The following is a 115,343-nucleotide window of genomic DNA, read 5'->3' as shown; positions in this document are numbered from 1 at the left end:
ATAACCAAAGAGGAAGAAAATAAAGAGGGTGAAAAGGAAGCCGTCAGGATTCCTTTCATGAAAACCTATACCGTTTTCAATGCCAGCCAGATTGAAGGCTTGCCTCAACAGTTTTATGAAACGGCTTCACAGGTTACAGATAATGCGCCGCAGCGTATCGCAGAATTAGAACTTTTCTTTGCCCGGACGAAAGCGGATATTCGTCAGGGCCATAAAGCAGCGTATCATTCCATAGATGATTATGTGATGATGCCGCCGATTGAGAGCTTTCTGTCAGCCAAAGATTATTATGCCGTCCTTGGCCATGAAATGACCCATTGGACAAAGCACCCAACACGATTAAACCGTGATTTTGGCCGCAAGCAATGGGGTGATGAGGGGTATGCCAAAGAAGAAATGGTGGCGGAATTAGGAGCCTGTTTTCTTGCCGCTGATTTAGGCTTTGAACCGATGCCGGAGGAAAAGCATGCTGCCTATATTCAGTCATGGTTACAGGCATTGCAAGACGACAAACGACTGATTTTCACTGCTGCTTCCCATGCCCAGAAAGCTACCGAATATCTACATAGGCTGCAAAATTTACCTCTTTCAAAAAAAAATAACGACTTATAAAAATTATAAAGTTATACTCTTACTGAGACGTATTTTTTTTTAATCTTGTTCTTTTTTTTATAGGGAAACTTTGAATAGAAGTTTCTCCTTCAATCAAATTATTTTCATTAATCTTTTTTTCCTGTGATTGACTCTTATTTTGAATTGTTAGATCATTAGTGTTTTTAATATGTCGAATAAACCAGTCAAAACTTCTTTTTGTTGTATATTCATTATCGTATACATCTTTGTATTCTACTGTCAAAGTAATTTCTGCTAACTGCCTTTTCACTACATTCATTGATTCAACATTATATATTGCTTTTTCATCTGAATAGCTAGGGTCTTTTGTTTCAAAAATTTCTATATATTTGCCTGGTAAAATCACGTTTATTAGTTCAGAGTGTATATTGACATGCATGAACTTTTTTGATTCTATCTCCATGCAGTCAGCTATCTTCTCATATTTTATTCCATTTTTCTCAAAAATTAGTTTAGTAACAATCATAGGGCCAACGCCAAAATTATTTAAATAAATAAAGAGATGTTTACTAAAATTACGATCTCCAAAATCAATTTGACCAATAGGCTTTAATGATTTGTGATTATGAGTCCTTTGCAGATGAAGTTGCCTCCAAGTTGCTCCTAAAGCAAACACAGATACTATTAACGCTAGAGTTGACACCATGTCCTCCCATAAGTTTGTTAAGAAGTCCAATAACCATATAGTCAAAACAATTAATAAAGAAAACAATAATTTAATGAGATATACTATTAATTTTAAAATTACTAATCTAACTATATGCATTATTTCAATCTGTCAAGTAGCAACTTTAATCTTTCTTTACCTTGTAATTCATAAATTCGGGGAATAAATTTATGATAAAGACTACAATTCAAATCTTTTCCATCAACTCTATACATTGGACACCCGCTAGTACAGATGTATTTATAATTACAGGTCTTACAATCATCTGATTTCATCCCTTCATAATGGTTTCCCTTTCTTATTACCTCAACTAAGTCATTTTCAGAATCGAATATACTACCTGTAAGTCCTGATTCGCCTCCTACTTGAACGTGACAGTAGTAAACACTTCCATCTACGTAGATCGCTCCACCTGACAAACCAGAACTACAAGTTTGAAAGCCTAATTTTGAAGGTTTTAAATCACACAATTGATGATATTTGGAAAACTCCCATCCATTCTCGATTTCTTTCTCCATAATCTCGTAAGAGATGTTCAAAAAGTCACTTAAAACATCTCTATTTATATATTCACCTTTAACAATTGAATATCTAAAAAATACTTTTTTTTGTATTAGATATTCTGTTAATGCAGGTAACCCTTCCATATTAGAGTTAGTAACTACCGTCGAAGTTGATAGTCTAATATTGTTTTTTATTAATCTGTCAATGTTTTTATCAATTATATCAAAAGTACCATTCCCATTATGAAATTTTCTTGTTATATCATTGTAGAAATCGAATCCATCAATTGAGACTCCAAATTGGATATTATAATCTTTTGAAAATTCTACTATTTCATCATTTAATAAAGTTAAATTAGTAATAAACCCAACTTCAAGATCACAATTAATCTTATTAAAAGCAGTTTTAGACTCTACTATTAAATCTTTCCAATATCTAAACTGAGTAAGTGGTTCTCCACCAGCCAGTCTTATTTTTACTACCTTTAAATTTCTTTTGAGAGCTGTCTCTTTTAGTTTTTCAATCAACCTTTCTCTTACAACTTTTGACATGCCCCCTGTTGAATTAAGAGTAGAAATGTAGCAATAATTACAAGTCAGATTACATTTATTTGTAGCATGAATCCATAAATCAAGAGAACTTGGATTATCGAAAGGTTCTATCCTAGAAAAATCAGGATTATAATTTATTATTTCTTGCTTAAGAAATAGGTTGAAAAAATCATAAAGATTTTTTTTATCAATGTTCAAAGAAAACGAAATTTCATCTAATGTTTTCTTATTGTTTACTTCATTTAATATTTTTAACTGAGCTTCATTTATTATCCTTAATGAATTGGGTCGCCAGGTGTTTACAATCACATAAAAACCATCACTCAAGTTTTTGAGAAATAAATTATTCGATTTGTAAATAATCATACATTATAAATTTATTATGTAGTATAGCAATCTCCTGTACAATCACAATTACAATTGCTATTTTTATCGTGTTTATCATCACTAACCACATAGTTCATTTGATTGATATTTAAAGAACTCAAGACTTCAAAATCATCAAATAAAATGTCATTTTTTATATACTGCCTTTCATCTTTTTCTCTTTGAACTTCTAATAGTTTATCTGGTATAATCTTCATTATAAAAAAGTTTATATTGTTTGATATTTATTGAGAAAATATAAAAATAAGATATGCAAGATTTTTAATTTATAGAGCTGCTTTTTTAACAAACATTATAAGTACGATTAAAACTTATTCCATTGAATTTGAAATTAAATTTAAAAATTAACTACTTACCAGTCAACAAATAATCCTTTTTTATTTTTAGGCATTTATTATATTTCTTTGACTTGCTAAAATTACTATTGCTTTAGTTATTAAAGCCAGTAATCCCTATTATTTGGTCTTTCTAAAAATCATATCTTTGCTTATTGGTGAATGAATACTGTCAGCCTGGCTCAAACGCTGTGCCTGTGCTTATCCCTTATTTTACTTTGTAAAATAATCCCGGAGTGGACACTCTGCGACTCCTAACAAAAAAATAGACGGCAAGCATCGATTTTTTGTTATTCGGGGAGCTGCCACTGCTTTTCGAGCCTTTTTCGCTGCCATCATCAACCACAAACAAAGGAGATTTGCTGATGACAAACCCAAACGAAACTACTGAAAAAAAATATCCCACACACGTGATTTTCCTGGTTACACCCATTCCGGGCAGTGACAAATCAAACTGGCTAAAAGTTGCGGCCGTTTGGGCAAACAAAGACGGTAAAGGATTTAATATTGTTCCTGAACATCCTATAACTCCCGGTGGAAAATATGTTATGAGACCATATAGTCCCAAAACCGATAAGTAATAAAACAGGCTTGGCAGATTAGTTTCTGCCAAGCCTAACTTTTTTCTTCTATCTGTATGTCCGTGACGACCGTTTCTGCCTCTTCCGCATATCTTTCATCTACCTGATAAATGAACTGTGGCAACTGTTTTTTGAATGCCAGAAATAAGGAGGTTAAACCATAGCCGGAAAGTGTGATCAGTTTGGAGGGTAATTCAATAATCATCGCATTCTTTTCCTCTCCTATCCTGAATTGGGTATGAACCACATACGAATAGGGAAAGTCATCCATATTCCCATCTTTCCATACCAGACAAAAATTACGGATCGATCCTTCACTCGCATAAAAGGCAGAAGTATCTTCTTGTGAGGTTGACCCCGATTGACCTGGAATATTTTCCTTCATCTGGTCAAAACGCAATTTATAATTTTGGCTCATAAGGATTGTCTTTATTCGGTGCTGGTTTTCTATCTCCTTTCTGTGGGTTCTTTGGAGTTGTCTTAGGCATCTCCCTGTTGATTTTGTCCCGGATTTGCTGATGAATGAAATCCGTATCAGTTTTACTGCTTACCAGTTCTATGGCTGACTGGCGATCACCTAATTTTGCCGCATGTTCCATTAATTCCTGTTTCTTGTCTGTATAAATCTTCACGCCTTCCTTACCCCGTGAAACCGACACATAAAACTGTTTGGAACTGGTGGCCGGGAAGGTGGCGGCAGGTTGCGCAATCAGCACCTGATCTACACTTTTTCCCTGCGAGGCATGAGACGTAATACAATAGGCATGCGATAAATGCCCGAAGTCCTGATTGATTTCATACTCCGTCTTGCTTATCAGATTTCGTAGTTGAATTTTGCCTGAATTACTGACTTTCAACACTTCAAACATTTGTCCGTTGAGCAGGTCTTTCTTTTGCAGATCGAAGCCATTCCGGGTAACACGAACAATATCTTTTCTGGCTATCGGAATGAAATTTTTTTCATAGACTTCGTAATCCTTGCTTTTTTCTGTGGGCAATATGCGCGTTTCTTTGGCCTCATTCTGTATATGAACCCCTTTCTCTGTACATTCACTAATCGTCCACTGACTACCTCTTTTAATATGGGGCAGATTCTGGTTAAATTGTACTACCTGACCTTCCTGTAAATTGCGCCAATCGCTTTTTTGTGCTTCGGTTAGGTTCAGGTTTTGCAGACGTATAATTTGCTTTTCTTTTTTGCCCAGTATGCCCGATGATTTCATTTTCATTCGTAGTGCTTCCGTTACTTCATCACTCTGTTGACGGGTCGGAGAAATCACTAAAGCTGTCTTTTTATTTTTTAAGGTGTCCAGATAATCATTCACCAACATTTCATAGGGCTTTTTCGGGTCTATTTCTTTGATGACTCCCATGTCTTCCAGTTTTTCAAAAGCACTGGCCACATCTCCCACAGATAAATCTTCTACGGCCTGTTTATAGATTTCATTCTTTTGCCGATAAATCTTACTGATTTCTGCGGTCTTGATGCCTGCCACTGTATTCAAAATCCGTAAGGCATCCCCTCTGTCAACACTGGCATGCTGACGGGTATCTCCCACCAGAATCAATCGGGCATTCTGCTGGTCTGCTATCTCAAGCAGGCGGGTCATGTCTCTGGTGCCTAACATCCCTGCCTCATCGACAATCAATACCTGTCCTTTCAGTTTATCCTGCATGTCCCTGTCTAGTTTCAAGCGGCTGACAGTATCTGCCTGCTTAAACCCTGACTCCCTGAGTGTCCCTCTGGAAGCCTCACTTGAAGGCGCAATGATGGTGATAGTCTTACCTGTCTTTTCAAGCAAAGGAACCAGTTCCTGAAGGGTGGAGGTTTTTCCTGTTCCGGCTTTACCTGTTACAATCGAAACACGGTTGGTTGTGCTTAGTACATGTTCAATGGCAGCTTTTTGTTCCCCTTGTAATTTTGTTTCCGGTATTTTTGCATATAAGGGGCGTAATTTGCCAAAGCCCTGACGGGCTAGCCTCACCATTCTTTGTTCTTCTGCCAGCACGGCTTTCGTGGTGGTCATGAGTTTCCCTTTTTCTTCCACATGGATCAACCGGGAATCTTGGGCAAAGTTATCAGTAATACCCTCCAATGAAACTTTTGCATGGCCTATGCTATAGCGATAGGCAGAGGCCAGCAGTTTCCTGTCTTGTAAGACGGATGCTCTTTCAAAACCATGTTGAACCGCAAAATCTATACATTGTTCCGGGGTCAGGAGGCGTTCTTCTTTTCGTTGAGCATAGCGAATAACCGGGTTTTCGGATTTGCCTTCTTTTTCCGTGTATTCATGAATCTGCCTCCGCCATTCGATGGTCAGGTCTTCCATCGAATGGCCTTTCTGTTTTTTACTTCTTGTTCTGGCACCTAATTCGTCTAATTCTTTGGCATCGGTAATACCTTTTTCTTTCGCCATCCGACCGATTTCATCGGTGCGTTTGGAGAACAGGCCAATGACGGGTTTGGGTACGCCTTTGACTTCAAAAGAGGTCCGGGTGGCTTCAATCCCATATCCCAGATTGATCAGATTATCAGACAGATATTTCTGAAAACGAGCCTGATAATAGGGCATGTCCCTTTTGATGTCCCTGAACTGGCAGGCCTTGATCCTTTGCTCTTGTTCATCCCAAGTCGCATTGAAGACGAAACAATGGGCATGCAGGTGAGGGTCTGGCATCGACCCGTCAACAGGTCTTGCCGTCTGATGGGTAAAATCGACCCATAGAAGCTCGCCTGTTGGCCTTTCTTCATCCCGGCCTCTGGTGCGTACCCTTGTCTTACTATCCCGCTCTATGTCCTGCATAGTCGCTCTGACGCTTCTCTCAAAGGCTTGCAGGATATGGTCATCTTTGGAGAGGACATGCAGGATGGAGACGGACTTCGGACAGTGGAAATTGATGTCATAGCCCACTGTCCGGTCGTCTTTGGTTCGCGGGGTCAAAGCCTTTCCGGTCGCCGGATTGATATTATCGCACAGGTCATTGAACAGGTCTTTGGTGACCTGTCCTTTGATGCCCATTCGTTCAGCTAAAAGACCTTGTACTTTCCCCTGTAATTCCTGATCAGTCACATAATAGTCAGACCGGGAAAGTTCATCTTTGAAATAGGCTTTGGCGTGTGCGGCAGAACTGCTTTGTATCATCCGTATCATATGCCATCGAATTTATACTCCACCACAGGAACTATTCTGATAATTCCTTTGCTTGTTAAACAGGAGCCAATGAATAAGCTGGTAATTAGCGTATGGGGCTGTCTTGTGAAATCGGCTGTCAATGGAATGTGGAAAGTATCAGACATCTTCCCTAAGGACAGCTTAGGTGCTAATTCACCTCTAAATTATCGTCTTCTTCAAACATATCAGCGACCTTTCTGCGGGTGTCAGGATCAGCAGGTTTCCTTCCATAATACCTTACCCCATTGGTCTCGCTAGGGTCTTTATCCGCTATAAAAGCATTGGCTTTTTCCTGTGAAAACAGCATTTCATCGATGGTATCCATGATAAACTGATCTCCCTGAAAATAGGCAATCCGGTAATTCATCCAGTACCCGATACTACTTAAAACAATCAGATAGCCCAGCATTTGTTTCAGGATAATGAGTATCACTCCAATCACAAAAAAGAATAAAGGTTCCAGCACCGTTTCAATCATCCGGATGTCCACACTTTGGTTTTTCCATTTGAACTCCCAGAAACGAGGGTGGATTTCTCCGGGATCTACACTACTGCGGCCAAAGTCAAAGACCGAGGGCAGGCGCTTAATTTCCTTGTAACGCTCCAAAGCAAAATAGTAGAAGGCTCCTAAAAACAGATACCAGGTGAAGTGATGCAGAAAGAAATACCCCCAGTCAAAGCCTCTTGAACTTCCGCCAAAATTTCTTGCTTCCATTACGGCATTCATCTCACGCATAGAGTTGTAATCACCCAAACTATTCCTGCCCGTATCACTTAAGGCTGATAAAGCTTGCAACTGGGGACCAAACACAATGGGAAAAGCAGCCAGGACGATTAACAATAGAGTTGCCGTTCCGATTGAGAAAAAACGTTCGCCCATATTTTTTCGAATGAATACTTCCAATAAAGTACGGGGGAAGGATAATAGACGGAGAGTTGAGCCTAATACCGCATCTTCCAGGGCTTGAGAACTTTTGTAAACCGAGCGGAAATACAGGTTTTTCTTCATAGTGGTTAAAATTAAACGTGAGACAATATTAAGGTTGGTACTGTTGTTTAAACGTCATTTTCACATGGTTCAGCCCTTTATGCACAGGATCCCCCTGACGGTGCAGATAGCCTTCTACTTTACCTTCATTCAATGTCCCACCTGTCTTTAACCGCACAAAATCTTCCGGTCGAACCATCCTTTCCAGTTTCAATGATTGCCCTCTCCCATGAGAAAACTCTTTGCCAATCGTCTGTGTAGAAGATTCATCTACAAAGTAGGCATCCCCAATGAGTTCAGAGGCATATTTATTGGTTTCTATGTCTGCATTGGCATGAAAGATTTTTGTACCCAATGTACCCATGAAGCTTTTAACTCTGTACTCTGCTTTTTGCCCACCCATACAGGCATAATAGTTCGGTAGGTTTTGAGAGATATACACCGTTGAAATTCGACTACTCCGTGCCGTTGCCTGATAGTCTGCATCATGTTCATGTAGGAAATTCTGGGCTTCGTCAGCCCATAAGAATAGAGGTCGGTTATTGGCACTAATGGAACGTTTTTCCATTGCCCGCTGCCATATATATTTGAACAGAATCTGACAGTCTCTACCCACTTTCTGATAGACTTTCACCGGAAGATTCAGTAGAATGATTTTACCGTCTAAGCAGTCTTCCGGCTGGATATTGGAATCATGACGGCAGAATAGTGAATAAATGGGTTCTCTCAGGAGACGAAACAGAAAACCTGAAAAGGTAAAATCAATAATTGAGCGAGTCTTTTCACTCAGAGAGATATAGTTTTCATTAAAAAATTGTCTGACGAAATTGTACAAACGAGCTTCCGGTACTGCATTTCCTACTTCCATTTCCAGTGTACCTGCTTCGTCCATCAAATCTTGTGTTTCTTTGGATAATTGCAGATACCAGTCATTAACCTTCTCATTGACCTTTGCCTGTGCTTGCTGAAAGGCTCTATGATAGGCATTGCTATTTTCGCTTGAAGCCTTATTCTCCTGATCCGGTTTGGGAATGGTCTGAACAATGTCGTAGAGTGTTTGGATAGATAATTGCCCATAAGCCAATAGGCATAAATCAATCACATTGAAGATGAGCATATCCAAAGCGGTTTCCCAGAAGGGATCATCGCTTTTACCGTTTTTTTCTTCTCCGGCTCTGATAACGGTCTTTAAGACCTCAACCATATTTTCTGTGATAGATTGGCCGGAGGCTTGTGCAGCTTCATATTGCAGAAAATTAAAATGGTAGTGTCCGCCCGGTTCAAGGATAAGCAGGTCTTTTTCACGGCCTGTTAACTGGCAATAGTCCTGCCAGACTTCTTTTTCGTCCGGCTTAACGGTCAGCACTAAACCGCCGAAGCCTGCTTTCAAATATTTCAAGGCTAAGGTTCGGCCTGAACCACTTGATTTCCCAGAACCAATGCCGCCGAAAATCTGTACGCCTTCTACCGCATGGCGGATTGTCCAATGTCCGTTGCTTGAACCGGATGGAAATTCAATGAGAGGCTTATCTAAGTCAAAGGTATTCACGCAAAAGAGGTAGGGTTATGCACACAAAAATTGTTTATCAAAGATAACAATCATTTATAGATTTTTTATTTAATGGACTGAAAATTTATTTTTCGGCTTATAATTTTTCAGATGATTGCTTGCATGGCTAAGAGAGGTGAATGATTGGCGGCTTCTTCACCTTCGGTCATCAATAACTCTTTATATCTCACACTACTCAAAGCTCTGTAATCATATGGTGTTAGGGTGGCCGGTAAAATGATATGCTCTTTGCTTAGTATCTGACCGAGCCAGATTTGAGCGGCGAGTGAGTGAGCATGATCTGGCTTATATCCCAAATGTAGACTGATCCGGTCATAGGCTTTCTGCATATAGAACAGATAATTCTTTTGAAAGTACTCACACACCGATGGGTTAGCAAGCAATTGATAATCTGAATGTAAATCCCAGTTACGTATCACCTTCAACAGTTCATCTGTTTTAAAATATAAATCATCCAAGTCAATATTTCCACAGATATAGCGGTGATAATCATGTCTCAAATCAGGCTCAACAGGGAATGTCAAATATGGCCTTGGAATGTACCCCAACCTTTTTTGAATCAATTGTAAGGTTGGCCATTCAAGTTCAGGATACACCTTATCTCTGATGATCCGCTCTTCTTCAGCCAGAAGATTTTCAATTTCTTCCTCCTGACTTAGTTCAAATGCTCCGGTATCCAAACACGGGAGAAATATAAATTCTATACCATCCATTTTTTACTCCGAGTAATAATTTTATTATATTAGCATAATTATTTAAAGTCAAGATTTTTATGCCTGATAAAGAAAAAGACCAGCCTTCATTCCCCGAAGGATATGAACAATTCAATGATGAGATGGCTCATGACATTCAGCAATTACGGCATTATCAACATGCGCTAGAACAGACAAATCAGGATTTGGCTAAAGCACATCAGGATTTAAAGAAACATAGCCCTTGGAGTTCTGATTATAACAACAGGGCAGCCGTTCTTAAAAACTTGGAAGATTTGCAAAAATTTCAGCAAGGCGAGGTCAATCGGTTTACTGCCAAAACTTATGGAGCGTTGGATAGAATGATGAATGAAGTACAGGAAGTCCCTGAGGTAAGAGAACAGGTCATGCAGGTACTGGATGAAAAGGTCAATCCTGAAAAATATGAAAACAATACTCCTTATGAGAAGCAAAATCAGGAAAGCAAGGAGATACCGGAGGATAAATTAGAAACAGAAACCAGAGAATCCATCAAAGAGAAAGCAGATTTATTTGCTGAAAACAGAAATAATATCAGGGCCGGCATTAGTGCTGATAAAACCGACAAGCCAAAAGATTATAAACTGCCTTTCTTACAAAAAAAGAAAGAAGAAATGCAGCAATATAAGACAGAATTGGCGGAGAAAAAGAATGAAACGGAGAAAACACCGACACCCGATAAAAATCAAATTCCCAATGCGGGTTACCTGAATTATCAACTCAAATTCCAGAAACCTGTTTCAAAGGAGCAATCGAAAGAAAAACTGGTAAAAGACTTTTCTAAAAACAATAAAGATATTTCTCCTGATAAAGACTAAAGTTCTATTCTTTGTCTATCTGTTTATTCTGATCTTTGGAGAGGGTATTAGTCCTATCAGGTATCGGATTGTCTTTCAACCAATTGGGCAATTTGTCTTTCAACTGTTCCTTGATGAACTGTTCACGCCCTTGTTGCATGCCAACAATCCTTGGACTTACTGCTTCAATTTTTGAGAGTTTTTCTGCTAATTCAGGTTCATATTGGGCTATCAGGTAGCCATCATTAAATCCCTTCAGAAAGTCAGGGTCTATTTGAGTAGTTTCTTCCATTGCTAAAAAGTTTCACGCGCATTTCGTTCAAGGTATTTATCAATCGAGTCTATATCGTACAGAATTACTCTTGGTTGGGGTTGGGTAAACCGGATTTTTCCTTCATCACGAAGTTTCTGTAAAGTTGTTTTTGATTTAATATTCAGAAGTCGCATGGCTTGTTCATCGTCAACCCATTTTGGTTTTTCTTTTCCTTGTTCCTTTTTTAATCGGGAAACAACTTGATCAACGAGTTCATAAAAAGCGGCTTCTTCAAGGCAGATAACTTGCATAAAGAAAAAATATTTTTACGAAGCTATCTGATTTTCAAAAACTTTCAAAGAACAATGAAGAAGAAATGATTTGAGCAAATATCAAATTGTTGTACCTATGTTGTACCAAACAAAAAAGGCAGCTACGTTTTTACACGTAACTGCCTGATTATCAGCGTAGCGGGAACAGGACTCGAACCTGTGACCTTTGGGTTATGAGCCCAACGAGCTACCAACTGCTCCATCCCGCGATGTTGTTCCTAAATCGGACTGCAAAGGTACGACTATTTCTGAAATAAAAAACTATCTTTGCAAAAAAATAAAATATTTTTTCCTGTGGATATAATTTCTCCAAATCATAAAGCTGGTTTTATCAGTATTGTCGGTAAACCAAACGTGGGTAAATCTACCTTAATGAATATATTAGTGGGAGAGCGTCTTTCTATTATTACTTCGAAAGCGCAAACCACCCGCCACCGCATTATGGGTATTGTGAATGGTGTGCATAATGGTACTGATTTTCAATTAGTTTACTCTGATACTCCAGGTATTATTAAGCCTGTTTACGAGCTTCACAAATCAATGATGCACTTTGTGCATGGTTCACTTGATGATGCTGATGTGATATTGTTTGTAACTGATATTTTCGAGAAACATGATGAAAATGATGTAATTGAAAAGCTCCAACATACAGAAACACCTATTTTATTAATTGTCAATAAAATAGATTTAGCCAAGCCTGAACAGATAGAAGAAAAGCTTAATTACTGGAAAGAAAATTTTAAAGCAACTGAGGTGATTGCTATTTCGGCATTAGAAAATCAGAATATTGGAGAGTTATTTGACAAAATTATTAACTTTTTGCCTACGCATCCACCCTATTTCCCGAAAGATGAATTGACAGATAAGCCGGAGCGCTTCTTTGCGGCGGAGATCATGAGAGAAAAGATTTTTACTAATTATATTAAAGAAGTACCCTATAGTTGCGAAGTAGTAATTACTAGTTTTAAGGAAAAAGAAGACATGATTGTGATTAGTGCCGAAATTTACGTGGAGCGCACCACACAGCGCGCTATTCTATTAGGTCATAAAGGGGAAAGAATTAAGAAAGTAGGAATTGAGGCCCGTATGGAGATGGAAAAGTTTTTTGGGAAAAAGATTTTCTTAGAACAATATATCAAAGTGGAGCCTGACTGGAGAAATAAACGAAATAAATTAGAGAAATTTGGGTATGAATAACTTTAATTTCCTTTACAAACAACCACTATGCTATACCTTATCTTAAGTATTATTTTTTCGGTATTATTGCTGATAAACTTCCGTATTTATCCCAAATATCAAATCAGTACTTTTCAGGCAATTGCTTTTAATTATCCTGTCTGTTTTCTTACCGGCTTGGCATTAATGCCTAAAGCGCAGCATTTTGAATTAAATTTCTCAGAAGACTGGCCTTACTATGCTTTATTCTTAGGGGTTGGTTTTATCATTACTTTTATACTATCAGGTGTTTCTACCCAGAAAATGGGTATTACTGCTACCTCATTAGCTAATAATATCTCATTGGTGATTCCGGTTATTTTCAGCCTTTTTATTTTAAAAACCAACGGTCGAACCTTTGATGGATTAAACTATCTGGGCTTGTTCTTGGCAATAGTGGCAGTTGGTTTAAGTACTTTTAAACCGAGTCAGGAGAAAATCAAAGGTAAAGGTTTAGACTTCCTATTGCCTGTTGCGGTCTTCTTGCTTTATGGAATTACGAATACAGCCATTAATTACCTGAATCTGAAATACATTACCTCTTCTGACCGCACTGTGCCTGTTACATTGGTAATGGTTTTAGGCGCAGTAATTGCCGGGGCTGTAGCGTTGATTATCCAGTTACTAAGAGGTAAAGAGAAAATTGAAGGTAAAAATATTCTGGCAAGTATTACCTTGGGCATGCCTAATTTTTTATCGTTCTATTTTCTGATATTAGCCCTTTCGGCTTTTGGTAATAGTGGCGCTTTTGTGTATCCCTTATATAATATTGGCGTTATCTTAGTATCGGCCATCATTGCAGGGTTATTTTTTAAAGAGAAGCTTACTGCCTTGAATAAAGTTGGTTTACTATTGGCGATTGTAGCCATAGCATTGATTTCATGGCAGGATATTCAGGGAATTTTTTAGGCATCTGTGAACCCAAAGCCCTTGTACTGTGTTGATACCCAATAGAATTTCCTCTGTTTTCCCTATCTTTGTACCCCATTAATACTCAACGACTTAAAGAGAATAGAGACCTCTCTCTTTATCGGCGCTTGGAAAAATTGTTTTTTTATTATTTCCAGAGGTCTTCATCTATAATTTATACCCTATTAAGGGTCAGGGGTTTATGGCAAATATTGTTGCAATTGTAGGCCGACCGAACGTCGGTAAATCTACACTTTTTAATCGTCTTATTGAGAGCCGCGTGGCTATCACTGATAATATGCCGGGCGTGACTCGCGACCGTCACTATGGGCAGGCTGTCTGGACAGAGAAATATTTTACAGTTATTGATACTGGCGGATACGTAGTCGGTTCTGAAGATACTTTCGAAGGCGCTATCCGTGATCAGGTAGAAATTGCTATTGAAGAATCAAGTGTTATTCTGTTTGTGGTAGATACTATGACAGGATTAACTGATTTGGATAAAGACTTTGCGAATATCCTTCGTCGTTCTAAAAAACCTGTATTTGTAGTAGCCAATAAAGCTGAAACTTTTGAGCGCCAGCAAACAGCAGCAGAGTTTTATGAAATGGGCTTGGGTGATGAAATCTTTCCTATTTCTGCAGCTGACGGTGGTGGTACCGGAGATTTGTTGGATGAAGTAGTGAAAGCATTTGAAGATGATGGCATCGAAAATCCAAACGAGGGTATTCCAAGAATTGCGATTCTGGGTCGTCCGAATGTGGGTAAATCTTCATTCCTCAATGCTTTGACTGGTAAAGATAGAAGTATCGTAACTGACATTGCAGGTACTACCCGTGATGCGATTGATACGCATTACAGATTGTATGGAAAAGACTTTATTCTGACCGACACAGCAGGTATCCGCAAAAAGGCTAAGGTGCATGAGAGCATTGAGTTTTATTCGGTCCTACGTTCAATCAAAGCTCTGGAAGATTCTGATGTATGCATCATTCTTTTAGACGCCTCTAAAGGCCTGGAATCGCAGGATATTAGTATCATTGCCAATGCCCATAACTCTAAAAAGGGGATTGTGTTGATGATTAATAAATGGGACTTGGTAGAGAAAGACTCTAAAACCGCCGACCGAATGAAAAAGGAGATTCTCGAACGTATTGCTCCTATGAATTACATGCCTGTAGTTTTTGCTTCGGTTCTGGAAAAACAACGCATTTTTCAGGTGATTGAAAAAGCAATGGAAGTCTATGAAAACAAAACCTTCAAGATTACTACTTCTAAGTTGAATGAGGTAATGCTACCGATTATTGAGCAGACACCTCCTCCGATGTTGAAAGGGAAACAAATCAAAATCAAGTACTGTTTACAATTACCTACACCATCACCAACATTTGTATTCTTCTGTAATCTACCTCAGTATATAAAAGAGGCGTACGAGCGATTCTTGCAGAATAAAATACGCGAGCATTTTGGTTTCGAAGGAGTTCCGATTACGATATTCTTTAGAAATAAATAAACTATTTCATAAAGAAGCCTCACCAAAAGTGAGGCTTCTTCGTTTCCAGAACTACTGCAATTTCTTATACTTAATACGCTTAGGCGTTACATCAGTACCCAAACGCTTGCGACGATTTTCTTCATATTCCGAGAAGTTTCCTTCAAACCAATATACCTGCGAGTTGCCCTCAAAAGCTAAGATATGTGTTGCGATTCTGTCTAAGAACCAACGATCATGGGAGATAACCACAGCACAACCTGCAAAGTTTTCGAGACCCTCCTCCAAAGCACGTAGTGTATTTACGTCTAAGTCATTGGTAGGCTCATCTAATAGCAATAGGTTACCGCCTTCTTTCAGCATCATTGCCAGGTGTACGCGGTTTCTTTCACCACCAGACAAAGTACCGATTTTTTTCTCCTGATCTGACCCCTGAAAATTGAAGCGGCTTACATAACCGCGGGCATTTACCTGTTTATTACCCAACATCACCCATTCATTACCGCCTGAAATCAATTCATAGACTGATTTGGCAGGGTCTAACTGGTTATGTTCCTGATCAACATAAGAAAGTTTTACAGTCTCCCCTACTTCAAATGTGCCTTCTAAAGGTTGTAATTGCTCGGTTATGAGTTTAAATAAAGTAGTTTTACCCGCGCCGTTAGGTCCGATAATTCCCACGATACCGTTTTGTGGCAGACTGAAATTCAGATCTTCGTATAGTAGCCTATCGCCAAATCCCATTTTTACACCTTTGGCTTCAATCACTTTATTACCTAAACGTGGCCCTGGTGGAATGAATAACTCCAGTTTCTCTTCTCTTTCCCTATTATCTTCACTCACCATTCGGTCGTAAGCAGCCAAACGAGCCTTAGATTTTGCCTGACGTGCCTTCGGTGCCATTCTCACCCACTCCAACTCTCGTTGTAAAGTCTTCTGACGTTTTGATTCCGATTTTTCTTCTTTCGCCAAGCGGTTTTGTTTCTGCTCCAACCATGAAGAATAATTACCTTTCCACGGGATACCCTCTCCTCTATCCAATTCTAAAATCCAACCTGCTACGTTATCAAGGAAATAACGGTCGTGAGTTACTGCAATTACAGTTCCTTTATACTGGCGCAAGTGTTCCTCCAACCACAATACCGACTCAGCATCCAGGTGGTTGGTAGGCTCATCTAATAATAATACATCCGGTTGTTTCAACAATAAGCGGCAAAGGGCAACCCGGCGCTTTTCACCACCTGATAAGGTTTCAATCTTTGCATCTTCCGGCGGACAACGCAGCGCGTCCATCGCACGTTCCAGACGGGTATCCAATTCCCAGGCATCCAACTGATCGAGTTTTTCCTGTACAACTCCCTGTCTTTCAAGCAGTTTATCAAAATCAGCATCTGGTTCAGCAAAAGCGTTGTTGATTTCGTCAAATTCTTTCAATAAATCTACAATCTCCTGAACCCCTTCTTCTACTACTTCACGTACAGTTTTAGTCGGGTCGAGTTGAGGCTCCTGTTCAAGCAAACCAACTGTATAACCCGGCGAAAATACTACGTCACCATTGATGTTTTTATCAATGCCTGCAATGACTCTTAACAAGGTAGATTTACCCGAGCCATTGAGACCTAAAACGCCGATTTTTGCACCATAGAAAAACGAAAGATAGATATTTTTAAGAATCTGACGATTCGGAGGAATGATTTTACTCACCCGCTCCATCGAAAAAATAATTTGCTCACTCATTGTTTAAAGTGGTTTCTTAGATAGTTTTTTATGCTCCAATGTTAAATTTTTGAAAAATAAATCATATTTCAGGCTTTTTTTTTGCTCAAAATAAAATTTTGTCTCAAATATCGTCATTCAAGTTTGCATTATACAAAAAAACTGCGAATTTTACCTTTTCAAACCACAACCCTTGACTCACAAGCCATGTGATTTTAATTATGGACGGCGTAACATTAGATAACGAATATGCTTACATCAAAGACGGTAAGGTATTCTTGAAGGGCTACTTAGATATGCCCGACCGACAAATCGGCGAAGTAAAACGCACAGAAGAAGAAGCTTTCCAGTACTTCATTAACCGTTACCAGATTGCGGTAAATAAGGTTAATCAACTTGAAACGGAAATCACGGAGGCCCAGAATAAGGGCTCCTTCTTAACAAAACTCACGCAACTTCGCAAACGACTGCTGAACTTTGACGGTATCGGCGACTTTATTCCATTGCTCAAAAAGTTAGACGAGCAGGAAGAATATCTTCGCAGCCTTATCGTAGGTAACCAGGCTAATAACCTTACAATCAAGCAAGCATTGATTGATGAAGCCAAAGAAGCCAAAGAAGATGTTGACTGGGGTGTTGTAGCAGACAAACTACAAGATATCAAAACCCGATGGATTAGAACTGGCCCTGTCGACAAACCGTATCAGGACGATATTGAAACGGTCTTTCGTGAAGTACTTGATGATTTCTATCAACGTAGAAAAGCTTTCTACGAAGAGCAGAACCGGATCATCGGAGAACGCATGGAGAAATACATGGAACTGGTGAAAGGAGCCGAGCAGTTATTCCGTATGGGTAATTGGGAATTATCTTTTGCCGAGTTGAAAAGGCTACAGAACGAATGGAAGAATGTAGGAGATGTACCTCCGAAGCGTTTGAAATTTGAGTTCCGTCGTTTCAAAAAACTAACGACCCTTTATTACGAAAAATATTGTGCTGCTAAAGGGATTCAGATTAAAACCAGAGTTGACCCTCGCGTAGAGGCACAGCAAAAAATGATGGAAGAAGCTGAAAGATTAGCAGAAGCCAAAGACATTTTTGCTTCTACCGAAAGAGCAAAAGTATTGCTCAACGATTGGAAGAATATCAAAGTACCTTCTCATTTAGCAGTACGCAACGTAGCAGAACGCTTCCGAGCAGCTTGCGATAAGATTTTTGAGTTAAGTTACCTGATGAAGGTAATTACAAGAAAACTGCCTAATTACAATTATTTGAGCGAAAGACAACAGGTTCTGACCAAATATCGTGAGATGGAAAGTATCGTAACTCGTGCCCGTGGCGAATTGAAACAATTGATTGAAAGCTACGATGGTGTAGCACGTAATCCTGACATGGATAAAATCATGACTTCCAATATTCAGACACAAAGACGCAAGTTATTGATGAAAGAAGTAATCTTAGAAGAATTGAGACGTGCCGCTCAGAATGTACAATAAGATCATTTGATTTTATTCCATATAAAGTCCTGTTTGTCTGGCAAACGGGACTTTTCTTTTAGCCTATATCAACTAACGTTAGTACTTAAACGTAAGACAAAAAAACAGCGTTGCGGAAAAAACCACAACGCTGTCTGATTACCCTAAACTAAATACTAATGATATATTACTTTACTTCTACAGTTCTATATTCAGAAACATCAGGCAACTTTGTTTGAAGATTGATTTCTTTTGTGATGGTTTCTTTACCATTCGAAATCTCGAAACGGTATTTACCATCTTCTAAACCCTGTAAATCAAATTTCTTGGCAAATTGAGTTGCTTTTCTGTTTACAACCTCTACATAGATTGTCTCATTTTTTTCATTTTTCAAACGAATCTCTACCCAGTTACCTTGTTCTTTGGCAATCATTACATTTATTTTCATGGTGTTCACCACGCGATACATGCCCACATCAAATGTTTTTCCTTCTGCTAATTCAGTTGCTGAAACTGCTGTGAAAGTGAACAGACCTGCTACAAGAGCTAATGCAAAATTTCTTACTTGCTTTTTCATAATCATAATTTTGTTAAATGTTAAGTAATGCTTTTTTTTCTATTAATAGACGCTTTTTAAAGCTGTGTGTTTCAGATTTTAAGTTAATCGGCCCTAAAACTTGATAAGCGGTTATTGGCTTAGTAACTTAAAGTATGTGTACCTTTTACGATTTCTTTAGTAATGATACGATCTCCGTTTTTAACCTCTACATAATATTTACCGGTTTTCACGTTGCTCATATCAAAACATAATTTATATGATTCAACTTTCTTGCCTAAAACTTCTTCGTGTAGCGTACTTCCGTCAGCATCCATTAATTTAATGGTTGCTGCTACACCTTTATCCTTTGTCAGGTTCATATTCAATTTCAATGAATTAGTGTGACCTGCTTCATACATACCTACTTTAAGGTTACTGCTTTTATACTCAATTTTTTTGTCGTCTGCATTGGCGTTGAATGCTACTGAACTCGCTAATAAGGCGATTGCGATGATTGATGTTATCTTTTTCATAATTTTTGTAATTTTAAATAATGGCTTTTTCAATTTTATAGATGCTGTTTTAGAGCTGTGTGTTTCAGATTTTAAGTTAATCGGCTATAAGACTTGATGAGCGGTTGGTGGCTTAGTAACTTAAAGTATTTGTACCTTTTAAGATTTCTTTAGTAATAATGCGATCTCCATTTTTAACTTCTACATAATATTTACCGGCTTTCATGTTGCTCATATCAAAACATAATTTGTATGATTCAATTTTCTTTCCCAAAACTTCTTCGTGCAAGATGCTGCCATCTGCATCCATTAATTTAACGGTTGCTGCTACACCTTTATCTTTTGTAAGGTTCATATTCAATTTCATTGAATTTGTGTAACCTGCCTCGTACATACCTACATTAAGATTACTGCTTTTATATTCAATTTTTTTATCTTCTGCATTAGCGTTAAATGCTAAAGTAGTTGCTAATAAAGCGATGGCGATGGTTGATGTTATCTTTTTCATAATTTTATTTTTTAATATTTTATTTAATTTTTTGATGGTTTAAAATTAGCTCAGCTTTGTTTTCCAGTGTGACATTTGTGATAAAACTAAGGTATTTTGTGATGAACCTCTTATCTCTCTATGTCTCTTATTTTTTGCTTTACTGTTTTGTTTTTGTTTTGATGATTCAAAGATATATGCTTTACTTGGTACTGTGCATTACAAACTACTTGAATGGTTATTTTAAAAGGACAAACGGTAATTAGATTTGATAGCCTTGAAATTCATTTTCCATAAAATTTTATTTTGTCAAAATCTCTTAAACACTAAAAAAAAACATTTCTACAGAACAATATTTTGCGAAACTCTAATTTTTGTTAAAATATCTTATTTCCGCTCTACTCTTTTTTCTCGTCTTCGTTGTTACTGTAATTGTTCAAAATTATATCGCTTTTTTTTTCAGATAACTTATAATTTATAAACGGTCAATGCCAACTTACGAACGGTTACTTCTTTTGCATTTCTGGTTCAATCTGGGCTTTTGGCAAAATATTATTTTTTCTGTATATACTTTGCTTTTAAAAAAAGGTTACAAACAAAATAATATTTTGATAAACCCTTCGTTTCGGCCTTTCGCCTCATGCTTACATTTTATATATATGACAAACTCGTGCCAGAAAACTTTAAAATTTGTTAAAATATATTTAAATCATTGATAATCAACAATTTAAATAAAACAAAGTGTGCCAAAAAAAATTAGAGATTATTGAAATTTGTCCGATATCGTACGTTTCATTTCCGTTTTCGTACATCCGTACGAAAAACTTTATTAGTTTTGGCACGCCAATAAGCAAACATTATTATCAAAAAGAAGGATTTGAGAAATAGAACTCAATAAATTTTATCCATTTTTTAAGACATTCTTTTTAAAAAAACTTGTAGCTTGCAGTTTAAATTTATACCTATATCTAGTATAGATAGTAACATTCAACCTTATTTACTCAAGATGAAAAAAATACAGATTTTAGCTTCTTCATTTGCTATTGCAGTTTTAATCAGTTGCAACTCAAACGCCCAAACCAAATCTGTTGTACCAGAAGTTTCACCAGCACCAATGAAGCCTGATATGACAGAAATCTGGAATCCAGAAGTACCAGTAGTAACTCCAGGTAAACATTTAGGTGATGCCCCTTCTGATGCTATTATACTTTTTGACGGAAAAGACTTGTCTCAATGGGTAAGTGCTAAAGATGGTGGCCAGGCCAAATGGAATATTGTAAACGGTATAATGGAAGTAGCTCCAGGTACAGGAGATATTAAAACCAAAATGAAATTCGGAGATTGCCAGCTACATATTGAATGGAGTGCCCCTGACGAAGTAAAAGGCAATAGTCAGGGACGTGGCAATAGTGGGGTTTTCTTTCAGGATCGTTACGAATTACAGGTATTAGATTCATACGAAAACCGTACTTACCGTAATGGACAAGCCGGAAGTATTTATAAAGATGCTGCCCCTTTAGTAAACGTTACACGTAGCCCATTAGAATGGAATACTTATGATGTTATTTATACTGCACCTCGTTTCAAAGCAGATGGCCGTATCGATTACCCTGCCCGTATCACCGTATTGCACAATGGCGTAGTAGTTCAAAACAATACTACTATCCTTGGCTTAACTCTTTACATTGGCTTACATAATTATCCTGAAGCGCATGGTGACGATGTAATCCACTTACAAGACCACGGTAACAAAACTCAATTCAGAAACATCTGGATCAGAAAACTGTAATATTTATAGATTTTAGCTTGTATAGAAATGCCATTCCCAAAAGGAGTGGCTTTTTTATTTGTGGCGCGAGCTTCCAGCTCACCACAAAATTTCCTGAACTATGCCGCAACGAAGTACCGTTTTAGCTGATTTAATTGATTCTTTGGATTTAAAACTGTATAAAATCATTTATCAGTAAAATCATAAAATCAGCTAAATCATAGTTCAGACAAAAATCAAAGATTAAATTTCCTTAATCCAAAGCTCTTTACAAACCAATCGTTCTGACACGCTGTTTTATTAGAAAGGATAATCTCCTATTCCTTATATTGTTCTCTCACACTTCAACCTTATTCATAATGAAAAAGAGCAAATTAGGTAATCAAGGCTTAATAGCCTCACAAATGGGATTGGGCTGTATGGGTATGTCAGAGTTTTATGGCAATACCGACGAAGCCGAGTCACTTCGTACAATTAATAGAGCCATTGATTCGGGAGTAAATTTTTTAGATACAGCCGATATGTATGGCCCATTCAAAAATGAGATATTATTAAGCAAAGTATTAAAAGACCGAAGAAAGGAAGTTGTATTAGCTACCAAGTTTGGCATAGTCAGAAATGCAACTGACCCGACAGTAAGAGGCTTTAATGGCTCACCAGAATATTGTAAAAAAGCATGTGAAAGAAGTCTGCAACGATTAGGCATAGAAACCATAGACTTATATTACCTGCATCGTGTCGATCAGAATGTGCCTATTGAAGAAACAGTAGGTGCTATGGCAGATTTAGTAAAAGAAGGCAAAGTACGTTACATTGGCTTATCAGAAGCCGCTCCGGTAACACTTCGTAAGGCTTTCAAAGAGCACCCGATTACTGCTTTACAGACTGAGTATTCATTATGGTCTCGTGAGCCTGAAGATGAGATTATTCCGACCTGCCGGGAATTAGGCGTTGGCTTCGTACCGTATAGCCCTTTGGGCAGAGGATTCCTGACCGGAGAAATCAAAAGTTTTGATGATTTAGCCCCAGATGATTTCCGAAGAATATCGCCACGCTTTCAGGGCGAGAATTTTGCAAAGAATCTCGAATTAGTTAATAAAATCAAACAATTGGCTGATGAAAAAGGCTGTACAGCTTCTCAACTGGCTTTAGCATGGGTAATGGCTCAAGGCGACGATATTTTCCCAATTCCAGGTACTAAACGGGTAAAATATCTGGAAGAAAATATTGCTGCCGCTGATATTAATTTATCTTCTGACGAATTAGCAGAAATAAATGCGATTGCTCCTAAAAACGTGGCAGCCGGAACTCGTTACCCTGCAGCAAGTATGCAGTTTGTTAATAAGTAATTTATCTATAAATGAAAATCTGTCCTTACCAGCTTCTGCTGACAAGGACAGATTTTCTTATTTACCTTGAATAAAATACTGTAATCGGATACAATACTTTAGTCTTAGTTATAAATTCTGGGTGCTCTGACAGGTCTGGGCGCCACTACAGGGGTCGGGGTTCTAATGTATCCTGATACTGGTGCAGGTGCCACCACAGGAGAGGGTGTTCTCATGTACCCTCCCGTTGGTGCCGGAGGAACCGGTACTGACGCAATAATAGTTGAAGGCCGACCAATCGCTCTTGGTGTTGGAACCACTGATGGTACAGGCGGAACTGGGGGCATAATGCTACCGAAACTATGATACATATGCCCGTTCTCGCTATAAGTACTAAAGTTAATATGCTCACCGTTTGCCTCTATCGTAAAATTTTTGTCTTTCATCCCTCTTATACGGCCTCCCCAGGTCTTGTCTATCCAGTTCCATACCTTTTCGTATACTGCAGTTGATTGTGGTTCTAAATTAATTAGCATTTTTTCACCCTTGACACGAATCTCAAAATCTTTCTTATCCTTAATTAATCCCTCTTTAAAAAGCATTTCAGCAAATTCTCTGAATTCTTTCTTGAAACGTGCTTCTTCTTCTTTAGCCAGTTTTTCTATTACCTTGCCTTTCTCTTCCATTAAGCGACCAAGGCTATCCATAGGGCGATGATAACGTTCCATTACTCTTTGCAAACTATCCATTGGATTATTCAAGCGCTCCATTTTTCGTTGGATAGGTAACATTTCTTCTTCTATTTTGCGCATTTCTTCTTCAACGCCATGCATCTGGTTTTCTAAATCACGCTCTTTTTTCTCCAGGCCTCTTAATTTTTGTTCAGCGTCAGCCGGCATTCTTACATCGCGGTATTGGTTTTCTATTTTTCTCATGGTCAGACTTACCTCCTGCATTTCGATAGAAAGATTCTCTATTTTTCGTTGAGGTACACGCATTTTCAACGAAACCTGTTCCATATCTTTTCCATGTTTTTCCATCAGCTTGCCATATTTATCCTCCATTTGCTTGCTATACTTTTCCATTTCCTGACTATACTTTTCCATTTCTCTACCTAACCTCTCCATTTCTTTTTCTGCATCATCTAATCTTGAGGTATCGGCCACATAACCATCATGTAAGAAAAACTGCTCATTTACATCATCCATTTCATTTTCAACAATACCCGGTATTATAGAGAAATTTGAGTTTTTGGCATTCAGGAACTGTGTAGCATAAGCTTTCATAGTCTCAAACTCTTTATCTGCCAGTTCTTTACCCTCTACCACAATCTTTACAATTTCACCCTTCTTGTTTTTATATACCCCTACATTCTTTTTATCTTTTTCAAAGAAATAGAAATCAAATTGTTCTTCAGGTGTAACAAACTCATTACTTGTATTTTTCGATTTCTGGTCGTTTTTAGCGATTCTATCCTGTCCGTAAGCAATTCCCATCGCTGCAATCAGTACCATACCTACAAAAACAGCCCAGTTGCCATAACTCATAGGTTTAGCATCGTTGATACCCACAATACGTTTAATTCTATCTATAAAAGTCTGGCGTTTTGCTCCAAAAGCCATAGCCAAACGTGGTTGATGTTGAAATGTAGCTACCTGTGTCAGGGCTTTAGCTAATACAAGTCTGTCGCCGCAAATCTCTACTGCAAAATCATCACAGCAGTTTTCTCTTTCATCACGCACTTGTGCAGAGATAAACCAGGTGGCAGGATGAAAAAAGAAAAGGATTTCAACACAGCTCTGAAAAATATTAATCAGGTAATCGTAACGTTTGATATGCGCTAATTCGTGAGCCAAAACCGCCTCTAATTGAGTAATACTCAACCCTGACATAATACCTGCTGGAAGCAGAATAATTGGTTTTATCCAACCTATAGTCATAGGCACTACAGCCTTAGCCGATTCAAATAAGCGAATAGGTATATTTAGCTGAATTTTCTCCTGCAATTCTTCCATAATACCTAATATTTCATCTCTCACAGGTGTGATTTTTTGCACTTTCAGTTGTTGTACATAAACAAACCCTATGATTAAACGCAATAGAAGAAGGTTAGCACCAATGAACCAGAATAAAACGAAGGTTTCAAGGTTGTTCTGAATGAATAATTGCGCCTGTTGAATGAAAGTTAATTTAGAAGAAGCAAATACAGAAATGCCATCCAGATTAGCCGCATTGTTGATAAAGAAAGCTGTAAATTTTGGTTTTCCGGCAGCTATTTCGGCAGGTTCATACACCATTCCGAAAGTTACAATGGCACTGACTAATTGCAAACTCAATGCACCAATGCCTTGCCAGTAACGAGCATTAGAAGTTTTGAAAACTTGGCGAAGAACGCTAAAGACTGCTACAATGACAAGCCCTTGCCATAATGAGTGAATGAGTGTCCAACCCAATGCAGAGCTGATGTTTTCAGGAATTCCGGCAGTAAATTCAAAAAGCTTTTTCATAATTTAATTAAATATAAATTTATTAGTTAATAGGTTATTGACCTTTTTCGATAGAATCAATCAATTTTTTAATCTCATCTAACTCTTCTTTACTCACCTGTTGATTACCAAGTGCTTGCATTACCATTCTGGTTGCAGAGCCTCTGAATGTAGTACCTATAAATTTGTCTAAAAGCATATGCTGAGTAGGTTCTTCGCCTACTGCTGCTTCATATACATGATACCGACCCTCATCTGTACGGCTTACCAATTGCTTCTCAAACATAATCTGCATGAGTTTGAGCGTTGTGGTATAGCCTACCTCTTTTGTTTTAGAAAGTTCTTCATTCACCTGTCGGACTGTTGCTTTACCTAAAGCCCACAAAATCTGTAAGATTTCTAATTCAGACTCGGTGGGCTTGATGTTTATTTGCTTTTCCATAATTTTAAATTTGTTACAACTATTTAATCAGTTTGATTTGATGCAATATATCTACGAATAATTTCGTAACAAATATAATAGAAAAGAAATAAGACTTCCAAATTTTATTACGAAAATTTTCGTAGATTGATTGAAATTAAGTTTTTTTAACAAAAACAACCTATATCCCGTTGATATAATTTAAAAACTCCGGGATTATAACCTTACTATCAGTGTTAATAATTGATTCTTGCCGAACAATTAAAGGAATACCTGCATTGTTTTAATCTAAAATGCAGATATTTGTTTGACAATGCCCAAAATAAAATGTCTCAAAACTAAATAGTATGCGGATACTGATTGCAGACGACCATAAGTTTATATTGGATAGCCTTGAAATGCTGATTTCTACCATGCCAGAACACGAAGTAACAGGTACTTATATCAGTGGTGTTGAGGTGTTAAGTGCTTTAGAAAAGAATAGTAATATTGATGCTATCTTATCTGATTATAATATGGGTGAACTCAATGGCATTGAAATGACCCGACAAATAAAACAAAAATTTCCACACATAAAGGTATTACTGTTGACAGTTTCTGAAGATGCCGAAACCATTAAAGAGGCTTTTGAGGCTGGTGTGTCTGGTTATGTAATGAAGAAAGCAGGAAAAGCCGAATTACAGAAAGCCCTTAGTACAATTGCTTCGGGAGAAAAATACTATAGCGAATCAGTTGTCTTTGAATTACTAAACCGAGATAAGAAAATAGGTGATCTGGTAGATGAATCTAATACTACTGGTTTATTAACAGAAAGAGAATTAGAAATTATTCGCCTGATTGCTCAAGAATTATCAACCAATCAGATTGCCGAAAAACTCTTTATCAGTCCGGCAACGGTCGAAACACACCGACACAATATCTTAAAAAAATTAGGGGTTAAAAATTCAATTGGTATTGTGATGTATGCCGTAAATAATAAGATTGTATAATTTTATATAATCGGCACTTTTACAACTACTTCTGTTCCCTTTTCTGGTAAGCTCACAAACTCAATTTCTCCATGCAATGAAGCTACACGGGTTCTGATATTCGCTAGACCCATCCCATTTTTAGACGCTTTTTCCGAAATACCTATTCCATTGTCTTTAATAACCAACTGCAATTTGTCATCAATCTGTGTCAAAGCAATAAAGGCTTCTGGGGCTTGCGCATGTCGGAGTATATTATTAGAGAGCTCAAGTATCACACTGAATAATTCATACTCTATTTTATTGGCAAACCGCTCGTCATGCGTGGAAATACTCAGAGAAAAACCGGTTTTACCCAATGAATTAATTTCTTTAACCATACTTTCTAATGCCTTGGCAAGCCCGTGCAATTCGAGTTCGGCAGGCAACAGATTATGTGAAAGTAAACGAACATCTGTATAGACCTCCGATAGTGCCTCTACCGTAGAATTAAAAATTCTCTCTTCTTTCTCGGTCTGAAAACTCGGATTAATGGCTTCCAAACGCCAGCGTAAACTGGCAATTTTTGCCGAGATATTATCATGTAGCTCACTTGCCACACGTTTACGCTCAATGGTTTGCCCTTTTAGCAAAGCCCCTTGTATCTCTTCATTTTTCTGCATTAACTCTGCGTTAATTTGTTTTAATTGCTTATTGCTCCAGAACACATAAGCAATAAGGATAACCCCTACTAACAAACTAAAAATCAAACCCATACCTATCAGGCTTTTTTTTTCATCGGCTTGCTTAAGTGCTTCGTATTCAAGGGTTTTAATACGAGTTTGTTGCTTTGCAAAATTATAATCTGCTTCCAGTTCAGCATATTTCTGATTCACCGCAACCCTACCCAAACTATCTTCATGGATCTTGTATTCTTTCATATATTTCAGGGCATTACCACTATCGCCAGCCATTTCATAAGTTTGGTAGATATGGTTTTCTGCCCTCGAGATCATTTCCATCCAGCCGGATTTTTTAGCATATTCAAGGCTCAGCTTGCGATACTCTATAGCCTTTGCAAACTGATTTTTGTTTTCATAAATCTCTGCTAAATCTGAATAAATAGCAAAAATCACTACTCTATTATTAGTTGCCTGAGCATATTTTAAAGCCTTATCACGATAATGCGCTGCCAAGTGTTCATTTCCTAACTGTGTATAACAATTGGCTATACAATGAGGGTTATCGGCTTTCAGGTTAGCACTTGTGGCACGAGGTAGCAACTTCTCAACCTGTAAATAGTAACTCAATGCTTTCTTATAGTTTCTTATACCAAAATTGCCATAATAATTATAGTCACCATAGAAATCAAGTATCCAGCACAAATTATTTGTATTATAGCTCATTTTTGCCAGTGGAAGCGCTTTTTCCATATATTCAATACATTTATCGGGCCTGCCATTGTTATTTAGAACAAACCCAGTCAGTATATAGGTATAACATAAATCCGCCGGGTCTCCGTCGGCTTTTATCAAAGTCTCAATTGCTCTTGAATATAATTTCAATGCCTCTGTATAATTGCCGTCACGGTCTTTTTTTTTACCTAAAGCTCTGGTATAAAGCCCTTTACCCTTAAGCCAGCTTATTTTGTTAGTCATGTGCCCTAAAGAATCCAGTAAATCATTTGCCCGCATATCAGCCAGATTAATACTACGCTCTGTTAACAGGCTTAATTTCCCTATAATTAAAGTATCCCGCTCAAAAGTTGGGCTTTTTTTTGCGAGAGACTGAATCTTGGTAATCAATGAATCAAGTGAAGGATTTTGCGCAAAACCTTTAAAAGATAAACTAATAAGTAACAGGTAACACAATAGTTTACTCATTGATAGTGAAGTGTATTGAGGTATAAGTAAAAATAGCAGATTTAGATGGGTTTTTCCAAGAAATCAAAGAAAATACAGGAAAACCTGTAGTTACAATCAAGGTTTTCTCTGATAAAACAGAAAGATGCATCTATGTTTAGATGCGTCTTTCTGAAGATAATAATCAATTGCATCTAATCTGTTAATTACTCTGTAGCATTTGATATTATTTCTTTTTCATTTCAATATCCATTGCAGCGGCCGGCATTTCTAACGAAACTCTGTCAATATCTCCTTTAGCATTCATTAAAAACTTAAATTTGATATTTTCCCAATCTCCTACTCCTTCAAAAATATCATAGTGATAATGGCGCAAAGAAAACTTCTCTGTGTGGAAATCAGCTTTCAAGGAGTTACCATCTACACCAATAGTTAATGCCCCATAGGCTGGATGCTCGTATATACCGGTATAGTTGCCTAATGTATGGGTAGGTTTCGTATCCTTTTGTCGCTGATTTTCATTATCTATCTTTATTTTAGCAGACTTCTCTTTCGCTTCTGCAAAATCTTTTCTCAATCGGCTGTTCCAGTCTATTGCGTTCTTTTCTAAATAAGTATCAGCAATGTAGTTAGTAATAGTTGTAACAAAATTATAACCTACTATGCCCGTATTGGTTGTAATAAATACCGCCAGATTATCATTGGGGAAAACAGTCATTTGTGAACGATAACCCTCAATAGATCCGCCGTGCTGGCGACGCAGATGCCCACGATAAGTATTAATTGTCCAACCCATACCATAAGTACCAAAGCCTAATTCAGGATATTTGGCTTCAGCAGGCTGTACTACCGCCAACGGAGTATGATTTTCATTTAGATTTTTCTCTGAAACAATTACTTTATCGCCTGTTTTACCTTTGTTTAGTTGCAATAATAGCCAGTTAGACATCTCTGTTACATTAGCCTTTACAGCTCCGGCAGGGCCAATGCCATCTACATTACTATCAAAACCAGCTTCTTTTTCTGGATTCTTTTCATCACTATATGAAAGTGAATAATCCGTATTTTTCAACATTTCAGGATAGGTTAAAACCGTTGTTTTCATACCAATCGGGTCAAGAATTTTCTCCTTCATAAACTCCTCCCAGGTCTTTCCTGATAGCCTCTCAATTAATACCCCTGCTACCATATACATTAGATTGTTATATTGATATTGGGCATAAACAGGCTTATTCAGAGGTAAATATCTCAACCTGTCAAACATTTCTTTTCTGTTGAGAGGTGACGATACCCATAAATAATCATGACGAGGAAGACCAGAACGATGAGACACCAAATCACGGGCTGTAAGCGTACGTGTAGCATACTCATCATATAGCTGAAAATCAGGCATATATTCTTTTACTGGCTTATTCCAGTCAAGCTTGCCTTCATCGGCTAAAATAGCTAAACAAGCGGAAGTAAAAGATTTTGAACAAGAAGCAATACCAAAAAGCGTGTTAGCCGTAACAGGAGCTTTGGTTTTAATATCTTTTACACCATAGCCTTTGGCGTATAGGAGTTTGCCATCTTTTACGATGCACAAAGCCGTACCCGGTACCCCCCACTCTTCTAACATTTTGTTCACAAAAGTGTCTAATTCCTTCAGGGAATCAACAGGAACGACAGTTTTTGATTTTTTCTTTTGTGCAAGTGCCGGAGAGAAGATAAAAAGGAAAAGAAACAAATAAATATTTTTCATCAGATTCAGTTTAGGTTATGACCAAAAATAAGAAAATCTGATGAAAAATATAGTAATAAAAAGAAGAAATTAGTGTTAAAGCAGGCAGATTATAAACCTCTTAACCACGTAGTCAACAGCCTCACCCCAAAAGCAGTACCCGATTTCATAGAACCATATTCAGAATCACCAAAGGCCATTCCAGCAATGTCTAAGTGCGCCCAATTGCTATGTCCATCAATAAAAATTTCCAGGAATTTAGCGGCCGTTATAGCTCCGGCTATAGGTATCGATGAAAGGTTTTTTACATCAGCAATATCTGATTTCATCATGTCCTTGTAGTCATCCCACAAAGGTAAACGCCATAGTTTTTCGCCGCTTAGTTGCCCTACTTCAAATAATTGATTGGCTAAATCATCATTATTCGATAATAGGCCCGCGGCATTATACCCCAAGGCTGCTATACAATTTCCGGTTAAGGTTGCCAGATCAATAATTACCTCTGGCTCATAGTTCTTCTTGATATAAGATAGACCATCAGCTAAAATGATACGTCCTTCGGCATCAGTATCAATTACCTCAATCGTTTTCCCTGAATAGGTATTAATTACATCGCTTGGTTTCAGAGCGTTGCCATCTACGCAGTTTTCTGTAACCGGAATTACTCCTATGAGATGTACAGGAAGTTTCAGCTTTGCAGCTAACTCAATTGTTCCTAAAACCGCCCCTGCTCCTCCCATATCAGATTTCATGTAACTCATACTGCCTGCACCTTTAATTGAAAGCCCTCCCGTATCAAAGGTTACACCTTTCCCTACTAATCCTATTTTCTTTAAAGGCTTATCTGCCATTGCCGATAGGTTATATTCTAATACTATAAATCTCGGAGGGTTTTCGGTGCTTCCCTTACCAACTGCTAATAATGCTCCTAAGCCTAAACTCTCACATTCTCTTTCATCAAAGACCTTTACATCAAAACCATACATTTCTCCTGATTTTACAGCATATTCTGCCATCTTCTCAGGATACTTCCTATTGGCGGGTGCATCTACAAGCGTCATAATTCTGATTTGGGTGCTGGCAGTTTCTTTACCAATAACTGCTAAGGATTGTGCTTTTTCTTTATTTTTCTCAGATACATAAATTGTAAGTGCCGACTCGGCTGAGAAAAAATCTGTTCCCTCTTTTTTATCTGTTTTAAAAACACCAATCTCATACTCAGCCAGACAAGCTCCATTCACTATATATTCAATACTACTTTCTAACTTATCTGATTTAAGATCAATAGCTATCGAAATCGGCAGTTTTTTCTTATTATGGTAGAAGAACGAACGGAATACCTTGATAAAATCCATTGGCTTAGGTGTTTTACCTAAACCTATCAGATATACTTTATCCAAACCTTTTCTGGCTGGATACACAGGTAGTATTTCTTTTAAACCTGCCTTGAAATCTCTTTGTAGAGCCTCTGAACTAAGCCCTGCCTGGCGAGCAATTTTTGAAAGGCTCTCTGTCAGTTTTTCATTATCTAATAATGGATAAACAATAGCCTGTGGCGCATTCAGTTGAGACGATATATTGATTTTCATTGTCTTCTATTATTCCGTAAATACTTTGTATGCTGATTAAACAAATATACCACGAATAACAAAGATTTTTTACTCAATGTTAATCGTGGTCTTATATGAATTGACTTAAAATTTTAATAAAACAGCCATTCAATGGCTTTAGAGAACTCCTGTCCCCAGCGTTTTTCAGTATGCTCACCTCTTGAGTCCAAAGAGAGTTTTACGTCTACTTTCTCAGTATTCCAGCGTTGATTTTCAATGGTTTCTTTAATTTTCCTCACATTAGGAATCATCGCTACGCCTTCTTTCCCACCACCATATAGGTAGATTTTTGTGTTAATAGGGCTAAAGAATTCGGCTATATCAAAATATATTTTGTTAGACACCCACAAAGAAGGAGAAAAGACCATTAAACGACCAATAGTTTCAGGATACATTAACCCCGTATACAGACTAATCAACCCCCCCATTGAACTACCTCCGATGCCAGTAAATTGTGCTTCAGGTTTAGTTCTGTAATTGGCATCAATGTAGGGTTTAAGCGTACGCACAATAAAATTGGCATACTTCATACCCATACCTTTACCTTTTTTCTCTACTGTATAAGGCGAATACTCCTTGAAACGGTCTTTATTGCCGTGGTCAATGGATACTATAATTACATCCCCCTTATTTTGTTTGGCTAATAACGACAAGCGTTTATCTATTTCCCAATTCCCGTATTCAGAACCTTCCCCATACAGATTCTGTCCATCTTGCATATATAAAACCGGATACCGTGTATCAGTCTTTTCCTCATAATTATGTGGTAACAAAATATTAATAGCCCGAACTGTGCCTAATTGTGGAATATTAAAGTTCTCTGATACCTCCTGTATTTCAGGCATCAATTTGGTGATAGACGCTGTTGAACCATCTTGCCGCCAGAAAGGAACATAATCCTTTATATTTCCTTGTTTTCTGGAAATAACACGATTAGCCGGGGCATTTCCATAGGAATCCAGTTCCACAAAATCCCAGCCTCCACGAGTATATTTATATTCTATTGTTTCAGGAAGACTTCTATCTGGTGAAAAATAAAACTTATACTTACCTTTACCTACCTTCTCCATCTCAAACTCTGTCAAATCGGGATACCAATCACAAAAATTCCCGGATAAGTAAACAGGTCTTTCATCATCTACAGGGGTTGCTAATTCTAAACTTAATAGTGTACGATTACTCATTTCTTACTCCTTGTATCCTAAATAACTACCAAACTTACACAAGAAAACTTTCTTTTGTAAATTTGAGTTCAAAAAAAATATCAATTTTAATTTGCCAATAAGCTGAAAATCAAATACTTGTGTGGATATTAAAAATACTAATTCTTATGATAATCCTATTCAAAAGATAGTTTTGGGGCAAAAATCCTGTTTTAGTCACTAAAAAACTATATCAATGCCTCCCATAGAATTTCTACTGGGTGTAGAGCCTTTCTACCCGTGCCATCATGTATCTGATGACGACAACTTGTGCCTGGTGCAGCAATAATCACTTCTTCAGGCTGTTTTCTGACGGTCGGGAAAAGAACCAACTCACCGATTTTCATCGAAATATCAAAATGTTCTTGCTCATACCCAAAGGAACCTGCCATACCACAACAACCCGATGGAATAAGATGTACTTCATAGTTGGCCGGAAATGAAAGCATTTTCTTGGTAGGTGTCAGCGAAGCAACTGCTTTTTGCTGGCAATGACCATGTAATTTAATGAGTCGTTTCTCTTCTGTAAAGCTACTTTTTTTGATATTTCCTCTGTCTATCTCTCGTGCAATAAACTCATCAACCATCAAGGCATTCTTCGACAAAGTTTTGGCGTGTGAGATTAATTCATCTATCACCAGATCAGGGTATTCATCTCTGAATGTCAGAATAGCCGATGGCTCAATGCCAATCAATGGAGTATTTTCATTAATAAGATCTTTCAACAGGCTCACATTTTTATTGGCAAGTTTTTGCGCATCTTTCAGCATTCCTTTTGAAAGATACGCTCGGCCTGCATCAACATGGTCTGGTATTATTACCTGATACCCCAATTTTTGTAACAGGAATATTGTCTTTTTACCAATCTCTACATCATTAAAATTGGTAAATTCATCACAAAACAGATATACTTTCTTTTCAGTGTTCGTCTCTTCGGTTTTTACAATATGTTTATTATACCATTTTTTCAAAGTATCCTTCTGCAAAAGAGGCATGGTACGGTTCGGATGAAATCCAACTACCCTATTGGCTATTTTACGAAGAGGGGTATTATCAAAAATCAGATTATAAGCCCAGGGAATATAAGAGGCAATATTACTCATTTTAGAATAATTGCCCACCAACCATGAGCGGACTGGTACGCCATGTTCTTCGTTATAATGTTGTAAAAACTCCATTTTGAGTTTAGCTACATCTACATTTGACGGGCATTCTGATTTACACCCCTTACATACCAGACACAAATCCATTACCTCTTTTACTTCCTTGCTGTCAAAACGGTTCATTTTCTCCGATTTTGTTAGCACTTCTCTCAGAATATTAGCTCTGGCGCGGGTAGTGTCTTTCTCATTTCGTGTTGCCATGTAGCTCGGGCACATAGTTCCACCACTTAATTCTGTTTTACGGCAATCGCCGGAACCATTACATTGCTCGGCATGTTGCAGAATATCCTGATTATGGAATCTGAAAACCGTTTTAAATTCTGGCGTTTGTTGTCCTGCTTCATAACGGAGAAACTTATCCATTGGCGGCGTATCAACAATCTTGTTTGGATTAAAGATATTTTGCGGATCCCAAACCTGTTTTAACTCTTTGATTAAAGTATAGTTTTTCTCTCCAATCTGTTGTCGGATAAATTCCCCCCTTAAACGTCCATCTCCATGCTCACCAGATAACGACCCTTTGTATTTTTTAACCAGTGTTGATATCTCCTCAGCAATTAGTCTGAATTGCTTGTGTCCTTCTTCAGTCTTCAGATTAATAATCGGGCGAAGATGTATCTCTCCTGAACCCGCATGGGCATAATGTACCGCTGACATACCGTTTTCAGCCAATATTTTATTGAAGTCGATGATAAATTCCGGAAGGTCGTTTACATCTACTGCTGTATCCTCAATAACTGCTACTGCTTTTTCATCACCGGGCAGGTTAGATAATAAGCCTAAGCCTGCTTTTCGTAATGTCCAGATTTTCTTTGTGTCTTCTCCGAACAATACGGGATAATGATACCCTAAACCTGCGGCACGCATTTCTGCTTCCATTTCAGCAGCTAATTGCTGAATCTCTTCTATGTCATCACGAGCTATCTCAACTACAAGAATAGCCCCCGGATCACCCTGCACAAAAAAACGGTTCTGACGTTGTTCCTTATTTTCTTTAGTACATTCTAATATATAATGGTCTATCAGTTCAACTGCCGAAGGTCTATATTTCAAGGCAATCAGGTTGGCTCTTAAAGATTCATCAACCGAGTTGAAATGTACACAAACCAGACCCGTAAACCTCGGTGGAAGCGGATTAACATGAAGCTTAATTTCAGTCAGAAATATAAGCGTACCTTCTGAACCAGCTATCAATTTGCAAAAATTGAAAAGTTCTTTAGAATTAGTCTCAAATACTTCTGTTTCCAGCAATTCATCAATCGCATATCCTGTATTCCGGCGGTCAATAGTTCGTTTCGGAAACTCTTTTCTGATTTCTGCCTGATTATCTTTATTACTTAAGACCCTGCTTATATGTTGATATAACTTTGTTTCCAGACTATTATCAGTAGCCATGCTTTTTTCCTGAAACTCTGATAAGGTTAAATCTTTAAACTCAACAAAGCTGCCATCGCTTAAATAGCCCTTTACCTCCAATAAGTGATTACGGGTCGAACCATAAACTACCGAATTAGAACCGCAAGAATTATTGCCCACCATACCTCCAATCATCGCTCGATTGGCAGTTGAGGTCTCTGGTCCAAAAAACAAACCGTGTTCTTTAAGAAACAGATTCAGTTCATCACGCACCACTCCGGGCTGTACTCTTACCCAGTTTTCTTCTTTGTTAAGTTCTAAAATCCGGGTAAAAGTTCTCGACACATCAACTACAATACCACTACCTACTACCTGCCCTGCTAATGAAGTACCGGCAGTACGCGGAATCAAAGACGTATTGTTTTCTTTAGCAAAAGATATAAGTTTTTGTAAATCAGATTCATTTTTAGGAATAGCTACTGCCAGCGGTATTTCACGATAAGCCGAGGCATCAGTAGCATAAAGGGTCCGCATTACTTGGTCATAATGAAGTTCACCTTCCAAGATTCGGGCAAGCTGTTTCAGTTGGTCGTCAAGCATTCTCTGTCGATTCTAAATTGGTATATCCAGTACTGGTTTTTATCAGACTTCAAAATTAGTTAATATGAAGCTAACTTATTTAAAAAGTACAAAAGAATTATTTTTAAACAAACCACAAAAACTTAATTCCTAAAGATAAACAGGGTAATATCTTTATTATAAATTTTATTTTCCAACTACTTAAATATCAGTTTTTTACTGAATCATTCTTAGCATTTTTAATCTCAGAAAGATTTGTTTTTTACAATCAGCATTACGACGTCCTCAGAAATAATTTTTAGTACTTTTCTAATATTTCTCATGTTTGATAAATCAGTAATGAAAACGATTGCAAAGGATTGAAACAATGAAAAGACAGATTTAAAAGACTATTCAGGAAGTAGCATTTTTTTTATTTAATACCTCTCTACAAAATTTGTATTCACAATCATCATTTTTAACAATTGATAACCTCCAATGCTGGAGATAGATGGCATCTTTATACTTCCGGGAATTAATTTAGCGGAGCAATAAGGCAAAATCCGTTGAATCACTCTGAAAAACTGTGAAATATATGTTTTGTGCAAGTTTTTTTTGAAACTTCTTAATTTTTAACTTATTTTTTTGGACTTTAAATATTTCTTTTTGTAGTTTTGAAAGTTGATTAGCAGTAATGTTCTATCTTATCCCGGCATATTCCAATTAAACAGGGTAATCTGACCAGGGTTTTGAGAAGGCAAAGCTCTGATAGACAAGTTTTTACGAAAATTTATTAACTCACTTTAATTACAACCTATGATGAATTCCTACCAAGTAGGTCGCTCAATAGAGCGGCTATTGGCTTGTGTGAAAAATTCTGTTTTCACTCTCGCTGTATTGTTACTCACATCATTCACATTTGCGGTAATGGCACAGGATGTCACAGTTTCAGGTACTGTAAAAGGTGCTGACGGAACTGGTTTACCGGGTGTAACTGTGCAGGAAAAAGGTACTTCGAAAGGTACTCAAACAAATGTTGATGGTACTTACAAACTATCAGGTGTTTCTAAAAATGCTACCTTAGTATTCAGTTTTGTGGGTATGCTAACCCAAGAAGTGGCTGTGGGTAACAAAACTGTTGTTGACGTAACCCTATTAGACGATACTAAAGCTCTTGAAGAAGTAGTGGTAGTAGGCTATGGTACGCAGAAAAGAAAAGAAATTTCAGGTACTGTGACAAGTCTTGGAAGCCGTGATTTCAACCCCGGGGTTGTTACTAATCCATTAGCGGCTGCTCAAGGCAAAGTGGCAGGTTTGGTAATCACTCAAAGTAGTGGTGATCCTAACGCTCGTCCTACTGTACGTCTTCGTGGTACAGGTTCGTTAAGTGCAGGTAGTGAGCCACTATATGTAATCGACGGTGTGATTGGTGCTCCTATTGAAAACGTTGCCCCTGAAGATATTCTTACAATGGATGTACTGAGAGATGCATCTTCGGCCGCAATTTACGGTTCAAGAGGTTCAAATGGTGTAATTTTGATTAATACCAAAAGAGGTAAAGCAGGTGCAACTACTGTTGATTACAACGGCTATGTTGGTCAGGAAAAAATCTCTCAAAGACCTGATTTACTAAATGCTGCCGAGTTCAGACAAGCTGCACAAAAATACAATCAGACTTTTGATGATGGTGGTGCCGATACAGACTGGCTTAAAGTGATTACTCGTACAGCCTTGTCTCAAAACCACAATATTGGTGTTTCAGGTGGTTCAGAAAACTTTTCTTATAGAGCTTCAGTAGGTTATTTAGACCAGATTGGTACTTTGATTGGTTCAAGCAAAGCTCGTTTAAACGGCCGTTTGAACATGGATGCGAAAGGACTCAATGGGAAATTATTAATGAAGTTTAATATGTCTGCTTCTCAGGCTGATGCAAGCTTCGCTCCAGAAAGAGCTATAGGTTTCGCTATGAATATGCGTCCTACCGATCCTGTTTATAGTTCAAATGGTAATTACTTCCAGCTTCCTGGTACGTTTGGTAACTTTAATCCTTTAGCAGTTCTTGAAAGTATTTCTCAGAAAGAAAGACTTCAAGACTTTTTATTTAATGCGCAAGCGGGTTACACTATCATTGATGGCTTATTCTTTAATGTAAGTGGTACATTACGTACACAAAACAAAAATTCAAGCTTCTATGCCAAATCTACAGTTGATAACTTATTACGCACAGTAGGTGGGAACTCTGCTTCAAGAGGTTTAGACGCTGTAGTTGATAAACAATTAGAAACTACTTTGAATTATACCAAAGCAATTACTTCTAATAGTAACCTGAGCGTATTAGCTGGTTATACTTATCAGGATGTTGTTTCTGATGGTTTTGGTGCTTCAAATAACAACTTCTTAACAGACGTTTTCGGCCCTAATAATCTCGGAGCTGGTCTTGGTATCAGAAGCAATCCAAACCTTTTAGGTTCGTATAAAAACGAGTACAAATTAGTTTCGTTCTTAGGCCGTGTGCAATACAGCTTAATGAACAAATATTTTGCTACAGTTAATATGCGTCGTGATGGTTCGACTAAATTCGGGGACAACAACAAATGGGGTTTCTTCCCATCTGTGTCAGTAGGTTGGACTTTGAGTGAAGAGCCATTCTTAAAAGGTAACCCTGCTATTGATCTCTTAAAGCTTCGTGTAAGCTGGGGTAGAACCGGTAACTCTGAAGGTATCGCTCCTTTACGTTCAAGAGGCTTCTATGGTACCAGTGGTACTTATTACGATGCAACTCTTAATGACTTCTTACCTTCGTATGCTATTCAAGGTAACCCGAATCCTAACCTGAAATGGGAGGTTAACGAAAACTACGGCGCAGGTATCGATTTTGCTTTGTGGAAATCAAGACTAACTGGTTCGATTGACTGGTACACTCGTCAAACAAAAGACTTGTTATATGTAGTAAACGCACCGCAAGAAAAAGGTTATGTATTCCCTACTATCCTTGCTAACGTAGGTAGCATGCAAAATAGAGGGGTTGAAATCTCTTTAACTTATCAATGGGTTGATAAAAAAGATTTCACATTTAGCTCAACTTTCGCCGGTTCATTCAACAAAAATAAAGTTATCAGCTTATCAAACGATTTGTTCCAGGCTCAAAACCAGATATTCTTAACTACTAATTTAGGTAGTGCATTAAGAGGTACTTCGGCCGTAAACTTCTCAGTATTACAAGCCGGACAACCAGTTGGTGTGTTCTACGGAGCAGTAGTTGATAGAATCGAAAACGGCAAGTATGTATTCAAAGATTTGAACGGTGATGGTAAAATAGAACAACAGGCTGGTGACAGAACTTATCTTGGTGATCCGAATCCGTTCTTCGTAGGCGGTTTGACCAATAGCTTTAAATATAAAAGCTTCGATTTTCAGTTCCAGTTAACAAGTAATATGGGTGCAAAAATCATGAACACTAACCAGTTGTTATTAGGAAGACAAGATGGTCGTATTGCAGAATCTAACGCCCTTAAATCAGCTTTAACTTCACCTATCAATGACAACCAGACAATCCCAATGGATTATTATGTTGAATCTGGAAATTATGTTCGTGTAAACAACGCATCATTAGGCTATACTTTACCTGCTAACTTGGGCGTTTTAAGAAGAGCACGTATCTACATTGCTGGTAACAACTTGTTGTTATTTACTAAATACTCGGGTGTAGATCCTGAAATTAGTCAGGCCTTGAAAGTAGACGGAGACAACCAGAGAGCTCCAGGTATCGATGTACGTGAGACATATTACAAAACACGTGGTCTTACTGCAGGTATCAACCTTTCTTTCTAAATAATCGTATATACAAAGACTGATTAAAACTATCAATAAAATGAAAAGAAAAAATCTTATAAAAGTACTTTCTGTATCAGCCCTTAGCTTAGGTCTAATCAGCTTGCAGTCATGTACTGACCTAACAGAGCCTGTTTACAGCTCTATCCTTGATGATGGTAATTTCCCTAAAACTGACGACCAGATTGCTGCAGTATTAGGACCCGCCTATGGTGGTTTAAGAGGAATGACTGACAACTGGTTTAACCCAAGTGAAGCTACAACTGATGAGTTGATTGTTCCTACTCGTGGTGGTGACTGGTACGATAACGGCGACTGGTTAGCGTATTCTCGCCATACCTGGACTTCTCAACATGGCCCAATTAATGGAGTTTGGGGTTTTATCTTCGGTAATATATCACAAGTAAACCAATTAATGGTTGTAGTAAAAAGTAATCAGAAAGCGGTTGATGAACTTCGTGCTATCCGTGCTTTTTATTACTTCATGGCCATTGATTTATTTGGAAATGTACCTATCGTAACTGATGCTGCTTCAAACGCAGGAACAAAAACACGTGCAGAAGTATACGCATTTATCGAGTCTGAATTAAACGCTGTCATTCCAAACCTGAACGCAGGAAAGGTATATAGCCGTATGAATCAGGATGTAGCTAATATGCTTTTAGCAAAATTATATCTGAATGCAGGTGTGTACAAAGGTGCTCCTGAATGGCAAAAGGCTTATGATACTATTAATAAAGTTATCAATTCAGCTAACGGTTATAGTTTATCAGCTAATACCCTTGACAACTTTGTAGTTCAGAACCAGGGTTCAGCAGAAAATATCTGGGCTGTACCTTATGACAACTTCAAAGCAGGTGGTATGAACTTCCAGATGAGAACATTACACTATGCTAACCAACGTACTTACAACTTAGGTAATGCGCCTTGGAATGGTTTCTGTACACTGGCAGAATTCTATAACTCTTTTGATTCTAAAGATGCCCGTATCAAAATGTGGTTGACAGGCCAACAATATGCAGCAGATGGTACTCCTTTAAAAGATGCAAAAGAACAACCTTTGGCATTCATTACAGATTTCAACAAAGACCAGATGACCGATGCTGATCCTGAGTTCCAGGTAGCAGGTGCTCGTTCTCAAAAATATGAGATACAGAGAAATAACCCTAACGGCGACCAAAGCAACGACTTAGTAGTGTTCCGTTTGGCGGACGCTATCCTTGTAAAAGCAGAAGCCGCTTTCAGATTAGGTAAAAATGCAGAAGCTTTAGATGGTGTAAATACCATCAGAACAAGATCTGGTATCGCTCCTCTTGCTACTTTAACGGATGCTGACATCTTAGCAGAAAGAGGTCGTGAATTTGCATGGGAAGGCTGGAGACGTAATGATATGATTCGTTTTGGTACTTTCACGAAGGAAAGGAAATTCATGAAGAATCTGGATAAAAATAGAGAATTATTCCCAATTCCTCAACCTCGTATTGATGCAAACCCATTATTGAAACAAAATCCTGGGTACTAATACTATATGAGTTTCAAAAAGGCAGATCAGGTGTGGTCTGCCTTTTTATTTTACAGTCGGTAGGCCAAGTAACCGGCATTTAACCTATACCAATGAAAAAAATACTTTTAATTATCCTTTGTTCTTTTTTCCTCTTCTCTTGTAGCAAGAAAGAAGATACACTGTTTGAGTCCCTCCCGGCCACTGAAACAGGAATCGATTTTGTAAACAGGAGCTTAGAAAAAAAAGAATTTAATATTTTCAATTACCGGAATTTCTACAACGGCGGAGGGGTAGCGATCGGTGATGTAAATAACGACGGGTTCTCGGATATTTTTGTTACTTCAAACTTTGAAGACAATAAACTTTATCTCAATAAGGGAGTAAAAAATGGTAAATCATTCCAGTTTGACGATGTATCAATAAAGGCTGGTATTACAGGTAAAAAATTCTGGTCAACTGGCGTTACATTTGCCGATGTCAACGGCGATGGCCTATTAGATATATATGTGTGTAATTCGGGTAGCCAGGATCAACGTGGTAATCAGTTATATATGAATCAGGGTGTCGGACAGAACGGCATTCCGACATTTAAGGAAATGGCCAAAGAAGTAGGTCTGGAAGATGGAGGGTTCTCTACACACGCTGCTTTTTTTGATTATGACCGTGATGGCGATTTAGATATGTACCTGCTCAACAATAGCTTCACTCCGATTGACAGGTTAGGCTACATGAACCTCCGCAATGAGCGTGATAAATTAGGCGGGCATAAATTATTCAGAAACGACAGTGAGCAGGGGAGTCTGAAATTTACTGATGTAAGTGAGAAGGCAGGTATTTATGGAAGTCTGATTGGTTTTGGATTAGGTATCACCATTGGAGATGTAAATAATGATAATTGGTTGGATATTTACATTTCTAATGATTTCTACGAGCGTGATTACCTCTATATCAATCAGAAAGACGGTACATTCAAAGAAGATTTAGAAAATCAAATGGCGCACATCAGCCTTAGTTCTATGGGGGCTGATATTGCCGATATAAATAACGATGGCAACCTGGATATTTTCGTAACAGATATGTTGCCTGCCGACGACAGACGCTTAAAAACTACCAGTGTTTTTGAAAGCTATAATCTGTCGGAAATGAAACAGAAACGTGGTTTCTGGCATCAGTATATGCGCAATATGTTGCATCTGAATAATGGTGATGGCACATTCAGCGAAATAGGTGAGTTTTCGGGCGTACACGCCACCGACTGGAGTTGGGGAGCCTTGATTTTTGATATGGATAATGATGGACTAAAAGATATATTCGTGGCAAATGGCATTGCCAAAGACCTCACCGACCAGGATTTCGTAGAGTTTTTAGGCGATCGTAACACTATGCAACAGATGCTGGAAGGAAAGAAATTCGATTATAAAGAGTTTACAGATAAAATCTCCTCCGTTCCTGTTCCCAACTATGCTTATAAAAACAATGGCAATGTACAGTTTACCAACACCACTAAAGCATGGGGTTTAGAAGGACCCGGGTTCTCAAATGGAGCTGCTTACGGAGATTTAGATAATGATGGAGATTTAGATCTGGTCGTAAACAATGTAAATGCTCCTCTGTCGGTCTATAAAAACAAAACAAATGAGGTAAACAAAAATCACTTTTTGCGCATTCATCTGAAAGGCACTGCCAAAAATCTGAATGGTATCGGGGCTACGCTGACTGTCTACCAACAAGGTGACAAAAAAGTTTTGCAACAAATGCCTAACAGAGGTTTCCAGTCATCAAGCGACCACCAGATAATATTTGGTTTAGGAAATAACCCTGATATCGACTCTCTGAAAATTGTTTGGCCTGATGATAAAATGGAAGTTATCAAAAAGCCCAAAATAGATATAAGCCTTACCTTAAATTACAAAAATGCCAATCAGGTGTTTCATAGTACCCAACCTGTAAAACAATTTCTATTTAAAGATATCACCAGCAATACCCTCAATTATACCCACCAGGAAAGCAATTTTGTGGATTATGACCGTGATGTCTTGCTTAAACAGAAATATTCTACTCAAGGTCCCGCTTTTGCGGTAGGCGATGTAAATGGCGACGGTTTAGACGATTTATACTTTGGTGGTGCCACAGGACAACCCAAAAAACTATACATTCAACAAAAAAATGGCCAGTTTCTGGAATCCAATCAACCGGATTTTGCTTTTGATGGAACCACCGAAAACGTCGATGCTTTATTCTTTGATGCCAATAAAGATGGCGCACTCGATCTGTTTGTGGTAACAGGTAGCAATGAGTTTGAAATAAACTCACCAGAACTCCACGATTTACTCTACCTGAATGATGGTAAAGGTAATTTTAAAAGAGACCTGCGCTTCCCCCCTATTAATGAAAACGGTTCTTGTGTCGCCGCCGACGATTTTGATAAAGACGGAGACCTGGACTTGTTTGTTGGTTCACGTATGATTCCGGGCAAATATGGTTTGAGCCCAGCCAGCAATCTTTATATAAACGATGGCACCGGAGGGTTTAAAAATCAATCGAAACGTTATATGCCTCAAATCAATGAATTAGGTATGGTAACAGATGCTGAATGGGTAGATATTGATAAAGATGGTTTCATTGATCTGGTTGTTACGCAAGACTGGGGTGGCATTGCAATCTTTAAAAATGATAGAGGCCGTACCTTAACCCTGAAAGAAACCATCAAAGATTCAGAGGGTATATGGAACTGCCTGAAACCAGCCGACATTGATGGTGATGGAGATATAGATTTCATAGCAGGCAATTTGGGCGAAAATGCCAAACTAAAGGCCTCAATAGAATATCCTGCCTACTTAGATGTCAATGATTTTGATAGAAATGGCACGATCGAGCAGATTATTTCATGTGTAACGGAAGATGGCACCACTTACCCGATGGTTCTGAAAGGTGAGTTGCAAAGAGCATTGCCAATGATTAAAAAGAAATTCATCAAATATACCGATTATGCCAATAAATCAATCGATCAGATTTTTACTGCCGAACAGATGAAAGATGGAATACGTAAAAAAATCACTAATACTCAGACCTCATTTCTGATCAACGACGGCAAGGGTAATTTCTCGTTACAAGCCTTGCCAATGCAAGCACAATTGTCACCTGTTTATGCCATAGAAACAGGCGATTTCAATAATGATGGTATATTGGATATTATTTTAGCAGGAAACTTCTTTGATGTGCTACCTGAGTGGGGGCGTTTTGATGCCAATTACGGACTCTTACTGGAAGGAAAAGGTAAAGGAACGTTTAAATCCATCACACCTGATAATTCAGGATTCAAAACCCTGGGTCAGGTACGAAAAATGTATAAAGTAAAAACAATGGTACACAACCCTGATATAACTGAAGAAATGCTTGTATTGGCAAAGAATAATGATAAAGCGCAGGTATTCAGTTTTAAAAAACAGAAAAAATGAAGTCAATAGTCAAGTTTATAAGTATAGTCAGTCTACCAGTCGTAATTTTTAGTGCTTGCACGAAATCGAAGGAAAACGAAGACATAAGGCTCTTCAACAAACTATCACCGAGTCAAAGTAAAGTCGATTTTGCTAACAACATCACCGAAACCAAAGATTTCAATATTTTAGATTATTTGTATTTCTACAATGGTGGTGGTGTAGCAGCAGGTGATATTAATAACGACGGCCTGACTGACCTCTTTTTTGTATCGAACCAGGGCAAAAATAAACTCTACATAAATAAAGGTAAAACCAAAGACAGCCCGGTTGAATTTGAGGATATTTCAGAAAAAGCCGGAATCGGGGGTTTTTCTGACTGGAAAACAGGTGTAACAATGGCCGATGTCAATGGAGATGGGCTGTTAGATATTTATGTATGTGCGGTTGCCAACTATAAAGGCTTAGAAGGCTCTAATGAGCTATATATTAATAACGGAGACCTTACTTTCACAGAAAAAGCCAGCGAATATGGACTGGACTTCACAGGCTTTTCTACTCAGGCCGCTTTCTTCGATTATGATAAAGACGGAGACCTTGACTGTTACCTGCTCAACCATGCCGTGCATAACACCCGCTCGTATGACCGTGTCAATACACGTATGCTAAAAGACAACGAGGCAGGAGATTACCTCTATCGTAACGATAACGGCAAGTTTACCGATGTAAGCAAAGAAGCGGGAATCTATCAGGCAGCAATGGGTTATGGATTAGGTTTATCAGTGGCTGACATTGACAACGATGGCTGGTTAGATATTTATGTAAGCAACGATTTCCATGAAGACGATTACTACTATATCAACCAGAAAAACGGTACATTTAAAGAAGCTGTAAAAGAACACTTCACACACCTGAGCCGTTTTTCAATGGGTTCTGATGTAGCCGACATTAATAATGACGGTTTTCAGGATATCATGACCTTAGATATGTATCCGGAAGATGAAAAAGTAGAAAAATCATCAGTAGGCGAAGACCCATTAGATATTTATCTGTATAAACTACAATTCGGTTACTTTAATCAATATAGCCGTAATTGTCTGCAATTAAGCATGAGTGGTAAGCGTTTCAGTGATGTTGCTCCCATGTCTGGTGTAGCCGCCACTGATTGGAGTTGGAGTCCGCTGATGGCTGATTATGACGGTGATGGAATTAAGGATATTTTTATTACCAATGGTATTCTCAGAAGACCTAATGATCTGGATTATCTGAAATTCATTGCCAGCGACTCTCTCCATTATAATCTTCCAACCTCTCATGAGCTCGACCAGCAGGCTATTGATAAAATGCCGAGCGGTAAGTGGCACAATTACCTGTACAGAGGCACAAAAGGATTACAATTTCAGGATAAATCCATTGATTGGGGATTTGAAGAAGCAAATGTTTCTAATGGCAGTGCCTATGCAGATTTAGATAATGACGGAGACCTGGATTTGATTACAAACAATCTCAACGATGCCGCCGGAATTTATATCAATCAAAGCAGAGAGACAATAGGTAATAACTACATTAAAATAAAACTAAAAGGTAATAATAAAAATACGTATGGAATAGGTGCTAAAGTAATCTTAAAAACAAGTGAGGGCGAGCAACTCCTGCAACTCATACCCACCCGTGGTTTTATGAGCTCAGTTGAGCCATCTCTAATTTTCGGCATTGGAAAAATTCCTGAAATAGATTCATTGATTGTGATATGGGAAGATCGGAAAATGGAAGTAATTACCAATCCTGCCATCAATAAAACAATTACATTAGACCAGACTCGTGCTAAGGCAGATGGAAGTACTTATCCGTTCGAAATGTCGCAAAAACCATTATTTGAAAATATTACGACTGCCGGAAATATCCCGTTTATTCATAAAGAAAATGTCTATTTTGATTTCACCCGTGAATTACTGATTCCTTTTAAAGTATCTACAGAGGGGCCAAAAATGGCTGTTGGCGATGTAAATGGTGATGGACTCGAAGATTTTTATGTGGGAGGGGCTAAATATCAGACAGGAGAGCTATACATGCAAAAAGCAAACGGCTTTACTAAAAGTGAACAAACTGCTTTTGCACCAGATTCTTTATTAGAAGATGTAGACGCATTATTCTTTGATGCCGATGGCGACAAAGATTTAGATTTGTACGTCGTAAGCGGAGGAAATGAATTTTATGATAAAATGGTTGAACAATTCGACCGACTATATCTGAACGACGGCAAAGGCAATTTTACTAAATCTGTGGATGCTTTGCCACAGATGTTCGACAATAAGTCATGTGTACGTGCCTGCGATTTTGATAAAGATGGTGACCTTGATTTGTTTGTAGGTGGGCGTGTGGTCAGTTACCAATATGGTAAATCGCCTAACTCTTACTTACTGTTAAATAATGGCAGAGGAAAGTTCAGTGATGCAACTCAAAATATTGCCCCCGAACTCCGTCAGGCAGGTATGGTTACTGATGCAGTCTGGACAGACATTGACAAAGATGGTGACCTTGACCTCACTGTAGTAGGTGATTGGATGCCAGTTAAAACTTTTGAAAACAACCAGGGGAAATTCAAACTGATAGATAATCATTTGGGTAAATTCACCGGATTCTGGAGTAGTATTACTTCCGGAGATTTTGATAACGACGGTGATATTGATTTCGTGATAGGTAACTTGGGCACCAACACAAAGTTCAGAAAGCATACAGGAGGACAATTGAAAATGTTTACCAAAGATTTCGACAAGAATGATGCTATAGACCATATTTTAGCTTATAGCAGAGGTGATAAATGGTATCCAGTGAATGGGAAAGACGAATTGGGAAAACAGATTCCGGGTATAATTAACAAAAAATATATTGATTATAAAGACTTCTCAGGCAAAACCATTGAACAGGTATTTAATTCAAAAGAATTAGATGATGCTGAAGAAAAAATAGTCAATACCTTTGAATCGGTTTACATAGAAAACTTAGGAAATAAAACCTTCAGATTAAAGCACCTACCAATTCTTGCACAGGTATCAAAAATCATGACACTACGCACAGAAGATATAGACGGCGACGGTAATTTAGATATACTTATAGGTGGCAACTTCTATGGGGCTAATATGTATCAGGCACGTTATGATGCCTCTTACGGGTTAATACTCAAAGGCAATGGCAAAGGAGATTTCAAAGCATTGGTACCAACCGATACAGGCTTTTTGCAAGAGGGCGATGTACGTGATATAAAGGTAATTAATACCCCAAAAGGACAATTGTATTTCGTGCTAAGAAATAACGAAAAAATGCAGATATTTAAGAAATTGAAATAAATTGTTTTTAAATATCTGGCTCTTAAAATCAGGTGGGGTTGGCTTACCAATCCCACTAAATTCTATATCAAAATCTAACTCTGATAGACCCTTGGCTCATCAGGATTAGTGAATTTTTTAATCCAACCAAATGGTTATAAAGTTCGTCACATCTTAAAACAAACTCCCTGTTATTTATTCAAACAAGAAGGTCAGTTAAAACTGTCACGTTTCTGCTTTTATCCCAACACCCTTAACCTTGGAATGAATGAATAAAAAATGCTATCTTTTATTTACACTACTATTACTCCTGCTACTAAATATCCATAAAGGTGCTTTTGCACAAAAGAAAACCTTTCTTTTTGCAGGAACTGTAAAAGAAGCAGGTACGAATCTGCCACTTGAAAACGCCAGCATACTTTTTTCAGGTATGACTATCGGTGTTCAGACCGACTCTTCTGGCTACTTTGGCTTATACCTGCCGCCAAAAACTTATCAGATAACCATTCGGATGCTCGGTTACAAAATAAAGACAGATAGAATAGTTTTAGACCAGAATGTAAATATTGAAGTAAGCCTGGAAAAACTCGAAAAGTTGTTAGATGAAGTTGTCATTACAGCCGAAAAATCTGATGCAAATGTCAACCGAACTCTTATGGGGGTTGAAAAACTCTCAGGTAAAACACTTAAGAAACTCCCCAATCTGATGGGCGAGGCTGATGTTATCAGAAGTATTATGCTTTTGCCCGGCGTTTCAACCGTTGGTGAAGGAGCTTCAGGCTTTAACGTAAGAGGGGGAAATGTTGACCAGAATCTTGTCTTGCTCGATGGCGTTCCGCTATTTAATACCTCTCATCTATTCGGTTTTTTCACAGCCTTCAACGCCGATATGGTGCAAGATATAAGTTTGTTCAAGGGTGGTATCCCCTCCATGTATGGTGGCCGGGCCTCATCTGTTTTAGATGTTCGACTAAGAGAAGGAAATTTCGACAAATGGAGTTTGCAGGGCGGAATCGGTCCTATTTCCAGCAGGCTCTTGGTAGAAGGTCCATTGTGGAAAGGTAAAACATCTGTCATTGCCGGTGCAAGAGGTTCTTTATCTGATTTTTATCTACGTTATTTCCCTAACGAAGCACTCAAACAAAGCAAGGCTAACTTCTATGATTTCAACATAAAAGTTACACATAAATTCGGTCAGAATCAGCGTATCTCTCTGTCAGCTTATTCCAGCAATGATGCCTTCAAGTTGGCGCAAGACACCATGTATTTCTGGAATACCAGTAATATAGCCCTGAAACACAATGCTTTAATTAATGGCAAACTGGCACATAATTTCACCGCCTTTCTTAGCAGATACCAGTATGGTATTAAGGGTTTAAGCGCACCTTATCAATATAAATGGCAACCTTCTATTATTCAGAAATCTATCCGAGAAGATTTAAGCTACGAGCTATCCAATAAAAGTAGATTAGATTTTGGTTTGGAACTTAGCCAGTATAAAAACGATGCTGGAAGCCTTACACCAACTACGTCAGAATCTATTATTAATAACTTTGCCATGCCTATTGAACACTCAAGAGAAATGGCTGCTTATATCGGGCATAGTATCAGTCTTGGAAAAACCATTAGTTTAGATTATGGGTTACGATACGCCTATTATCAATTAATCGGTCCCGGCAATTTCTACGATTATCAGTCCGGCAAACCTCGTGAAATAGATACTATTGTTGATACACTTAATTACCGTAATGGCTCGGTCATTCAGTCGTATGGCGGCTTTGAGCCACGTGTCTCTCTGGCTTTTAAAGTAGATACCAATTTTTCTATTAAACTGGGATATAACCGTATGCAGCAATTTATGCACCTGATTTCTAATACAATGGCTATTTCACCTGCCGACCTCTGGAAAAACAGTAATCCGCAGATACCTCAACAAATAGCCGATCAGTATTCGATAGGGTTTTTCAAGAACTTCATAGGCCAGGAAACCAATGTATATGAAACCTCTTTAGAGGTTTACTACAAAGACCTTAAAAATGTTGTCGATTATATTGATGGTGCTGCATTATATCTGAATCCTACTATCGAAACCCAACTATTGGTAGGAAAAGGCTTTGCTTATGGAGCAGAATTTTTTCTAAAAAAAGCACGTGGCAAAAAACTGACAGGCTGGTTTTCTTATACCTACTCGCGTACTTTCCGTCAGATTCCGGCTACAGAAAATCAGATATCTGCCAATTTCGGCCTGAGATTTCCTACCAATTTTGACTCTCCCCACAACTTCAAATTAGTATTGAATAACCGATGGACAAAACGAATGACATTCAATGCTAATTTCACCTATAATACCGGGCGTCCTATTACCTACCCGAACGGTAGGTATAAAATAACAGCTTTCAGTGATGTATATGATTATATGGTAAAAGCCGGACTAAACCCCAGAAATGGTTTCGATAAAGGCACTTATGTTTACAATGGCACTGTTTATGAATTTCTGCAACCTGCCACTATAAACCAGCTATTAGATGGATATTCTACCCCAAGTTTTACATTAAGAAATGCAGAACGGATTCCTGACTATATGCGCCTGGATTTAGGCATTACTCTTGATGCCAAAGAACAGAAGAAATGGCAGGGCAGCTGGAATTTTTCAATTTATAATATTCTGGCACGACAGAATGCCTATTCTATCTACTTCAAATCAGCTACTGGTTTGCGTACACAGGCTAAAACCTATAAACTCTCAGTTTTAGGAGCTGCTATTCCATCACTCACTTACAATTTCAGATTCTGATGAAAAAAATATATCTATTTTTATTCCTGATAGGCTGGCTTACTTCCTGCGAAACAGAATTAACCGATTTTGAAGTAAGTAATCAGACGAATGCTATTGTAGTATATGGAGAAGTTAATAACCTTTCGGGTCCATATCATGTAAGGTTAAATAAGGCAACAGCCTATGACCCTTACAACGCCTCAGAATATATCGGAAAACCCATAACAAAGGCACAGGTAACGATTATCGACGGCTCAGATAATGTGTTTGAAATGGTTGAAATACAAGAAGGTTATTATGAAACCTCTCCATTGTTTAAAGGCATAACCGGGCAGAAATACCAGTTAAAAATAAATACTGCCGATGGCAAAGTCATAGAGTCCGATTTAGCTGAATTAAAATCTCCGGCAACTCTCAACAGATTTGATTACACGTTTGTAAATGCAGAAAAAGCGCTCAACATGAAATTTAATGTAAGGGCAGAGTTAAAAGATCCGGCCGAAACTGAAGATTATTATTTTATCAAACGTCAGGACTTTATTCAGTTTATTACTACTTGTCCCGAACCGCCGCCACCACCTGCACCTGTTCCGGTGTGTTATTCTAAATGCTGGCAAGCTCCTTTTAATAGTCAACCTGTTTTGTTAAAAGATTTTCTGGTAAACGGCCGAAACATCCCGATACCAATAAATAGTGTCGGTTACAAAGATTATACCGACTGGGTTATTCAATTAGACATTTATTCGGTTTCTAAAAACATCTATAACTATTGGCAAAGACTCGAAGACCAGAGAAGCGTAGGTGGAGGCATCTTTGATAAAATTCCTGCACAAATTGTAGGCAATCTGAAATGTATATCAGACCCTCGTCAGGAAGTATTAGGTATATTTGTAGTTGGGGGGGTAGATAAGCAACGTCTGGTTATCGACCGGTTTACTAATATTCCGACAGACGCTTATAATAAAATGGTTGCAGATATCGGTATATTTGACTATCGCTTTTCAAAACTAAAACTATGGGATTGCCAAACCGCCGGATTTGTTGAGTATAATATTGGCCGTAATCTACCACCTTTATTACAGTAGCAATAAAATCCGATTTCTATTGTTATTTTTACAGGCTTATATTTTTTCTGATGACAAAATCGCTGTTTTATTGCTTGTTTCTGACTACACTGCTTTCTTGCAAAGAAAGTTCGCAGAATTATTTATTCGAATCACTGGATACTTCTCAAACGGGTATTGATTTCTTGAATAGGATTGAAGATACTCCAGAAATGAATATCATCAACTATCGTAACTTCTATAATGGTGCTGGAGTAGCTATAGGCGATGTAAACAATGATGGTTTTGCCGATATTTACCTTACAGCCAATCAGGGCGAGAATAAACTATATCTCAATAAAGGTAAAAAAGAGGGGGACTCTTTTCAGTTTGAAGATATCACCAAACAGGCTGGCGTAAGCGGCACTAAAGCATGGAGCACCGGCGTAACTTTTGCCGATGTCAATGGCGATGGGTTGCTGGATATTTATGTCTGTAATTCGGGTGAACTTCGGAATGATACCCGTGGCAATGAGTTGTTTATTAATCAGGGTATAGGACAAAATGGCATTCCATCGTTCAAGGAAATGGCAGTAGAGTATGGGCTGTTTGACGGAGGATATTCTACTCACGCTGCTTTTTTTGATTACGACCGTGACGGCGACCTTGATATGTATCTGCTTAATAATAGCTTTATACAGGTCAACAAACTACAATATCAGAATTTACGTAATCAGAGAGACCCATTCGGCGGACATAAATTACTCAGAAACGATAATAATAAATTTACTGATGTAAGCCAGCAGGCAGGTATTTATGGTAGCCTCATTGGGTTTGGCTTAGGTATTACAGTAGGTGATGTGAACAACGATAACTGGTTAGATATTTATATATCAAATGATTTCTACGAACGAGATTACCTTTATATCAATCAGAAAAACGGCACATTCAAAGAAGTGGTAGAAGAATCAATGGGGCACACGAGTCTCAACTCGATGGGTGCCGACATTGGTGATATTAATAATGACGGGCAGGCCGATATTTTTGTTACTGATATGCTACCTAACGATGATTATCGTCTTAAAACTACTTCAAGCTTTGAAACATACGAATTAGAGCAAATTAAAGTTCAACGAGATTTCTATCATCAATATACCCGAAATACCCTCCAGCTCAACAATGGTGATAACCATGACGGTATTCCCGTTTTTAGTGAAATAGCTGCTCTTTCAGGGGTTTATTCTACTGACTGGAGCTGGGGAGCATTAATTTTTGATATGGATAATGATGGCAAGAAAGACATCTTTGTAGCTAATGGCATTATCCATGATCTCACTGACCAGGATTTTATTAGTTTCTTAGCTGATAAAAACACGGTTCCACAAATGCTCGATCAGAATGGCAGGCTCAACATTAATAAAATGGTTGAGAAAATGCCTTCTCAACCTCTTCCGAATTATGCCTTTCAGAACCAGGGGAATCTGAAATTTGAAAATAAAGCTATTGACTGGGGCTTAGGAGAACCTGGGTTCTCTAATGGTGCAGCCTATGGAGATTTAGACAACGACGGAGACCTTGACCTGATTATCAATAACAATAATATGCCTTTGTCAGTCTATCGCAATAATTCTTCCGAAAAACTGAAAAAACATTTTTTAAGAGTTAATTTAAAAGGTGCAGACAAAAATGCCTTTGGTATCGGAGCAAAGGTATTTTTGTATCAACAAGGCAGGATTCAATATCTTCAATCGATGCCTAATCACGGTTTTCAGTCATCAAGTGATCATATTCTGGTTTTTGGTTTGGATAAAAATCCGGTTATTGATTCACTAACTGTTATCTGGCAGAATGATAAAAAACAAACCATCAAAAACCCCAAAGCTGATACAGATCTGGTGTTAGAACAAAAAAATGCTGATCAGCTTTATAGCTACAGACCATTGGCTAACTCTAAATATTTTACTGATATAACTTCACAATCAGGTTTGAATTACACTCATATCGAAAACGAGTTTGTTGACTATAACAGAGATGCCACCCTCAAACAAATGTTTTCACGGCAAGGACCTGCCCTGGCAGCAGGTGATGTAAACGGTGACGGACTGGATGATGTGTACTTAGGGGCAGCCTTTAACTCTGTTGGACAACTTTTCCTTCAGACTCATTCAGGGAATTTCCAGGCCTCAAGACAAAGCGTTTTTGTTACCAATGCACATGCAGACGAAGTAGCAGCCACTTTTTTTGATGCCGATGGCGACAAAGACCTTGATTTATATGTAGCTACTGGTGGTAATGAATTTCTTAAAAATAACCCGCTCATTACCGATTATTTATATATTAATGATGGTAAGGGTAACTTCTCATTAGGCTCACTATCTGCATTTTTTGAAAATAATTCATGTGTAATAGCAGCAGATTTTGACAAAGATGGCGATGAAGACCTTTTCGTTGGTTCTCGTATGGTAAGTGCTCAATATGGTAAAAGCCCTGAAAGTTATATTTTAAGAAATGATGGAAAAGGTAAGTTCATAGCCGAAAGTTTAGGCGAACTCGGAATGATAACCGATGCTGCTTGGACCGATCTTGATAAAGATGGCTGGCAGGATTTAGTATTAGCAGGCGACTGGATGCCTGTAACCATTCTTAAAAATCAGAAAGGGAGAATCTCTCCTGTTGCAACACCTATCCCCGATTCAGCAGGTTGGTGGAATACCATAAAAGTAGCAGATATTGATAATGACGGAGACGATGACCTGATTGTGGGTAATTTAGGTTTTAACTCTAAACTAACAGCCTCCAGAGAACACCCCGCTATGCTTTGTGTAAATGATTTTGATAAAAACGGTCTGGTAGAGCAATTGATTTGTGTCTATAACAATGGAAAGTTAGTACCATTAATGCAAAAACCTGATCTGCAAAGAGTTATTCCATCTATAAAAGAACGTTTCGTCTATCATAAAGACTACGCTAACAAATCAGTTGATGAAATATTTACCAGTGTGCAAAAAGAAGGTATGATTGAAAAAACGGTAGTGAATCCACAAACCTCTTTCTTTATTAATGATGGCAAAGGCAACTTTAACATAGTACCTCTGCCTATAGAGGTGCAGTTCTCTCCGGTATATGGCATAGAAACCTGCGATTATGACCATGATAATAACCTCGATATTATTCTTACAGGCAATTTCTTTGATGTATTACCCGAAATTGGTCGATATGATAGTAATCATGGTCTGGTTTTGCACGGCAAAGGACAAGGACAATTTGAGGTACTGAAATCAAAAGATACGGGATTTTTCAGCAACGGACAGGTACGCCGGATGAAATTAATAAAGGGAGCTAAGAAAAATATACTAATTTTGGCAAAAAATAACGATAAGGTTCAAGTAATTGGATTCTGAGGCATACCTCATCCCCTGAAATTAACACATGAGCGTAGTAAAAAAATTAGCGAGCGATACAGCCCTGTATGGTATCAGTAGTATTGTTGGCAGATTCTTGAATTGGCTTTTAGTAGCAGTTCATACCCGGGTTTTTCATCAACAACGCTTGCTTGCAGATAATAACCAGTTATATATTTATGTTATTCTGCTAAATATCGTCTATACCTATGGTATGGAAACAGCCTTTTTCAGGTACGCAAGCAAGAAAGAAAACCGACAGGAATACTACAACCTCATTCTCTCTTACATTATCCTTACAAGTGTAATTTTTTCAGGCATTATCTATTTTGCTGCTACACCTATCATCAATCTGATGGGTTTTCCGGGCAAAGAAAGACTGGTAGTATGGTTTTCTATTATTCTGGCTGCTGATGCTGTATCTGCTATTGCTTTTGTAAAACTAAGGGCAGAAAACAGGGCTAAAAAATTTGTGGCAATCCGCCTGGCTAATATTTTCATTAATATAGGCCTGAATATCTTCTATCTGATGTTCTGCAAATATATTCATGATGGCGTCTTTTTACCTGATTGGAAACCATTTGCCGACTATTTTTACAATCCTAAAATTGGGCCTGATTATATAGTCTGGGCAAATTTCATTGCCAGTTTGGCCACACTCTTGTTGCTTTGGAGAGAATTTGTCGGTTTCCGATTCGCTTTTGATTTCAAGAAATTCAGACCTGTTTTTACCTATGCATATCCCCTTCTGATTATGGGTCTGGCAGGGGCAGTTAATCAGGTAGCCGACCGCATCATGTTTCGGGAAATCTTACCCGATGGCTTCTACAATGGCCTATCTACCGACGATGCCTTTAGTATCTATGCCAACGTCTATAAGTTATCCATTTTTATGCTTTTAGTCGTACAAGCCTATCGATATGCCGCTGATCCGTTTTTCTTCTCAAAAGCAGAAGACAAAAATTCACCGGGCATGATAGCCCTGGCTACAAAATGGTTTACTATTGCCTGTGTACTGATATGGGTAAGTGTGAGCTTAAATATAGATTTGATTAGCCTGATCTTAGGCAAAAGTTACCGCTTCGGTCTCGAAGTAGTGCCTATTCTTTTATTAGCAAATTTATTTATTGGTATCTACCAGAATATGTCCATTTGGTTTAAATTAAGCGACAGAACTCACTTCGGTACTATTCTTACCTTCGTAGGTATGTTTATTTCGGTTGTCTTAAACCTTATCCTGATACCTCAGATGGGTTACGTAGGTTGTGCCTTAGCCTTTGCCATCTCCTCTTTTGTAATGATGGCGTTATGCTACTGGTTGGGTCAGAAATACTACCCTATTCCATATCAAATAAACAGTATTGTTATCTATCTCATAGGCGCGGGGATGCTGATTTTTGCCTCATGGCAAATCAAAATAGAAAGCCCCTACTACTCAATCCCTTTTCACCTGCTGCTGAGTTTACTGTTTTTATTTATTATTGTCTTTGCAGAACGCAAGAGTTTAGGACTAAGTAAATACTTCCGTATTTAATCAGGCGTGCTGCGTTTCTACTCGCCAACACTTGACCGCGGCACACTTATCTTCTCAACAAAATTTACACTTTATAGTGTAACTCGCTAATATCGGTTCGAAGTAACAACCACTATATTTTATGTAAAAAAATATCAATAAGATTCCTTCTCATTCGGAAAATCAGACGACTTCACGTCTTTGGTATAATTCCTTACAGCATCTGTCATAATCGAATGCAAGTCTGCATATCTGCGTAGAAAACGCGGAGAGAACTCTTTGTTAATACCCAGCATATCATGCACTACCAGAATCTGTCCGTCGCAATGCGGGCCTGCTCCTATACCTATCGTTGGAATACTTACACTTTCAGTAACCTTCTTAGCCAGATCAGCTGGAATCTTTTCTAATACCACTCCAAAGCAGCCTACTTCATCAAGCATTTTGGCATTGGCTATCAGTTGTTCGGCTTCTTCTTCTTCTTTAGCTCTCACTGCATAAGTGCCAAATTTATAGATAGATTGTGGGGTGAGCCCCAGGTGTCCCATTACAGGAATCCCCGCACTCAGAATACGAACAATAGATTCTTTTACCTCTATACCCCCCTCTAATTTTACGGCGTGTCCGCCTGACTCTTTCATGATTCTGATGGCTGAACGAAGTGCCTCTTCTGAGTTCCCCTGATAAGAACCAAAGGGTAAATCTACCACTACTAAGGCTCTGCTCACAGCCTTTACAACTGCCTGAGCATGATAAATCATATTATCAACTGTAATAGGTAAAGTAGTTTCATGACCAGCCATCACATTCGATGCCGAATCACCTACCAGAATTAATTCTACTCCTGCTCCATCAACAATTTTAGCCATTGAATAATCATAAGAAGTAAGACAGGCTATTTTCTCACCTTTGCGTTTTAGTTCCTGTAAAGTATGGGTAGTAATGCGTTTGATTTCCGAGTGAGTAGACATAGAAGAATTAGTGAATGAGTAATTAATTTTAAAATGGCCAACAAGAATAGTTTTGCCGTATTTACTAACAAATGTAGTTAATGTATAGTGCCTGACTTCACTCTGAACCTAAAATTAAATGTATATTTTGTTCTATTAACCAACGACCGCCATAGCAGAACGTTTCATTCGCTGACAATCGATTATCTTAAACTCTATAAAATAATTTTTACCTCGGCACCAGCCAACTTTCAGGGTTAAGCCTTTCTGTATTGTGCCATATCTGAAAATTGATTTCAGTAGCTCCACCCGATATCCCTGCTGTACCTATCGTTTCTTTGGCACTGATTTTTTGTCCTACTGAAGTGAACACCTGATTAAGGTTGGCATAAACTGTAAAATAATCTCCATGTTGTACTGTCACAACTTTTCCCAAACCAGGAATCTCCGTTATATCTTTTACAACCCCATTATATACTGCCCTTACAGTGGCATTTGAAGGTGCCTGTATATCTATACCATTATTATTAATTAAAACCCCATGCAAAACAGGGTGCTCTTTAACACCAAAACGGTCAGAAATAAAACCTCTTTGCACAGGCCAGGGTAAACGCGCACGCGATGCACCAAACGAACGCCCCAGGTTAGTTTCTTCTGCATCTAAATCCATAATAGGCTTGTTCTTTTTTCTGGTAGGATTTGTCTTGGCCAATTTAGCTTCTTTATCCTGCTTCAATTCTCTCTCCTTATTCTTTTTAGCAATTTCCCGTGCTACAATATTGGCGATCAGATTATCTAATTTTGTAACCGAGCGTTTGGTTGCTTCAATCTCTTTCCTTAAATCTTTCTCCTTTTTCGACAGTTCTCCAACCATTTCGGTCTGTTTGGTTTTGAGCTGTTCAAGGTTTTTAGCTTCTACTACCTTAGCGGTAATTAACCGCTTTTTGTCAGAACGTTTTCCCTCTAAATTAGTTTGTCTTTCACGCAACAACGCCGCCACTTTTTTCATTTGTACTACCTGCGCTTTTCGGTTTTCAGTATATTGTTGCAGATACTTATATCGCATCAGTAATTCATTAAAAGAAGAAGAAGAAAACAGAAAACTCAGTTTATTTAATTTACCGCTGTATTTTGACGCAGAATAGAGCATGGCGGCATATTCTTGCTGCAGTTGAAGCAATTTGCTTTCGAGATTTTCCTTGGCTCCGATAATATCCTGCATTTCTACATCAATCAGTTCCATATCTTGCTCAATTAAGCCGATTTGTTCTTCTCTTGATGAGATTTGCTCTTTAATGGCTCTTATATTGCCTACTGTTACCTCTTTTTTTGCCGTGGCACTTTCTAAAGCCTTTTTCGTTTCAGCAATTTTCTCCAGATTTCTTTTCTTCTCATTTTCCAATTGCGCCCGGCTTTTTCGGGTACGCTGGGCAAACGCTTGTTGATTAGTCAGTAAGCAGATAAAAAAGCAGGTGAAAAAAAAATATGTTATACTTTTTAAAAACATCTGATTTGGTTCAGGATCAGCCTATCTATTTAGGCGAATACCCTTTAGGAATACTGAATGAGAATCCGGGACTCTCTTCTAAAAACTCAATTCTATTATGCTGCAAATTTATTAAAGTCTGATTAGTTTTATCATCTTTTGGTGCATCAATCTTAGCTATAATGGCCTGTGGAAATAGAAAATTATTTACCGCCAGAAAATTACTGTAATCAATCTGCATTTTACTGCCGCCACTTGTATCTGCAGCCAGTAGTTTTTGTAGCTTTAAGTTTGGCTCCATAATAATGTTTTCAATCTGTATGGCATTCTCTTTCTGCCTGATCACAAAACTTCCATCCTGCTTTGTAATTTCATCTTCCTCACGTTTTTTTACTGGCATATTACCAATCAAGATAGATTGCACAAGATCATAACTAAGATTAAAGTTAAATTGTCGGCTTAATGTAACAAAATCATACTTGTAATAAGTACGATGAAGTCTGTCTAAAAAAATAATAGAATCTTGGGTAATCAACCCTCTCGCTGCTTCTAATCCTACTGAAATTGATAACCAGATCTTATTGTCTTTTTCAATATGAACCGTAACCGGAAAAGATTGACTTTCGCTACCTGATGAATAGTCTATTTTTGAACGTAGCTTTAAGAATTTAAAATCAATTTCAGCAGGAGCTACATCAACCTTAGTGATCGCAGAAGTATTGGCAGCAGATATACTATCCGTTTTAACAGATATATCCGTTGGGCTTATCGCTACGCTGGTAGAATCTTTAATTTCAGTTTTATGAATTCTCTGACGCTTGCAAGAGGTTGTGAATAAAACTATCAGGCAAGAAAAAGTCAGAAAGATATAACGGCTTGACATATTTGTGTGAGTTTTAAAAATTTGCTCAGAATCTTTTATTCCACAAAAATTATCAGAATAAAAGTTCTTATATGGGCAAATGTATCAACAGGTTTTTGTAGGTTGAAGTTTATTCGATTAACTGGCCAGATTGTATTTTCTTATCTATATTGATACTGTTTTCGCCCATCTGACGGGCTTTTTTCCATTGATCAATGGCCTTGTCTTTTTCGCCTAACTGATACAACACATCTCCGTAATGTTCTACTATTGTGCCACTCACACCAGTATTTTGTTTAATAGCACGTTCTAAAAACTCACGTGATTTCTGATAATCTTTCATGGTATAAAGTACCCAGGCATGGGTGTCTAAAAAAGTAGCATTATTACCATATTTTTCTGCCAACTTACCAGAAAGTTGCACTGCACGATTCAGTTTATCCTTTCTTAAAGACAGATAATAAGCATAGTTATTCAACACATGTTCATCGTCAGGGTCAACTTTCAAAACTGCTTCATAAGCATCGTCAGACTTAGCGTATTGCTTTACTTCGTTGTAAGCATCCCCTAATAGGCCATTTACAAACTTTATTAGCTCTTTATTATCTAAAGCTAAGTTTCTTGCTTCTTCTAATGAAGAAATAGCTTTCTCGAAATCTTTTTTGGCAAAATTAGCTACACCGTTATGATACCAGAAAAATGCCTGATTCGGGAAATACTCAATGGCTTCTTCCGAATGCTTTGCCAGGCTATCATTATTGTTGAGTTTAGCATCTATTTCAACAATGGCTAACCATACTTCAAAAACCGATTTATCAAATTGCGTTGATTTAACGTAACTGTCGCGTGCGCCTGTCATATCACCCTTTTTCATCAGCAAATCCCCTAATACCACATAGGCTCTTGCTTCTGATGGAGCTTGATTGATTAATTCTCTTGTCAAACCAATTAAATTATCAAGGGTTTTATCGCCCTTGTCATCTTTCATCATCAGCATATAACTCGATAGAATCTTGAATTTTACTTCTGACGAAAGATTTTTGTTTGCAAAAGCCACTTGTAGCTCCTGGCTACATTTATCCAGGTCTCCTTTCTTACGATAAATTTCTGCCAAAAGCACATGTGCTTCTGCAAAATCAGGATTACGTTTCAACGAACTCTCCAACATTTTTAAAGCCTGATCATAACGCTCATTTGAAATCAGAATCTGAGCTTGTTGCACTACATATTCAGGTTCTGTAGGTTCTGATGCAATCAGTTTATCTCCCTCTTCTATTGCCTTTTCAAGTTTGTTTTGTTTGAGATAAATCAATTGTTTCTGATGCGTAATTTCCTCACTCATACCAATCGTTTTCTCTATCTTGTTATACACCTCTACTGCGTCAGAATATTTTTCCTGCATAATGTAGGCATTCGATAAATCAAGGTAATTATCAACATCTGTCGGATATTTATCAGCTAATTTCTCATAAATCTGAGCAGCTTCCTTATAGCGCTTTTGTTTGACGTACAACTCTCCTAAAAATTTTCTGTAGAATTTATTATCTTCATCCAGTTTTGCAGCTTTTTCGCTATAGACCGTAGCATTGGCAATATCGCCGGAAGCCAAAAATGATTTGGCAATCATAAAATTGGCACCTGAACTGGCAGGATTCATTTCAGCCGCCTTCTTGAAGTGCGTAATGGCTTTATCATAGGTTTCGGCAATAAAGTACTTCATACCGTCAGTAAAAACTGCTTCGGCTTGTAGATCCTTTTCCGAAATACCACCATCACTGGCTTTTTTATTTTTCTGTGCTAACCCTATAACCGGAAGACAGAGAAATGCCCATAATATGATTTTTGCTACTTTCATTCATCAAAACTTGTTAGGTATTTTAACGCCCGAACACCCTAAATATTGCTTGATAATCGGCAACATTCTTGCCAAAAAGCCATCAAAGTTCTTTAAATTATTTGGAAATAACAAAAGGATAACTACTGGTGCTGGTAAGATGTTTCTGGTTCTTAGGCAATCTAAGTATTTTGTAAGACTTTCACAAGAATAAGCTTATGAATGGAAAATAAGCGACATAAAACTATGAATTATTGCTTTGGCAGGATAATTGAAATATTTTTGTGTACCCGATCAACCCAACAAATGGCAAAACATAAGTCTCAACCTAAACAAGGTATTAAAAGAGAGGCCGTGCAGGTCTCTGCACCCTCAAAAGCAACAGAACCCCATAAAACAGGTACTCCTTTTTCGATTGATGAAAAATGGATTCCTGCTATTCTGAGTGTTATGGTGTTTGTTAGCTATATTCCTGTCTGGCAGAATAATTTCGTATGGGACGATAAACCCTATATTACCATCAACGAATTGGTAAAATCCTTTGATATTAAAGGTATTTTCTCTGAATACGTCGTTGGAAACTATCACCCGCTTACCGTGTTAAGTTTGGCTATTGAATATGCTTTAGTAAAGGAACAGACATGGTTATATCATTTAGATAACCTGATTCTCCATACTCTGAATAGTTGGCTGGTTTTCAGACTTATCCAGAAGCTCAACAGTAATGTTCTCGTTTCATTTGTTACAGCTGTTTTATTTGCTATCCACCCATTGCATGTTGAATCAGTAGCCTGGGCAGCAGAACGAAAAGACGTACTCTATACCTTGTTTTTGCTGCTTTCATTCTGGTATTACATCCATTTTGATGAAACCAGCAATAAAGTATATTACGGCGTTTCAATTCTCCTGTTTATTGCATCATGTATGTCGAAGGGTATGGCCGTAGTTTTACCTGCAATTCTGATAATTACTGATTATTGCTTTTTAAAGAAGCCTTTGCATTTTAAAGTACTGATTAATAAAATTCCATATTTCTTAGTTACACTGATATTTGCTTATCTGGCCACTCATGCCCAAAAAGATGCAGGTGCCGACGCCTCAAGTGTTATTAGTAATGCTTACAGCGCAGGAGAAAGAGTTTTACTAACCGCCTACGCTTTTTGTTTTTATTGGGTAAAAACCCTTCTGCCCTATAATCTTTATCCGTTCTATCCTTATCCGAATAAGATTTCCGGTAGTATTCCTGCTATTTATTCTCTGGCACTCTTAGGCACATTACTATTAGTAGGTGTACTTATATGGTTGGGACGGAAAGATAAGCGCATCTGGTGGGCAGGTGCTTTTTTCCTGATTGCTATTTCTACAGTTTTGCAGATATTACCCGTTGGTAGTGCTTTGGTTGCCGACCGATATTATTATTTATCCTCCATCGGGCCATTGTTTCTGATAGGGTTATTAATGAACAATTTCTATGCAAATGCTAAAGGTATTCTGGCAGGATTTATGGTTGTGGCATTGGTTCTATGTGGAATGACTTTCGTACAGGCAAAGAAATGGAAAAATGAATTACTGCTTTTTAAAGAAGCTGATAAGGCGTTCCCGAACGATGCTATGATTCTGAGCAATCTTGGTTGGTATTATTTAGACAATAAAGATTTTCCGACAGCCAAACAATACCTGATGCGGGCTGATAACGGTGGATTTAAAAATGCAGACGTATGCCGTACCATCGGTTCTATGTTTTTAGATGAAGGAGATAATGCAACTGCCCTGAAGTACTTTCAGAAAGCATCTCAGTATTTGCCTAAATCTAACCGTACCAACTGGCTTTTTGCGACTGTATATTACCGTATGGGCGATTATAAGAATGCCAATTATTATTACAAAATCACGCTTGAAAACGAACCAGATAATGCAGAATACTGGACATCTTATGGATTATCACTCATGGGAAGCGAAGATTTTGAAGAAGCTCGAAAGATTTTTCAAAAATCCATATCTTTAAAACCTGATTATTGGGATGCCTATCTGAACCATGCTTTTTCGTATCGGAGACAGGGAAATTACGAGCAGGAGATTAAAGAACTAAAGGCATTAATAGAGAAGGCACCGCAATACGGTCCTGCCTACAAAAATCTTGGGGTAACTTACGTAGATTTGAAACAGGATGACAATGCGGTAGAATACTGGAGAAAGGCAACGGTTAGAGATTCAACAGGTGATTTTGAATACAATATTGGTATCAACTACGCCAATAGAAATGATGTCGAAACAGCCAAGCAATGGTATATCAAATCAGCAAAAAAAGGGAATGTAAACGCCAGGAATATTTTAAAAAATAATGGTATAACTAACTATTAATGTCTGATTATTCAGGAAGTTGATAGAAATAATCCAAAGGATTACTAAATATAAAATGATACTCCGATTTTTTTAACCATTTATCAGGGCTGATAATTTTATAGGGCTGTGGCGTAGGAGATTCCACAAATTCAGGCATTTCAAAGCCTGTTTCTTCACAGTTTCGGGCATATACTTCTTTTCTTATGGGGTGTATCGGAGAAACAACATTAAAGGTCTCACCCCAGATACCCTTTTCGATAACCGTTTCAATAATCCTGATTATATCATCTCTATGGATATAATTAACCGGAATATCTCCGGTAGTTAAGCCTTTCCAACCTGCAAAATACTTAGCCGGGATACGGTCATAACCCATTAACCCTGCTGACCTTAAAATAGTTACATTAGCAGAAAAACTTTTGAGCAGATTTTCAGCTTTTACCATTGTAGGGCTGGCTGATCTTTCTGGTGTTAATACATCTTCTTCTATTACTTCCCGATTAAGTTCAGGATAAACAGAGGTAGAACTGACATAAATAATATTTTTGACAGGGGAGTTTTCCACAGCCGTCAACAGATTAGCAATCTGTTCTATATGGGCATCAGTCTTCTGTAAACTTATTTTCGGTGGAATATTGATGAGCAAAATATCGCTATCCAGAAAGTTATCCACATATTCACATTCCAATTGTGGATTAAGTTTAAGTAAGAAGGGTTCAATACCGTTTTCCTGTAAAATCTCCAGCTTTTCGCTATGAGTAGTGCTCCCTTTTACCAGATAATCTTTTTCAGAAAGATATTTCCCTAAAGGTAATCCTAACCAGCCACAGCCTATAATACTTATTGTTTTCATGTATTTTATTTATAGTAAGTGTGCACTGCTCTTTATCTGACAAACATAAGCAGAACACGATCGACATATATTATTTCAATAACGCCTCATACAAGATCTCTGCCGGATGCTTGGCTACACGCCCTGTTCCATCTTTTATCTGATGCCGGCAACTCGTGCCGGGTGCAGCAATTATTACTTCCTCTGGTTGTTTTCTCACAGTCGGGAAAAGCACTAACTCTCCGATTTTCATCGAAACATCATAATGTTCGGCCTCATAACCAAACGAGCCTGCCATACCACAACAACCAGATGGAATCAGATGCACTTCATAGTTAGCTGGTAATGATAAGCTTTTCTTACTTGGTGTAAGCGACGATAACGCTTTCTGATGGCAATGTCCATGTAGTTTTATCAATCTTTTTTCAGTAGTAAATGCCTCATTTTTAATATTTCCTCTATCCATTTCACGGGAAAACCATTCTTCAAAAATAAAAGTATTATCAGCGATCTTTTGAGCCGCTTCTTGTAAATTTGAGGGCACTAATTCTAAGTATTCGTCTCTCAACGTAAGAATAGCTGATGGCTCTATACCAATGATAGGCACCTCATCTATCACTAAATCTTTCAGCATATTTACATTCTCGATTGCAATCTTTTGAGCTTCACGAATCATGCCTTTTGACAAGTAAGTTCTACCACTCTCTTGATGATTTGGAATAATTACCTGATACCCTAATTTCTGCAAAAGAAGAATCAGTTTTCTCCCTATTTCTACATCATTAAAATCAGTAAACTCATCACAAAACAGATATACTTTTTTAGTTGAAGTAAAATCTCTTACCTCCCTCGCATTTTTGTACCAGCTTCTTAGAGTCTGGCTATGCAGCAAAGGCATCGTACGGTCAGGATGAAACCCAACAATCCGATTGGCTATACGACGGGTAAAGCCTGTTTTAAAAATAAAATTATACCCCCAGGGAGTTAAACTTGCCAACCGCATCTGTTTCGTAAAAGTCCCTATCAATTTCGAGCGGAAAGGGATGCCATGTTCATCATAATATTGCTGCAAAAACTCACCTTTCATTTTTGCAATATCTACACTTGAAGGGCACTCTGATTTACAGGCTTTGCAGGATAAGCATAAATCTAAAATTTCTTTGGTTTCGTTGCATCCGACTTCTTTTGTTTCAGAAGTATTAGTCAGATATTGGCGCAGGATATTAGCTCTTGCTCTGGTGGTATCTCTTTCACTTCGGGTAGCCATATAACTTGGACACATCGTTCCTCCTGTTATTTCGGTTTTCCGGCAGTCTCCAGAGCCACTGCACTTTTCGGCTAAACGTAAAAAGCTTTCTTGTTTAGAGAAATCGAAAATGGTCTTTTGCGCGGCGACACTTTTATCTGCCTCGTAGCGCAAAAACTCATTCATAGGTGGTGTATCTACAATTTTGCCTTTATTAAATACACCCTTTGCATCAAAAATCTGCTTTACTTGTCTGAATAAATTATAGTTTTTATCTCCCATCATGAACGGAATAAACTCACCTCTCAAACGCCCATCCCCATGTTCCCCTGAAAGCGAACCACCGTATTTTTTAACCAATGTTGCTGTTTCTGCCAGAATGGTACGGAATAAAGTCCTACCCTCTGTTGTTTTCAGATTCACCATAGGCTCTACATGCAGCTCCCCTGCACCTGCATGTGCGTACATAGAATATTGAACACCATGATTTTTAAGTAGTACTTCCAATTCAGCAATGTAGGTAGGTAAGTCTTCCGGATCAACGGCACAGTCCTCTATCAGATTCACAGGTTGCGTATCACCGGGTAGGTTTCTTAGTAAACCTAAGCCTCCTTTGCGCACCTCCCATGCTTTTTTGGCATCATCCTGTAGTAAAATCGGATAGGCATAGCCTAAGTTATTTACTTTTAACTCTGCTATCAGTTCTTTGGCTTTTTCTCTTAAATCTGCTTCGGTATCAGCAAAAAATTCTACCATCAGAATCGCCTTGGGGCCTCCTTCTATAAAAAAACGGTTCTTTGATTGTTCAATATTGGTCTTTGTAAATTCCAGAATAAAGTCATCTACCAGTTCAGAGGCAGCGCAATGATGTTTCAAGGCAATCAGATTCGCCATGAGTGCCTCGTGTAAACTTACTGTATGCACAGCCACCATTCCTACTTCGGCAGGTGGTAAATCTATCAGTTTCAATTTGGCTTCCGTCACAAAACACAAAGTCCCCTCCGACCCAGCTATCAGGCTACTCAGGTTGAAAAGGTTCCCGGCTTTTGTTTGCCACATTTCCTCAATCACATCAAGTGCATAACCGGTATTACGGCGACTGATGCTCTTTTTAGGAAATCCGGTTCTGATGGCTTCCTGGTTTTCTGAATTATCAATTAATGCAATGAGTTCTCTGTATATCTCTCCTTCTTTATTCTTTAATTGGCTTTTCTTATTTAATTCCTCAGCATTAACAATCCCAAAAACAGCCTCACTTCCGTCTGATAATAAGGTTTTCACCTCCAGAAGATTATCTCTTGTCGTTCCCCAGATAATAGAATGTAAGCCACATGAATTATTCCCAATCATCCCCCCAATCATCGCACGGCTAGACGTTGAAGTCTCCGGCCCAAACATCAGTCCATAAGGTTTCAGATAGGCATTCAAATCATCTCGAATCACTCCGGGCTGCACTCGTACCCACTTCTCCTTCCGATTGACTTCTAAAATATCCGTGAAGTTTTTAGAGATATCTACTACTACTCCTTTGCCTACAACTTGTCCGGCAAGCGATGTTCCGGCTGCACGGGGAATTAAAGTGAACTGATGTGCACTGGCAAAATGTATTAACTGACAAATATCCTGAATACTCTTCGGTAAAGCTACGGCAATGGGTTTTTCCTGATAAACAGAGGCATCGGTGGCATAAACCTTTCTTATAGCCTCATCAACAGTAGTATTTCTGAAGTACAATTCTCCCTCAAAATCTTTCAGCAATGACTCAAACATTGGGTTCTGTTTTTTAGGGTTCAAATTTGAGGAAGAAAAGGCAGATTTGCTACGTATCTAAAAAGAAAAGAATTAAATAAACTTTAAAATTTCGCCGTTCACCACATAACATGGACATTTATTAACAATATTCCCCTAATTTTGTTGTTATTAAACTGTCATAAAAGCGTAAATTTGCAGCCTTAAAAATTAAAATTCTTCACAATCAGCTAATTGAAGATTGACAAAATGGCAGATTTATCAGATTTGGAGAGGTATTTGACAGACAAACATTCATATCAATAAGAAATAAAGAACAAGATATACAGATGCTGAATTTTTTAACCAAGGGAATCACACAGATTTTTGGAACAAAGTCTGATAGAGATAATAAGGAGCTACAACCTTATGTAGGACTTACAAACGAAGAGTTTGTCAAGTTGAAGAGCCTTTCCCATGATGAGTTTCGTGCAAAAACCACCGAGTTACAAAACTATATTGCACAGAAACTTTCGCATATCGACGATCAGATTGGTCAATTAAAAGCTACTATCGATCAGAATCCTGATATGGAAGTTGATGAAAAAGAAGCTTCTTTCAGAAAAATTGATGAATTAAAACTCGATAGAAATAAAGAACTGGAAGTAGTTCTTTTAGAGATACTCCCTAAAGCCTTTGCGATTGTCAAAGAAACGGCTCGTCGATTTACTGAAAATACAGAAATTGCTGTTACGGCTACCCATCTTGACCGTGAATTGGCTATGAAGAAAGGCCATATCAGAATTGAAGGCGATAAGGCTATCTGGCAAAACCAGTGGTTAGCCGCCGGAAATATGATAACCTGGAACATGGTTCACTACGATGTACAGATTATCGGTGGTGCCGCCCTGCATAAAGGTAAAATTTCTGAGATGGCAACCGGAGAAGGTAAAACCCTCGTAGCTACGTTTCCGGCATTTCTGAATGCTCTGGCTGGTAAAGGGGTTCATATCGTAACAGTAAACGACTACCTGGCTCGCCGTGACTCTGAGTGGATGGGACCGATTTTTGAATTTAATGGCATTACCTGCGATTGTATTGATAAACACTCGGCCAACTCATCTGCCCGCAGAAGTGCCTACGCAGCAGGCATTACTTATGGTACGAATAATGAGTTTGGTTTCGACTACCTCCGTGATAACATGGTAAACGATCCTGAAGAGTTGGTGCAACGCGAACACCACTATGCGATGGTCGATGAGGTTGACTCAGTATTGATTGATGATGCCCGTACACCTTTGATTATTAGTGGCCCAATGTCTCGTACTGGTGATGAAGAATTATTCTTATCATTAAAACCACGTATCCAGCGCATTGTAGAGGCACAGAAAACCTTAACAAACAGTTATCTTAACGAAGCTAAAAAACTGATTGCATCGGGCAATAAAAAAGAAGGTGGATTAGCTCTTTTCCGTGCATTTCGTGGTTTACCTAAAAATAAGCCCTTGATTAAGTATTTGTCTGAACAGGGTATGAGACAGATATTGCACGAAACTGAAGCAATTTATCTTGCTGAAAACCAGAAATTAATGCCCGAAGCCGATGCTCCACTTTATTTCACTATTGATGAAAAACATAACTCTATCGAATTAACAGATAAAGGTCTGGACTTTATTACAGGAGAAGGTGAAGACCACAACTTCTTCTTGATGCCCGACTTAGGTGTTGATCTGGCGGCGATTGAAAAATCAGATTTGCCGGAACAGGATAAAATAATTAAAAAAGATGAGGTTATTCGCGATTATTCTCTGAAAGCCGAACGTATCCACTCTGTCAATCAGCTATTGAAAGCCTATACACTCTTCGAAAAAGATGTTGAGTATGTAGTGTTGGATAATAAAGTAATGATTGTTGATGAGCAGACAGGCCGTATTATGGATGGTCGCCGTTGGTCTGATGGTTTACACCAAGCGGTTGAGGCTAAGGAAAATGTAAAAGTAGAAGACTCAACACAGACTTACGCCACCATTACCTTGCAAAATTACTTCCGTATGTACCACAAATTAGCAGGTATGACAGGTACTGCTGAGACAGAAGCAGGAGAGTTCTGGAAGATTTATAAATTAGATGTGGTTAGTATCCCTACCAACAGAGCAGTTGTTCGTAAAGACGAAGAAGATAAGGTTTATAAAACCGTACGTGAAAAATACAATGCTGTAGTTGACGAAATTGTATCTTTAGTGAGCATTGGCCGCCCGGTACTTGTTGGAACGACTTCAGTTGAAAACTCAGAGATTCTGAGCAGAATGCTAACACTTCGTAAGATTCCGCATCAGGTATTGAATGCGAAACAACACGCCCGTGAAGCCGACATCGTTGCAGAGGCCGGAAAACCTGGCACAGTTACAATTGCCACTAACATGGCTGGCCGTGGTACTGACATCAAGTTGACTCCTGAAAGCAAAAATGCAGGTGGTTTGGCTATTATAGGTACAGAGCGCCATGATTCCCGTCGGGTTGACCGTCAGTTAAGAGGTCGTGCTGGTCGCCAGGGAGACCCTGGCACTTCACAATTCTTTGTATCTCTTGAAGACCAGTTGATGCGTTTGTTTGGTTCTGACCGTATTGCTAAAGTAATGGACAGAATGGGTATGGAAGAGGGCGAGGTGATTCAACACTCTATGATTACCAACTCTATTGAAAGAGCGCAGAAAAAAGTAGAAGAAAATAACTTCGGTACACGTAAACGTCTGATTGAATATGATGACGTAATGAATATCCAGCGTGATACCATCTATAAACGTCGTAAAAATGCCCTTTTCGGAGACAGGTTATCATTAGATATTGCCAATATCATGTATGATACCTGTAGCGATATTGTAATGAATGCAGAGGGCAATTATGACGAATTTGAACTACGTAGTATCCAGAAATTAAGTATCAAACCTGAAATTGAACGCCATGAGTTTTCAAAGGGAAACGCTAAATTAGTAGATAGACTTTACCAACAGGCTGAAAGAACCTATAAGGCTAAGAATGATAATATTCGCAAAAATATGGTGCCTGTGCTGAGCAATGTCTTGCAAGATCGTCGTGCTTTGGTAGATGAGCCATTTATCGCTATTATTGGTGACGGTACCCAGAACATTGGTATGTATTGCAATCTGAAAAATGCAGTAGAAAGCGATGGCCGGGAATTAATTAAAGAAATAGAAAAACATATTTCGCTGACAGTAATCGACCAGGAATGGAAAGAACACCTACGGGATATGGACGACTTGAAACAATCAGTACAGAATGCCTCTTACGAGCAAAAAGACCCGTTATTGATTTATAAATTTGAGGCGGTAGAATTATTCAAAAATTTCTTGAATAAAGTAAATGCCGATACAGTAAGCTTCCTGATGAAAGCCAATGTGGTAGAACTAAGATTCCAGCAACTGACTCCTCCGAAAGAAGAAAAACCAAAATTACAAACCAATAAAGCAACCGAAGAAGGTGGAAGTGGGAGTTCTGATTCAGGCTCTCGTCCTGTTACTCCGGCACGCACTCAGAAAATTGCCGACAGAAACCAACGTGTAAGTGTGCAATATAAAGATGGTACTGTGAAGCGTGAAGTGAAATACAAACACGTGGAAGAGGACGTAGTCAGTGGAAAGGCTGTTTTGGTAGATTAAAATATTGAGTTAAGACAGACTTATATTGGAGAAGTCGCTAATTTTTAGCGGCTTCTTTTGTTTTAAAGCACTAAATCAGAATAAAATTTGTATCATAGTAGAGTGTCTAACCCTTTAAGAATCCTACTATAAATTCAGTTTGTATGACCTATATAAAACACTATGATTCTCCTTTAGGAGCATTAGAAATTATCGCTACAGATACACATTTAACTCATGTACTATTCAGGGAAGCACAGAAAAAACCAAGCAGACAATTACAGGAAACGCCTGAAAATTCACCTGTCATTGATGAATGTATCAGGCAGTTTGATGCATATTTTAAAGGAGAACTAAAAGATTTTGATTTACCTTTACTACCAGAAGGAACTGAGTTTCAGAAATTGGTCTGGGAAAGCCTGAAAAGTATTCCTTATGGCAAAACCATTTCTTATTTGCAATTATCACGTATCATTGGCAACGAAAAAGCCATCAGGGCAGTAGGTGTAGCCAATGGCAATAATCCTCTGACTATTATTTTACCATGCCATAGAGTAATAGGCTCAGATAAAAGCCTGGTTGGCTATGGTGGTGATTTATGGCGAAAAGAATGGCTTTTACGTCACGAAGGCAGTTTGCCGAAAGAAGAACAATTGAGTTTATTTTAATCAAACCAAGCAGTAGAGAAAGCAAAAGCTAAAAAAATAGCAGTAAAACGCTGAACACTTTACTGCTACCTTACTATAATCGACTCTCAAAATCTATTTATCACTCATACTTACCACTTTCTTGTTATCAAATGGCATCAACACTGAATCAATAACGTGTGCTACCCCATTACTCTGATAAATATCTTTAGTAGTAACTTTTGCAGTCATACCATTTTCATCCGTAACCATTAGGTCGCCTCCGATCATAGAAAATTTGAGTGAACCACCTTGCATGGTTTTCAGAGAAAGTGAACCACCATTTCCGTTCATACCTGCCATAATATCGTTCGAATCCCATTTACCATCTATTACATGGTATTTTAAAACCTTAGTTAAGGTTGATTTAGACGGAGTAGCCCCCATCTTCATAAAAGCATCATTAGTAGGAGCAAAAACAGTAAATGGTCCCGGTCCTTGTAGCGTTGTTACTAATCCTGCAGATCTTAGTAATGCGACAAGTTTTGTATGTTCTTTTGAATTCATAATGTTTGCAACTACATTTTTATATGAACTCATTTCAGAACCACCAACCATAACAGTTCTATCGCTCGTTTCTTGTGCAAATGTCCCCAGTGAAATCAAAGCAGACACTAATAATAATGAGATAGTTTTCATGCTTTTGTCAGTTTTTGTGAATACTTTATTTTTGAGCCAATATGGCTTATTAATAATAGTGAAGAAACTGTTCCAGCATAAAAAAATGGGTATTTTAACAAAATAGCACTAAAACCTCCATTAAGTCTGAGGATTTTTTTCCCCGAAGGGTAGGCAAGGCACTTACGAGTATATTCACTTACGTTCAGTGATTACACGATTCAGTAAAAAGAAACCCCTCATTACCGATATGATAATGAGGGGTTTACAATAGGAGTTCAGAATTCTGAACTCCTACGGTTATGAAACCTTAAACATATTCTCTACGTTGTTTCGCAGCTTCCTGTGCTTTGCGTTTTTCAGCGGCGGCTTCCAGTTCTGCTTTATTACCAACGATGATGTTCTGATATTTACGGTTACCTGTGCCGGCAGGAATCAGGTGTCCTACGATAACGTTTTCTTTCAAACCTTCCAAAGTATCACGCTTACCTCTTACAGCAGCTTCTGACAATACTTTAGTAGTTTCCTGGAACGATGCCGCAGAAATGAATGATTCAGTACCTAATGAAGCAGTGGTAATACCTTGTAGTGTCGGACGAGAAACGGCCGGCATTGCATCACGTACCTCGATTTGTGCTAAGTCAGCACGTTTCAAACGGCTGTTTTCATCACGCATCTCACGAGCACTGATTATCTGACCAGGTTTGAATTTATCTGAAGCACCTGCATTCATAACAACTTTCTTATCCATGATCTTGTCGTTAGCCAAACGAACTACCCATTTATCAACCATTTGGTATTCAAGGAATAAAGTATCGCCTGAATCTACGATTTCAACTTTCTGCATCATCTGACGTACGATAACCTCGATGTGTTTGTCTGAAATCTTCACCCCTTGTTGACGATAAACGGCTTGTACCTCATTTACTAAGTATTCCTGAACGGCGGTTGGCCCTTTAATACGTAGAATATCGGCTGGTGTAATAGCACCATCTGATAGAGGGTCACCTGCTAAAACAAAATCACCATCCTGTACCAGAATCAGTTTTGATAAAGGTACCATGTATTTCATTTTAACCCCATCTTTGGCTTCTACAAAAATCTCACGGTTACCACGTTTAACAGAACCATATTGAACAATACCATCAATTTCAGAAACAACTGCAGGATTCGAAGGGTTACGTGCCTCAAACAACTCAGTTACACGAGGCAAACCACCCGTAATGTCACGATTCATATTGATGGCACGTGGGATTTTTGCCAATGCCTGACCCGATTTGATCTTCTGACCATTTTCAACAGTCAGACGAGCCATTACAGGTAAGTTGTATGCTTTGTCCTCTTCTCCACCAGCAGTTCTGATAATGATAGCGGGGTTTTTCGAACGGTCTTTTGACTCAATAATCACCTTATCGCGGAAACCTGTTTGTTCGTCAGCCTCTTCTTTGAAAGTGATATTCTCCTCGATAGCTTCATACTCCACAGTACCGTCTAATTCTGAAAGGATAACGGCGTTAAACTGATCCCAATGGCAAAGTGAATCTCCTTTTTTCACAATATCACCATTTTTCACCTCTAATGTTGCACCATAAGGCACGTTGTTAGAGATAAGGATATTGTTAGTACCCTCTTCAAGGATACGAATCTCACCACGACGACCCAACACGATAGTAATTTCATTACCTTCACGGTCAACAGATGGTACCGTACGCATTTCTTCCAATTGAACAACCCCACCAAATTTAGCTTTGATATTGGCTTCAGAAGCAACGTTTTGAGCAGTACCTCCTGTGTGGAATGTACGAAGTGTCAACTGTGTACCCGGCTCACCGATTGATTGAGAGGCAATTACACCTACGGCTTCACCCATATCAGCCATACGGCCGGTTGCAAGGTTACGTCCATAACATTTTGAACAAACACCTGTTTGCGTTTCACAAGTTAATGCCGAACGAATCTCAACAGTTTCAATAGCTGTTTCATCAATCTCGGCAGCAATCTCTTCTGTAATCTCCTCACCCGATTTGATAATCAGTTTTTTGGTAAGAGGGTCGATAATATCATAAACCGATGTACGGCCTAATATACGCTCTGATAATGGCTCAACTATATCTTCATTGTCTTTCAAGGCAGATACCTGAATACCACGTAATGTACCGCAATCTTCTTCGTTTACTACCACGTCCTGTGCAACATCGTGTAGACGACGAGTCAGATAACCCGCATCGGCTGTTTTCAAGGCTGTATCGGCCAAACCTTTACGAGCACCGTGGGTAGAGATGAAGTATTCCAATACGTCAAGACCTTCTTTGAAGTTTGACAAGATTGGGTTTTCGATGATCTCCCCTACTGAACCTTGTATATTTTTCTGTGGTTTCGCCATTAATCCACGCATACCGCCTAACTGACGCACCTGCTCTTGCGAACCACGTGCACCCGAGTGCATCATCATGTAAATTGGATTGAAACCGCCTTGATCTGCTTCTAATTGTTTCAACAATACCTCACGGATACGTGTGTTTACACGACCCCAGATATCAATGATCTGGTTATAACGCTCACGCTCTGTGATTATACCAAACATATAGTTGTTTTGTACCTCTTCTACTTCTGCTTTAGCATCAGTAATGAGTTTTGTTTTTTCTTCAGGTACAATGATATTATCCAAACCGATAGACAAACCACCTTTAAAGGCTGTCTGGTATCCTAACTCTTTAATATCATCAAGGAATTTGGCTGTACGGGCATATCCGGCTTCTTTGAATACACGACCTATCAACTGTTGTAGTTTTTTCTTGGTCAATAATTCGTCAAGATAACCTACTTCTTCAGGCACACATTGGTTGAAGAGAATACGTCCTGCTACTGTATCAACTACTTTATCAACTAATTGACCATTTTCGTCTTTTACTTTTACACGGCATTTAATGTGGGCATGTTTTGAAACTTTACCTTCATTCATACCAATGATTACTTCTTCTGCCGAGTAAAAAGTCATTCCGTCACCCAAAACAGGGAGTTCTGGAGTCGATTTACGTCCTTTAGTTACGTAATAAAGACCCAATACCATGTCCTGAGAAGGTACCGTGATTGGCGCACCATTTGCAGGGTTCAGGATGTTATGTGAAGCCAACATCAGGATAGATGCTTCCATGATCGCCTCCTGACCCAATGGTACGTGTACCGCCATCTGGTCACCGTCAAAGTCGGCGTTGAAGGCCGTACAAACTAACGGGTGCAATTGGATAGCTTTACCCTCAACCAATTTAGGCTGGAATGCCTGGATACCCAGACGGTGAAGCGTAGGAGCACGGTTTAGAAGAACAGGGTGTCCTTTCAATACGTTTTCAAGAATATCCCAAACTACGGCATCTTTTCTGTCAACAATTTTCTTAGCAGATTTCACTGTTTTCACGATTCCGCGCTCAATCAGTTTTCTGATAATAAATGGTTTGAACAATTCAGCAGCCATATCTTTAGGTAGACCACACTCGTGTAGTTTCAATTCTGGACCTACCACGATAACCGAACGGCCAGAATAGTCAACACGTTTACCTAATAAGTTCTGACGGAAACGACCTTGTTTACCTTTCAACATATCTGAAAGGGATTTCAAAGCACGGTTACCCTCTGAACGAACGGCGTTTACTTTACGAGAGTTGTCGAATAATGAATCGACAGCCTCTTGTAGCATACGTTTTTCGTTACGTAAGATTACCTCAGGGGCTTTGATTTCCAACAAACGTTTCAAACGGTTGTTACGGATAATCACACGACGGTAAAGGTCATTTAAGTCAGAAGTTGCGAAACGACCACCATCAAGAGGTACAAGCGGACGCAATTCTGGTGGAATAACCGGAACCATGCGGATAACCATCCATTCAGGTTTGTTTTCGATACGCGTATTGGCATCACGAAGCGCTTCTACTACTTTCAGACGTTTCAAAGCTTCCGCTTTACGTTGTTGAGAAGTATCAGTAGCTGCCGCGTGGCGTAAGTCATAAGAAAGTTCATCTAACTTGATACGAGAAAGCATCATTTCTAATGCTTCTGCACCCATTTTGGCGATAAATTTATTCGGGTCTTTATCGTCAAGCATCTGGTTTTCTCTTGGTAGTTTGTCAACTATATCAAGATACTCTTCTTCTGTTAGGAAGTCATTGGCAGATATACCATCTTCGCCTTTGATACCAGGCTGAACAACAACGTAACGTTCGTAGTAAATAATTTGGTCGAGTTTCTTCGACGACATTCCTAACAAATACCCGATTTTGTTTGGTAAACTACGGAAATACCAGATATGTGCTACCGGAACAACTAATTCGATGTGTCCCATACGTTCGCGACGAACCTTTTTCTCGGTTACCTCAACCCCGCAACGGTCGCAGATAATACCTTTGTAGCGAATACGTTTGTATTTACCACAGTGGCATTCCCAGTCTTTCACAGGTCCGAAAATACGCTCACAGAACAAACCGCCCATCTCTGGTTTGTAAGTACGGTAGTTGATCGTTTCCGGCTGTGTTACTTCTCCAAACGAGCTCTCCAAAATTGACTCTGGTGAAGCCAAACTAATGGTGATGCTATTGAAGTCGCTATTAAGTTTTTTATTTTTCTTTAAAGACATTTTCCTTATGATTGATGTGAAAATGATTTTTTAAAATCCTGACTTGTCCCGATTTTACAATCAGGACAAGCCTATTAATATTGCTTACTGCAAGGTAATCTCTAATGCCAAGCCTCTCAGTTCGTGTACTAATACGTTGAATGACTCAGGGATATTAGCTTTTGGTAAGTTTTCGCCTTTTACGATGGCTTCGTATGCTTTCGCACGACCCACCACATCATCAGACTTAACTGTAAGGATTTCTTGCAGGATATGCGACGCACCGAATGCTTCTAATGCCCACACCTCCATCTCTCCGAAACGCTGACCACCAAATTGTGCTTTACCACCCAATGGCTGTTGCGTAATGAGTGAGTATGGCCCAATCGAACGGGCGTGCATTTTATCATCAACCAAGTGCCCCAGTTTCATCATATACATAATACCTACTGTTACTTTCTGGTCGAATGGCTCGCCGCTCAATCCGTTATATAGTTGCGAACGACCGAATGGTGGTAATCCTGCTTCTGCCAACTCTGCTGATACCTCTGCTTCAGTAGCACCATCAAAAATAGGAGTAGCATATTTACGGCCTAATTTACGACCCGCCAGACCTAACACAACCTCATAAAGCTGTCCGATGTTCATACGAGAAGGTACCCCAAGTGGATTCAATACGATGTCCATTGGTGTTCCGTCTTCTAAGAACGGCATATCTTCATCACGTACGATACGGGCAACAACCCCTTTGTTTCCGTGACGACCCGCCATCTTATCACCTACTTTCAGTTTACGTTTCTTAGCAATATATACTTTCGCTAATTTCACGATACCTGCCGGTAGTTCATCGCCTACTTCTAATACGAATCTTTCACGTTTGAAACGACCAATTACTTCACTACGACGAGCCAGGTAATTTTTGCTCAACGCTACCACTAACTTGTTGAGTGCCAAATCATCAGTCCAACCATCCAGAATTACATCACCTAAAAGATTTACTTCTTCCGGTACATTGTACTGGCTTTCATCAACATAATTGTTTTTATCCGGGAATAAGTTATTGGTAATATTCGAACGGTTAAATTTCATGCCTTTCGATATTAACTCATCACCAAATTTATGTTTCACCCCAGTAGTAGTTTTGCCATCAAGCAATTCTACCATTTTGTCCAACATTCTTTCACGTAGTTCAAGCAATGCTCTGCTGTGCTTTTTCATCAAAGCTTTCAACTCGTCTTTGTGTTTAGAACGTTCTTCTTTACTTGGGCGTGAGAACAATTTTGTATCGATAATCACCCCGTCCATTGATGGTGGTGCTTTTTTCGAAGCATCTTTCACATCACCAGCTTTGTCACCAAAGATAGCACGTAATAGTTTTTCTTCAGGAGTTGGGTCAGACTCACCTTTTGGTGTAATCTTACCAATCAGAATATCTCCTTCTTTTACTCTTGTACCTGTGCGAACGATACCGTTTTCGTCAAGATTTTTAACAGTTTCTTCCGAAACGTTCGGAATCTCAGCTGTTAATTCCTCTTCACCACGTTTGGTATCACGTACTTCCAATTCGTATTCTTCAATGTGAATAGAAGTAAAGATATCTTCACGTACTACTCTTTCAGAGATTACGATGGCATCCTCAAAGTTATATCCTTGCCAAGGCATGAAGGCAACCAAAAGGTTACGTCCAAGCGCAAGCTCGCCACCTTGTGTGGCATAACCCTCCACCAGAATCTGTCCTTTCTTCACCTCCTGTCCTTTCAATACTATCGGACGGATGTTGATACAAGTATCCTGGTTGGTACGACGGTGTTTAATCAGTTCGTAAGAAGTAAGGTTGGTATCGAAGCTAACCAATGTTTGTTCTTTGGTCCAGTTATAACGAACCTTGATTACATTGGCATCTACAAATTCAATCACACCATCTTCTTCTGCTACTACCAGGGTACGTGAGTCACGAGCCAGACGGCCTTCAAGACCTGTACCTACAATAGGTGCTTCAGGGCGTAATAATGGTACGGCCTGACGTTGCATGTTTGAACCCATCAAGGCACGGTTGGCATCATCGTGCTCAATGAAAGGAATCAATGATGCGGCTACCGATACAATCTGATTTGAGGCAATATCCATGTAGTCGATTGAATCCGGCGTTTTCATCGGGAAGTCCCCTTCGTAACGACATTTCAAAGTATCTACCGAGAAATTACCATCTTTATCAACGTCTGCTGTTGCCATCGCGATGTTTTTACCATCTTCTTCTTCGGCAGTCAGGTAAACCAGTTCGTTGGTTAATTTACCATTTTCAATTTTCAGGTAAGGCGTTTCGATGAAGCCCATACCATTGATTTTGGCATATGTACAAAGCGATGAAATCAAACCAATGTTTGGTCCCTCAGGAGTTTCAATGGTACACAAACGGCCATAGTGGGTATAGTGTACGTCACGAACCTCGAAACCGGCACGCTCACGGCTCAAACCTCCAGGTCCAAGAGCTGACATACGGCGTTTGTGCGTAATTTCAGCCAATGGGTTGGTCTGGTCCATGAATTGTGATAGCTGGTTGGTACCAAAGAATGAGTTAATAACCGACGAAAGTGTACGGGCATTAATCAAATCTACTGGTTTGAAATCTTCGTTATCACGAACGTTCATACGTTCTTTGATGGTACGAGCCATACGAGCCAGACCTACACCAAACTGGGCGTATAATTGCTCGCCTACTGTACGCACACGACGATTTGACAAGTGGTCGATATCATCGACTACTGCCTTAGAGTTAATAAGGCTGATTAAGAACTTAACGATTTCAACAATGTCTTCAGTGGTTAATACCCCTGTTTCCAATGGTGTGGTTAAGCCTAATTTTGTATTGACACGGTAGCGACCTACTTCTCCTAAATCATAACGTTTATCAGAGAAGAACAAACCCTGGATAATCTCACGGGCTGTTGCTTCGTCAGGTGCTTCTGTGTTACGTAACTGGCGGTAGATTTGTTCAACTGCTTCTTTTTCAGAGTTTGAACTATCGCGTTGTAAAGTATTATAGATAATATTAAATTCAGATACGTTCGCATCTTCACGGTGTAAAATCACCGATTTTTGCTCTGTATTCAAAATTGTAGCAATGTCGTTTTCAGTAATGATTGAGTCCCTCTCCAAAATCACCTCATTACGATCAATTGATACAACTTCACCTGTATCCTCATCAACGAAGTCCTCAGTCCATGTTCTTAAAACACGAGCTGCTAAACGACGACCAATAGCTTTTTCTAAAGCTGCTCTTGTGCCCGGGATTTCTTCTGAAAGACCGAAAAGGTTAAGGATTTCTTTATCAGAACCAAAACCAATGGCGCGAAGAAGCGTAGTTACAGGGAATTTTTTCTTACGGTCAATGTAAGCATACATGACGTTGTTCACATCAGTAGAGAACTCTATCCATGAACCCTTCATCGGGATTACACGGGCAGAATACAATTTGGTTCCGTTGGTATGCTTGCTCATAGAGAAGAATACGCCCGGCGAACGGTGTAGCTGTGATACAATTACACGCTCGGCACCGTTGATAACGAAAGAGCCTCTTTCGTTCATATAAGGAATATTACCTAAGAATACTTCCTGCTCGATTGTCTCGAAATCTTCGTTATCAGTGTCGTTACAAATCAAACGTAATTTGGCTTTTAAAGGCACGGCATACGTCAGACCACGGTCAATACACTCATCAACTGAGTATTTTGGTGGGTCAATAGTGTAATCAACAAACTCCAACACGTAGTTCTCGCGAGAATCGGCGATTGGAAAGTTTTCAGCAAACACATTGTAAAGGCCTTCTTTTTTGCGGCTTTCGGCTGGTGTGTCAATCTGAAAGAAATCCTGGAACGATCTTACCTGGACATCCAGAAAATCCGGATAATCTACAGATGGGTGTACCGTTGCAAAACTTTTTCTACCGTTTACTGTCAGACTCAAGGTTTTGAAAGTTTTAAGTTTATAATTTTTTTAAACTAAGCTGTTTACTATCAGCGACAAGCAGACTCGTACTCCTGAACAAAGAGTCAAATATTGAGGCTATAAAACAAGCTGAAAATATATATTTCGTAGTGAAGAAGATGATTGGCCCTGTGCAACTGCCCTACGGAAAACAAGCTGTGTATCGGACAAAAATCTCATGAATGATAAGCGCTGTTAAAGAGAGTATCGCTAAATAAGGTGCGAAATTATATAATAACAACTGAAATTGCAAATATTTATTATAGAAATGTGTGTAATATTTGAAATATTTTTGTATTGGGTAAATTTCTGTCCTATTTCACATGGTTGGAAGGTCAGCGAATAAATTCGCCGGCTAAGATAACAAAGGATTGATTTTATATGTAAGCCGGACTTAAGTCCGGCGAGGTATGCAAAAAGACCCGCGCGGCGTCCGCTTTGTTGTTTTAGACCCCGAATTCATTCGGGGAGCCTTGGGAAAGTAAGTCAATTATGCAAAAATCTGCCCCTCTATTTCATCATCCCATAAAAAAGCCTGACCTTTGTATTTTTTAGGATATAGAATTAGGATAATATGAAATACCATAGAGTATTGGTTGAAGCCATTGTGTATGCCTTACAGCAGATTTTTATAGAGGGTCGTCAGGCAGACAAAGTAATAGAATATGTATTGAAATCGAATAAAAAATGGGGTAGCCGTGATAGAGCCTTCATTGCCGAGAATACCTATGAGATTGTTCGTTGGTGGCGCCTATTGAAATTCGTTACGCAATTATCTGATACGAAAATAGAAGAGGCGGCGCAATTCTGGCATTTATTTGCTGCGTGGCGGGTTTTGCAGGGCGATAAGCTACCTGACTGGCAGGAATTTTCTAAAGTCAACGCCAAACACATATCAGCCCGATTGGAAGAAGCCCAACAATCAAGAAAAATAAAGGAATCAATACCCGACTGGTTAGACACCATTGGCGAGCAGGAATTAGGCGAAGAATGGAATGCCGAACTACAAGCCATGAACAAGCAAGCGCCTGTTGTGCTACGTACCAATACCCTCAAAACCAGTCAGATGGATTTACGTAAAAAGTTTCATGAAATTGGTATTGAAACGGATACGCTTCCGGGTGTTAGTGATGCTTTGGTTTTACAAAAAAGAGCTAATGTGTTTTCTACAGAAGCTTTTAAAAATGGCCTTTTTGAGGTACAAGATGCCGGAAGCCAGTTAATTGCGCCGTTTCTGGAAGTACAACCTGGTATGCGTGTGATAGATGCCTGCGCAGGTGCCGGAGGTAAAACACTACATCTGGCAACATTGATGGAAAACAAGGGCAGAATTATAGCAATGGATGTTGAAGAGTACAAGCTACAGGAATTACAAAGACGCGCCAGACGTAATGGCATCGGCAATGTAGAGACTAAGCTGATTGAAGCCAAAACAATTAAAAGGCTGAAAGAAAGTGCAGACCGATTGCTATTAGATGTACCCTGCTCAGGTTTGGGTGTGTTAAGACGTAACCCAGATGCCAAGTGGAAATTAAAGCCAGAGTTTTTAGATAATATCAAGAAAACACAAAGCGAGATAATTACCAACTACTCAAAAATGCTGAAACATGGAGGCAGAATGGTATATGCTACTTGTAGTATTTTACCTTCGGAGAGTGAAGAACAGGTTCAGAAATTTCTTTCTCAAAATTTAGAATATCAACTTATTAAAGAACAACGCACCTCCCCTGCCGTTGATGGATTTGATGGTTTTTATATGGCATTGATTGAAAGAAAATAGTAAACCCCTTCTCTCAAATTATGATATAAAAAAGAGTAGCACTGATAACTATCAAATGCTACTCTTTAATATATTATGAATATTTGAATCGTTAGCTTATCCTGTCAATTAGATATTTTTCTTTTTTGAAGCAGCGCTTTTACCTGTGCTTAGCAATTGGTCAGCCTCTGTATATCCTAAAACTGATTTTACTACCTTACCATTATTAGGGTCAATAAAGAATAAAGTCGGATAACCTCTTACTTCATAAATACTTGATAATCTCATACCTTCGTCGCTTTCCATATCTATCGCAGCATTCACGAAGTTCTGATTGAAAAACTCTCCTAATTGTTTATCAGGGAATACTCTTGCCTGAAGCATCTTACATGGGCCACACCAGGTTGTGTAAGCATCCATAAAAATAAGTTTTTTCTCTGCTTTAGCTTTTTTGATTAGTTCTTTCCAGGAAGTTTTTTCTTCGAATTTGATCCCTGATGTTGAAGAGGCGTGTTGAGCAAAGGTTGACAAACTAAGTAATAGTCCAAGGGTAGTAACCAATAATTTTTTGTTCATTTGCAAGAAAAGATTTGAATTTTATACAAGATTAACGATAAAACTTTGGCGTTTAGTTTCTTAGCATTAAAATAATGCAAATTTTGCACCAAATTATATATGCCAATCATAAAATTCTATCATGAAACACCTGTTTGTCCTGTATTTGGTTTTATTGAAAATTAATTAATACCCTCAAAATCAAATACAGAAAACCGCCGAAATTACCGTTAAGTAAAAAAAAAGCATTGTTTTTTATTCTGTTTTTGGAAATACAATCACTCCTTTTTAACATCGTATGTATAAATACCCGCACCTTTATTTTCTAAGGGTAGAGTTTAACCAGACCTCTCTTGCTCGTATTTAATTCTTCACCTTTGGCTCTCTTCGATAAGCTAAACTTCTCTGGTCCTTATTAATAATTATCAAATAAATCACAAAACTCATGAAAACAACAATTAAATTACTCTTCTTAAGCACATTCTTTGCTTTGAATGCCTGTAGCAAAAACGAATCCACACCTGATCCAACATCTGCAATAGTTGATAAATGGTGGTGCGACTCTAATAATGTACTGGCTTCTCAATATTTCAAATCAGACGGAACATTTGAACAAGGCTCCAAGACAGGAGGAACAAATAATGATAAAGGAAAATGGAGTTTGTCGTCTGATAAGAAAAAAATTATTATTACCAATGTAGTAGGTAAAACTCAGACACTGACCAACTGGGAATATGAATTAATATCTTCTTCTTCCAATAATCTTGAAATGAACTTTGCCTCATTTGGCATTAAAATGTCAATGATTGTTTGTCCATAAATTTTCCCCCTGATTAGCAAAAAACACCTCATACTTTTAATATTCCAGAAAATAAGCCCTTTGTGGGCTTTTTCCTTTTAATGTAAAATGTATTACTTAGTTCTCATGTATAATTTAAATGAATAAATTATTTTTGTAAGAAGGTAATACTCAAATGAATACTTTCAAATCATCTGATAACTTGTCAAAAGCATTCTTTCAATACTAATACAATCAGCTCCACTATGAAAAAACTCTTCTTCCTCTTCACTCTATCTTATACCACTTTTGCTCAATCGAATCAGAAAAAAATTGATTCGGTAAGAGTACTACTCGAAAAAGCATATAACGAAAAAAATTCTGCTAAGATTTTTGAATTGGCAGGTGAGACTTTTCAGAAGCAATTACCTGAAACAGAAATTAACAAAGTAATCAATCAATTAAATGCCCAGTTAGGTGCCTGGAAGTCGTCGGAATTTCAGAAAAATACAGATGGTGTTGCGCAATATAAAGGAACCTTTGAAAAAGCTAATCAGAATGTTCTATTAAGTTTAGATAAACAGGACAAGATTTCTACCCTGTTTTTCCAACCTTATACCGGAGATAAACCTAAAAAAGATTATCCCGTAGCTACTGATAATAAAATGACTACGCCTTTAGATATGAGAGTAGACAGTGTAGTCAGACCCTATATTCAGTGGAAACATACCGCTAGCGTGGCCATTGCTGTTATTAAAGATGGTAAGGTATATACCTATAATTATGGTGAAACCAAAAGAGATAATAAGACTCTACCTGACCCGGATAAAACTTTATATGAAATTGGTTCTATTAGTAAGACTTTTACAGCCACACTATTAGCTGAGGAAGTAGTTAAAGGCAAAATGTCGCTTGAAGACCCCATCAACAAATACCTGCCTGATTCTATCGGTAATATGGCTTATAAAGACGTACCGATTACGCTCAAAACCTTATCCAATCATAGTTCGGGTTTCCCTCGCCTGCCTATTAATTTGTATAAACAAGGCGACCCTATCAACGACCCATACAAAAATTATGATACCCAAAGGATGTTTACCTATCTGAAAAACTTTAAGCCATTCCGTGAAGTTGGTGTCAACTACGAGTACTCCAATTTCGCAGTAGGTCTTTTGGGGCAGATTCTGGCTACCTACAATCATACTTCTTACGAAAAGTTATTACAAGAACGTATTACCAAGCCTTTGAAAATGAAAAATACCTTTATTACCATACCAGCAGACCAGGCCGTGAATTTTGCCCAAGGCTATAATGAGAAAGGAGAAGCCACTTCTGCATGGGATTTAAATACCTTAGCAGGGGCAGGTGGGATACGTTCTACGATAAACGACTTAGTGAAGTATATCAATGCCCAAATGGACAAAGCCCCTGAAAAGCTACAAAAAGCGATTGATCTGACACATCAGGTTACTTTTGAAAAAGGCCAGACCATTGTTGGTTTAGGCTGGCATACAGGTAAAATGAAAGAACAAACCATCTTTCAACACTCAGGCGGCACCGGAGGATTCAGAACATTGGTAGCTTTTGATAAGGAAAATAAAATCGGTGTCGTCGTATTGTCTAATACCGCTGAGGAAGTGGCGCCGATTGGGTTTGAGTTGTTGAAGAAGTAGGAATATAAAAATATGATAGAGTTAACGATTGACAATCACAATCAACAATTTGTATTAGAAATTAAGGATTTGGGGCTTAAAGAGCATTCAGATTTTTATTGGTTCGTATGGGACAACGGTCTTGTTGAGGAAGAGAATATTCTTTTAGAAAATCAAATCCAAAACTTGATGAACTGGCATGAAAGAATTTTAGGGCTTTCATCAGGAGAGATTTACTTACCTTTTGATTTTTCTGACCAATATCTCGGCTGTTTCAGACTTTCAAAGGTCAATAGCGACTTTGTAATGAGCTATGGTATTTTTGATAATGTACACGCAGCATCTCCGTCTTATTGCCGGCCGTTATATCGTACAAAAGATATGGGCAATTTTATCGAAACACTATCACCTGTTAAAATCAATGTCAAGGAGTTACTAAACGATATTGAAAGAATTGTTTCTGACTTATTTAAAGAACTTTCTTCTTAAATTTAAAAATTCTCAATCAATGCTGATGCCCAGTACTATGGCAAGCCCTTTTATGAAAATACCAGTTCAACCCATAAGCCGAGGCCATTAGTAAGCCGCCAGTTACGTTGAAAAACATTTCATAGGCTTGGGGTACAAAGAAGATACCCAGAATATTGAAGATTAAGGCAACTAAAAGAAGCCTGAGCGGTGTAGGATTATGATGATTTTTATAATCTTTTCTCAACAAGAAAATAGCTAAACCTGCACTGATACCAATCAGCAAAATCTCGGATTGCTCGCTGATGGCATACTTACCTAAATAAGGCAATGAAGTAAGAATAAATGGCATAGCCAGACAATGCACCGTGCAAAGAATAGATAGCCACAGCCCTACTTTATTGAGATTATGATAATGAGTGAATATTTTTCGCATAAGCATGAGAAATTGTGTCACCAGTTGATTGAATCCCCGAAACCGTAACACAAATGTACAACAAATATGCAACACTATTGCAAATATTTTAGTTCATCATCAAAAAAGACTTTCTTATTATTAAGGCTGAACGCCCAGTTTTATCAGGTTATTACGGGCATCCACATAGTTCGGGTTGCGCTTCATTACTTCTTTCAGGTCTCTGATAGCCCCCTCAGTATCTCCTAAGCTATAACGAGCCACAGCTCTATCGTTATACGCCGTATCTACCGACATTCCCAGATCTATCATGCGGGTATAGTCATTGTAAGCTTCTTTAAACTTATTAGCTTTCAGATTAGCAAAGGCACGCATACCCAGATAAGCCGTTTTGTTCTCGCCTTTGTCCATAGCGGTGGTGAAATCACTGGCTGCCTGCGCAAAATTTCCGGCGTCACGGTTAGCTATACCGCGGTTATAGTAAGCCACAAATTTGCGGTGCTCAGGAGATTTATCGATACTCTTCTGATAAAAATCCAAAGCCTTTTTATAATCTCCTTTCAGGTAATAAGCATTGGCCAATGCTCCCATCAAAGCATAAGAATCTACTCCTTTTGAAAGCGCATATTCACCATAGAGCAGTACATTATTGATTTCGCCCGAACGGCCATAATGGTTAGCCAGGTTTTCGTTTACTACGGGTGAGGTAGGCTCGAATTTATAAGAGTTGGCAAATAGAGTCCCTGTATCTTTATAAGTAAGCGTCTGTTTGTAGGTCAGATACATAAAAATAACTGCCACTACGGCACTTCCACCTAAAAGCAGATTCTTTGATTGTATTTTCTGATTAAGGAAATAAAATACTATAAAAATCCCTCCGAAATACGGGATATATGCATAACGCTCTGCCAGAATTGCCCCCCCTACTGAAAGGAATTGCAGTACAAGGAGTATCGTAAAGAAGAAAAAGAAAATACTAAAAAAGACGAATTTCTGGCGTTTATAGGCAAACACCCCCAAACCCAGAATAATAAATGCCCACACAGGTGAAGTAACAAACTGAATGGCATTGTAATCACCTGTACCCGGATAACTATAGAAATTATGTTGGTTGATGGGTACAAATAATTTGTAGATATAGACCAAAAATCCATAGAAGCCGAACTTCAGTTTTGTGCCCATATCAAACACATTGGCAATGGCCACATCGGCAGTCATTTTTTCGATTCTGCCCCCTAAATTACCTCCCCCTTGTATATGTACTGCCAAAGCACCAAATAGCAAAGCGACTATAAAAAAAGGAATCTTTGAAGTGATGTTTTTAACAGTCAGGAATCCTCTGTCATACCAATAATCAATCAGTAATAGAACTAATGGCAACACTACCGCCATTGCTTTAGATAAACAGGAAAGTACAAAGAAAACAAAACAATAGATATAGTATTTGCGCTGGTTTTGCTCCAGAAACTTCACATACTGAATACAGGCCAGAAAGAAGAAAAGCGTATATAAGACGTCTTTACGCTCTGATACCCACGTAACCGACTCAACATGCATCGGATGAATACCCCAGAAAAGTGCTACTAAAAAACTCACCAGTATATTGTTTCGGGTAAGCTGGCGGGTAAACTGAAAAATCAATAAAGTATTAGCCAAATGAATAAGTGTATTGACCACAATAAAAGAAGTGGCCGCTTTACCAAACAAAGCAGAATTAAGCCACAAAGTGGCCATCGTGAGTGGGTGGTAGTTTAAAGCACACTCTACTCCTAACAGGCGAATCAGGTTAGCAAAAGTGGGATTTTGTACCATGATGTTTTCTGTTACGTACATATTGTCGTCCCACAGCACAAAATCATTCGAGAATCCTGCCCAGAATGCAACTAACACGGCTACTGCAATAATAATTGAAGCCATAACCGGATTCAACGAAAAGCCATCATTGAGTGATTGTGTTGAGAGGGTTGCCGCAGCCGGAGTTGGTCTTGTTGATTGGGTTGGAGTACTTTGTTTAGGTTTTTGTTTACTTTTAGCCATTTTAAATACTATTTGGATTCTCATCAGCGAATATAGCAATTTCTTTGCCAATTGCACAAAGTGAAATGGTGAGCATTGTAACAACACCCACCATTTTATCATTAAAATCCGTCTTTCTCTGCTTCAGTTTTCTTTTTAGCCTCTTCTTTTTTCGGGGTTTCATCTTTAGGCACTGCCGCTAACTTCTTAGGATCTGTTTTCTTGGCTTTGGCTGTTTCTTTAATACCCCTGTAGGTTTCTAAAAACACCTTTCTGAATAGAATGGCCTCTGAGTAATCAACCGCAATTACCTGATAACTTTTGTCTTTTTTCTTCTCACCTTTCGTTACCAGTGCATTAAAGGCATCATCAGAAGAAATAATCCCCATTTCACCTTCTTTATAACCAAAATAATACCAGTTTTCGCCTGATAGTTCCAGGAATATATACATTTCATCGCCTCCTACAGGGTTTTTCCGAATCTCCACATAGCCATCTACCATAGCATTAATATCTGTTTCGCCAATATTTGAAATACCTAATTTCCCCACACTTCTATAAGCATTTTGTTTAGGCTCCCATTGCAGTTTCAGATTACTGAATACCATTGTATTCAGGAACCTGGGTGAGAATTTAAACAAAGGCACATACTCTTTGGCCGAACGCATCTTATAATCTTCTATATCTTTATCTCCCACAATATGCCCGATTTTCGATATTAACTCTGGCGAGTTAAGTTCAATGGCAGCTTCGTTCACACCTTCATCTAAATTAGTTTTCACTATTTTAGTAGCCATATTAGCTAAGATAGGCTGAGCAACCGGGAAATTAACCATCATCAGTGTATTAAACTCATGTTTGGCAGTATCTAAACGTAATTTGGCAAAACCAGAGGTTTGCAAATATTGAGCAAGGTCAGGGCTCAGAAGATTGAACTTGCCTTCAAGATTAATAATCCCTTTATCTTCTATCAATTCATATGTATTGCTGATAGGTGCTTTCTCTCCATCAGGTTTAATACTAAACAACTTGTTAGGCTCATCCCGACGCAATACACCCGTAGTAACGAAAACATCCTGATCTTCATCTGTTTCCTTAGCCGAAAGAAATGTCGGATACAAGCCGTTACTGGTAGCAGTAGTTCTGAAATGTAAACCGGCAAAAAGCAGAGATTCATTACTTTTCAGATTCTTGTCAACCGTAATCGCTACTTCCTCAGATTTATCTCCTTTATACGGAATCCAGTATCCTCCCAATTTTGGATACTTTTTCAATACAGGTAGCACAAAACCATCTAAAGTTAAATTCTTAACAGGTGCCGACATGGCGATTTCTCCCTGATAAATAATTTTAGGCGAAAGGTACAAACTATCACGTTCTTTAACTGTAGCATGAGCAAAGGTTGAGTAGCCTTTCTCTTTAGTTTTCTTGCCATCAGTACCTGCAATCAGATTTACTTCTTTCAGCTCAAAATCGCCCATCTTGATATTGAACGTATCCTTCTTCACATTTACAAACTGATAGGAAGCATCTCCTGTAAATTTATTTTTAGAAAGAATCTGAATATTACCATTCCGAAGATTATGATAGCCATTCAACGTATCTATTGTCAGACGGGCATTCTTAAATGGCAGAATTTCAGCATTTCCACGAATAGCCACCTGCCCCTTATCAGGAATAATCCTGGCATCAGCCGATTTAATGAATGGCACCCCACCAATATTAAAAGTCAGCTGCTCAATGTCATACATGGCAGAGCTACCGTTAAAAGCCAGCCCCTCTTGCACCGCATTGGTTGAAGTAAATACCGAAGTAGCCACATCACCTTTCATACTGATCTGCTTCTTCTTGATATTCCATTCGGCACGGTCTATATTGGTTTTGTAAGCAGCATACGGAAATTCAAAAGAAGATTGTTGCGTACTATCGTTAAAATTACCTTCGTTGGTAGCAATGTTCACAATACTTGTATTCACATTGAAATTCACATTCACATTTCTGCCTAATAATACCGATTTTGAAGAGGCGGTTGCCGATTTAATACTGAACTGAGACTTATCAGCAATAAAGCCTTCTTTATTAAATTTAAACTGGTCAGAACCCGTCTCCGAGTCTGTTCGAATCAGTTTACCTAAACCAAATAAACCACCTTTTCGTACTAATATCTGCCCTTTTAACGAGGATGAGCCTGCATAGAAATTAAAACCTTCCTTAGAGGCAATCAGCATAGAATCAGCCTTTGGTATCCATTTCAGGGTATAATCTTTGATTTCTACCTGCGGAAAATAAGAAGCCCCTGCCTTATTGGTCTCTACCACTTTACCTTGTTCGCCTTTAGCTAATAATGAATCAGTAGCGAAGAAAATTTCTTTCGCTGTGAGTGTAGCTGCCAGATGCTTAATGTCGCCTTCTGTATGTAATCCTTTGCCGTCCATAATAAGCGCAGAGGCAAATTTTACTGAAGTTTCATTACCAAAAACCGGATAGATTCCTGTAGGCACTTTATGAGAAAATCCGATAGTGGTATCAGGCATGATCCGTAGCTTTTCTTTGAATGGCTTGAATATATTGCCCGAATGAAAAGTTCCGGCAAACTCCATATCTTTTACATTCAGACTATCGAAATCAATTTTTGGCACTTCAAATCGCACTTCTCTATTATATGCTTTTTTCCCTCTGAAATCATCATCAAAATACACAATAGTACCCTTTTCTATTTTTAGTATAGGATATTGCGGAAGAGACTGCTTGCCTGATTTGTTATCAGGTTTATTCAGATATACAACCCCCGGATTATCATACTTAATTTTCCCGCCGATCTCTCTTCTCCCTCCTTTGGCATAAACAGCCGGAGGTGTAAAAGTAATAGAGTCTATCTTTGGTAGCATAAGCATATATTTCTCGTAATCAAACACTAAATCCTGACCTGAAAACCGATAGTTTTTGGCTTTAAACTGTCCATTAAACGTAAAGGTTCTATTCTTACCTACTTTAATAATCTTATCATAAGGAGCAATAAAAGCCCTTAACGAATCACTCAGATTAAACCGTTTAATCCCCCTTATTACCAGACTCTTATCACTCAGGTTTAAAGTCGCATTGGCTGTAGAATCTTTACTTGTACCATAAATAGATGGAATTAATATCTCATCAAAATCTTTTTTACCTGTATTGGCTAACAGATAGTGTTGACCTTTAGGAGTGATATTATACAGGTCAGTAGTTGGATTATAATAGACAAACCCTTGTTGCACCGCCACCATCAATCCCGATTTAAGCACTTGTGGCGATATTCTGTTATTATTAAAAGCTGCTACATCGGCTACACTAAAAACAGGTTTATTATTTTTTTGCACAAAATTTGATGCTACCAATAAAGGATTAAAGCCGCCGCCACTACTTAAGCCAAAAAGTCTTTGTGAGTCAAAGAAATCCAGAGATTCAAATACTGCCGGAATCTGTGTTCTGCCTGATACAATATAAAAATCCATCTTACCTTCTACCAAGCTCCAGCGCATGGCATCACATTTGATGCTCATCTGATGATAACTATCGGTAAAAGTAGCATCTTTAAAACCACCTGCCTCTACTTTATTTAATCGCAAAACACCATCAGTCGGTACGTAGTGCATTTTAATGGCAGGATGATAAATGGAGTCTGTTCCGATATAGGTAACAAAGCTGGCATTCTGCGAGCTGATAAACGCATCGTTGATTTCAAACCGGGTACTTGTGGTCTTAAAAGCTACTTTATTCTCTTGCCTGACAGTAATAGTAGAATAAGAATTTTGTACTGAAGAAGAGAAAATCCGTTTGCCTATAATAGAGAACCCACCTTTGTATTCAATACTCTTGTCAATATTCTTAATGAATGCGTCGCTTTGATAAGACATAAACCGAGGGTAACTTGCCTGTGCATTTTTTGCACGCTTTTCGCCTTTAAACTCCAATACGCCTTTAACAGGGGCTGTCAGGCGTTCAGAATAAGTCAAGATAACATCTTCCCCAACAAATCGTGGATTACGGATTTCAAAAGTATAATCCCCCAATACGGCAGATATTTGCGGTAAACCTAAATTCTCCCATGTAATTGTCCCCCCCTTACCCACAAAAGTACCTTCTTTTAAAGCAACAGTACCCGAAGTTACAGCAATCGTAGCAGAGTCGCTGGCAGTTGCCATAATCAGGTCTACATTATTCAACTCTATAGCTACCCCGTTTAATACAGGCATAGGCTTTTTGTTAAAATCTTCTAAAGCCTGAACAGCCGTAGGAGTTTGAACTGTATTTGGGGTGTCCCAGCTATCAAAATATTTTGAATCTTCTGGCTGAACAGTTGTTGTATTTCCGTTAGGTGCTGGTTGTTGCACAGAAATAGTTTCCTGAACCTTATTATCCAAAAACTTAAAATCAAAAGTACCTCCAAGGGCATACAATCGGTTAAAACCCGAAGCATAAAGTCTCCGTTTCTCTAAAAAGTCTTTAATAGTCTCCAAAATTCTGGTGGCAGTTTTTAAGTCATAGAGGTCAACCGTTTTTTGCGTGATACTAAGAAAATTATCCAGCTTTGCATCATCGTACTTTTCCTGGTCAATTACCTTGTCAATAATCAAAAAGAAGTAATAGAACTGTGCCATTTTATGACCTTTAACACCCATTTTTTTGGTTGTATTCATCAGAATAGCTTTCTGATTGGCACTAAAACGGCTTGTCCAATACGACTCAAATTTATTCCCCATCGCAATGGCTATCGCATTATTATCTGTTGCCATTACTGTTTTTATCTCGCTGATAAAGGTTTGTGGATTGTCCGATAACCTGACTGACTGTGCTTTTGCAGAAAAAGACAAAAGAATCCCACAACAGAAGATGATAGAAAGATGCCGCATAAGTGAAAGAGCAGCGAGTATTTTCGCCTTTTTAATTTACTGATATTTAAAAACGACCGCCGCCCAGTTATTCTTGCTTAACTGAGCTACTTTTTTTAAACCAACCGACTCGGCAACTGTTTGAATATCAGCTATATCTTTTTCATAAAAACCACTCACAATTAATTCCCCTCCTTGTTTCAGAAATGTTACATAGGCAGGTATCTGGCTCATCAGAATATTCCTGTTGATATTGGCCAGTACAATATCATAAATACCCTTTGGTTCGTCTTCAATAGTACCCTGTCTTACGCTTATATTTGTCGCGTCATTTAATTGAATATTTTCGAGGGTATTCTCTACCGACCACTCATCAATATCAAAAGCACTGATATGTGAAGCGCCCAATTTTGAGGCCAATACCGCCAGAATACCCGTACCTGTGCCTACATCAAGCAATTTTTTATTGGCATGGTCAGTATTTAATTGATGCTCCATTACCATAGAAGTAGTCTCATGATGCCCCGTACCAAACGACATCTTAGGAGTAATAATAATCTCATAAGGGAAATCAGGCTTGGGTTCATGAAAATCAGCCCTTACATAAATTTGTGCCCCTATCTGAATTGGCTGAAAATTCTTTTCCCATTCTTCGTTCCAGTTCTGACGAACAACCTTCCTGAATTGATACGATATGGCCGTTCGGCCTGCATAATCTTCCAGCATTTGCTTCACAGCCATATCATCAAAAATCTCTTCCTGAACATAAGCTTCTAAACCATCTTCTGTCTCAACAAAAGATTCAAAGCCCAACTCGCCCAATTCTGCCATCAGAATCTCGACAAAATCAGCATCTGTTTGTAGTAATAATTCTATATAATCCATGCCGTAAAGTTCGGAAATTCTTTCTGAATTTCTATCAATGCCTGATAGGCACTTTTACTTCTGTATTCTCCCAGCGTAATAGCATGTCGCTTCCACCATCTGCCGCAATAAAATCAATTTTAAATTGCTCTACAGTTTCAGCAGTTTTTACTGCCGGCACATCTACTCTCATCACATCTTTCGATTCGTCATACATTGTACCCCACTGGCCAGTTTGTCCGTTAAAAATAATCATCCAGTTATCAGCATTAGGGATTGTCCAGAGTGTGTATTTTCCTGCTTTCAGAGGCTTATCCGCAACTTTCACATCTTGTTTTATCTCAAAGAGGGTAGCTTCATTAGCACCTGTACGCCACACCTTGCCATAAGGTACCAGTTGGCCAAAAATCACACGGTCTTTTTTATAAGGTTGGCAATAATCAACCTGAACAGATAACCCATTCTGATCGAACCTGGCAGTATCAGCAGGACTTTTGCTTTTGGTAAAAGTCATATACCCAAAAAACGCAAGGGCTAAAACAACCACACTAATTAGGATAATTTTTACAGTTTTATTCATTTTTCAAAGGTTTTATGGTTAAAAGGCTAACATTGTGCTATTATCAAAAAGTTCGGGACTTACATAAACAAATTGTTTTAATTTTATGTATTTTCATTGTTAATTAAAATTAAATAAAGTTTTTCGCTGATTTGATTTCAGAAAACAACAATTTTGCATCGGGAACATGGAAGATAGCTTTAAGAAGAAAAAATTGGTAAAACAAAACCGAAACGAACGTTTATTTAATTAAAATACCAAACCACCTCTATCAGGATCGTTGATTAACAGTATGTTTAAAAACCGTGATTCGATAGGTAAAGGCATCATTTTTGGAATGAAAAACAAATTTTAAACGTACGCTAATGGAACAAATTCCGTTAAAATTAAGGTTAATTAAATAAATTTGAGCGTTTAGCTGGCAAAAACAAAAAACTGATGTTAGATATTATTCATTTACTACCAGATTCTATTGCAAACCAGATTGCAGCGGGAGAAGTTGTGCAAAGACCGGCTTCAGTAGTAAAAGAATTATTAGAAAATTCGATTGATGCACGGGCCAATACCATTCAGCTGATTGTAAAAGATGCTGGCAGAACACTCATTCAGGTAATTGATGATGGCATAGGGATGTCGGCAACAGATGCCCGTATGAGTTTTGAAAGACACGCTACCTCTAAAATAAGAACTGCCGATGATCTGTTCGCTATACGTACAATGGGTTTTAGAGGAGAGGCTCTGGCTTCTATTGCCGCAGTAGCTCAGGTAGAATTACGAACACGACGATTGGTTGATGAAGTGGGTACGGCAATAAGAATCGAAGGGTCAGATTTTAAAAATCAGGAATCCGTTTCTTGCCCGAAGGGCACCAACTTTCAGGTTAAAAATCTGTTTTTTAATGTTCCGGCCCGGCGTAACTTCCTGAAATCGAATCCAGTAGAGATGAAGCACGTCTTAGATGAGTTTCAACGTGTTGCTTTGGCTCACCCTGATATTACTTTCACTTTATATCATAATGATGTTGAAGTATATAACCTGCCCGCTGGTAAATTAAGCAGAAGGATTGTTGATATTTTTGGGAAAACTTACCGTGAGCAATTAGCTACCTGCGAAGAAGAAACGCCATTTGTGAATGTAGAAGGATATGTGGGGAAACCCGAATCGGCAAAAAAAGGACGAGGCGAGCAGTTTTTCTTTGTAAACAAACGTTACATCAAGCACAATTACCTGCATCATGCCGTTCTGAGTGCTTTTGAAGCAACTATCCCTGAAGGAAGCAGCCCTTTTTATGTACTCTTTCTCGAAATTGACCCTTCACATATTGATATTAATATTCATCCGACCAAGACCGAAATAAAGTTCGATGACGAGCGGGCTGTATATGCCATAATCAGGTCGGCAGTCAGACGTGCCATTGGGGTTTATAACCTCACCCCAACTATTGATTTTGAATCTGATATTAATTTTGGTAATATTACTTCAACAAGCCGCTTTAATGACATACCTACGCCCATTAATCCGGGCATAGCCGATTTCGAAAAACCCCGCCAGGGTTCGGATACTGGTTCGTCTTTACCACCCCTGAAAGATGATGCGTCAAGAGACAAATCGAATACTGATAACTGGCGCAAACTCTTTGAGGGCCTGGATAGTTTTAAACCTAACAATCAGGCTAATCTTGATTTTCATAATGCTGACTTCCCGAAAGAAGAACCAATTACTTTAGGTAGCAAAGCCAATGATATAACTGATGAAAGCAAAAGACTGGCCGAAATCAAAGATATTAGTGCAATTCAGATTCAGAACAGGTTTATTGTAGCACAGGCCAAAACCGGACTGATGCTGATAGACCAAAGGGCTGCTTATGAGCGTATTCTATATGAGAAATACTATAATAATCTGAAAAATAAAAATTCGTTTACTCAACAGTTACTGTTTCCTAAAACCTTGGATTTATCCCCTGCTGATTTTCAGTTAGTGACAGACATTCAAGATGAAATCAAGGCTTTGGGATTTTCATTTGAAGAATTCGGGCAAAATACAATAAAAATAACCGGTGTGCCACCCGAAGTGCAGGAGGAAAACGAAAAGGAAATTTTTGAGGGGCTCGTGCAACAATTCAAAGCCAATCAAAATCATTTACAGTTAGATAGCATAGAAAATGTCGCTCGTTCATTCTCAAAAAAATCTTCTGCCAAATATATTGGCGAACTATCAAAAATTGAAATAAATTTACTCATTCATCAACTTTTTGAAACGGCTGTTCCGGGTTATACACCCAACGGTGAACCTACTATGACAATATTGTCGTTGGAACATTTAGCCGATCTGATCATTAAAAAATAAAAGAAAAAGCTATGTTTTATTTAAGCCCGGTTGCTCGTAATTTACTGATTGCCAATGTTGTAATATTTATTCTGACATATTATTTAATTCCAAGTTATCTTACCATACAATTCGCATTCTTTAACCCGATTTTACCAGGAAGCCCCGAATTGCTGAATCCAAATTTCAAGATATGGCAACCATTCACCTATATGTTTATGCATGGCGACTGGGGGCATATAATAAGCAATATGTTTGCTTTATTAATTTTTGGCTCAGGAATCGAAACATTTTTTGGTTCTAAACGTTTTTTAATATACTATTTGGTTACAGGAATTGGCGCAAGTTTTATTTACTCTTTTGTAAATATGTACGATATGATACAATTCTCGCCTGATTCAGAAGTGTATAGCATACTGGCAAAAACACCAATGGTAGGTGCCTCAGGTGCTGTTTTTGGGATTCTCATAGCCTATGCGTATCTGTTTCCGAATAACGAATTAATTATTTTTCCGTTTCCGATACCTGTCAAAGCCAAATATTTAGTAGCGTTCTATGGTCTTTATGAGTTATATTCAGGTATCAGAGGTACCGAAATAGGGATAGCTCATTTTGCCCATGTAGGCGGTTTATTAATTGGTTTCATTTTATTAAGATATTTTGGGTTTGGTAGAACCCGATATTAATTTATTACGTAAATTTGTTTAAGGAATAAAGAGAGAGTGGCAAATTTTTTAGACGATATAAAAAATCCTTTCCGGCGTGGGAACACATTGGTGCAGCTGATGCTCATCAATGGGATAGTTTTTTTGTCTTTAATTCTGACAGGAATTATTTTAAAATTTTTCTCTGAGGGAAACGTCATTAATAAAATTATTAATGACAATATGCTGCTGATTGCACCTATAAAGGAGTTCATCTGGAAACCCTGGACACTCCTTACCTATTGTTTTACTCACTATAGTTTCTGGCATTTACTCTTCAATATGCTTACCTTATTCTGGTTTGGCACCTTGGTTCAGGAGTTTATCGGTAGCCGCAAACTGTTGAATATCTACATTATCGGGGGCATTTTCAGTGGGTTAATTTATATTGGCATTTACAATTTACTGTCGCTTACGCCTCAGGTAAACAACATCAACTCTTCTGTTTTAGGAGCATCAGCAGCAGTTTGTGCAGTTATGTTTGCCGCCGTTACACTTCTTCCTGAATACGAATTTTATTTCTTTGGCCTTTTTCTGATTAAAATCAAATATATCGCCTGGTTCTTCCTGCTGTTATCGTTCATTGTGCCAAGTAGTGGTATCTCACATTTAGGCGGAGCACTGGCAGGGTATTCTTATATCTATCTATTAAGAAAAGGTATTGATTTAGGAAGCCCCATCGAAACCATAGGTGATTGGTGGAGTAGTTTGTGGAGACCAAAACCTAAAATGAAAATCCCACAAAGAAAATACAGCGAATCTACCGTGTCGAGCAAGGGTCTTAGTAATACCAATCTTGACCCTAATTACTTCCCCGATCAAGACGAAGTTGATGCTATTTTAGATAAAATAGGCAAATCTGGTTACGAGAGTCTCACAAAAGAAGAAAAACAGAAACTTTATAGAGCCAGCCAAAGAAAAGATTAAAACTACAATGCGGCTGTCCGTTTCATCCTTCCTGCTTAAAATCATTTATTTTAATGACTACGCTCATTAATTAATTCTGCCATGTCTTATTCTTTTGTATAAGAACAAACTCGGCAAAACATTAATGAAAACTTTTCTTTTGATTCTCTTCAGCTCTTTAATAGCTCATGCACAGATACTTACACTAAGCCCCACTGACAAATCAATCACAATTACTCCGAACGGAATACAAGGAGCCACCAACGATAATACCAGTATCAGCAATGTTGCTTTAGGTGGTTTAGCTCTTTTTTCCAATAGTGGGGGTATAGCCAATACTGCTATTGGTAATGCAGCCTTACGTTCAACTACCACTGGTCGTTATAATACTGCCATCGGGACAGAGGCTTTAGCAGACAATACAATAGGTTACTTTAATAGTGCCAATGGAGTTTATGCACTTAAGTATAATACTATAGGTAGTTCTAATACCGCTATCGGATACGCTGCACTTTTTTTGAATGTAAATGGCAACAGCAATACCGCCAGCGGGCAAAATGCACTTGGCCTTAATACTTCCGGTTCGTATAATACAGCAAGCGGTGTTTCTGCTTTAAACAAAAATACTACAGGCCAGTACAATACCGCCAACGGTTTCGAAGCACTTCTTAACAATACAATTGGCTCAGGAAATATCGGCGTCGGATACAACAGTGGCAATGCCATTTCAACAGGTACACTAAATACTTTTTTAGGCTATAACGCCAACGCTGATGCAGATATCAGTAATGCAATAGCTATTGGTTCAAATACAATTGTCAACGCCAGTAATAAAGTAAGAATTGGAGATGCTAATATCACAGTAATAGAAGGGCAAGTACCCTGGAGTAATCCATCAGACAGACGTTTAAAAGAAAACATCATTTATACAGATCAGTTAGGACTTGGTTTCATAAGTCAGCTACAGACAGTCTCTTACAATTACAAATCTGACAAAAACAAAACCCGTCTTGATGGTTTTATTGCACAGGATATTGAACAAGTTCTGGAAAAATCAGGCTTGACATTCAGTGGTTTAAAAAAATCTACTGACGGAATTTACTCATTGGCCTATTCAGATTTTGTAATGCCCTTAGTGAATGCCATAAAAGAACTGAAAGCTAAAAATGAAGCCTTGGAGAAACGACTAATAGTATTAGAAGAATTAAGAGCCGAATTAAACCAGATAAAAACACAGATTTCTGCTCAGAGAACCAGCGAAAAATAAACTAACTCTTCTCCATAGCTACTTAATAGTTTAGAAGCAAATCCTCCATATTTGAAAAACACAAAACCAGGCGAATTAACTTTGCTTGACTGAACAGCTATACCAATTCATCTTAATTCACTAAATTTAACTGAAACAGTCACCAAATTTTTGTAACTTTGCAGGCTTATCTGGCATCATACTTGAAAAGTAATGATGTATATTCTGTTCAAACCCAAAAATCTATAAATATTTTTATTTTAATCAAACATTTTATGGTATGTTTGGTTTAGACAGAACAACCGACTTGTAATTTGTTATAAAGATATGCCCATCACATCTGGCGAACTTCTCGAACACATCAATGAACCCTCCGATCTAAGAAAACTTGACCGATCAAAACTTCCACAACTTGCCGACGAACTCCGACAGTTTATTATCGACGTTGTCTCGGTTTATGGAGGGCATTTTGGTGCCAGTTTAGGAGTAGTTGAGCTAAGTGTGGCCTTACATTATGTATTCAATACTCCCGACGACCAGTTAGTATGGGACGTCGGCCATCAGGCATACGGACATAAAATTCTGACAGGCCGCCGAAAACAATTTCATACCAATCGGTTTTATGGAGGTATCTCGGGTTTTCCCAAACGCAAAGAAAGCATCTATGACACTTTTGGTGTAGGGCATTCTTCTACCTCTATTTCAGCTGCTTTGGGAATGGCTGTAGGCTCTATTCACAATGGCAACAAAAAACGCCAGCATATTGCTGTGATTGGTGATGGTTCTATGACCGCCGGAATGGCTTTTGAAGCCATGAATCATGCAGGTTCATTAAAAGATGCCAATCTGCTGATTATTCTGAATGATAACTGTATGGCCATTGACCCCAATGTTGGTGCCTTGAAAGAGTATCTGACAGATATTACAACCTCTCAGACTTACAACAAAGCCAAAGATGATATATGGAAGCTATTAGGTAAAATGAGCAATTTTGGCAAAAGTGCAAGAGAAATTGTGCAAAAGGTTGAGAATGCCATGAAAGGTGCTTTGCTAAGCCAGAGTAATTTGTTTGAAGCATTGAATCTGCGGTACTTCGGCCCCATTGATGGGCACGACCTCAACCATATGGTGAGTGTACTCGAAGATTTAAAAAATATCCCCGGCCCTAAAATTCTGCATTGTTTAACAGTAAAAGGTAAGGGCTATGCGCCTGCTGAAAAAGATCAGACTAAATGGCATGCACCAGGTCTTTTTGATAAGGTAACAGGCGAAATAAAGAAAAAAGTTTATGATAAACCTATGCCACCGAAATACCAGGATGTTTTCGGACATACAATTGTAGAGTTGGCTGAGGTGAATAATAAAATTATGGGTGTTACACCTGCCATGCCATCTGGTTCGTCGTTGAATATTATGATGAAAGCCATGCCTGAAAGGGCTTTTGATGTAGGTATTGCCGAGCAACATGCCGTAACTTTCTCGGCAGGTATGGCTACGCAAGGTTTGGTGGTATATTGTAATATCTACTCAACCTTTATGCAACGCGCCTACGATCAGGTAATTCATGATGTCTGTATTCAGGAGTTACCCGTTATTTTCTGCCTTGACCGTGCAGGATTCGCCGGAGCTGATGGTCCTACGCATCATGGGGCTTATGATATTGCCTATATGCGTTGTATTCCGAATATGGTCATTGCCGCACCGATGAACGAAGAGGAACTCCGCAATATGATGTACACTTTCCAACTCGATGAAATACAGAAGTTAAAAAAGGCTTTCACCATTCGCTATCCAAGAGGAGAAGGTGTTTTACCAGATTGGAGAAGACCATTAAGAAAAATAGGCATTGGCAAAGGACAAAAGATAAAAGACGGAAACGATATAGCTATTTTAACTATAGGCCATGTGGGTAATTATGCAGTCCAGGCTTGCGAGATGCTTCGACAAGACGGTGTCAGTGCGGCTCATTATGATTTACGTTTTGTGAAACCATTAGACGAGGCCCTTTTGCATGAAGTATTCCAGCAATTTGATAAAGTGCTGACAGTAGAAGATGGTTGTGTGAAAGGGGGTATGGGAAGTGCCGTATTAGAGTTTATGGCCGACCACGAGTACACTGCTAAAGTAAAACGTCTGGGTATTCCTGACCGGATAGTAGAGCATGGCGAGCAAATTGAATTGCATCGCGAATGTGGTTTTGACCCTGACGGCATTGCTGATGCTGCCAGAGAGATGGTGAGTAATAGGATTTTGGTATATTAATATTCTGACAAATTTGCGTTATTATATAAGCGGCTAAAGGCCGCTTAATTCGTTTTAAAACAGGAACTACAACCCTGTATTTTTCGTTAATTCCTAAATAATCTCCCATAAATAGTGAGCGAAAAACAATTGAATGATATTGACCTGACTGGCTATGAACAAATAGAAGTTTTAGGAGCCAGAGAACATAACCTTAAAAACATTGATGTAAATATTCCCCGCAATAAATTAGTAGTTATTACGGGTATTTCCGGGAGTGGGAAATCTTCCTTAGCTTTTGATACCATCTATGCAGAAGGCCAAAGGCGTTATATGGAGAGTTTCTCTTCTTATGCCCGAAGTTTTATAGGAGACATGGAACGCCCCGACGTTGATAAAATCAACGGGCTATCTCCGGTTATTTCTATTGAGCAGAAAACTACTTCCAAAAACCCTCGCTCCACGGTCGGTACAACTACCGAAATCTACGACTTTCTTCGTCTGTTATTTGCACGTGCCAGTGAGGCATTCAGCTATATCAGTGGAGACAAGATGGTTAAGCAAACGCAAGACCAGATCATTGACCAGATTTTGCAGCAATTCGAGGGTCAGAAAATCACCCTACTGGCTCCTTTAGTAAAAGGGAGAAAAGGGCATTACCGGGAGTTGTTTGTTCAGATTGCCAAATTGGGATATAACAAAGTGAGGGTAGACGGTGAGATATTGGAGATTAATCCGAAGATGCAACTGGACCGCTATAAGATTCACGATATTGAGGTGGTAATAGATAGAATCGTTCCTAAATCTGAAGACCGCTATCGTTTGAATCAATCGGTGAGTACCGCCCTGAAACAAGGTAAAGGCTCAATGATGCTTTTAGACACAAAAGATAAAACCCAGTATTTTTCTCAGAACCTGACAGATCCGAAATCGGGCATCTCATACGAAGACCCTTCGCCTAATAGTTTCTCTTTCAACTCTCCTTATGGAGCCTGCCCCACGTGCAATGGTCTGGGTACGATTGAAGAAATAACCGAAGACTCCATCATTCCGGATAAGACTTTAAGTATCAGTCGCGGAGGTATTGCTCCTTTAGGTGAATACCGCGATTTATGGATTTTCAAGCAGATAGAAATTATTCTGAAAAGTTTTAAATCGAATATCTCTACACCTATCGATAAACTCCCACCAGAGGCTTTAAAAACCATTTTATACGGTAGCGAAGACCCTGTGGCAGTGCCTTCTAAGAAATATCCGGGTACAGAATGGAATACGACCTTTGAAGGAGTAATTACCTTCCTGAAACGCCAGCAGGATTCTGACAACGATAAGATTCAGGAATGGGTACGAGATTTTTTAGTGATCAAAACCTGCCCTGATTGTGGTGGTTTACGTCTGAAAAAAGAATCTTTACACTTCAAAATTGATAATAAAAATATTGCTCAGTTGGCAGAAATGGACATTCGGGAAATTGGTGAATGGTTTGAAAACCTCGAAAGTCGCATATCTGACCGTCAAAATACCATCGCCCGTGAAATACTGAAAGAAATCCGTAAACGCATAGGCTTTCTTTTAGGCATTGGCTTAGACTATCTGACATTAAACCGACCTTTAAGAACTTTATCAGGTGGAGAATCGCAACGGATTCGTCTGGCTACCCAGATTGGTACACAACTGGTAGGTGTCTTGTACATCATGGACGAACCGAGTATCGGGCTACACCAGCGAGACAACGTAAAACTGATTCAGGCTTTAAAAGATTTGCGTGATTTGGGCAATACTGTCTTAGTAGTAGAACATGATAAAGACATGATGCTCGAATCTGACTATATATTAGATATTGGCCCGGGCGCAGGCCGTCATGGTGGCAGTATTGTAGGTAAAGGTACTCCTGAAGAGTTTTTGGTAAATAGAAGTACTACATCTGACTATCTGAGTGGAAGGTCAAATATCGAAATTCCGAAAGAACGAAGAAAAGGAAATGGCAAAGCCCTTATAATTAAAGGTGCAACAGGGCATAATCTGAAGAATGTAACCCTGAAACTTCCTTTAGGCAAAATGCTCTCAATTACGGGGGTAAGTGGTAGCGGAAAATCATCCTTGATTCATGAGACCCTGTTCCCGATTCTGAATCGCCATTTCTATAACTCTAAACGTGAACCATTACCCTATAAAGCAGTAGAGGGTCTGGAGTTTATTGATAAAGTGATTGAGGTCGACCAAAGCCCTATCGGACGCACTCCAAGAAGTAATCCTGCTACTTATACCGGTATGTTTTCTGACATCAGAACTCTTTTTGCAGAATTACCCGAAGCCAAAATCAGAGGGTACAAACCTGGTCGTTTCTCTTTCAATGTCAAAGGTGGCCGTTGTGAAGATTGTGAGGGGGCAGGCATGAAAAAAATTGAAATGGAGTTCCTGCCAGACGTTCATGTAGCCTGCGAAACCTGTAAGGGTAAACGTTTCAATCGTGAGACCCTCGAAGTGCGCTTTAAAGGCAAGTCTATTGCCGATATATTGGATATGACTGTAGAACAGGCTTTAGAGTTCTTTGAGTTCCAGCCAAAGATATTCAGAAAAGTACAGACCCTTTTTGATGTAGGTTTAGGTTATATTACTTTAGGTCAACACGCTACAACCCTATCGGGCGGTGAAGCACAACGGGTAAAATTAGCCGAAGAGCTTTCTAAAAAAGATACTGGTAAAACACTTTATATTCTTGATGAGCCAACTACTGGCTTGCATTTTCAGGATATACAGAAATTACTCGAGGTTTTACAAAAACTGGCTGATAAAGGGAATTCTGTACTGATTATTGAGCATAATCTGGATGTAATAAAGGTATCAGACCATATCATTGACCTTGGCCCCGAAGGAGGCAATAAGGGTGGGCAAATCATTGCAGAAGGCACCCCAGAGCAGGTGTCTAAAGTTAAAGGCAGTTATACAGGATTCTTCCTGAAAGAAGAATTAAAATAAAATCAAAGAACCTATTAACAAAAAGAGCAATAAACGATGTTTATTGCTCTTTTTGTTAATGAAATCTAATATTCATCTTCATTAAAGAAAAAGTCGTCTTTGGTCGGATAATCAGGCCAAATCTCCTCAATACTCTCGTACGGTTGTCCGTCGTCTTCTAACTCTTGTAAATTTTCAATAACTTCAATGGGTGCTCCTGAACGAATCGAAAAATCTATCAACTCATCTTTTGTAGCGGGCCACGGAGCGTCCTCCAGATACGACGCAAGTTCGAGTGTCCAATACATAGTTTATTCCTAATTTAATGTTACAAAAAATTTGTGGCTGCAAAAGTATAACAATTTTTAATTTGTCAAGTATTTTGACCCGAAAATGTATTATCAGTCAAACGTTTTTTTTATAAAATATTATATATTCCTCTAAAAAATATATAATATGCTCATCAATCTTTTGATTATCAATGATTTACAAAAATAAAAAAAACTCCTATTTAAGCAAATAAAAAGGAGTTTTTTTAATAGAATTCTCAAAAATACTTTACTCTCTCGTAATCTTACTTGCCCCGCTCGTATGCGATGAATTCAGATTCTGTACTCTCCCTAAATCTATATTGCTCGCTCCGGTGGCATCTGCATTTACCTGATTGATATCCATCTTTCGGGCATTAATATGGCATGCCCCTGTTGCCTCAATATCCATTTTATCAGCCGAGCCACGGAAATCAGCATTAGCAGCTCCGGTAGCATCTAATTCTATGTTACGGGCGTCTACATCGATAGCCGCTTTCACTGCGCCTGTCAGATTAATATCAATGTCCTGATTTCTGTCTTTAAAGCCAATTACTTTGGCAGTCGAAGCCCCTGATAAATCAAGCCCTGCCAATTTCGGCATTGTAATGATGATTCTGGTTCTTGAATTACGACGGCTGAATGAAAACTTATCTCTATATTCAATTTCAAGCGTTTCGCCTTTTACATCTACATCCAAATCATCAATATTATCCTGATCGTCAGAATCAGCTGTAACATTGAATGAGTCTCCCTGACGAACAGTCACAATAAAGGCACCACCTACATCTATTTTGCTGAAATTTCTTACATCAAATTTTTTCTCAAACTGTCCTTTGCCTTCAAAAACTTCCATATCAAACGAGTTGCCGCCTTCATCATAATGATTACTTCTATCTCTAAGAGCCTCTCTTTCTTCACTGCTCAATTTAGGGCAATCTCTACAAACCATCCCCGAATCACGTTTCATTACAAAAGTATATTTATCAGCATCGTCATTTACATCATAATTATCATTACGCCAACGATTAAATATTTCATAATAAAATCTTCTTGTTAACTTAAATGGTTTGCCGTACGGAATATATAAGGTCATATACAAATCCTGGCCACGAAAACGTGCACCCTCTGCTAATCTTATTTTTTGATCAAAAATCAGTACAGAATCTTTTTGCTTTATATCATATAATACATTCTTGGCATTTTTTTCTGCATCTGCTCTTGTACGCCCCTGAGCTTCAAATCTTTGTTCAAGTTTCAAATCGCTTCCATCATACCCCTCTAACTCAACACTTACCTGCTCTCTTGCTTCAAACTCGTCAAAATCATCACGATTATTATTAGAATCCAACAATAATGTACTGGTCGGTAATGAGAAATTCTTAGTTTCTTCAACCTTACCTTTTTTCTGGAAATTCAAAGCATATTTTGTTGCTAAAATACCTGTACCCATCAATCCTACTAACCATAATCCTAATAAAGAAACCCAGAAATTACGGGTGCCTATACGACGGTTGGTCATCAATATCAAACCTACAAACAACAGGGCCAAAAATGGCGTAAAAGCGGCTAAGAAAGCAAACAAACCTATTGTAGGGTTAATATCACCTGCAAACATTCTGAAAGGACTACGTTCGAAGAAGTCTGACCCTTCAAACCCTGTCACTACCCCAAAGAAAGCCGCAATAGAAGCTACTACTACTACCAACATTGCTAAAGCAAAAAGCATTAGTAAAATACCAGCCAGCACTCTCGCAACGGGTCCAAGGTTTTTCAGAATTTCACCAATTCCCTTGATAACGACCGCAACTAAACGGAAAGGGAATAACAATACTTTCGTTATAGCATTTTCAGGTGCACTTTTGTCTACTTTCAGGCCTTCCTTAATATTTGTTTCAATATTAGAAAGTGTCACAGGCTCGCCTTTCATTTCCATTTTCTGTGTGAGCGTCTGTGCTTTAGGTGCTACAATCCAGAGGATAATATAGGCTAAAACCCCTGTTCCAAAAAGCAATACACTCAATACAAATAATAAACGGATTACAGTAACATCTACTCCGAAGTAAGCCGCCAGACCACTGGCAACACCACCTAAGACTTTGTTATCATTATCTCGGTAAAACTTCTTAATTTTTTCGTCTTCAGTAAGGGTTGTGCTGGGTGGAAAAACTAACCAGCACACAAAGTATCCCAGAAACACAAAACCAGAGAATGGTGCTAAATCTTCAATTAACGGTGGTACCCCTAAGAAAATAAGCAAAAAGATAATTCTTATCCAAACAACATCCATATTGAAATAATGTGCCAACCCTGCTAAAACTCCGCCCAAAGCCTTACGTTTCATATCACGATACAGACGTTTTGGCCCTGTTGGCGTTGTTTGTTGGTTACCAGACGCTGTATTGGCATCAGCTGATGTTCCTGTATCTGCAAAACTTTTACTTTCTGCTTTCACATGAGCACTTGTCTTTAAATCTTCCTCTTCCTGTATCGCCTCAAAATCGGCTACACTGCCCATTGATTTAATAAGGTCATTTACACTTTCAAGCGTAATTACCTGTGTGGCACCTTCTGATTTATCTTTCGTCCAGAATTTCTCGGCAATTCTGGCTTCAATGTCTGAAACAATTTCCTGATTCCCCTCATATGACGAGAAGTATTGCTGAATCGAACGCAGATAATTGTTTAATTTGTCGTAGGCATCTTCCTCTATATTGAAAACTACGCCTGCTATATTAATTTGTATTGTCTTTTTCATTGTCTTAAACTATAAATACCACACGCAATTGCCGTAGTGGCTAAATAAATGAATGGTATGTCTTCAGTGTTTTAGGTCTATTTAGTCTTCTTGCTGATAATCGTTGTTACCGACTCCGAAAGCTCATTCCATGTACTATTAAGATTATCCAAAAACAATTGTCCTGTGTCGGTTAATACATAATACTTTCTTGGTGGGCCAGAGGTAGATTCTACCCATTTATAATCTAAAAGACCCGAGTTCTTCAGGCGGGTCAGAAGTGGATAGAGCGTACCTTCAACCACCATGATTCGGGCATTGATAAGTTCGTCTAAAATTTCGGAGGCATAAATTTCGCCCCTCGAAATTATGTGTAAGATGCAGTACTCCAGTATCCCTTTCCGCATCTGCACTTGGGCGTTTTCTAAATCCATATGATCTATCTCGTTTAAAGCATTTCCTGCTGAAATTAATGATACAAAGTTAATAAAAGGTACTATGCAATGCAAGATACTTGGCAAAAAAAATATAACAATTAGTACGAACGGTAAAAAACCATGAGTAAATCGTAATTTTTAAGGACGAATTTAAGTACTTTTAATCGTTGATAGTATTTCTGTTTGTACTTTTGACTCTTTAACCATTTTTTGTGAAAACGCCTGATTTCGAAGTTTTTATTGGCATCACAAAACTGATGCAGGCTTTGGGTTTACCAGACCCTCATTCGCCCGATTTTCAACTATATAGATTTGAAGAGTCGATGCGGACAAGACCTGCCATTAGCCCTGTTTACCGGAGTGATTCTTATATTTTTGCCCTTGTTACAAGCGGCAAATTAGCTTTCAAAGTAGGTATCTCCGATTTTCTGATGCAGGAGGGAACACTTTATTTCCTTAGTCCCTGGCATTTACATCAATATCATCGCTTAGAAGACCTCACCGGTTATATCTGTTTTTTTAACGAAAGTTTCTTTGCCTCTACACCCGAAGGACTCCTAACTATACGTGAGCTACCCATGTTCCAGTTAGAAGGCAGAGCAGTATTCGATTTATCTGCCGAACAACAACAACCTTTTAAAGATCTATTCGAGCTAATGCTCAAAGAAGTAAATTGTTCATCCCCATCCCGTTGGGAAATCATGCGGCACTTACTACATATCTTTTTTATTAAAGCCCAGGAAACCTATCATACACATACGCGCATCACTCCCGAACACGCCAGAAATGTAAGACTAAGCAGAGCCTTTGAACGCCTCTTGGAACAGCATTTCCTATTATTATCAAAAGGAAGAACTGGCAAGGTATTTACCGTAAATGAATTTGCCGAACAACTGAACGTACACCCCAACCATCTAAGTAATACACTCAGGAAAGAATTAGGCAAGTCAGCCAAGCAATTGATTCATGAAAGGCTGATTTTTGAAGCAAAGTCTTTACTGCATACAACCGAACTTTCCGTTACTGAAATTGCCTATCGCCTGCGCTTTGACGAACCCACCAACTTTACCAAATTCTTTAAGAAATCTACCGGAATACTTCCAAGAGAATACCGAACACAAGCTATATAAGATGTTTTTTGAATCTTTATGCTGGTTTGTTACATTTGTTTAACTTATTTGCAGCCGATGAAAAAGAAATTATTAATAGTATTGTTAGTTTTAATTGCCGTGGTCACGATTGGTATATACTATATGATTTCACCATCAGGCGACATAGACCAATATACAGAATACTATACCGATGATACTTCTTTACCCACCAAAGGGAAAATAAAAGTTACATTTTTTGGTGTATCTACCCTATTGTTCGACGATGGTGAAACACAGTTACTAATAGATGGTTTTTTTACAAGACCCCCATTCCTTAAATTGCTGACCTCAGAAATATATACTGACAGCACCTTGATTGATGACCTGATAAGTCAATTTAGAATGGATAGGGTAAAAGGTATTTTCCCGACCCATTCACACTATGACCATGCCTTTGATGTAGCCTATACCACTAAAAAAATGAATGCTACTTTGTTTGGCTCTGTCTCTACCATGAATATTGGCCGTGGTGGGGGGGTGAAAGAAGAGCAATTACATTTAACCAGGCCTTATGAAGAAATTTCGTTGGGAAAGTTTATCGTGCAGATTATTCCCTCTAAACATTCAGAACCCAATTCATTAAAAGATTCGGGTTTAATAATTAAAGAACCAAAACCGCAGCCTGCTAAAATGACAGATTATCCCGAGGGTGGTTCCTTTGATTTTCTCATAAAACATAATGGGCATCAGGTTTATATCAAACCAAGCCCTAATTATATTGAAGGTGCATTAGATACCACAAGGGCCGATGTTTGTTTCTTAGGAATAGGCACTATCGGCACAAAAGAACCTGCCTGGCAAAACAAATATTATGAACAGACAATAGGAAAACTTAAACCCAAACTATTAGTACCACTGCATTGGGATGATTTTACAAAACCAATCAATCAACATCTTGATATGCTTCCCCGTTTTGTAGCCAAAACCCCCAAAGATTTTGATTTCATTATTCAAAAAACGAGTGCTGATAAGATTGATTTTAAAATCTTGCAGGCTTATAAGAGTATCATGCTGTTTTAGATTTGTCTTCTAAAATTTTTTACTTGTTGTAATTTTTTGTGAGACCAGTTTAGGTGAGATAATTCATCGTTCCTACAGATAAAAGGAGCAATTGTTTCAACCTTAAAAGAAACCCCTATTGGTTTTAGCCAAAAAATTATAATTTTTTGGCAGAGACGTCTCTGTTAAAACTCACACTTACTTCCTGGCTATTAAAAGATCCCCAAAAACCCCTTCTTCTAAACAATCTTACCATAATCCTATAATTCACCCCATTTCAATCCATGCATCTTCGATTTTTACCATTCTTCCTGCAAAACTTACCGTGATTCTTTGTCTTGCCGAATCGAACTTTGTAGCCTATTTTACCAATAAAATCTTCATGGAAGTTCTCAACAAGCAATTTATTATTGGAGAAACCTTAGCCGTCAACCGGATTGGCCTGGGCACTATGCGTGCTACCACAGGCGCAGGCTCATGGGGAGAACCTGCCGACCGACAAGCCGTCATTAAGGTAATAAGGAAAGCCTTCGAGTTAGGTGTCAATTTTTTTGATACTGCCGATGCCTACGGCCCGGGCTGTTCAGAGCTGATTTTAGCAGAAGCCATAGAGCCATTTAAAAAAGAAGTAATTGTAGGTACAAAAGGAGGTTCTGTTAAATATGCTCCCGGAAAGATTTTTGCCAGTGGCAAGCCTGGCTATCTGAAAACTACCGTTGAAGCCAGTCTGCGACGACTCAACCTCGAAACTATTGATTTGTATCAGTTAGATCACGTTGACCCTGAAGTCCCTATCGAGGAATCTGTCTGGATGCTTGCTTCTTTAAAAAAGCAGGGCAAAATCCGTGAGATTGGCTTATCTAATGTTACATTAGACCAGCTTAGATTGGCACAGGGAATTACAAAAATTGCTTCGGTTCAGAACTCACTCAGCATTGCCAAGCAAACACATCTGAAATTCGCCCAGACTTGTGCCAGTGAAAATATTGCTTTTATAGCGTACTGCCCTACTGCTATGATTGATGCCGACAAAGCCCCGAAGTATCAGCAGAAAGCAACCGAAATGGGAATCACTTTACCACAAATGTCATTACTATGGTTGCTCGAAAAATCATCCAATATTATTCCGATTCCGGGTACATCTTCCGAAAAACATTTACAGGAAAATCTGGCCGTTTGGAAGATGGTTCCCTCTGTGATGGGGCAAGCAGCTATTTAATTTTTTATACTAAAACCTAAATCACCCTTATGTGGATTGTTCGATTAGCACTCAATCGCCCCTATACCATTGCAGTCATGGCTTTTCTGATGATGTTAGGAGGGGTTATGGCAATCCGTTCTATGCAAACGGATATTTTCCCTAAAATTGATATACCTGTTGTAAATATTGTATGGGCGTATCCGGGTCTTTCAGCACAAGATATGGAACGTCGGGTTGTCATTAATAACGAACGAGGTATCTCCTCACAGGTACAAGGAGTAGCACGTATAGAATCAAGCTCGATTCCGGGGATAGGTCTGCTACGCGTCTATTTTCAACCAGGTACTGACCTCGGACAAGCCTTAGCCCAGATTTCAGCAGTATCCTCAACGGCACTTCGTCAGATGCCACCTGGTATGCAGCCTCCCGTATTACTTCCCTATAATGCCTCAAATTTGCCAGTATTGCACATGATTATCTCAAGTAATACTATGGGTGAAGATGCCGTGGCTGACTATACCAATAATTTTTTAAGGCTTCGATTATTTACTATTCCTGGTCTGCAAACACCCGGAGCCTATGGTGGTAAGCAACGCCAGATTAATATCGATATTGACCCTGCTCAGTTAACAGCTAAAGGGCTTTCAGCGGCCGATGTCATCTCTGCCCTGCAAAGCTCAAACGTTATTCTTCCGGCTGGTACAGCCCGGATGGGTCAGACCGAATATAACATTTCCCTTAATGCAAGCCCGAGTTCTCTTGATCAGTTCTATGATATACCCGTAAAAGTAATCAATGGACAAACTATCAGGATAGAAGATATAGGCAAAATATCAGATTCATTTGCCGACCCGACCAATATCGTACGTATCAATGGCAAACATGCCAGCTACTTGTCAATCCTGCGTAAATCAAGTGCTTCAACCCTTACAATTGTGGAGGCTTCTAAAAATATGATTCCAAAAATCAAGGAAGTAGCTCCTGAAGGATTAGAGATAACAACCGATTTCGACCAGAGTATATTTGTCCGGGCGGCTATTGACAACGTATTGCATGAAATGGGTCTGGCTATTTTTCTGGTAGGTCTGATGATTTTTGGTTTTCTGGGCAACTGGAGAAACGTATTTATTGTAGTAACCTCCATTCCATTAGCTATTCTGACAGCTATTATTGTCTTAGACCTGACAGGAAATTCATTGAATATCATGACCCTTGGTGGGCTATCCTTAGCAGTGGGTATGTTGGTCGATGATGCAACAGTAGCGATAGAAAGTATTCATCGACACCTGAGTATGGGGAAGTCTTTAGTAAGAGCTATATTAGACGGGGCGGCCGATATTGCTACGCCTGCCTTGGTTGCTACCCTCTCTATCTGTATCGTTTTTATTCCGGTACTATTCATTACTGGTCCGGCAGGGTACTTATTTATTCCGATGGCATTATCAGTAGTAGTAGCTATGCTTACCTCTTATGTGCTGTCAAGAACATTAGTTCCACTACTATCTCGTTTAATGCTCTCGGCAGGTTCTCATGAGACCCACACTACTAAATTTGACCGTTGGCGAGACCGCCAGTTTGAACGGATGCAGGAAGCATACGGAAGACGTTTACGCAAAACCTTAAAGCAAAAGGGTTGGGTATTGATTGGTTCTTTGATCTTGGTAGCTTTAACAGTACTTTTAGTTACGCCAAAGGTTGGTACTGACTTCTTTCCTACTACTGATACAGGCTTTATGAAACTGCATTTCAGAGCACCTTTTGGTACTCGTATTGAAGAAACCGAAAAATATGTAGAGCGCATTGAAGAGGCCGTAAAGAAAATTGTACCACCCGAAGAATTAGGTACTATCAGTGCCAATATAGGCGTGCCTATTTTCTTCAACTTAGCCTACGTGCAATCAGATAATGTAAATGGCATGGATGCCGAGATTATGATTTCATTGAAGAAAGGCCATAAACCTACCGAAATTTATCGGAATAAAATAAGAGAGATATTAGATAACGATTTCCCCAGTACTCAATCCTATTTCCAGACAGCCGACATGGTGGGTCAGGTACTGAACTTCGGCCTAAGCTCGCCTATAGATTTGCAGGTAGAGGTAAATGATTATAACAAAGGTTATGATTTAGCCAAAGTGCTGAGAGATTCCCTTAAGAGGGTGTCAGGGTTAAAAGATGTTACTATCAAACAGGTTTTGGATTACCCGACATTAAAAGTTGAAGTTGACCGTATCAGAGCCGCACAAGTTGGTTTAAGCCAGAGAGAT

The 115,343-nt window shown here is 38.5% G+C and carries 74 protein-coding genes and 1 tRNA gene (2 of these 75 cut by a window edge); 35 read left to right on the top strand and 40 right to left on the bottom strand.

Features of this window, described 5'->3' with window-relative positions:
• Positions 1-612 carry the 3' portion of an ArdC family protein gene (locus H1R81_RS25375; RefSeq protein ID WP_181843558.1) on the top strand. 297 nt of this gene lie to the left of the window's left edge, so the window shows 612 of its 909 coding nt (coding positions 298-909); the start codon falls outside the window, past its left edge; it ends in the stop codon at positions 610-612.
• Between the two features lie 19 nt (positions 613-631).
• Here the strand turns inward: H1R81_RS25375 and H1R81_RS25370 are convergent, their stop codons facing one another.
• The 3 genes from H1R81_RS25370 to H1R81_RS25360 form a co-directional block, all read right to left on the bottom strand.
• On the bottom strand, positions 632-1,279 hold the full coding sequence (locus H1R81_RS25370) for a hypothetical protein (protein WP_181843557.1): 648 nt from the start codon (positions 1,277-1,279) through the stop codon (positions 632-634).
• Positions 1,280-1,398: 119 nt separating this feature from the next.
• On the bottom strand, positions 1,399-2,721 hold the full coding sequence (locus H1R81_RS25365) for a radical SAM/SPASM domain-containing protein (RefSeq protein WP_181843556.1): 1,323 nt from the start codon (positions 2,719-2,721) through the stop codon (positions 1,399-1,401).
• 14 nt (positions 2,722-2,735) lie between these two features.
• Positions 2,736-2,939, bottom strand: coding sequence for a hypothetical protein (locus H1R81_RS25360; protein WP_181843555.1), 204 nt, complete (start codon positions 2,937-2,939; stop codon positions 2,736-2,738).
• A gap of 503 nt (positions 2,940-3,442) precedes the next feature.
• On the opposite strand from H1R81_RS25360, the gene H1R81_RS25355 reads away from it, so the two are divergent.
• The gene (locus tag H1R81_RS25355; protein ID WP_181843554.1) at positions 3,443-3,658 is read left to right on the top strand and encodes a hypothetical protein; all 216 of its coding nucleotides are present in this window, start codon (positions 3,443-3,445) and stop codon (positions 3,656-3,658) included.
• A 34-nt stretch (positions 3,659-3,692) separates the two neighbouring features.
• Here the strand turns inward: H1R81_RS25355 and H1R81_RS25350 are convergent, their stop codons facing one another.
• The 5 genes from H1R81_RS25350 to H1R81_RS25330 form a co-directional block, all read right to left on the bottom strand.
• Positions 3,693-4,076, bottom strand: a complete 384-nt coding sequence (locus H1R81_RS25350; protein WP_181843553.1) for a hypothetical protein — start codon at positions 4,074-4,076, stop codon at positions 3,693-3,695.
• Entirely contained in the window at positions 4,060-6,810 is a 2,751-nt protein-coding gene (gene mobF / locus H1R81_RS25345) for a MobF family relaxase (RefSeq protein WP_229251220.1), read from the bottom strand. Before mobF ends, H1R81_RS25350 begins: the two co-directional genes overlap by 17 nt.
• Positions 6,811-6,979: 169 nt before the next feature.
• A complete protein-coding gene (locus H1R81_RS25340; RefSeq protein WP_181843552.1) occupies positions 6,980-7,840 on the bottom strand; it encodes a hypothetical protein in 861 nt (286 codons plus the stop codon).
• Positions 7,841-7,868: 28 nt separating this feature from the next.
• Positions 7,869-9,368, bottom strand: coding sequence for a type IV secretory system conjugative DNA transfer family protein (locus H1R81_RS25335; protein WP_181843551.1), 1,500 nt, complete (start codon positions 9,366-9,368; stop codon positions 7,869-7,871).
• A 107-nt stretch (positions 9,369-9,475) separates the two neighbouring features.
• Positions 9,476-10,102 (bottom strand): hypothetical protein, encoded by a 627-nt coding sequence (locus tag H1R81_RS25330; protein WP_181843550.1) that lies wholly within the window; start codon positions 10,100-10,102, stop codon positions 9,476-9,478.
• A 59-nt stretch (positions 10,103-10,161) separates the two neighbouring features.
• On the opposite strand from H1R81_RS25330, the gene H1R81_RS25325 reads away from it, so the two are divergent.
• A complete protein-coding gene (locus H1R81_RS25325) occupies positions 10,162-10,938 on the top strand; it encodes a hypothetical protein (protein WP_181843549.1) in 777 nt (258 codons plus the stop codon).
• 4 nt (positions 10,939-10,942) lie between these two features.
• On the opposite strand, the gene H1R81_RS25320 is transcribed toward H1R81_RS25325, so the two are convergent.
• The 3 genes from H1R81_RS25320 to H1R81_RS25310 form a co-directional block, all read right to left on the bottom strand.
• Positions 10,943-11,209, bottom strand: coding sequence for a hypothetical protein (locus H1R81_RS25320; RefSeq protein ID WP_181843548.1), 267 nt, complete (start codon positions 11,207-11,209; stop codon positions 10,943-10,945).
• Positions 11,210-11,211: 2 nt separating this feature from the next.
• Positions 11,212-11,481, bottom strand: coding sequence for a helix-turn-helix domain-containing protein (locus H1R81_RS25315; protein WP_181843547.1), 270 nt, complete (start codon positions 11,479-11,481; stop codon positions 11,212-11,214).
• A 157-nt stretch (positions 11,482-11,638) separates the two neighbouring features.
• Positions 11,639-11,711 (bottom strand) — tRNA-Met (locus H1R81_RS25310).
• An 85-nt stretch (positions 11,712-11,796) separates the two neighbouring features.
• Between H1R81_RS25310 and era the strand changes: the two genes are divergently transcribed.
• From era to der, 3 genes are all read left to right on the top strand, one after another.
• Positions 11,797-12,699, top strand: coding sequence for a GTPase Era (gene era, locus H1R81_RS25305; protein ID WP_310588115.1), 903 nt, complete (start codon positions 11,797-11,799; stop codon positions 12,697-12,699).
• Between the two features lie 27 nt (positions 12,700-12,726).
• Positions 12,727-13,626, top strand: coding sequence for an EamA/RhaT family transporter (locus H1R81_RS25300; protein ID WP_181843546.1), 900 nt, complete (start codon positions 12,727-12,729; stop codon positions 13,624-13,626).
• Positions 13,627-13,828: 202 nt separating this feature from the next.
• Positions 13,829-15,139: a ribosome biogenesis GTPase Der gene (gene der, locus H1R81_RS25295; protein ID WP_181843545.1), complete on the top strand. Its 1,311-nt coding sequence runs from the start codon at positions 13,829-13,831 to the stop codon at positions 15,137-15,139.
• Between the two features lie 51 nt (positions 15,140-15,190).
• Here der and ettA read toward each other — a convergent pair whose 3' ends face one another.
• Entirely contained in the window at positions 15,191-16,855 is a 1,665-nt protein-coding gene (gene ettA, locus H1R81_RS25290) for an energy-dependent translational throttle protein EttA (protein WP_181843544.1), read from the bottom strand.
• A 200-nt stretch (positions 16,856-17,055) separates the two neighbouring features.
• Here ettA and H1R81_RS25285 point away from each other — a divergent pair, with 200 nt between their 5' ends.
• Entirely contained in the window at positions 17,056-18,330 is a 1,275-nt protein-coding gene (locus H1R81_RS25285; RefSeq protein ID WP_181843543.1) for a DUF349 domain-containing protein, read from the top strand.
• Between the two features lie 166 nt (positions 18,331-18,496).
• Here the strand turns inward: H1R81_RS25285 and H1R81_RS25280 are convergent, their stop codons facing one another.
• The 3 genes from H1R81_RS25280 to H1R81_RS25270 all read right to left on the bottom strand — a co-directional run bounded on the left by H1R81_RS25280 (position 18,497) and on the right by H1R81_RS25270 (position 19,867).
• Positions 18,497-18,886, bottom strand: a complete 390-nt coding sequence (locus tag H1R81_RS25280) for a hypothetical protein (RefSeq protein WP_181843542.1) — start codon at positions 18,884-18,886, stop codon at positions 18,497-18,499.
• Between the two features lie 119 nt (positions 18,887-19,005).
• A complete protein-coding gene (locus tag H1R81_RS25275; protein WP_181843541.1) occupies positions 19,006-19,380 on the bottom strand; it encodes a hypothetical protein in 375 nt (124 codons plus the stop codon).
• A 112-nt stretch (positions 19,381-19,492) separates the two neighbouring features.
• Positions 19,493-19,867 (bottom strand): hypothetical protein, encoded by a 375-nt coding sequence (locus H1R81_RS25270; protein ID WP_181843540.1) that lies wholly within the window; start codon positions 19,865-19,867, stop codon positions 19,493-19,495.
• 985 nt (positions 19,868-20,852) lie between these two features.
• On the opposite strand from H1R81_RS25270, the gene H1R81_RS25265 reads away from it, so the two are divergent.
• Together H1R81_RS25265 and H1R81_RS25260 are read left to right on the top strand one after the other, a co-directional pair.
• On the top strand, positions 20,853-21,635 hold the full coding sequence (locus H1R81_RS25265) for a DUF1080 domain-containing protein (RefSeq protein ID WP_181843539.1): 783 nt from the start codon (positions 20,853-20,855) through the stop codon (positions 21,633-21,635).
• A 338-nt stretch (positions 21,636-21,973) separates the two neighbouring features.
• Entirely contained in the window at positions 21,974-22,963 is a 990-nt protein-coding gene (locus tag H1R81_RS25260) for an aldo/keto reductase (RefSeq protein ID WP_181843538.1), read from the top strand.
• Between the two features lie 104 nt (positions 22,964-23,067).
• Here the strand turns inward: H1R81_RS25260 and H1R81_RS25255 are convergent, their stop codons facing one another.
• A complete protein-coding gene (locus tag H1R81_RS25255; protein WP_181843537.1) occupies positions 23,068-25,449 on the bottom strand; it encodes a M56 family metallopeptidase in 2,382 nt (793 codons plus the stop codon).
• A 34-nt stretch (positions 25,450-25,483) separates the two neighbouring features.
• Positions 25,484-25,870, bottom strand: a complete 387-nt coding sequence (locus H1R81_RS25250; RefSeq protein WP_181843536.1) for a BlaI/MecI/CopY family transcriptional regulator — start codon at positions 25,868-25,870, stop codon at positions 25,484-25,486.
• 326 nt (positions 25,871-26,196) lie between these two features.
• On the opposite strand from H1R81_RS25250, the gene H1R81_RS25245 reads away from it, so the two are divergent.
• Positions 26,197-26,838, top strand: a complete 642-nt coding sequence (locus tag H1R81_RS25245; RefSeq protein WP_181843535.1) for a response regulator transcription factor — start codon at positions 26,197-26,199, stop codon at positions 26,836-26,838.
• A 2-nt stretch (positions 26,839-26,840) separates the two neighbouring features.
• On the opposite strand, the gene H1R81_RS25240 is transcribed toward H1R81_RS25245, so the two are convergent.
• The 5 genes from H1R81_RS25240 to H1R81_RS25220 all read right to left on the bottom strand — a co-directional run bounded on the left by H1R81_RS25240 (position 26,841) and on the right by H1R81_RS25220 (position 36,309).
• A complete protein-coding gene (locus tag H1R81_RS25240; RefSeq protein WP_181843534.1) occupies positions 26,841-28,679 on the bottom strand; it encodes an ATP-binding protein in 1,839 nt (612 codons plus the stop codon).
• Positions 28,680-28,884: 205 nt separating this feature from the next.
• Entirely contained in the window at positions 28,885-30,399 is a 1,515-nt protein-coding gene (locus tag H1R81_RS25235) for a serine hydrolase (protein WP_181843533.1), read from the bottom strand.
• An 89-nt stretch (positions 30,400-30,488) separates the two neighbouring features.
• A complete protein-coding gene (locus tag H1R81_RS25230) occupies positions 30,489-31,967 on the bottom strand; it encodes a M17 family metallopeptidase (RefSeq protein WP_181843532.1) in 1,479 nt (492 codons plus the stop codon).
• Between the two features lie 113 nt (positions 31,968-32,080).
• Positions 32,081-33,172, bottom strand: a complete 1,092-nt coding sequence (locus H1R81_RS25225) for an alpha/beta hydrolase (RefSeq protein WP_181843531.1) — start codon at positions 33,170-33,172, stop codon at positions 32,081-32,083.
• Positions 33,173-33,378: 206 nt separating this feature from the next.
• The gene (locus tag H1R81_RS25220; RefSeq protein ID WP_181843530.1) at positions 33,379-36,309 is read right to left on the bottom strand and encodes an FAD-binding and (Fe-S)-binding domain-containing protein; all 2,931 of its coding nucleotides are present in this window, start codon (positions 36,307-36,309) and stop codon (positions 33,379-33,381) included.
• 774 nt (positions 36,310-37,083) lie between these two features.
• On the opposite strand from H1R81_RS25220, the gene H1R81_RS25215 reads away from it, so the two are divergent.
• The 8 genes from H1R81_RS25215 to H1R81_RS25180 all read left to right on the top strand — a co-directional run bounded on the left by H1R81_RS25215 (position 37,084) and on the right by H1R81_RS25180 (position 57,119).
• Positions 37,084-40,098: a TonB-dependent receptor gene (locus H1R81_RS25215; protein ID WP_181843529.1), complete on the top strand. Its 3,015-nt coding sequence runs from the start codon at positions 37,084-37,086 to the stop codon at positions 40,096-40,098.
• A gap of 40 nt (positions 40,099-40,138) precedes the next feature.
• Positions 40,139-41,620 carry a RagB/SusD family nutrient uptake outer membrane protein gene (locus tag H1R81_RS25210; protein ID WP_181843528.1) on the top strand — a complete coding sequence of 494 codons (1,482 nt, stop codon included), beginning with the start codon at positions 40,139-40,141 and terminating at the stop codon, positions 41,618-41,620.
• A gap of 92 nt (positions 41,621-41,712) precedes the next feature.
• Entirely contained in the window at positions 41,713-45,060 is a 3,348-nt protein-coding gene (locus H1R81_RS25205; RefSeq protein ID WP_181843527.1) for a VCBS repeat-containing protein, read from the top strand.
• Positions 45,057-48,386, top strand: a complete 3,330-nt coding sequence (locus tag H1R81_RS25200) for a VCBS repeat-containing protein (RefSeq protein ID WP_181843526.1) — start codon at positions 45,057-45,059, stop codon at positions 48,384-48,386. Before H1R81_RS25205 ends, H1R81_RS25200 begins: the two co-directional genes overlap by 4 nt.
• Before the next feature lie 247 nt (positions 48,387-48,633).
• A complete protein-coding gene (locus H1R81_RS25195) occupies positions 48,634-51,159 on the top strand; it encodes a TonB-dependent receptor (RefSeq protein WP_181843525.1) in 2,526 nt (841 codons plus the stop codon).
• The gene (locus H1R81_RS25190; protein ID WP_181843524.1) at positions 51,159-52,226 is read left to right on the top strand and encodes a DUF4249 domain-containing protein; all 1,068 of its coding nucleotides are present in this window, start codon (positions 51,159-51,161) and stop codon (positions 52,224-52,226) included. Before H1R81_RS25195 ends, H1R81_RS25190 begins: the two co-directional genes overlap by 1 nt.
• A 50-nt stretch (positions 52,227-52,276) precedes the next feature.
• Positions 52,277-55,585, top strand: coding sequence for a VCBS repeat-containing protein (locus tag H1R81_RS25185; protein WP_181843523.1), 3,309 nt, complete (start codon positions 52,277-52,279; stop codon positions 55,583-55,585).
• 28 nt (positions 55,586-55,613) lie between these two features.
• On the top strand, positions 55,614-57,119 hold the full coding sequence (locus H1R81_RS25180; protein WP_181843522.1) for a lipopolysaccharide biosynthesis protein: 1,506 nt from the start codon (positions 55,614-55,616) through the stop codon (positions 57,117-57,119).
• A 134-nt stretch (positions 57,120-57,253) separates the two neighbouring features.
• On the opposite strand, the gene panB is transcribed toward H1R81_RS25180, so the two are convergent.
• From panB to H1R81_RS25160, 4 genes are all read right to left on the bottom strand, one after another.
• A complete protein-coding gene (panB, locus tag H1R81_RS25175; RefSeq protein ID WP_181843521.1) occupies positions 57,254-58,069 on the bottom strand; it encodes a 3-methyl-2-oxobutanoate hydroxymethyltransferase in 816 nt (271 codons plus the stop codon).
• Between the two features lie 208 nt (positions 58,070-58,277).
• Positions 58,278-59,450, bottom strand: a complete 1,173-nt coding sequence (locus tag H1R81_RS25170; protein WP_181843520.1) for a murein hydrolase activator EnvC — start codon at positions 59,448-59,450, stop codon at positions 58,278-58,280.
• 130 nt (positions 59,451-59,580) lie between these two features.
• Complete coding sequence (locus H1R81_RS25165) at positions 59,581-60,417, bottom strand: DUF4292 domain-containing protein (protein WP_181843519.1); 837 nt, start codon at positions 60,415-60,417, stop codon at positions 59,581-59,583.
• Between the two features lie 109 nt (positions 60,418-60,526).
• Entirely contained in the window at positions 60,527-62,251 is a 1,725-nt protein-coding gene (locus H1R81_RS25160) for a tetratricopeptide repeat protein (protein WP_181843518.1), read from the bottom strand.
• A gap of 285 nt (positions 62,252-62,536) precedes the next feature.
• On the opposite strand from H1R81_RS25160, the gene H1R81_RS25155 reads away from it, so the two are divergent.
• Positions 62,537-64,591 carry a tetratricopeptide repeat protein gene (locus H1R81_RS25155; protein ID WP_181843517.1) on the top strand — a complete coding sequence of 685 codons (2,055 nt, stop codon included), beginning with the start codon at positions 62,537-62,539 and terminating at the stop codon, positions 64,589-64,591.
• A gap of 7 nt (positions 64,592-64,598) precedes the next feature.
• Here the strand turns inward: H1R81_RS25155 and H1R81_RS25150 are convergent, their stop codons facing one another.
• Positions 64,599-65,426, bottom strand: a complete 828-nt coding sequence (locus H1R81_RS25150; protein ID WP_181843516.1) for an SDR family NAD(P)-dependent oxidoreductase — start codon at positions 65,424-65,426, stop codon at positions 64,599-64,601.
• A 70-nt stretch (positions 65,427-65,496) separates the two neighbouring features.
• Positions 65,497-68,421 (bottom strand): FAD-binding and (Fe-S)-binding domain-containing protein, encoded by a 2,925-nt coding sequence (locus H1R81_RS25145; RefSeq protein WP_181843515.1) that lies wholly within the window; start codon positions 68,419-68,421, stop codon positions 65,497-65,499.
• A 308-nt stretch (positions 68,422-68,729) separates the two neighbouring features.
• On the opposite strand from H1R81_RS25145, the gene secA reads away from it, so the two are divergent.
• Together secA and H1R81_RS25135 are read left to right on the top strand one after the other, a co-directional pair.
• Positions 68,730-72,056: a preprotein translocase subunit SecA gene (gene secA, locus H1R81_RS25140; RefSeq protein ID WP_181843514.1), complete on the top strand. Its 3,327-nt coding sequence runs from the start codon at positions 68,730-68,732 to the stop codon at positions 72,054-72,056.
• Positions 72,057-72,199: 143 nt separating this feature from the next.
• Positions 72,200-72,703 (top strand): methylated-DNA--[protein]-cysteine S-methyltransferase, encoded by a 504-nt coding sequence (locus H1R81_RS25135; protein WP_181843513.1) that lies wholly within the window; start codon positions 72,200-72,202, stop codon positions 72,701-72,703.
• A 93-nt stretch (positions 72,704-72,796) separates the two neighbouring features.
• On the opposite strand, the gene H1R81_RS25130 is transcribed toward H1R81_RS25135, so the two are convergent.
• The 3 genes from H1R81_RS25130 to rpoB all read right to left on the bottom strand — a co-directional run bounded on the left by H1R81_RS25130 (position 72,797) and on the right by rpoB (position 81,908).
• Entirely contained in the window at positions 72,797-73,360 is a 564-nt protein-coding gene (locus H1R81_RS25130; RefSeq protein ID WP_181843512.1) for a fasciclin domain-containing protein, read from the bottom strand.
• Between the two features lie 289 nt (positions 73,361-73,649).
• A complete protein-coding gene (gene rpoC / locus H1R81_RS25125; RefSeq protein ID WP_181843511.1) occupies positions 73,650-77,966 on the bottom strand; it encodes a DNA-directed RNA polymerase subunit beta' in 4,317 nt (1,438 codons plus the stop codon).
• An 84-nt stretch (positions 77,967-78,050) separates the two neighbouring features.
• Positions 78,051-81,908, bottom strand: coding sequence for a DNA-directed RNA polymerase subunit beta (rpoB, locus tag H1R81_RS25120; protein WP_181843510.1), 3,858 nt, complete (start codon positions 81,906-81,908; stop codon positions 78,051-78,053).
• Between the two features lie 595 nt (positions 81,909-82,503).
• Here rpoB and H1R81_RS25115 point away from each other — a divergent pair.
• Positions 82,504-83,709: an RsmB/NOP family class I SAM-dependent RNA methyltransferase gene (locus H1R81_RS25115; protein WP_181843509.1), complete on the top strand. Its 1,206-nt coding sequence runs from the start codon at positions 82,504-82,506 to the stop codon at positions 83,707-83,709.
• Between the two features lie 108 nt (positions 83,710-83,817).
• Here H1R81_RS25115 and H1R81_RS25110 read toward each other — a convergent pair whose 3' ends face one another.
• Positions 83,818-84,264, bottom strand: coding sequence for a thioredoxin domain-containing protein (locus H1R81_RS25110; protein ID WP_181843508.1), 447 nt, complete (start codon positions 84,262-84,264; stop codon positions 83,818-83,820).
• Positions 84,265-84,688: 424 nt separating this feature from the next.
• On the opposite strand from H1R81_RS25110, the gene H1R81_RS25105 reads away from it, so the two are divergent.
• The 3 genes from H1R81_RS25105 (at position 84,689) to H1R81_RS25095 (ending at position 87,162) form a co-directional block, all read left to right on the top strand.
• Positions 84,689-85,063, top strand: coding sequence for a hypothetical protein (locus tag H1R81_RS25105; RefSeq protein WP_181843507.1), 375 nt, complete (start codon positions 84,689-84,691; stop codon positions 85,061-85,063).
• 224 nt (positions 85,064-85,287) lie between these two features.
• The gene (locus tag H1R81_RS25100; RefSeq protein WP_181843506.1) at positions 85,288-86,694 is read left to right on the top strand and encodes a serine hydrolase; all 1,407 of its coding nucleotides are present in this window, start codon (positions 85,288-85,290) and stop codon (positions 86,692-86,694) included.
• A gap of 12 nt (positions 86,695-86,706) precedes the next feature.
• A complete protein-coding gene (locus tag H1R81_RS25095; protein ID WP_181843505.1) occupies positions 86,707-87,162 on the top strand; it encodes a hypothetical protein in 456 nt (151 codons plus the stop codon).
• A gap of 16 nt (positions 87,163-87,178) precedes the next feature.
• On the opposite strand, the gene H1R81_RS25090 is transcribed toward H1R81_RS25095, so the two are convergent.
• The 5 genes from H1R81_RS25090 to H1R81_RS25070 form a co-directional block, all read right to left on the bottom strand.
• Entirely contained in the window at positions 87,179-87,577 is a 399-nt protein-coding gene (locus H1R81_RS25090; RefSeq protein WP_181843504.1) for a MerC domain-containing protein, read from the bottom strand.
• Between the two features lie 120 nt (positions 87,578-87,697).
• The gene (locus tag H1R81_RS25085) at positions 87,698-89,593 is read right to left on the bottom strand and encodes a tetratricopeptide repeat protein (RefSeq protein ID WP_181843503.1); all 1,896 of its coding nucleotides are present in this window, start codon (positions 89,591-89,593) and stop codon (positions 87,698-87,700) included.
• 101 nt (positions 89,594-89,694) lie between these two features.
• The gene (locus H1R81_RS25080; protein WP_181843502.1) at positions 89,695-94,461 is read right to left on the bottom strand and encodes a hypothetical protein; all 4,767 of its coding nucleotides are present in this window, start codon (positions 94,459-94,461) and stop codon (positions 89,695-89,697) included.
• A gap of 36 nt (positions 94,462-94,497) precedes the next feature.
• Positions 94,498-95,325, bottom strand: a complete 828-nt coding sequence (prmA, locus tag H1R81_RS25075) for a 50S ribosomal protein L11 methyltransferase (RefSeq protein ID WP_181843501.1) — start codon at positions 95,323-95,325, stop codon at positions 94,498-94,500.
• 34 nt (positions 95,326-95,359) lie between these two features.
• On the bottom strand, positions 95,360-95,884 hold the full coding sequence (locus H1R81_RS25070; RefSeq protein WP_181843500.1) for a DUF2911 domain-containing protein: 525 nt from the start codon (positions 95,882-95,884) through the stop codon (positions 95,360-95,362).
• A gap of 417 nt (positions 95,885-96,301) precedes the next feature.
• Here H1R81_RS25070 and mutL point away from each other — a divergent pair, with 417 nt between their 5' ends.
• From mutL to uvrA, 6 genes are all read left to right on the top strand, one after another.
• Positions 96,302-98,209: a DNA mismatch repair endonuclease MutL gene (gene mutL, locus H1R81_RS25065; RefSeq protein WP_181843499.1), complete on the top strand. Its 1,908-nt coding sequence runs from the start codon at positions 96,302-96,304 to the stop codon at positions 98,207-98,209.
• Between the two features lie 11 nt (positions 98,210-98,220).
• Positions 98,221-98,874 (top strand): rhomboid family intramembrane serine protease, encoded by a 654-nt coding sequence (locus H1R81_RS25060; RefSeq protein WP_181843498.1) that lies wholly within the window; start codon positions 98,221-98,223, stop codon positions 98,872-98,874.
• A gap of 36 nt (positions 98,875-98,910) precedes the next feature.
• On the top strand, positions 98,911-99,819 hold the full coding sequence (locus H1R81_RS25055) for a rhomboid family intramembrane serine protease (RefSeq protein WP_181843497.1): 909 nt from the start codon (positions 98,911-98,913) through the stop codon (positions 99,817-99,819).
• Between the two features lie 124 nt (positions 99,820-99,943).
• Positions 99,944-101,065 (top strand): tail fiber domain-containing protein, encoded by a 1,122-nt coding sequence (locus tag H1R81_RS25050; RefSeq protein WP_181843496.1) that lies wholly within the window; start codon positions 99,944-99,946, stop codon positions 101,063-101,065.
• Between the two features lie 306 nt (positions 101,066-101,371).
• Complete coding sequence (gene dxs, locus H1R81_RS25045; protein WP_181843495.1) at positions 101,372-103,306, top strand: 1-deoxy-D-xylulose-5-phosphate synthase; 1,935 nt, start codon at positions 101,372-101,374, stop codon at positions 103,304-103,306.
• 114 nt (positions 103,307-103,420) lie between these two features.
• Positions 103,421-106,264 (top strand): excinuclease ABC subunit UvrA, encoded by a 2,844-nt coding sequence (gene uvrA / locus H1R81_RS25040; RefSeq protein WP_181843494.1) that lies wholly within the window; start codon positions 103,421-103,423, stop codon positions 106,262-106,264.
• Positions 106,265-106,329: 65 nt separating this feature from the next.
• On the opposite strand, the gene H1R81_RS25035 is transcribed toward uvrA, so the two are convergent.
• The 3 genes from H1R81_RS25035 to H1R81_RS25025 all read right to left on the bottom strand — a co-directional run bounded on the left by H1R81_RS25035 (position 106,330) and on the right by H1R81_RS25025 (position 109,722).
• A complete protein-coding gene (locus H1R81_RS25035; protein WP_015028821.1) occupies positions 106,330-106,551 on the bottom strand; it encodes a DUF2795 domain-containing protein in 222 nt (73 codons plus the stop codon).
• 250 nt (positions 106,552-106,801) lie between these two features.
• Positions 106,802-109,309, bottom strand: coding sequence for a PspC domain-containing protein (locus H1R81_RS25030; protein WP_181843493.1), 2,508 nt, complete (start codon positions 109,307-109,309; stop codon positions 106,802-106,804).
• Between the two features lie 77 nt (positions 109,310-109,386).
• Complete coding sequence (locus H1R81_RS25025; RefSeq protein ID WP_130021655.1) at positions 109,387-109,722, bottom strand: PadR family transcriptional regulator; 336 nt, start codon at positions 109,720-109,722, stop codon at positions 109,387-109,389.
• A gap of 215 nt (positions 109,723-109,937) precedes the next feature.
• Here H1R81_RS25025 and H1R81_RS25020 point away from each other — a divergent pair, with 215 nt between their 5' ends.
• The 4 genes from H1R81_RS25020 to H1R81_RS25005 all read left to right on the top strand — a co-directional run.
• Positions 109,938-110,855, top strand: coding sequence for an AraC family transcriptional regulator (locus tag H1R81_RS25020; protein WP_181843492.1), 918 nt, complete (start codon positions 109,938-109,940; stop codon positions 110,853-110,855).
• Between the two features lie 57 nt (positions 110,856-110,912).
• Complete coding sequence (locus H1R81_RS25015; protein WP_220275309.1) at positions 110,913-111,896, top strand: MBL fold metallo-hydrolase; 984 nt, start codon at positions 110,913-110,915, stop codon at positions 111,894-111,896.
• 361 nt (positions 111,897-112,257) lie between these two features.
• On the top strand, positions 112,258-113,094 hold the full coding sequence (locus H1R81_RS25010; RefSeq protein WP_181843491.1) for an aldo/keto reductase: 837 nt from the start codon (positions 112,258-112,260) through the stop codon (positions 113,092-113,094).
• Positions 113,095-113,123: 29 nt separating this feature from the next.
• Positions 113,124-115,343, top strand: partial view of an efflux RND transporter permease subunit gene (locus H1R81_RS25005; RefSeq protein WP_181843490.1) — the 5' portion only. Its footprint extends 996 nt past the window's final position; the window shows 2,220 of its 3,216 coding nt (coding positions 1-2,220); its start codon is at positions 113,124-113,126; the stop codon falls past the right edge of the window.

This window comes from Emticicia sp. BO119, from assembly GCF_013912375.1.
In the GTDB taxonomy this organism is placed as follows: domain Bacteria; phylum Bacteroidota; class Bacteroidia; order Cytophagales; family Spirosomataceae; genus Emticicia.
Note: the sequence above shows the minus strand (reverse complement) of the source record. Positions and strands in the feature narration are given on the sequence as shown.

Coding starts and splice junctions, on each gene's coding strand:
- H1R81_RS25255 (WP_181843537.1), bottom strand. CDS start 25,449: ATGAAAAAGCTTTTTGAATTTACTGCCGGAATTCCTGAAAACATCAGC.
- H1R81_RS25095 (WP_181843505.1), top strand. CDS start 86,707: ATGATAGAGTTAACGATTGACAATCACAATCAACAATTTGTATTAGAA.
- H1R81_RS25200 (WP_181843526.1), top strand. CDS start 45,057: ATGAAGTCAATAGTCAAGTTTATAAGTATAGTCAGTCTACCAGTCGTA.
- H1R81_RS25265 (WP_181843539.1), top strand. CDS start 20,853: ATGAAAAAAATACAGATTTTAGCTTCTTCATTTGCTATTGCAGTTTTA.
- dxs (WP_181843495.1), top strand. CDS start 101,372: ATGCCCATCACATCTGGCGAACTTCTCGAACACATCAATGAACCCTCC.
- H1R81_RS25360 (WP_181843555.1), bottom strand. CDS start 2,939: ATGAAGATTATACCAGATAAACTATTAGAAGTTCAAAGAGAAAAAGAT.
- ettA (WP_181843544.1), bottom strand. CDS start 16,855: ATGAGTGAGCAAATTATTTTTTCGATGGAGCGGGTGAGTAAAATCATT.
- H1R81_RS25015 (WP_220275309.1), top strand. CDS start 110,913: ATGAAAAAGAAATTATTAATAGTATTGTTAGTTTTAATTGCCGTGGTC.
- H1R81_RS25185 (WP_181843523.1), top strand. CDS start 52,277: ATGACAAAATCGCTGTTTTATTGCTTGTTTCTGACTACACTGCTTTCT.
- H1R81_RS25220 (WP_181843530.1), bottom strand. CDS start 36,309: ATGCTTGACGACCAACTGAAACAGCTTGCCCGAATCTTGGAAGGTGAA.
- H1R81_RS25085 (WP_181843503.1), bottom strand. CDS start 89,593: ATGGCTAAAAGTAAACAAAAACCTAAACAAAGTACTCCAACCCAATCA.
- H1R81_RS25250 (WP_181843536.1), bottom strand. CDS start 25,870: ATGGAAAAGCAAATAAACATCAAGCCCACCGAGTCTGAATTAGAAATC.
- H1R81_RS25240 (WP_181843534.1), bottom strand. CDS start 28,679: ATGAGTAAACTATTGTGTTACCTGTTACTTATTAGTTTATCTTTTAAA.
- H1R81_RS25130 (WP_181843512.1), bottom strand. CDS start 73,360: ATGAAAACTATCTCATTATTATTAGTGTCTGCTTTGATTTCACTGGGG.
- H1R81_RS25080 (WP_181843502.1), bottom strand. CDS start 94,461: ATGCGGCATCTTTCTATCATCTTCTGTTGTGGGATTCTTTTGTCTTTT.
- mutL (WP_181843499.1), top strand. CDS start 96,302: ATGTTAGATATTATTCATTTACTACCAGATTCTATTGCAAACCAGATT.
- H1R81_RS25090 (WP_181843504.1), bottom strand. CDS start 87,577: ATGCGAAAAATATTCACTCATTATCATAATCTCAATAAAGTAGGGCTG.
- H1R81_RS25235 (WP_181843533.1), bottom strand. CDS start 30,399: ATGAAAAATATTTATTTGTTTCTTTTCCTTTTTATCTTCTCTCCGGCA.
- secA (WP_181843514.1), top strand. CDS start 68,730: ATGCTGAATTTTTTAACCAAGGGAATCACACAGATTTTTGGAACAAAG.
- H1R81_RS25105 (WP_181843507.1), top strand. CDS start 84,689: ATGAAAACAACAATTAAATTACTCTTCTTAAGCACATTCTTTGCTTTG.
- H1R81_RS25230 (WP_181843532.1), bottom strand. CDS start 31,967: ATGAAAATCAATATATCGTCTCAACTGAATGCGCCACAGGCTATTGTT.
- H1R81_RS25115 (WP_181843509.1), top strand. CDS start 82,504: ATGAAATACCATAGAGTATTGGTTGAAGCCATTGTGTATGCCTTACAG.
- H1R81_RS25145 (WP_181843515.1), bottom strand. CDS start 68,421: ATGTTTGAGTCATTGCTGAAAGATTTTGAGGGAGAATTGTACTTCAGA.
- H1R81_RS25010 (WP_181843491.1), top strand. CDS start 112,258: ATGGAAGTTCTCAACAAGCAATTTATTATTGGAGAAACCTTAGCCGTC.
- der (WP_181843545.1), top strand. CDS start 13,829: ATGGCAAATATTGTTGCAATTGTAGGCCGACCGAACGTCGGTAAATCT.
- H1R81_RS25365 (WP_181843556.1), bottom strand. CDS start 2,721: ATGATTATTTACAAATCGAATAATTTATTTCTCAAAAACTTGAGTGAT.
- H1R81_RS25275 (WP_181843541.1), bottom strand. CDS start 19,380: ATGAAAAAGATAACATCAATCATCGCAATCGCCTTATTAGCGAGTTCA.
- H1R81_RS25025 (WP_130021655.1), bottom strand. CDS start 109,722: ATGGATTTAGAAAACGCCCAAGTGCAGATGCGGAAAGGGATACTGGAG.
- H1R81_RS25060 (WP_181843498.1), top strand. CDS start 98,221: ATGTTTTATTTAAGCCCGGTTGCTCGTAATTTACTGATTGCCAATGTT.
- H1R81_RS25340 (WP_181843552.1), bottom strand. CDS start 7,840: ATGAAGAAAAACCTGTATTTCCGCTCGGTTTACAAAAGTTCTCAAGCC.
- panB (WP_181843521.1), bottom strand. CDS start 58,069: ATGTCTACTCACTCGGAAATCAAACGCATTACTACCCATACTTTACAG.
- H1R81_RS25035 (WP_015028821.1), bottom strand. CDS start 106,551: ATGTATTGGACACTCGAACTTGCGTCGTATCTGGAGGACGCTCCGTGG.
- H1R81_RS25160 (WP_181843518.1), bottom strand. CDS start 62,251: ATGAAAGTAGCAAAAATCATATTATGGGCATTTCTCTGTCTTCCGGTT.
- H1R81_RS25070 (WP_181843500.1), bottom strand. CDS start 95,884: ATGAATAAAACTGTAAAAATTATCCTAATTAGTGTGGTTGTTTTAGCC.
- H1R81_RS25050 (WP_181843496.1), top strand. CDS start 99,944: ATGAAAACTTTTCTTTTGATTCTCTTCAGCTCTTTAATAGCTCATGCA.
- H1R81_RS25330 (WP_181843550.1), bottom strand. CDS start 10,102: ATGGATGGTATAGAATTTATATTTCTCCCGTGTTTGGATACCGGAGCA.
- H1R81_RS25100 (WP_181843506.1), top strand. CDS start 85,288: ATGAAAAAACTCTTCTTCCTCTTCACTCTATCTTATACCACTTTTGCT.
- mobF (WP_229251220.1), bottom strand. CDS start 6,810: ATGATACGGATGATACAAAGCAGTTCTGCCGCACACGCCAAAGCCTAT.
- H1R81_RS25320 (WP_181843548.1), bottom strand. CDS start 11,209: ATGGAAGAAACTACTCAAATAGACCCTGACTTTCTGAAGGGATTTAAT.
- prmA (WP_181843501.1), bottom strand. CDS start 95,325: ATGGATTATATAGAATTATTACTACAAACAGATGCTGATTTTGTCGAG.
- H1R81_RS25165 (WP_181843519.1), bottom strand. CDS start 60,417: ATGTCAAGCCGTTATATCTTTCTGACTTTTTCTTGCCTGATAGTTTTA.
- H1R81_RS25315 (WP_181843547.1), bottom strand. CDS start 11,481: ATGCAAGTTATCTGCCTTGAAGAAGCCGCTTTTTATGAACTCGTTGAT.
- H1R81_RS25215 (WP_181843529.1), top strand. CDS start 37,084: ATGATGAATTCCTACCAAGTAGGTCGCTCAATAGAGCGGCTATTGGCT.
- H1R81_RS25205 (WP_181843527.1), top strand. CDS start 41,713: ATGAAAAAAATACTTTTAATTATCCTTTGTTCTTTTTTCCTCTTCTCT.
- H1R81_RS25110 (WP_181843508.1), bottom strand. CDS start 84,264: ATGAACAAAAAATTATTGGTTACTACCCTTGGACTATTACTTAGTTTG.
- H1R81_RS25325 (WP_181843549.1), top strand. CDS start 10,162: ATGCCTGATAAAGAAAAAGACCAGCCTTCATTCCCCGAAGGATATGAA.
- H1R81_RS25155 (WP_181843517.1), top strand. CDS start 62,537: ATGGCAAAACATAAGTCTCAACCTAAACAAGGTATTAAAAGAGAGGCC.
- H1R81_RS25245 (WP_181843535.1), top strand. CDS start 26,197: ATGCGGATACTGATTGCAGACGACCATAAGTTTATATTGGATAGCCTT.
- H1R81_RS25195 (WP_181843525.1), top strand. CDS start 48,634: ATGAATAAAAAATGCTATCTTTTATTTACACTACTATTACTCCTGCTA.
- H1R81_RS25300 (WP_181843546.1), top strand. CDS start 12,727: ATGCTATACCTTATCTTAAGTATTATTTTTTCGGTATTATTGCTGATA.
- H1R81_RS25285 (WP_181843543.1), top strand. CDS start 17,056: ATGGACGGCGTAACATTAGATAACGAATATGCTTACATCAAAGACGGT.
- H1R81_RS25030 (WP_181843493.1), bottom strand. CDS start 109,309: ATGAAAAAGACAATACAAATTAATATAGCAGGCGTAGTTTTCAATATA.
- H1R81_RS25150 (WP_181843516.1), bottom strand. CDS start 65,426: ATGAAAACAATAAGTATTATAGGCTGTGGCTGGTTAGGATTACCTTTA.
- H1R81_RS25210 (WP_181843528.1), top strand. CDS start 40,139: ATGAAAAGAAAAAATCTTATAAAAGTACTTTCTGTATCAGCCCTTAGC.
- H1R81_RS25350 (WP_181843553.1), bottom strand. CDS start 4,076: ATGAGCCAAAATTATAAATTGCGTTTTGACCAGATGAAGGAAAATATT.
- H1R81_RS25260 (WP_181843538.1), top strand. CDS start 21,974: ATGAAAAAGAGCAAATTAGGTAATCAAGGCTTAATAGCCTCACAAATG.
- H1R81_RS25225 (WP_181843531.1), bottom strand. CDS start 33,172: ATGAGTAATCGTACACTATTAAGTTTAGAATTAGCAACCCCTGTAGAT.
- H1R81_RS25355 (WP_181843554.1), top strand. CDS start 3,443: ATGACAAACCCAAACGAAACTACTGAAAAAAAATATCCCACACACGTG.
- H1R81_RS25270 (WP_181843540.1), bottom strand. CDS start 19,867: ATGAAAAAGATAACATCAACCATCGCCATCGCTTTATTAGCAACTACT.
- H1R81_RS25180 (WP_181843522.1), top strand. CDS start 55,614: ATGAGCGTAGTAAAAAAATTAGCGAGCGATACAGCCCTGTATGGTATC.
- H1R81_RS25370 (WP_181843557.1), bottom strand. CDS start 1,279: ATGGTGTCAACTCTAGCGTTAATAGTATCTGTGTTTGCTTTAGGAGCA.
- H1R81_RS25135 (WP_181843513.1), top strand. CDS start 72,200: ATGACCTATATAAAACACTATGATTCTCCTTTAGGAGCATTAGAAATT.
- H1R81_RS25190 (WP_181843524.1), top strand. CDS start 51,159: ATGAAAAAAATATATCTATTTTTATTCCTGATAGGCTGGCTTACTTCC.
- rpoC (WP_181843511.1), bottom strand. CDS start 77,966: ATGTCTTTAAAGAAAAATAAAAAACTTAATAGCGACTTCAATAGCATC.
- H1R81_RS25280 (WP_181843542.1), bottom strand. CDS start 18,886: ATGAAAAAGCAAGTAAGAAATTTTGCATTAGCTCTTGTAGCAGGTCTG.